Below are 107,269 nucleotides of genomic sequence, written 5' to 3'. Positions count from 1 at the left end.
AGACCCCCCCTAGCCCTAGCAAAAGCCCAGCATCCAGGGCCAAGGGCACCGCATCCCCACCCAGCACGGGAGGCAAGGTTAGGCCCATATCCAAGGAAAGCCCGGGGGCCAAGGCCTGCTTGATCCCCGCCCTGAAGCCCATCTGGACGGAAAAGTTATACTCGGTCTGGCCATCTCCCTGGGCATAGGCGGCATAGGGGAGTAGCGCCACACCTCCTTCCAGCGCCACCGCGCTCAGGCCCAAGGCCAGGCTCCTTCCGGAAACCGGCTCCGGGGTGCGCAACACCGCCACCGGTAGACAGCCGGCCAGCACCAAGGCCAAGGCCGCCAAAAGCGCCCGCATGGCTTCACCCCCTTAGCCTCGAGGATAGCCCCCTGGAAGGCCCCGTGCAAGCATCTTCCAAGCCCTGGCTACCTAGCCCCCAACGAAGCGCATCGGAACGGCAAAGAAACTGGTGGGAAGCGTTCCGAAGCCGGGAGAAGTTCCCCACCCTACCGCGGCCTTCCTCACCCCTTTAACCCCTCCTCAAAGGTAGCCACTACCCGTCTTTCAAAGAGCACGTATAGGAGGGCGATGGGGAGCACGGAGAAGAGGGCCGCCGCCGAGAGCAGGCCCCAGTCCGTGGGGTACTTGCGCTGGAGGTCCGTAAGCCAGGTCTGCAGGGTCCAGAGCCTGGGGTCGGAAACCATTACCCTGGGGTAGAGCACCAGGTTCCAGTGAGCGGCAAAGGCCAAAACCCCAGCCGCCACCAGGGTGGGGCGCACCAAGGGGAAAAGGATGCCGAAAAGAAGCACCCGGTGCCCCGCTCCATCGAGTCGAGCGGCTTCCAAAAGCTCCTCCGGCACCGCCCGCATGGCCTGGTAGACCAGGTAGATGACAAAGGGGCTGGCGGCGAAGGGCAGGACCAAGGCCAAGGCGGTATCCAGGAGGGAAAGCCCCTTGAGGATGCCATAGAGGGGCACCAGGAGGAGCTCGGCGGGTATGGCCATCAGCACCAGGTAAAAGGGCAGAAGCCCAAGCCCCGCCCTCAGGGCGTAGGCGGCCAAAAGGGCGGTGAAAAGCTGAAGGAGCACCACCCCCGAGGAAAGCCCCAGGGAGAAGAGAAGCCGGCCCCAAAACCCCTCCTTGGCCAAGCCCTGTAGGTTTTCCAGGCTAAAGCCCACCTTGGAGAAGAGCTCCCCTGAGTACACCGCCTCCTTGGGCATGAAGGCGGCGTAGGCCATCCATAGGAAGGGAAGGAGGACAAAAAGCAAGGTCAAAACGACCAAAAGGTGCCCCAAAGCCCGGCCCACGCGCCCAATATACCCCAAAGGGGCCCGGGCCTTAAGATGCTCCCATGCAGCCTCTTTCCGGCATCAAGGTGCTGGACCTCTCCCGGGTGCTGGCGGGACCCCTTTGCACCATGATCCTGGCGGACTTAGGGGCGGAGGTCATCAAGGTGGAACCCCCCTGGGGGGATGAGACCCGGGGCTGGGGACCCCCTTTTGCGAAGGGGGAAAGCGCCTACTTCCTCTCGGTGAACCGGGGTAAGAAGAGCCTGGCCCTGGACCTCAAGACCCTCGAGGGCCAGGAGGTGGTGCGGAGGCTAGCCCAAGGGGCCGATGTCCTGGTGGAAAACTTCAAGACCGGGGACCTGAAGCGTTACGGCCTGGACTACGAAAGCCTGAGGGAGCTTAATCCCCGCCTGGTCTACCTCTCCATCACCGGCTTCGGCCACACGGGACCAAGGGCCCAGGAACCCGGATACGATGCCGCCTTGCAGGGCTACACCGGCATCATGTCCGTAACCGGGGAGCCCCAAGGCCCACCCATGAAGGTGGGGGTAGCCTGGATCGACGTGATGACGGGGATGATGGGGGCGGTGGCGGTGCTTTCCGCCCTTTACGAAAGGGAAAGGAGCGGGCTGGGTCAGCAGGTGGACCTTTCCCTCTTCGACGTGGGCCTCTTCGCCCTGGCCAACCTGGGGGAAAGCTACCTCCTCACGGGCAAGCCCCCCAAGCGCCTAGGCAACGCCCACGCCCAGATCGTGCCCTACGGGGCCTTTCCCGCGGCGGACGGCTGGCTTGTTTTGGCGGTGGGGAACGACGAGCAGTTCGCTAGGCTCTGCCAGGCCCTAAACCTCCCGGACCTCTTGGCGCGGTTTCCCACCAACGCGGCGAGGGTGGAGGGGCGGGAAGAGGTGGTGGAGGCGATTTCCCAAGTGCTAAAGACCCAACCCCGGGCTCACTGGCTGCAAAGGTTCGGGGAAAGGGGCATCCCCGCCGCCCCGGTCAACGACCTGGCCGAGGCCTTCCAAGACCCCCAGGCCCAGGCCCGGGGGGCCATCTGGACCCTTTCCCACCCCCTTCTGGGCCCTTTGCCCACCCTGGCGAACCCCTTGCGCTTCCTGTCCCGAACCCCGGCAAGCCCCTCCCTGCCCCCGCCCCTACTAGGGGAGCACACGGAGGACGTGCTCAGGGAGGCGGGCTATACCCCGGAGGAGGTGGCCCGGCTTGTGGAAAAGGGTGTGGTCCGCACCCAGGCCAAGGAGGGGCGGTGAGCAAAATCCTCGTTCTCAAGGGCCCTTTCGCCTCCGACCCGCTAGGGACAGGTTCTTTTAACCTGTGGATAACCTTGTGGATAACTGCCCCCGGCACCCCAGCGGCACCCGACCCGTGGCGCTTAGGGCTGCTTCCTTCCGGACCTGACCCGGTTCACGCCCGGACCGTCGCGCTGGACCGGGGGCTTGGGTAGTATAGCACCCATGGAAGCCCTAAGGCTAGAGGGCCTGGGCAAGCGCTACGGGCGCAAACCCATCCTGGAGAAGATAAGCCTCTCCGTACGTCCCGGGGAGGTGTATGCCCTGGCGGGGCCCAACGGCTCGGGGAAGACCACCCTCATCCGCCTGGTCACGGGCCTGGCCTTTCCCAGCGAGGGGAGGGCCCTCCTCCTGGGGGAGGACGTGCACCGGAACCCAGAGGCCCGGCGCCACCTGGGGGCGGTGGTGGAGGCGCCGGCCGCCTTCTACCCCTACCTCACGGGCCGGGAGAACCTCAGGATGCGGGCCTACCTGGCCGGGGTCAGGGAGGAAAACCGCATCGGCGAGGTACTGGCCCGGTTAAGGCTCCTGGCCGTGGCCGACCAGAAGGTGGGAAGCTACTCCTTGGGGCAACGCCAGCGCCTGGGCCTGGCGGCGGCCCTCCTGCACCGGCCCAAGGTCCTGGTCCTGGACGAGCCCACCAGCGGCCTGGACCCCGAGGGGGTGGAGCTGGTCCATGGCCTCTTGCAGGAGGTGGCAAGGGAGGGAGCAGCGGTTCTCCTTTCCACCCACCACCTCGAGGAGGTAAGCCGGTACGCCCACAGGGTGGGCATCCTGGGAGGGGGCAGGCTTCTGGACGAGGTGGCCCTGGAGGGGCGAAAGGCCTACCGCCTCGAGGCCGAGCCCCTGGAAGGCGCCCTGGCCCTCCTCAAGGCCCTGCCCCAGGTGGGTTCCGCCCGGATCCAAGGGGGGGCCATCCTCTTTGAGGGCGAGGTGGAGGCAGCCCTGGGGGCCCTTCTCAGGGAGGGGTACCGGGTGAAGGCCCTGCACCCCCAGGGCTTTGACCTGAGGCTTTACTACCAGGAAAGGGTGAAGCATGCTTAGGCTTCTGGTCTTTGAGCTCTACAAGCTCTTCCGCCTGCGCTCGGTGCAGCTTGGGCTTCTGGCCGCCTTCCTTCTCCCCTTCCTGTGGGCCCTGGCCCCGGGGCTTAAGGAGGTGTACGGCCTGGTCCTGGCCTCGGGCTGGCAGGTGGTTTCCCTAAGCCTCATGGCGGGGATGGAGTTCCTCTTTCCCTTTCTGGTGGTGATGGCAGCAAGCGAGTCCTTAGGGAGCGAGGTGGCCCAAGGCACCCTAAAAAGCCTCCTTCTCCACCCCCTTTCCCGGACCCGGCTGATCCTGGCCAAGCTCCTCGCCACCCTCCTCTACCCCTTCGTCCTCCTTGGGGCAAGCTTCCTGGGAAGCCTCCTGGCGGGCTTGCCCCACGGGTTAGGGGGGTTCTACGGGGGCACGGGGCTTGGGGCAGGGGGGTTTGCCGGGGTAGGCTTTCTGGGTGCCCAGGAAGCCCTGGGCCAGCTCCTTTTCGCCCACCTCCTGGCAGGGATCATCCTCTTACCCCTCGGCGCCTTGGCCCTCCTCTACGCCACCATCTTCCTCTCCACTACGGCAAGCGCCTTGGCGGCGGTGGCCACCCTGCTTCTCATGCGGCTGTTGGTGGCCTTCCCCGCCCTTACCCCCTTCCTCCTCACCACTTACCTGGATCTATACCTAAGGCCCCAGGCGGCGGGACTTGGCCTTCCCCTCCTCCTCATCTACACCCTGGGCTTCGCCTTCCTGGCGGCTTTGGTTTTCGAGCGCAAGGACCTCTAGAGGGGATGGGGTTCAGAGAGGCCCACAAAGCGCCCTTTCTCCACCAGGGGCTTGCCGTCTAGGAGAAGCCTCCCTTCCCTTAGGGAAAGCACCAGGTCCCAGTGCAGGGCGCTTGGGTTTTTCCCACCGGTTTCCGGGTAGCTCCGGCCCAGGGCCAGGTGCACGGTACCCCCCATCTTCTCGTCCAGGAGGATAAGGCCCGTGGGCCGGGTGAGGCCAAAGTTGGTGCCGATCCCCACCTCGCCAAGCCGCCTGGCCCCCTCATCCGTGGCTAGGGCCGCCAGCAGGTACTCCTCCCCCACCTCCGCCCGGGCCTCCACCACCTCGCCCCCCTTGAAGCGCAGGTAAACCCCCTCCACCCGCCTGCCCCCGGCGAAGGCGGGAAGGTTAAAGCGCACCTCGCCCTCGGCGGAATCCTCGAGGGGCCCGGTGAACACCTCCCCCGAGGGCATGTTGCGCCGGCCATCGGAGTTGATCCACCTCCTCCCCGCCACGGAAAGCCTTAAGTCCGTGCCCGGGGCCTGGATGCGAAGCTCCTTCCCCTGGGAAAGCCTCCCGATCAGGGCCTCCTGGAAGCGGGAGAGGGCCCGCCAGGCGCCCACCGGGTCCTCCCGGTCCAGGAATAAGGCCCCCATGAGGTACTCCCGGAACTCCTCCGTCCCCATCCCCGCCCCCACCGCATACCCCACCGTGGGGTAGAGGGTAAGGGCCCAGCGCTTTTGCAGGCGGAGCTCGGCCAAAGGCCGCCAGGCCCGCTGGTACTTAAGGGAAAGCCCGGGGTCTAAAGAGGCCCCCTCCAAGGGGTTTTCCGCGGAAAGGATGCGCAGGAACTTGTCCGCCCTCTCATAAAGAGCGCGCTCCACCTCCGGTATCCTTTCCAGCCAAGCCCCCCCGTGGAGGAGGAAATCCCGCCCTTCCCCGGGGTAGCCCAAGCGGAAAAGGGGGTAGGCCCCCCGCTTCAGGAAGGCCCTTTTCAGATGGGGAAGGAGGGGCAGGGCCGGGGTCTCCGCCTCCACCAGGATGGTCTCCCCTTCCTGGGCCTCGAGGCAGTACTCCGCCAGGAGTTGAGCGAAGGCAGCTTCCACTTTGTTATCATAGGGCCAAGATGGCCGAACCCAAGATCACGCCCTTGGCCCGGCGTCTTGCCGAGGAGAACGGCATAGACTGGCGCAGGCTCCAGGGCACCGGTCCCGAGGGCACCATCGTGGAGCGGGACATCCTGGCCTTCCTGGCTAAGGTGATGGCCGGGGAGGTGGACCTGCCCCCCATGCCCGAGGAGGCCCCGCCCCTTCCCCCGGAAGAGGAGCTGAAACGGGTACAGGAGGTCCTGAGCCGGGAAGGCGTGGAGCTGGAGGACGTCCTCCCCGAGGCCCCCAAGGCCCCCACCCTGGCGGTGGAGGAGGTGGCGGAGGAGGAGCTGGACCTCGAGCCCGCCCTCCTGGAGGACCTGGACCTAGACCTGGAGGAGGACCTCCTCCTGGCCGAGGAGCCCACCCTGGACGCCCAGGCTTTGCCCGAGGAGGAAACCTCCCCTCTGCCCGAACCCCAGGAAGAGGAAACCCCCTTGCTGGAACCCACGGAGGAGGAGTTGGAAGAGCTTCTCCGCTCCGAGGGGGAGGCGCTTCCCCCTGAGCCGGAGGAGCTGGAACTGGAAGAGGACCTGCTTCTCGGCCAAACCCAGGAAGCGCCTCCCCCAGAACCCCTTAAGGCCCAGGAGGAAACACCCCCGCCCCCGGTTGCCCCCGTCCCTCCGCCCAGCCCGGCCCCGGGCCTCACCGCCGCCCAAGCCCCGGCTCCATCCCCCTTGCGGGTCCAGCGCCTGCGGTTTGACCCCGGGAGGCTGGAGATGGCCCTGGAGGCCTTCCACCGGGTCCATGGGGTACCCCAAACCCCCCTGCCCTTCCTGCTACGGGCGGCGGAAAGGGCCTTGGCGGAGCTGGAACTCCCCTTAAGGCCCCTCCTGGGCCAGGTGGCGGGGGAGGAGGTGCGGGGCATAAGGCCCATGGGTAGCTTCCTCGCCCTCTTCCGCCAGCCGGAGGGGGAGGAAGGGGAAGGGCTTCTTTGCTTCGTGGGGGAGGAGGAGGTGCACACGGGCCGCCCGAGCCTTTTCCTCTCCCGAGAGGGGGTGCTGGCCGCCTCGGGCCTCGAGGCCCCCCTCGCCCGGAAACTCCTGGAACGGGTGGCCCTCTACCTGGAAAACCCCGTGCTGCTCCTGGCCTAGCGCCGCTTGCGCCGCTTCCGGCTTCCCGGCACGGGCTCTTGGGGCACGAGGCCTTGCAGGCGGGCCTCGAGGGCCCGTAGCTCGTCCCTCAGCCTCGCCGCCCGCTCAAAGTCCAAGGCCTCCGCCGCCTGCCACATGGCCAGCTCCAGCTCGGCGATCCGCTCCTTCAGGTCCTCCCCCTCGGAGACCTCCAAGGGAGCCTCCCCGTACTCCTCAGGCCGGATGATGGCCCTGACCTCCTTCCGCACGGTCTCCGGGACGATGCCGTGCTCCCGGTTGTAGGCCTCCTGCAGGGCCCTTCTGCGCCGGGTCTCCTGGATGGCCCTCTCCATGGCCTCGGAAATGGTATCCGCGTAAAGCCACACCTCCCCCTGGGCGTTCCTGGCCGCCCGGCCGATGGTCTGGATGAGGCTCCGTTCGCTCCGCAAAAAGCCCGTCTTGTCCGCATCCAGGATGGCCACCAGGGAAACCTCGGGGATGTCCAGGCCCTCCCTCAGGAGGTTGATGCCCACCAGGGCGTCGAAATGCCCCAGGCGCAGGTCCCGGATCAGGGCCTGGCGCTCAAAGGCATCCAGCTCGTGGTGCAGGTAGCGGGCCCTGATGCCGTGCTCCTGCAAGAAGGCGGTGAGCTCCTCCGCCATGCGCACGGTTAGGACGGTGACCAGGGTGCGCTCCCCCCTTTCTGCCCGCTCCCGGATCCCCTCCATGAGGTCCAGGATCTGGTTTTCCGTGGGCTTCACCACCACCAAGGGGTCCAGAAGCCCCGTGGGGCGGATGATCTGCTCCACGATGCGCCCCGAGTGCCCAAGCTCTAAGGGCCCCGGGGTGGCGGAGACGAAGACCACCTGGGGCACCTTCTCCAAGAACTCCTCAAAGCGAAGGGGGCGGTTGTCCAGAGCGCTGGGCAGGCGGAAGCCGTAGTCCACCAGGGTTTTCTTGCGGGCGTAGTCCCCCCGGTACATGCCCTGAAGCTGGGGCACGGTCACGTGGGACTCGTCCAGGAAGACCAGGAAGTCCTCGGGGAAGTAGTCCAGGAGGGTGTAGGGGGGCTCCCCGGGGGCCTTGCCGGTGAAGTAGCGGGCGTAGTTCTCCACCCCGGGGCAGGTGCCCATGACCCGGAGCATCTCCAGGTCGTAAAGGGTGCGCTCCTTAAGGCGCTGGGCGTAGAGGACCTCCCCCCTTTCCTCAAAGTAGCGGACCTGTTCCCACAGCTCCTTCTCTATCTCCTTCAGGATCCCCTCCAGCCCCTCGGGGGAAAGGTAGTGGGTGGCGGGGAAGAGCACGAAGCCGGGAAGCTCCCTAAGCCTCTCCCCGGTGATGGGGTGCACCTGGAGGATCCGCTCCACCTCATCCCCGAAAAGCTCCACCCGGATGGGCTCCGTCTCGTAGGCGGGGAAGATCTCCAAGACCTCCCCCCTGGCCCGGAACCGGCCCGGGGAGAGGTCGATGTCGTTGCGCTGGTACCCGAGCTCCAAAAGCCTTTCCAAAAGGGCCTCCCGGGGGTAATGGGCCCCCCTTTCCACCACCAGGTTCCTCTCCCGGTACTCCCGGGGGTCCCCCAGGCCGTAGATGGCGGAGACCGAGGCCACCACCACCACGTCCTTGCGGGTGAGGAGGCTACGGGTGGTGGAGTGCCGCAGGCGCTCGATCTCGGGGTTGATGCTGGCGTCCTTCTCGATGTAGAGGTCCTTCCCCGGCACGTAGGCCTCGGGCTGGTAGTAGTCGTAGTAGCTGATGAAGTACTCCACCGCGTTTTCCGGGAATAGCTCCCGGAACTCCGCGGCCAGCTGGGCCGCCAGTATCTTGTTGGGGGCCAGGACCAAAGCAGGCCTCCCCAGGGCCTCGATCACCTTGGCCATGGTCACCGTCTTCCCCGTGCCCGTGGCCCCCAGGAGGGTGACAAACCTTTCCCCATCCCCCAAGGCCTCCACCAGCTCCCGGATGGCCTTGGGCTGGTCTCCCCTAGGGGTAGGCCCTCGGTAGCGGAAGGGCATACCTCCACCATAGCAAAGCCCCCCGCCCTTCGGGCGGGGGACCAGGAACAGAAAAGCTAGAATTTGACCTCGTAGCTCACCTTAAGGCCTATGGCGGACGAACTATCAGCGGTAGGCGCGGTCTGGTTGTAGTCAAACCAACCAGCCGCCACGCTCAGGGAGTAGAAGTTCCACTCCAGATAGACACCGCTAGTATTGCCAGCAAAGGTGCCGGGGAGGACAGCCCAAGGGGCTCCCGCTGCGCTGACATCGGGGTTACGGAAGATACGGTCTCGCGTGAAGGTAAAGGGGTTATAGGCGCTTCCCACGGAAGGAGAACCCAAATGATTCGCCCCCTCCCAGTAAGCGTAGCTCACGCTGAATGTGCTACCCTTTACTAAGAATTCGTTTAGCTTGAGGCCAACCCGGTAATAGGTTTCCTGAGCGTCGCTGGTCGTGCCCGAAAAGTCCGTGGTCCGGGTAGCGAAGAACCCTTCGAGACTAGGCTTTAAGGGAATGTCCAGGGCCTGGGTGCTAGCCTGGATACCCCACTTCAAGGTGGTGAAGCTGGGGTTCTCAGTAAAGGCTCCTGGACGGCTAGGGGAAGTGCCCGCGGGAACGGCAGCTCCAGCGTTGTCGTTGTTGTAGGAGCGGAAGAAAATACCAGGCTTCAGGGTAATGGGACCAAGGTCAAGGCTGTAGTCTGCGAAAGCCACGATGTCCCTGTAGTCATAGTTGCCTGTCACGTCGTTGTAGTATTGCTGATAACGCGCAGTGAGGTTAAGGTTGGAGACCAAGGCCTCCTTAGCCTTGCCGTCATGGCTCAGGGCCGCCCCGAAGCCGGAAACATAGCGATCCCTAGGGTAGGCGTAGAACTGGAAGTAAGGCGTGCCTTGGTTGAAGAGGGGGTCAGCCCCGAAAAAGGTGGCTTGGGTTGCCGCTACTGAGGCCTGACTATAGAAGCCGCTTAACCTGAAACCTGCGGGTAGGGGTACCTGCACGTTAGCCCCAAAGGCCTCCCGTTCGGTGCCTGGGCTTTGAGCAAAATCCGTGATGCGATCATAGTATCCACCCAAGGTGGCAAAGCCCAGGTTCACCGTGGCTTCAGCACCGAAGCCGCGGGTGTTAGAGCCAAAGGGGGCCGGGTAGAAGCCAATAATCTCGCCGCTGTAGAAGGCGGTCTGATCTGCAGACATGCTGGCCGTACCGTTCAGGTAAGCCGGATCTATAGCCCGGTAGTTGCCCCGCACAGTTACCGGGCCCAAAGCCAGGGTACCCCGAACGTAGAAGGCCTCATCCACGTTGGCGGTGCCCCAGTTATCAAAGATGGTGCCCGCCACAGACCAATCCTTAGAGACCACATAGGCCCCGTCCAGGTCCAACAGACCCAGGAGCTTTTTGGTGGTGAAGTCCGCAGCCACAGCAACGCGATTACCAGGGTTCTCAGCGTAGCTTAGGGCGAAAACCGTAGCCTGGATGGGCTTAAGAGCCAAACGCACACCGAAGTAATCCCCGTTGAGAACTGTATCAGGGTTCGGCGTAGCGTAGCCTGCCACCAACGTCACCTCAGGGCTCAAGGGGAAAAGGGTACCCTGGAAGGTGGCCACCACCCCCTGACGGGTAACCCGCTCGTCGGGGTCGTTGGCATTAGCAAAGAGGTAGTCGTTGAACTTGAAGGTGCTCCCCCCGTTGGAGAAGGTTACGCCAAAGCCCTGCCCATCCACGTTGCCCTTCAGGGAAGCGCCGTCCACGCTCACCGTGGTTGCACCGCTAAAGGCAGTCGCGCTTAGGGCCACGGTAGCCTCGGACAAGTTAACCCCACTCTGGCCCGGCTGGGCCACCTTAACCCCCAGGCTCAGGGAGAGATCGCCCTCAGTGAAGGTCTGGGTGGTATCGGCAAAGTTATACTCGTTGCCCCGGAAGGCAGGGCCCGAAGAACCACTGCTGAACTTGTTCCCGGGGAATAGGCGATCAATGTCAAAATTGGTGGTCCCACTGGTGAGGCCGATGCCTCCGTAAGTGGTCGAAAGGGAGCCAGAAATAGAGTACTGCACCTTGGAAAGCTCCGCCACCTGGCCCTCCAGCTTGGAGACCCTCTCGGAAAGCCCCACCAGGTCGGAGCGGAGGGCAGCGGCGAACTCCTGCACCGCGGCCACATCCTCCTTGGTGGCAAACTGCTCCAGGTCGGGAAGCTCTGGACCTTCGGAGACCAGCTTCTCCAGGGCGGTCACCCGGTCCTGCAGGGCCAGGACGTCCTGGTTGAGGAGCACGGCCAGCTCGTTCAAGGCCTGGATGGCCTGGGCGTTGGCCTCCACCTGGGTGCCAAGGGCGGCAAGATCCCCCTTCACCCCTTCCACGTCCTGGGCCAGGGCATCCAGTTGCTCAGAAAGTTGCTGGGCCTGGGCCAAGGCGGTGTCCGCGGCAATGGAGGCGGCCTCCACCCGGTCGGCCAGGTCCTGGAGGGCGGCCTGGTCCACGCCGGGCTCAGGCATGGGCATGGCCTTGAGCTCCTGGATCATGGCCTCGAGGCGGGCGATGTCCTCCTTGGTGGCGGCGCTGTCCTCCAGGGCCGAGACCCGCACGCCCAAAGCGGCCAGCTCCGCGGCCAGCTCCTGCACCGCGTTCTTCAGGGCCTCGAGGTCCTCAGAGGACATGGCCTGCAGGGTGGGGGACTCACCCTTGGCCTTAAGCTCCTCCTCGATCTGCTGCAGGAGGCGGTAGATGATGAGGGCCGCCTGGTAGCGGGTGAGGGTCTCATTGCCCCGGTAGGTGCCATCGGGGAAGCCCACGATGATCCCCTTGGCCGCCAGGGCCTCCACCGCCTCCTTGGCCCAGTGGCCGGCGGGCACGTCCGAGAACTGGGCCAGACCGAAGCCCATGGAGAGCACGGTCAAAAGCCCTGCCAGTAGCATGACTAGCCTTTTCTTCATACTCCCTTACACCCCCTTTAGGGTTTCGGAAGCTCCTTTGGGCGAGTTGCCGCGTTTCCTCCCCAAAGGGCGCTCTCCGGGACGCAAGACGTGGCTTCTCGCCAAGAAATTCGCCTTGCGTCCGCTGCTATCATAAAAGCCTCACCCGAACCTTGTCAAGCCTCCTGGCCTTAAGGTTTTGCTATACTCCGCCGAGGGAAGGGGGTGGGAGGAAGTAGACGCCGGCAAGCCAAGGGCAGGAGGAAGGCGGGAAGCGCAGGGGGCCCAAGGGGCCTGACGAGGTGGCGGACCCCAGGATGGGGATAACCGGCCAGGGCCGGGAAAGATCGAGGAATCCGCGGATGCCGCCCGGGGTGTGCCCGCCCCGCCCGCCTGAGAAAAGCCCCAAGGGAAAGCCCTCTTTAGGGACAACCGCGGGGCAGGGCGAAAGGATGGGAGGTTCTGGGTGGCCAAAGGCCTGGCCACCCCCAAGGATGCCCTATGTGTGGAATCGTAGGCTATATCGGTTTTCGCAACGCCACGGACGTGCTCATCGACGGCCTTAGGAGGCTGGAGTACCGGGGATACGACTCCGCCGGGGTGGCGGTGAGGACCCCGGAAGGGCTTAAGGTGGTGAAGCGCTCGGGGAAGCTCTCTGTCTTGGAGAGTGCCCTGAAGGAGGAGCACCTGGAGGGGCCTTTGGGCATCGGCCACACCCGCTGGGCCACCCACGGGGCCCCCACGGATCCCAATGCCCACCCCCACACCACGGAGGACGGCAGGCTCGCCGTGATCCACAATGGGATCATCGAGAACTACCTGGAGCTCAAGGAAGCCCTAAGGGCCCGGGGGCACCGCTTCGCCTCGGAAACCGACAGCGAGGTCCTGGCCCACCTGATAGAGGAAAAGTACCGAGGGGACCTTTTTGAGGCCCTGCGGGAGGCCCTAAGGGAGGTGCGGGGAGCCTATGCGGTGGTGGTGGCGCACGAGGACCATGGGGAGATCGTGGCTGCCCGCACGGTGAGCCCCCTGGTGATCGGCCTGGGGGAGGGGGAGAACTTCCTGGCCTCGGACGTGCCCGCCCTCCTTCCCTACACCCGCCGGGTCATCTTCCTGCACGATGGGGACCTGGCCCGCATCACCCGGGAAGAGGTGGTGGTCACGGACCTCGAGGGCCGCCCCCTGACCCGGGAGGTGGTGGAGATCGACTGGACCCTCGAGGCGGCCGAGAAGGGGGGCTTCCCCCACTACATGCTGAAGGAAATCTACGAGCAACCCTGGGTCCTGGAAAACACCCTGGGGGGGCGGCTTAGGGAGGAGGAAGGGGATGTGGAGCTGGGCCTTGGCCTGGACCCTCTGGCCATAGACCGCATCCACGTGATCGCCTGCGGCACCGCCGCCTATGCCGGCTGGTACGGCAAGTACCTCCTGGAAGCCCTAGCCCGCATCCCCACCGAGTGGGACGTGGCCAGCGAGTACCGCTACCGCAACCCCGTGGTGGACGAAAAGACCCTGGCCATCGCCATCAGCCAGTCGGGGGAAACCATAGACACCCTGGAGGGCCTAAGGGAGGCCAAGGCCAAGGGGGCCAGGACCCTGGGGGTCATCAACGCCAAGGGCTCCAGCCTCACCCGGGAGGTGGAGGATGTCCTTTACATCCACGCGGGCCCCGAGATCGGGGTGGCCTCCACCAAGGCCTACATCGCCATGCTTTCCGCCATGGCCATGCTGGCCATCCACTTTGGCCGAAGGAGGGGCGTCCTCCCCAAGGAAGAGGCCCAAGGCCTCCTCAAGGAGATGCGCAAGCTCCCCCGGCTGGTGGAGGAGGTCCTGGAAAGGCGCCCCCTCATCGCCCACCTGGCGGAGAAGTACCACCAGGCCCAGGACTTCCTCTTCCTGGGCCGGCACGTGCAGGCCCCCACCGCCTACGAGGGGGCCCTGAAGCTCAAGGAGATCAGCTACATCCACGCGGAGGCCTACCCCGCCGGGGAGATGAAGCACGGGCCCATCGCCCTCATAGACGAGCACCTGCCGGTGGTGGTCCTGGCCACCCAGGGGCCCCTTTACGAGAAGACCCTTTCCAACATCCAGGAGGTGCGGGCCCGGGGCGGCAAGGTGATCGCCATCGCCACCGAGGGGGATGGGGAGATCGGGAAGCTGGCCCAGGATGTGTTCCCCGTGCCGGAGGTCCACCCCCTTCTGGCCCCCATCGTGAGCGTGGTGCCCCTGCAGCTTCTGGCCTACGAGATCGCCGTCCTCCTGGGGCGGGATGTGGACCAGCCCCGGAACCTGGCCAAGAGCGTCACCGTGGAGTAGCCTAGCGGACTAGGTCCAAGAACACCGCCACCAGCTTGGGGTCCAGGCCCTTGCCGGCCTGGGCCCTGAGCTCTTCTTGGGCTTCCTCGAGGGTCCAGGCCCGCTTGTAGGGCCGCTCGGAAAGGAGGGCGTCGTAGACGTCCGCCACCGCGAAGATGCGGGCCTCGAGGGGGATCTCCTCCCCTTTTAATCCCTTTGGGTACCCCGAGCCGTCCCAGCGCTCATGGTGGTAGAGAACCACGTTTAAGGCAGTTTTGGGAAGGAAGGGCAGGTTTTTGAGGATGTTCAGGCCCACCTCCGGGTGGGTTTTCACCTGCCGCCATTCCTCCGGGGAAAGGGCTTTGGGCTTGCGCAAGATCCCGTCGGGCAGGGCCAGCTTGCCCAGATCGTGGAAGTAAGCCCCCAGGCGAAGGCCCTCGAGGTCAGGGAACTCCACCGCCTTCCCCAGGCGCAAGGAGAGCTCCGCCACCCGCTCCGTGTGGCCCTTGGTCTCCAGGTCTCGGTACTCGAGGACCTGGGCCAGGGCCTTAAGAGCAGCCTCCCGGGTCAAGTTCAGGGTTCGCAGTTGGGAAAGGCGTTCCAGGGCCTCTTCCAGCCTCCTGGCCACCAACCGCAACACCTTTTCGTCCTCAGGACGATAGAGCACGGTCTCCCAGAAGGAACCCAGGGCCAAAACCCCATACCTCCTGCCCTCGGGCTTAAGGGGCACCAGGAGGGCGGAGCGAAGCCCGCTTTCCCCATAGGGCTCCAGGGCCTTGGGAAAGCGGGCGTAGTCCTCCACATATACCGGCCCCTCCCACAACCTGGGATGGCCTAAAAGCCCCTCGCCAAAGCGAATGGGGTGCTCCTGGTAAAGCCGGGGGAAGCCCTCGGGATACCGCCCCGCCATCACCGCAGGCCGCACCGTTCCCTCCTGGAACAGGTAAAGGGCCCCAGCGTGATAAGGGGTGAGGCGAAGAAGGGTTTCCAGGGCTTCCTTGGCCATGGCCAGGGGATCGCGGGCTGCCTCCAAGGCCAGGGAAAGCTCCAGAAGGGCCTGGGCCCGGGAGGCCTCGGCCTTGGCCCGCTCCAAGGCCTCTATGCGGTCCAACACCAAACCCGCCGCCTCTGCCAGGGCCTGGATCCAGAACCTCTCCTCGGGAAGGATCTCCCCCACGCCGCCAGCGGTGTCCATGGAAAGTACCCCAAAAGCCCTTCCCTTGGCATCCCGCAAGGGTACGCCCAAGTAGACCCCAGGCTGGGTCTTGCCGGAAAGAAAGATGACCCGAGGCTCCCGGGTCACGTCCTCCAGGTAGAGGGGCTCTCCCCTCTCCAGCACCACCCAGGAAATCCCCACCCCCCGGGGAAGCCTAAGGCCCACCTTGTCCTGGCTTAGGCCCGCGGCCGCCACCAGCTCCAGCACATCCTCCTGGGAACGATGGAGGAAGAGGAGGACGGAAACCGCCCGGGTGGCCCCCTTGGCGGTTTCCACCACGGTCCGGTACACCTCCTCCGGCCGCTCCAAAGGGGCAAGCAGGCGCCAGGCTTCCGCCAAAACCTGCAGACGCCTTAGCTCCCGGGCCTCGAGGCTCGCGTCCTGGGGTCCTTCGGGCTGCATGGGGGCCATGACGCCCCTTCACTCTACCAGGCCACCCCGGCCAGCCCAGGAGGGAAGGACCAAGTCCAACTGGGCCTCCGCTTCAAAAGCCCTTCCCCATGGAAAACGGATGGATCTAAGCTCTACCCGGTACCCCTCCAGCTCCGGATACGGCCAAAGGGCCGCCACCCCCTGGGCCTCCAGGGGCAAGGGCTCGGGGAAATGAGCCCGCACCCAAGGACGGCCCACCTCCCCCCACCAGTAGGCGAAATAGGCCTCGGCCAGGCGCCTGAGCCTTCCCTCCCCATCCCCAAGGAAGAGTCCTCCCTGGGCCAAGGCGCTTCCCAGGTTGTTGGCGGGGGTACCCCAGGAGGCATAGGAGGCCAGGCGGGGGTAAAGCCCGAGGCCCAGCAGGTAGGCCATGAGGCCGGGATCCCCCCGGTTCACCCGGGAGAGATCCGCCAGGGCCACGGGGAAGCGGGGCATCAGGCGAAGCAGGTCCTGGACAACCCTCCGGGGATTCTGGCCCCCGTGGACGTAAAGGACCAGGTCCGGCCCCTCTTCCAGGGAAACCCCCTGGGCCAGGGCGCTTTGCAACACCCCCACCACCGTGTCCCGCAGGGGAACCCCCTCATAGGGGGTGGTGCGCCCGGCCAGGGCCTCCTCCTCGTAGACCACGGCCACCCTTAGGCCAGGCCTAAGGGCCCTTAGGAGAAGCACCTGCCCCGCCTCGTCCGCCCCGGGGCGGCTGGGGTAGGGAAGGGTCTTGGCCTCCTGGGGCGCGGGAGAGTGGCGCAGGGCATCGTCCCAAACCGCCTCCAGATAAACTCCGGGAAGCCCCGGCCAGGGGGCCAGGGCCCTTAGGACCGCCAGGTTTCTTTGCCGCTGGCTGGCGTCCCACCGGGGGACCACCCCAAAAAGGAAAACCTCCCCTCCATGCCGGACTTTCCAGGAAAGCAGGGGCCCGAGCCGGGCCAGGGCATCCTCCGCCGGCAGGGCCAGGTGGCGGCTTTGCAGGAGCCCGCCATAGGCCAGGGCATCCAGGCTGGCCACCAAGGTCTTTCCCGGGGTGGAAAGGAGCCAAGCCCGTAGAGGGGGGAGGTCCGCCCCCAAGGAGGCGCGGTAGGCCTCCTGGGGTGGGCAGGCCACCAGGCCCCAGGTGCAGGGGGCCCAGTTGGGAGGGCGGTCGTCCAGGGGCAGGTAAAGGATGGGGGCTTGGGCCAGGCCCAAACCCCAAAGGAAAACCCCCAAAAGCCCCAGGCCCCGCACCCCAGGCCCTAACTCACCCTCTCGTGGGCCTCCGCCAGGTAGCGCTCCGCCATCATGGCCGCCCGGGTGCCCGCCCCCACGCTGGTGGTGAGCTGGCGGTAGATGGGGTCGGCCACATCCCCGGCGGCGAAGATGCCGGGCACCGAGGTGAAGACCTCGTCCCGCACCGCCACGTAGCCGTCGGGCCTTAGCTCCACCACCCCCTTGAGGAAGGCGGTGTTGGGCTCGTGGCCGATGAAGACGAAGACCCCATCCGTGGGGTAGACGTACTCCTCCCCGGTTTTTAGGTTTTTCAGCCTAACCCCCGTGACCTGGTCCTCCCCCAGAATCTCGGTGACGATGTGGGAGAAAAGGAAGTGCATCTTGGGGTTCTGGAAAGCCCGAGCCTGGGCCACCTTGTTGGCCCTTAGCTCGTCCCGGCGGTGGATGAGGGTTACCTTGCGGGCGAACTTGGTGAGGAAAAGCCCCTCCTCCACGGCCGCATCCCCGCCGCCCACCACCACCACCTCCTTGTCGCGGTAGAAGAAGCCGTCGCAGGTGGCGCAGGTGGAAACCCCCCGGCCATAGAACTTCTCCTCTCCGGGCACCCCGAGCTTCCTGGGATTGGCGCCGGTGGCGATGATGACCGCGCGCCCGAAGTAGGCGCGCTCAAACCCCCGCACCAGAAAGCCCCCCTCCTGGGCCTCGAGGCCCAGGACCTCGTCCATGACGATCCTGGCCCCGAACTTCTCCGCCTGCTGTACCATGCGGCTGGCCAGCTCCGGTCCGGAGATGCCCTCGGGGAAGCCCGGGTAGTTCTCCACCTCGTCGGTCTGGGCGATCTGACCCCCGGGAAGGCCCTTTTCCAGGATGACGGTCTTGAGCTGGGCCCGTCCGGCGTAAATCCCCGCGGTGAGGCCCGCAGGCCCCCCACCGATGATGACCACGTCGTACCGCTCCTCCTTTTCCCCACTTCCCGCAAGCCCGGTGAGGGTGAACTCCATGGGATACCTCCTCCTTTCAGGCTACACCCCCAGATACCCAGTGGGGGTATAGCCCACCCAGTTTCCCCCAAGCCCAAGCCGCCCGTCAAGGGAAAGCTGGCCCAGGCATAAAGGCAGTCCGAGCCGCATCTGGTGACCCCAGGGGGATTCGAACCCCCGTCTCGGCCTTGAGAGGGCCGTGTCCTAGGCCTCTAGACGATGGGGCCATGCGCGGCTCGGACTGCTTCTGGTGACCCCAGGGGGACTCGAACCCCCGCCGCCGCCTTGAAAGGGCGGTGACCTAACCACTAGTCGATGGGGCCAGGTTTTGGCTGGGGTGCGTGGACTCGAACCACGACCGGCGGATCCAGAGTCCGCTGTCCTGCCGTTAGACGACACCCCAGCGGCTTTTGCCCGATCCCTCGGGCAGAGGTTATGGTACACTCTGAAGGGCAGATTGGCAAGCCCCAGGGTGCCCTCTATGGCGGTGAACGAGGAAAGCCTTTTGGAAGCTCTAAGCCGGTATGTTTCCCCCAGGGCTGCGGAGAACCTGGTGAGGCGGGCCCTGGCCGGGAGGATGCCCACCTCGCCAGGGGAGTGGGCTCACCTTTTGGAGGAAATCCTCTGGCCCGAACTATGCCGCCTCCTGCCCTTCCGGGAGATGCCTCCGGAGCTCAAGGCCCTGGCGCGGGAGTGGAGGGAGCTGGCCTCCTCCCAGGTGGCGGAGGCCGGGGAGGGGGAAACCGAGGAGGAAGAGCTCTCCTTGGAGGCCGTGGACCTCGAGGACCCCTCGGCCCGCCAGCTCCTGGCCAAAAGGCTCGCCCGCTTGGAGGGGGTAACGGGGGTGGTGGTGGCGGGTAAAAACGGCAAGGAGGAGCTTTTTTCCGGGGAGCCCGTCCCCCTGGACCTGGCCTACCCCCTCCTCCGGCGCCAGGGGTATAGGGTGTTCTACGCCCTTTTGGAAAGGGAGATCGTGGCCTTAAGACCCCTGTCCCAGGGATACATCGGCCTCCTGGCCAGAAAGGAAGCCAATATCGGCCGCCTGCTTCACGCCTTGAGGCGGCTTACATCCCCAGCGGAGGTTAGCGGATGAAGAGATGCTTTGCCCTAGCCTGGTTCCTCGGCCTTTTAGCCCTGGCCGCCCCCCTGCCCCAGGTCTATGACCGCCTGGAGGAAACCCTAAGGCAGGTGCGCCTGGAAAACCCCACCCAGGCCCTTTCCGCCCTGGACCGGGCGCAAAGCCTTCTGCGCCAGGAAAGCGAGGGGCTTCCCCCCGTGTTGCGGGACGCCATCCTCGTGCACCTGCAGGATGCCCGGCAGGCGGTGCCTAGGCAAAGCCGGGCGGACCTCGAGGCCCGCCTCCTTCTGGTGCGCCACCTATTGGGCAAAGCCCTCTACGACGCCTTCTTCCAGGCTCCCGCTGGCCAAAAAACCCCTTACCTCACCCGCCTGGTCCGGGCCACGGGTTTATCCCAGGCGGTAGCCCAGGGGGCGGAAAGCCTAGCTCCGGAGGAAGCCCGGCGCAGGCTGGAAGCCGCCTACCTGAAGCTCATGGCCGAGGACCTGGGCCAGGCCCTTTCCGCGAGCTCCCGACCCCAGGCCTACCTGGCCCTGGCCCGGGCCTACGCCCGCTTTCTGGTGATCCAGGATAGCCCCCAAAGCACCCTTAAAGCCCAGGACTTCATCCAAGCCTTGGGCAAGGTCTCCAGCGGGGAGGACTTCCGGCCCTCGGTGAGGGAATTGCAGGAAAAAGCCTCGGCCTGGCGAAGGCATTTGCAAACCCTGGCCACGGCTTCCCCCAAGGCTACCTCCGCACCCCCACCCGCACCGGTCCCATCCCCGGCGGGGAAACCCTCCGCCACGCCTCCCATTGCTTCCCCACCCGCCCCCCCTGTCCCCTCAACCAGCCAGGTATTCCCAGCGGAAAGCACCCTTCCCCAGGAGATCCGGGAGGAAGTCAGCCTTCTTCGCCTAGATCCCCAGGCCGCCGCCCGCATAGGCGAGACGTTGCAACGCCTGGCCATCCCCAGCCTGATCAACTGGTTGGACCTTCTGGATGAGGTGCGCAGTAGCCTAGCCCAGGCCCAGCTCTATACCGAAGCGGGCCAGTATAACCGAGCCCGGGCCCAACTCGCCTATGCCTATAGCCGTTTCCGACTGAAGGTTTATCCGGTGGTGGGAGCCTACGCCCCTGAGCTGGCTGAACGGGCTGACCGCCTCTTCTTGGCCATGCAAAACGCAGTGGGTTTACGCACGGTGGACTTCACCGTTCTCCTGGGTGAGATTCAGGAAATCGAGGAACGCCTTCTGGGAGGTTCCCTGGGCCCTTGGCACACCCTGCAGGTCCAGCTTCAGCTCTTTCTCCTAGGCATTCCCCGGGCCATCCTGTTCCTCCTCGCATCGGCCCTGGCCTTCTTCCCCCTTTATCTGGGTTGGATCACCTTCAGCGGCAGAAATGTGTACTGGACGCTTCTTGGGCTGGCCTTTCTGTTCCTCGCACTTCCCATCCTAGCGGAAGGCGTATCCTACACGGGCTCCATCCTGGCGGAGTATGGGGGCCTGCCCATCCTGGGCCTTTTGGCCAACCTCTCCATTGCCCAAGGCTTGGTGCCCTACCTGGCCTGGGGAATCTCCGCCTTCCTCGTTGTCGCCTTCGCCGGGGCGGGTTTAAGGGGCATCGCCGCCCAGTTTGGCCTTCTCAGGGAACGGGGCCGGGAGGTGGCCACCCTCGCGGAGCAGAAACCCTCCGCCACCACCCTCACCAGCGAAACCATCGTGGAGTGGGACGAGGAGTTTTGAGGCCTCCCCGACCCGGCTAAACCGGGTCGGGGGGTCCCTTCATTCCAAGCGGGTACCCGGCCCCACCCCATATCCCCGGGCCCAGTCGGCGGCGGGCATGGGGCGCTTTCCCTCGGGCTGGACCTCCACGAGCCGGATGACCCCCTCCCCGGCACCCACCAAGACCCCTTCCCTGTCCACTCCCAGCACCACCCCAGGCTCCCCCGCACCCGGCTCGGGGCGCATCTTTAGGACCTTAACCCGCTTGCCCCCGTGGAAGAAGTGGCTTCCTGGCCAGGGTTGCACCCCCCGGTGGCGGTTGTAGATGGCTTGGGCGCTGTCCGCAAAGCGGATACGCCCTTCCTCCTTGGTGAGGAGGGGCGCATAGGAAGGCTCGCCCTCCTGGGGCCTGGGGGTAAGGTGGGGAAGGTTTTCCAAAACCCAAAGGAGAAGCTCTATGCCCTTATCCCTAAGGCGCTCGGAAAGGGCCACCGCATCCTCCTCGGGGCCTATCCCCGTGCGCCAGAGGGCGTAGAGGGGGCCGGTGTCCAGGCCCTCCTCGGTCTTCATGATGGCCACCCCGGTCTCCCTTTCCCCGTGGATCAGGGCCCAGGGCACCGGGGCCGGGCCGCGGTACTTGGGGAGCAGGGAGGGATGGAGGTTCAAGAAGCCGTAGGGGGGAACCTCGAGGACCTCCTTGGGGAGAATCTTGCCATAGGCCGCCGTCACCGCCACCTCCGGGGCCGCCGCCTTAAAGGCCTCCAAAAACTCCCGGTTCCCCTTAAGGCGTTCGGGCTTCAAAAGGGGAAGCCCGTGGGCGGAGGCGTACTCCGCCACCGGACTCATGGCGGGCTTCAGGCCCCGGCCCTTGGGCTTATCCGGCTGGGTGACCACCAGGACCACCTGGTGGTGGCGGTTCAGGGCATCCAGTACCGGCACCGCCCAGGCGGGCGTGCCAAAGAAGGCCACCCTCATCCCTGGGAAAGCTCCTTCAAAAGCGCCTTGGCCTCCTTCTGCATCCGGGCCAGCTCCGCCCGGTTTTCCTCCAGGAAGGCCTCCCGCTTGGCCTTGGGCAGGCGCTCGAAGAAAAGGATGCCGTCCAGATGGTCCATCTCGTGCTGGAAGACCCTGGCCATATACCCCTCCAGCTCCAGGGCGCGGGGCCTTCCCTCCTCGTCCTGGTATTCCACCCGGATGCGCTCCGCCCGGGGCACCTCCTCGGAGTAAAGGCCGGGAAGGGAAAGGCACCCTTCCATCCCCTCCACCTCCCCTTCCCGGTGGGTGATCACTGGGTTGGCCACCACGTAGATCCGGCGCACCAGGTCCCGGAGGGGCCTTTCCTCCCCCTCCGGCTCGTCGGCATACTCCACCGCCACGAAGAGACGCTGGGAAAGCCCAATCTGGGGTGCGGCTAGGCCCACGCCGCGGGCCTCAAACATGGTCTCCAGCATGTCCTCGGCCAGCTTCTTGAGGCCCGCAAAGTCCTGGACAGGCCGGGCCTTCTTCCTGAGTACCGGATCCCCGTAAAGGCGAATGGGGTAGATCATCCCGTCTATTCTAGCGCAAGCCGCACCCTTCCCAAAACCTCTCCCAGAACCCTCACCCCCGGAGGCAGGTTGAGGACCAAGGGGGCCGAAACCTCTCCCGGGCGGAAGCTTCCTTCCAGCCTCGCCTCCACCTGGGTCAGGCCCTCCAAGGCCTCCTTGGGCCCCACCACCTCCACGGCCCTGGGGGTGTAGTCCACCACCCTCAGGCCCGCGGGAGGCTTCAGGACCAGGGGGACCTCCTTGCGAAAAAGAGGGGCCTCCCGCGCCACCACCTGCACCTGGGGGGGAAGAAGCTCCACCCCGGGAAGGGGCCCCTGGGGGCCAAAGGCGGTGAGGGCCACCGTATCCCCCCCCAGGTCCAGGCCCAAGGCCACCACCGCCTCCTCCACCCGGCTTTTCGGCCCCTTGGCCTCCACAAAGGCGGGCTTGGTTTCCACCCACGCCCCCTGGGAAAGGACCTCCACCGGCAGGGTGCGGGTGAGGATGGCCTCCTCCCGGCCCTCCACCCGGGCGGGCCGGATCTCCAAGACCTCCACCCCTTGGGGCACGGCCACCCGCACCTCCCGGGAAAAGGCCCCCTCGGCCCCGGAGAGGTCCAGGTAGGCGGACACGGGAAGCCTGGCCCCCTCCACCAAAGGAGCCGGTCCCCTTAGGCGCAACATGACCTCCTTGGGCACCCCTTCCGCCGTGCGCTCCCCTCCCAGACCCACCACCTGTAGGGGCACACTCACCGCTCGCTCTACCACCGGGGCCCTTTCCCTTAAGGAGTACCAGACGGCAAAGGCCGCCAAAAGGGCGATGAGGAAGCTCCCCCAGTCACGCACGGAGCACCTCCTTAAGCTTCTGCCGCAGGGCCTCGAGGCTCATGGGTGGGGAAAGCCTCCCCCCCTCCGCCAGCCTTATGGCCCCGGTTTCCTCGCTCACCACGATCACCAGAGCATCGGAAACCTCGGAAAGCCCCAGGGCCGCCCGGTGGCGTGTGCCCAGGCCCATGCGGGCCTCGGAAAGGGGGAAGACGCACCCCGCGGCGAAAAGCCGATCCCCCCTCAGGATGGCCCCACCGTCGTGCAAGGGCGTGCCGGGGTAGAACACCGTCTGCAGGAGCCGGGCGGAAAGCCTGGCCTCGAGGATCTCCCCCGTGGCCGCATACTCCCCCAGGGGGGTGCGCCGTTCCAAGGCCAGGATGGCCCCGTAGCGCCTCTCGGAAAGCCGGGCCAGGCCCAGAAGGAGCTCCTCCAGGGCCAAGGAGGGGGCCCTGGGCCCCTGGGCCCGGCCAAGGCGCTCCAAAAGCCCCCTGAGCTCCGGCTGGAAGACCACGATCAAGGCGAAGGCCCCCAGGGTGGCGGCGTTCCCCAAAAGCCAGGAAAGGGCGGAAAGCCCAAGGAGGCTGGCCAAAAACCAGACGGCCAGGTAGACCAAGACGCCCCGCACCAGGTTCAGGGCGCGGGTTCCCGCCATGAGGCGCCAGAGATAGTAAAAGAGGATGCCTACTAGAAGGATGTCCAGGAGGTCGCGCCAGGTGAAGGGCATGGCCTAGACCAAGCTCTCCCCGGGGCCCTCCCAGGAAAGCCCAAAGAGCCTAGCCCAGGTGGCCCCCAGATCCGCGAAGCTCCCCCGGGTACCCAGCTCCCCCTTCACCCCCGGGCCCACCCAAAGGAGCATCCCGTACTCCCGGGTGTGGTCGGTGCCGAAGAAGGTGGGGTCGTTGCCGTGATCGGAGATCAGAAAGAGATGGTCCTTAGGGCCTAAGGCCTCCAGGAGCTTGGGAAGGAAATCGTCCACCTGCTTGAGGGCCTGGGCGTACCCTTTTGGGTTCCTCCGGTGCCCATACTTGGCGTCAAAATCCACCAGGTTGGCGAAGAGGAGGCCGGAAAAAGGCTCCCCCATCAGGGCCAGGGTCTTCTCCAGGCCGTCGGCGTTGTCCTTGGTCTTCACCTCCCGGGTGAAGCCCCTGTGGGCGTAGATGTCGGGGATCTTCCCCACCCCCACCACCTCGAGGCCCCCCTCCTTCAGGAGGTCCAGGACGTTTCTGGGAGGCTCTAAGGCGAAGTCCTTCCGCAAATCCTCCCGCCGGTAGAAGTTCCCGGGCTCCCCAGCGAAGGGCCGGGCGATGACCCGGGCCACCTGGTGCTCCCCCTTAAGCATCTCCCGGGCCACCTGGCACCAACGGTAAAGCTCCTCCAGGGGCACCACCTCCAGGTGGGCCGCCACCTGGAAGACGCTGTCCGCGGAGGTATAGACGATGGGAAAGCCCGTTTTCCGGTGGGCCTCCCCGTAGTCCCGTATGGCCTCGGTGCCGGAGTAGGGCCGGTTCAAAAGCCACCCCCCCACCCCGATGGCCTCGGCCCAGGCCCGGAGGAGTTCCTCGGGGAAGCCCTCCGGGTAGGTGCGGAAGGGTTTCTCCAGGTACACCCCCACGAACTCCCAGTGCCCGGTGGTGGTGTCCTTGCCCGGGTTCACCTCCCGCATGCGGCCAAAGGCGCCTTGGGGCTTAGGCCGGGGCAGGGTGTGGACCCCGGGGACCCATCCCAAACCCAGGGCGGCCAGGTGGGGAAGCTCCACCCCGGTCTTCAGCACCGTGTGGTCCAGGGTGTCCGCCCCCTCGTCCCCGAAGGAGGGGGCATCCGGCAGATACCCCAGGCCCACCGAGTCCAGGACGATGGCCGTGACCTTCATTAAGACCTCAAGCCCTCCTCTTCCTCCTCTTCCTCCGCCAGGGCCATGAGCTCCTCCGGGGTCATCTCGGAAAGGGCCCGGACCGCCTGGAACTCCTCCACCAGGCCCTGGATCTCCCCCATGGCCTCCTCCAGGGAAAGCCCTCCCTCCTGGTACTCGTCCAAGACCTCCTCTATGGCCTCGAGGATCCCCACCGCGGCGCTGGCCTGGGACAGGGCCTGGGCCAACTCCGAAAGCTTTTCCGTGAGCTCCATGCCCCCATGCTACCCCAAAAGCTCCGCCAACCGGGAAAGGGCCCGGCCGTACTTCTTGGCGAAAGCCCCGTGCCGGTAGGTCTCGGGAAACACCTCCTGGAGGGGCACCCCACTGACGCGGAGGGCCACCCCCAGGTTGTACACCTGGTCCACGAAGTGCACGAAGCGGAGGGCGTCGTTGGGGTCGGAAATGGCCTCGAGGCCCTGAAGGTAGACCGCCTCTACCCCATCCAGCAGGTAGCGGTAGCGGATGGGGTGTAAAGCGCGCAGGTGGGCAAGAAGCTCGGGAAAAGCGTCTAGGGTTTTCCGGCGGGGGTCCTCCCGGTAGAGGGCAAGGAGCTCGGCTTGGGAAAGGGGCTCGGAAAACCGATCCGGGTCGCGGTGGCGAAAATCCTCCCCCTCAATACGCTCCACGGCGAAGCGCCGGGCCAGGCTTTGGATCTGGTGCTTGAACTGCTCGGCGTTAAACCGCCCCTCCCCCAAGGCCCCGGGCGGGGTGTTGGAGGTGGTGGCCACCCGCAAACCCCTATCCATGGTGAGGGCCAGGAAATGGGTGATCATCTGGGCATTGCCGGGGTCATCCAGCTCAAACTCGTCCAGGAAAAGGTAGCGCAAGGCGGCAAAGCGCCTGGCCCCTTCCCTTAGTCCCATAAGGCCCAGGGTGTAGGTGAGCTCCTCAAAGGTGAGGAAGGCCTTGGGGGGAGGGGCCTCCCAGAAGGCAGCCACCAGGAGGTGGGTCTTCCCCACGCCAAAGCCCCCATCCAGGTAGATCCCTTGCGGCCCGGGAAACCGGGGCCGGAGGAAGCCCCGGGGGCGGTCCTTGGTCCATCGTCGCAGGCGCTCCTTGGCCAGGGCCTGGGAAGGATAGCGGGGATCGGGCCGATAGGTGGCAAAAGTGGCGGATTGGAAACGGGGCGGGGGCACAAAGCTTTGCAGGAGCCTTTCCAAATCCACCTCGGGGTGGCGGTTCACTAGGCGCATGGCCCACATTCTAGCCGGCTAGCGCACCACCACAGCCACCCCCAGGAGGCGTGGGCGGTAAGGGCTGGGAGGTTCGGGCGCTGGGCCCCAGGTTCATCCAAAAGCAGAACCATGAAGCCGAAGCATCCGGCACCGCCCTCACTCCAGCTCCTCTCTCCTAGCTTCCGCCGGTCCCGGTTCAACCCGTCCACCAGGCGAGTCCCTGGAATAAGGTCTTAGGGAAGGCCCCTGGCCCGATGGGCCACGCGTTAGCGGAGGCGAATGGGGTCCCCCTCCCTGAGCCCCAAGGCTTCACGCCCCCCTGGCGCCAGGCCCTCAGGATACCGCCCGGGAAAGGCATGGTACCATGAGGGGGTATGGTGCGCCTTTACGGCATCCCCGGCTGTGGCCCTTGCGAGATCGTGAAGATGTTCCTGGCGCAAAAGGGAGTGCCCTTTGAGTTCGTCAATGCCCGGCAGGACCCGGAAGCGGCCAGGAAGATCGCCGAGCTGGTGGGAAGCCCCACCGCCGGGGTGGTCCTGGAGTGGAACGGGTTGGTAGAAGCCATCCGCGGGGTATCCCCGGCCACCCTCAACGCTTGGCTGGCCAGGTACCAGGCTGAGGAAACCCCGGCCTCCAGCTAAAGCCGGTTTTTGGGCTATCCCGAGGGTGTCCGTCCCTTCCACCTGCAAGGGAACGAAAGTGAAGAAACCCCGTTTACCCATCGGGTAAACTGGGGATATGGAACTTGCCAAGCTGAGCCGAAAGGGCCAGGTCTCCATTCCCAAGCGCCTCCTAAGGGCCTTAGGCCTCGAGGGGGAGGTCTATTTCCTGGTGGAGCTTTCCCCTGAGGGAGCCATCGTTCTTAGACCTGCTGGGGTCTATCCCGTGGAGATCTATTCCCAGGCCCGTATCCAGGAGTTTTTGGAGGAAGATCAACTTAATCCCAAGGAAAGGGAGCGCTTGGCAAAGGTGCTGGGCGAAGGTTGATACGCCTCTTTCTCGATGCCAATGTTCTCTTTGCTGCTGCCTGGCAGGAGGGAAAGGCCCGCAGCCTCTTTTTTCTAGCGGAAAAGGCAGGAGCGCAACTCCTCACCTCCCTTCACGCCCTAGAGGAAGCTAGACGCAATCTCCTCCTCAAGCGACCGGATACCGAACCCCTTTTCCAAGAGCTTTCCCTAAGGGTAACCTTGGTTCCTGAAGCCTCAGCCCGGTTGGTCCAACAGGCCTTAAAGCAAGGGTTGCCCCCAAAAGACGCGCCTGTTCTTGCCGCAGCCTGGGCGGCCGAGGCCGACTTCCTCGTCACCGGTGACCGCAAACATTTCGGCCCCCTCATGGGGCGTAAGGTCCGGGGAGTGTGGGTCCTGTCCCTGAAAGAGGCCTGGTCCTTACTTCTGGAAAGGGCAGAGGGGCAAGGGCCGTCTTCCGGAGGCTAGTCCCCAGCCCCGCCACCCTTGGGTATAATCCCCCCATGCTCACCTTGGACCTTTCCGGCAAAAAAGCCCTCATCATGGGCGTCACCAACCAGCGAAGCCTGGGTTACGCCATCGCCGAGAAGCTGCACCAGGCAGGAGCCACCTTGGCCTTCAGCTACCAGGGGGAAAGGCTTAAGGAGGAGGTGGAGAAGCTGGCCGCCCCCCTTAAGGCCCTCACCTTCCAGGCGGACGTCACCAAGGACGAGGAGCTGGACGGGCTTTTCTCCGGGATTAGGGAGGCTTGGGGGGAGCTGGACTACCTGGTCCACGCCATCGCCTTTGCACCCCGGGAGGCCATGGAGGGGCGGTACCTGGACACGAAACGCCAGGACTGGCTTCTGGCCCTCGAGGTCTCCGCCTACTCCCTGGTGGCCGTGGCCCAGCGGGCGGAGCCCCTCCTAAAGGAGGGGGGGAGCCTGGTCACCCTCACCTACTACGCCAGCGAGAAGGTGGTGCCCAGGTACAACGTGATGGCCATCGCCAAGGCGGCCCTCGAGGCCAGCGTCCGCTACCTGGCCTACGAGCTTGGCCCCAAGGGGGTGCGGGTGAACGCCATCTCCGCAGGCCCCGTGCGCACCGTGGCCGCCAGGAGCATCCCGGGCTTCATGAAGATGTACGACCGGGTGGCCCAGGTGGCCCCCCTAAGGCGCAACATCACCCAGGAGGAGGTGGGGAACCTGGGGCTATTCCTCCTCTCCCCCCTGGCCAGCGGCATCACCGGGGAGGTGGTCTACGTGGACGCCGGGTACCACATCATGGGGATGGAGCTGGAGTAAGCCCCCGTAGCCCAAACCAATATGGTCCTAGCCGCTTCCGGTACCATAGGAAGGATGAGACGCCCTACCCCCACGGTCTGGGTGGGCCGCCTTCCCCTGGGCGGCGCCCACCCCGTGGCCGTGCAGTCCATGACCAACACCCCCACGGGGGACGTGGAGGCCACGGTGGCCCAGGTCCTGGCCCTCTCTCATGCAGGAAGCGAGATCGTGCGCCTCACGGTGAACGACGAGGAGGCGGCCCGGGCCGTTCCGGAGATCAAGAAAAGGCTCCTGGAGGAGGGGGTGGAGGTGCCCCTCGTGGGGGATTTCCACTTCAACGGCCACCTGCTTCTCAGGAAATACCCCCAAATGGCCGAGGCCCTGGACAAGTTCCGCATCAACCCGGGCACCTTAGGCCGCGGCCGGCACAAGGACGAAAACTTCGGGGAGATGGTGAGGATCGCCATGGACCTGGGCAAACCCGTGCGCATCGGGGCCAACTGGGGAAGCCTGGACCCTGCCCTCCTCACCGAGCTCATGGAGGAAAACGCCCGCCGCCCAGAGCCCAAAACCGCCCACGAGGTCCTTCTCCAGGCCCTGGTGGAAAGCGCGGTGCGCTCCTACGAAGCGGCCCGGGAACTGGGTCTAGGGGAGGACAAGATCGTCCTTTCCGCCAAGGTATCCAAGGCCAGAGACCTGGTGTGGGTCTACCGGGAGCTCGCCCGCCGCACCCCGGCCCCCCTCCACCTGGGCCTCACCGAGGCGGGGATGGGGGTGAAGGGAATCGTGGCCAGCACCGCAGCCCTTGCTCCCCTCCTCCTAGAGGGCATCGGGGACACCATCCGCATCTCCCTCACCCCAGGCCCCCAGGAACCCCGCACCAAGGAGGTGGAGGTGGCCCAAGAGATCCTCCAGGCCCTGGGCTTAAGAAGCTTCGCCCCCGAGGTCACCAGCTGCCCCGGGTGCGGCCGCACCACAAGCACCTTCTTCCAGGAGCTGGCAGAAACCGTAAACGCCCACCTTAAGGCCAGGCTCCCCGAGTGGCGGGCCAAGTACCCCGGGGTGGAGGAGCTCAAGGTGGCGGTGATGGGGTGCGTGGTGAACGGCCCTGGGGAAAGCCGTCACGCCCATATCGGCATCTCCTTGCCGGGTAGCGGGGAGGAGCCCAAGGCCCCGGTCTATGCGGACGGGAAGCTCCTCACCATCCTTAAAGGGGAGAACCTGGCCCAGGACTTCCTAAACATCCTGGAAGACTACGTAAAGGGGCGGTTTTCCAAAGCCTGATGGATCCCTTTTCCTTTGCCATCCAGGCCCGCTCCGGCCGGGCCCGGGTGGGGCTTCTTTTCACCCCCCATGGCCCTGTGGAAACCCCCCTTTTCATGCCCGTGGGCACCCAGGGCTCGGTGAAGGGGCTTTTGCCCAAGGACCTGAAGGCCATGGGCAGCCAGGTCCTCCTGGCCAACACCTACCACCTCCTCCTCCGTCCGGGGCCCGAGCGGGTTAGGGCCCTGGGAGGGCTTCACCGCTTCGCCGGTTGGGACGGCCCCTGGCTCACGGACTCCGGGGGCTTCCAGGTGATGAGCCTGGGCCACCTGAGGCGCATCGACGAGGAAGGGGTGGTCTTCCAGAGCCACCTGGACGGAAGCCTGGTCCGCCTCACCCCGGAAGGGAGCATCGCCGTCCAGGAGGCCTTGGGGGCGGACCTCATCATGGCCTTTGACGAGTGCCCCCCTTACCCGTCCTCCCCCGAATACCTAAGGGCCTCCTTGGAGCGCACCCTGCGCTGGCTGGAACGGAGCCTCGAGGCCAAAAAAAGGCCCGACCAGGCCCTTTTCGGCATCGCCCAGGGGGGGACGGACCCCGGGCTAAGGGCCCTTTCCACCCGGGAGACGGTGCGCTTTGACCTCCCCGGCTACGCCATCGGGGGCCTGGCGGTGGGGGAGAGCAAGGAGGAGATGTTCCCCATGGTGGCCCTCTCCACGGAGATCCTTCCCGAGGTAAAGCCCCGCTACCTCATGGGGGTGGGGCACCCCGAGGACCTGGTGGCGGCCATAGGCCTGGGGGTGGACCTCTTTGACAGCGTCTACCCCACCCGCACGGGCCGCTTCGGCTCCGCCTTGGTCCCGGAAGGACGGATCAACCTGAAAAATGCCCAGTACCTGGAAGACCCCAGGCCCTTAGAAGAGGGGTGCGACTGCTACGCCTGCCAAACCTTCAGCCGGGCCTACATCGCCCACCTGGTGCGCGCGGGGGAGATGCTTGGGGGCATCCTCCTTTCCCTGCACAACCTCCGCTTCCTTCACCGCCTCACGGAAAGGGCCCGGGAGGCCATCCGAAAGGGTGCCTACGGGGCCTTTGCCCGGGAGTTTGCGGAAGGGCGCTTCGGCACGCAGGTGCCCCCCTGGTTCCGGGAGGCCATGGCGGCGGGGGGGCATTGGTAATGCCACCCCACCCTGGCCTGGGCCAGGGTGGGGGCCCCGACAGTCCCACCCCACCCGGGCTTCGCCAGGGTGGGGGCCCCAGGGCTAGCCTAGCCCTCCCGATAGAAGCGGCTTTTCCTGTAGTACTCCTCCAGGAGCACCTTGAGGAAGGCGGCGGCAGGCACCCCCAGGAGCGCTCCCCAAAGGCCGAACAAGGTGGCGCCCACCAGGATGGCGGCGATGGCGGTCACGGGGTGGAGCCTGGTGGCGCGGCCCACGATGAGAGGCCCCAGGAGATTCCCCTCCAGCTGGTTGGCCAGCCAAAGGACCAAAAAGGCCAAAAGCACCTTGCCCCACCCTCCCGTGGCCGCCAGGAGCAAGGCGGGCACCCCGGAGACGATCACCCCCACGAAGGGGATCAGGTTGAACACCCCGGCCAAAAAGCCCAGGCTGGGGGCCAGGGGAACCCCCACCAGCCCTAGCCCCACCCCCACCAGAAGCCCCACCAGAAAGGCCACCAAAAGCTGCCCCCGCACATAGCCCCCCACGCTTCGGTCCAGCTTATGGGCCAGCTCGGCCACCAGGGGCTGGTAGGGTTCCGGGAAAACCCGTAAGGCCGCCTGCCCCAGGCGAGGAAGGTCATAGAGGAGGTAGAGGGAAAGGGTGAGGGCGGTGAGGAGCTGGAAGATACCGCCCAGCAAAGAGGTGAAAAAGCCCAGGAGGTTTCCCCCTTGGGAGAGAAGCCCCTGAAGCCAGCGCACCAGGGTCTCCAGGAATCCCTGCAAAAGGCCCTGGAGTCCCCGGCTGGCCTCGGCCAAGACGGGCTTCAGGGTTTCGGGGATGGGTATGGCCCGCACCCGGTTGGGTAGGTCCAAAAGCCAGGAAAGAAAGGGGTCCAGGAGCCCGGGAAGCTCCTGGGCCAGGCGGGAAAGCTGCAAGACCGTCTGGGCGGTAAGGAAAGAGGCCAGGCCCAGGAAGAGGCCCAGGCCCAGGTAGACCAAGACCACCCCCAAAAGCCGGGGAAGCCTTCTGGCCTCAAAGAAGCGCACCACGGGATGGGTGAGGTAAGCGATGGCAAAGGCGGAGAGAAGGATGGAAAGGGCCGGCCAGGCCCGGAGGAGAAAGCGGTAGAGGAGGAGGAAGAGAAGGAGGTAAACGAGGACCCGCACATAGGGGTTCTCCCAGACCCGGGCGAAGGCCTCGCGCATGGGGCTATTCTAAGCGGAAGAAAGCCCTGGCTTCTTTCAAAAGGGCCTCCCCCTCCAAACCCTGGAAGAGGAAGCGCCCCCGGTCGGGCTCCCCCTCCCAGATCTCAAAGAGGAGGCGGGGAGCCCCGCCCAAAAGCCCCGTGTTCCCCACGTAGCCGATGGGGTCCCCCCGGTGAACCCTCTGGCCTACCCGTAGACCCCGGTAAGGACCCTCGAGGTGGGCGTAAACCGTGGTGCGCCCATCGGGGTGGCGGATCCAGACCTCGAGGCCCCGAAGAAGATCCATCTGCTCCGGGGAAGCCCCGTTTCGCACCGCCTCCAGAAGCCTTCGGTACTCCTCGGAAGAGGGCTCCCGGTAATCCCCCTCCACCTTCACCACCTCTCCCCCAAAGGCGGCCACCACCCCCATCCCCCGCACCACGGGCACGCAGGCATCCCCCCCGATGAACACGAAGCCCGCGCTCACCCCCTTGCGGTAGGGGCGGGGAGCATTCGGGAGGTTTTCCCGCCTAGCGGGCAGGCAGGCCCCGGGTAGGGGAAGAAGGTACCCCTCGGGAGCCAACGCCGCCTTCTGGCTGAGAATCCCCACCTCCTGGCGCAGGCTGGAAAGCTGCCTTCCCCTTAGGGAAAACCCCAGGGTGACCACCAGGCTGTAGAGGGCCAGGGCCAAGAGGAGGTAATGCCCCGGCTTCCAGACCATGAACCCATGCTACAAAAAAAGCCCCCCTTGGGGGCTTTGCCAATGGGGCAAGGCCTTAGAGCAACCTAAGGAGCCTTTCCTTGATCTCCTTGGCGGAAAGGCCCTCCAGCTTAAGCCCCTTGGCCCGGTCCACGAGTTCGTAGACCTTGGGGATGTGGCTGGCCGCCACCCGGAAGGTGATCTCCTGGCCCGCCACCTGGACGCGGATCTTCTGGAGGTTGGGGTACTGCCGACGCTTGGAGATGCCGGTGGTCTTCTTACCCACGCCCCCTTCCCGCTTGGCCTTGCCCCGCCTCTGTATGCTGTTGGCCACGATGGGCCTCTTTCCGCTGATCTCGCACACCTTGGACATAAGACCCTCCCGTGCCCGAAGGCAAACCCTATGGAGTATAGCACAAAGGAGGGCTTTCGGTAGACTTTAGGGGATGCCCACGATCCTGGTGCCCCTCCTCCTGGCCTTTGACCAGATCCTCAAGCTCTGGGCCCTGGAAAACCTCTCCCCGGTGCCAAGGCCCTTCCTGGGAGACCTCCTTTACCTCACCCTGGTCAAGAACACGGGGGCGGGCTTTGGGCTCCTCGAGGGCCGGGCCTTCCTCCTGGGCTGGCTCAGCCTGGGGGCAGGGACCCTGCTCCTCTGCCTCCTAGCCCGAAGGCGTTACGCCTTCTGGCAAACCCTGGCCCTTTCCCTTATCACCGTGGGGGCTTTGGGCAACGGGATAGACCGCCTGGGCCGGGGCTTCGTGGTGGACTATCTGGACCTGGGAACCTCCATCCCCCTTATCGCCACCTTTCCCGTCTTCAACCTGGCGGATGTGTGCGTGACGGCGGGGGCCGCCCTGATCCTTTTGGCTCCCAGGCGGAAGCGCCGTTTTTAGGGCCTAGAGGAGAGGCATGCGGATTACCTATAACCCTGAGGCCGATGCCCTCTACATCGCCTTGGGCGAGGGACCGGCCACCGGGGAAGGGGTTGCCCTAGACGGGATGCAGAGGGGAAACCTTTGGGCATTGAAATCCTAAGCGGCTTCCCCAGCCCAAGGCCCTGAGGCGCTTCCCCTGGGAGGCCCCTCCGGTATGGGACGCAACCTGAGAGCCTAGACCCTTTGCAAAACCCGCGCAAAGCGCTCCAGGGCTTTCCTCAGATTTTCCTCGCCCGTGGCGTAGGAGAGGCGCACGTGCCCATAGGCGGCAAAGTCCGTGCCCGGCACCACCGCCACCCCCCCTTCAAGGAGCCTCTCCGCCGCCTTCACCTCGTCCTGGGCGAAGGGGGAGGTGTCCAGGAGGACGTAGAAGGCCCCGCTCGGGCGCACCGCCTTCAGCCCAAGCTGGGAAAGCCCCCCTAGGAGAAGGTCCCGCCGCCTCCTGTAGGCCTCCCGGGCCATCTCTATAAAGGCCCTCGAGGCCTCCTGGTCCGTGAGGGCCTCGAGGGTGGCCCACTGAGCGATGGTGTCGGGGCTGGTGGTGGACTGGCTGGAAACGTCCGCCATGGCCTTGATGACCGCCTTGGGGCCACAGGCGTAGCCGATGCGCCAACCGGTCATGGCGAAGGCCTTGGCCGCCCCGTTCACGGTGATGGTGTGCTCCGGAGCCACCTGCCCCGGGGAGAAGTGCTCCCCCTCGTAGATGAGGTACTCGTAGATCTCATCGGAGACCAGGTAGAAGTCGTGCTCCAGGGCAAGCCGGGCCAAGGCCTCGAGGACCTCCCGGGGATAGACCGCCCCCGTGGGGTTGTTGGGGGAGTTCACCACCAAGGCCTTGGTGCGGGCCGTGATGGCCCTTTTCACCCGCTCGGGGTCGGGCACAAAGCCCTCCTCGGGAAGGGTTTCCACCTCCACCGGCACCCCGCCGGCCAAGCGCACCATCTCCGGGTAGCTCACCCAGTAAGGGGCCAGGACGATCACCTCATCCCCGGGGTCCAGGATGGCTTGGAAGAGGTTAAACAGGGCCTGCTTCCCCCCCACGGTGACGATAGTCTCCTCTGGGGTAACGGAAAGGCCATTTTCCCTCCGAAACTTCTCCGCTAGGGCTTCCCGAAGCTCGGGAATCCCCGCCGGAGGGGCATACTTGGTCTTCCCTTGGGCCAGGGCGCGCCGGGCCGCTTCCTTCACGTGCTCGGGGGTGTCAAAATCCGGTTCCCCCGCCGTCAAGGCCACCAGGTCCACCCCTTGTCGCCTCAGCTCCAAAGCCCGGGCGTTCACCGCCACCGTGGCCGAGGGCTTCATGGCCCTTACCCTTTGCGAAAGGCCGCGCATGGCATAAGTATACGGGCTACAATGCGGGGGTGGGGGAAGGAGCCCGGGAAGAGGTGCTAAAGGAGGCCTCGAGGCGGATAGGGAAGCTCCTTAAGGGAAGACGCTACCGCCTTTACCTCTTTGGCTCCCGGGCCCGGGGAGAGGCTAGCCCCCGCTCGGACTACGACCTGGCCCTATGGGCTGACCCGCCCCTAGACTTGGCCACCCTGGCCCGCATCCGGGAAGCCCTGGAGGAGCTTCCCATCCTGCAAAGGGTAGACCTGGTGGAGCTCTCCTGGGCTCCAGGGCTTCAGAAGACCGTGGAGGAGGAGGGGATCCTCATTGGGGAAGGAGAGGCTTAGGGAGCGCTTGCACCTTTTCCGCCGGGCAGTGGATGGCCTGGCCAGTGTCCTGGCCCAGCCCAAGAACGAGTTCCTGCGGGACTCCGCCATCCAGCGCTTTGAGTTCACCTTCGAACTGGCTTGGAAGGTCCTCAAGGAGTACCTGGAATATCAAGGCATCGAGGCCCGCTCCCCTAGGGCAGCCATCCGGAGCGCCTTCCAAGTGGGTCTTTTGCCGGAGGACCCAGGCTGGCTGGAAATGCTGGAGCTTCGAAACCTTACCAGCCACACCTACGATGAAGCCCTGGCAGAGAAGGTTTATGGGGAACTGCCCAACACCTTGGAAAGGTTCCGCCACCTTTTGCAGAGGCTAGAGGAAGTAGAGGGGAAGGGCACCTAGACCCACTGGATTCCTCGAGACCTATCCAAGAACTCTTCCCGGTACGGTTGGACCATCAGGAGGGACCAACCCCTGGCCAACGGGAATCCGGGACTCCCCCCGGTTCCCATCCAGCATGGAACACAGCACGGGGTCACTGTGCCGGGTTCAAGCCCCTGCGCCTTCCCGCCTCAACCCGCTCCCACTGGGCTCAGGAGGGGCCTTTCCCCCTTTTGCCCTGCCCTTCCCCCCACCACCCTAAGGCCCAATGGCTCCACCCGGGCCCAGTACAGGCTGGCCTCGGGAAGAAGCTCCCCGTCGGCATGGGCGGGGACAGGATGGGCAAACTCCACCCTCACCTCCCGGCCCATAAAGGCCACCACCTGAGGATGGGAAAGGTGCTTGCCCAAGAGGAGCCGGGGCAGGATGAAGACCACCCCGGGCCGGGTGAAGGAGCGGGCTAGGACCAAGGAAAGCTGGCCATCCCGGGGATCGGCCATGGGGGCGATGGGGATGCCACCCCCATAGGCGGGCCCGTTCATCACCGCCACCAGGAGGAGGGGCCCCCGGTGCACCTCCTCCCCCTCCACCACCACCCGCCCCTCGGGCAGACGGAGTTCCTTAAGCACCCCGAATAGGGCGTAGAGGTAGCGGGGCATGCCCCGGAGGAAGGCGGGGGCGGTGAGGGCCTTCTTGGCCACCAGGGCGTCAAAGCCGATGCCCAGGGAGGCCCCAAAGGGTTCGCCGTTTACCCAGCAGAGGTCTATGGCCTCCTCCTGGGCGAAGAGGGCCAGGTCCAAGGCCTCTTTCCAGGGAAGTCCCTTCAGGCCCAGCATGCGGGCGAAGTCGTTGCCGCTACCGATGGGCACCACCCCTAAAACCTTTTCCGCACCCGCAAGACCCCGTAAAACCTCATGCACCGTGCCGTCCCCCCCCACCGCCACCACCCGCGCCCCCGCCGGAGCCGCCTGGGCGATCTCCGTGGCGTGGCCTGGGCCCTCGGTGAGAAAGGCCTTAGCCCCTTTTTCCCGAGCGGCCTTTAGGATGAAGCCGGAAAGCCTCCCCACCTTCCCCCGCCCCGCCGCCGGGTTGACGATGACCCACCTTTCCACCCCCGTATTCTAGACCCATGGGGCTTCTGGCCCATTTCCTGAAGGGCCCTCATCCCAAGACCACCCTGCTCCTCACCCGGGCCGGGCCGGTGGAAAACCCGGAACACGTCCTCTACAGCCATCCGGGCCTTCCCCTTGCGGAACAGGGCAGGCAGGCCCTCCGCTCCCTGGCCAGGCTGGCCCAGGGCTACCCCGTGGCCTGGGTCTACGCCGCCGACAGCCTGGCCGAGGCCGAGGCGGCCCGGCTTCTCGCGGAGGCCCTCCAGGTGCCCTTTTCCCTCCTCCCGGAACTGAGGGAACGCAGCTGGGGGAGGTGGGAAGGGCTGAGCTTTCCCCAGGTAAGGGAGCGGTACCCCCAGGAGGTGGCCGCCTGGATGGAGGACGAGGCCGGCTTTACCCCTCCAGGCGGGGAAAGCCTTGGGAAAGCCTGGGAAAGGGGCCGGGAAGCGATCAAAAGCCTCCTGGGAAAGCATCGGGGTCAGGCTCTCCTGGTGGTGGGGAACTGCACGTTGAACCGGGCCGCCTTGAGCCTGGCCCTGCCCCTTCCCGTGGAAGAGGGCCTCAGGGTGGAGCAGGACTACGCCCGGCTTTCCGTGGTGGAGTTCTACGGGGAGGAAGGGGTGGTTAAAGCCCTCAATCTGGGCCAGCTCGAGGAGCGGTCTTGACATTTGTCCCTGGCTCCGCCCTAGGCCACCGGGAGTAGACTAAGGGCATGATCCGGCCCGTGACCCGCCAGGACCTTCCCGGGCTCCTTGGGCTCCTCCGCTGGATGGACGAAAGCCCCAAGCGGGGAGTTCTGGCCCCGGAGGCCCGGGACCTCGAGGGCCTGGCCGAGGAACTGGAGGACGGCCTGGTCCTCCTGAGGGACGGGGAGGTGGCGGGGTACGTGGGCCTTTATGCCTTTTGGGATGGAGCGGCCCTCGAGGGGCCCCTGGCCTACCAGGAGGAGGACCTTCCCCCTCTTCTCCAGGCCGCGGAAACACGGGCCCAGGAGCTTCGCATAGAACGGCTTTACGCCTTCCCCCGGGAGGAAAACCACACCCTGCGCCAAGTGCTGGAGGGGGCCGACTTCGGCCTTTTGCACCTCACCTACTTCTTCGTGAAAAACCCGGAGGGCCTGGACTACCCACCCCCTGAGGACGTGGTCATCCGAAGGGGTTTCCCGGGACCCGGGGTATATCGGGAGCTCTACCGGGAAAGCGAGGAGGGCTGGGCCTTACGCCTCAAATGGACGGACGAGGAGCTTTGGGAACATTTCCAGGATCCCCATGTCCACCTCCTGGTGGCCTACCGGGGGGACGAACCCGTGGGCCTGGCCGAGGTGGAGCTGGAGGATAGGGAAGCCAGCGTGGCCTACATAGGCGTGGTGCCCAAGGCCCGGGGCCAGGGCATCGGGCGGGCCCTCTTGGCGGAGGCGGCGAGGCTGGCGCAGACAAAAGGGGCCACCCTCCTCAGGGTCCGGGCCCACGACCACGAGACCGGGGCCTTGGAGCTTTACCGCAACCTGGGGTTCAGCCTGGAAGAGGCCGTGGCCACCTACGCCAAGGAGCTTAAGGCCAGGCGGTAGGTCTCCGCATGGGCCTCCACCATGAGCCGGGGATCGCGGTTGTACCCCCCGCCCATCACCACCACCAAGGGCACCCCTAAGGCCTTTACCAGGCGGAAAACCCGCTCATCCCGCTTCCGCACCCCTTTAAGGCTCAGGCCCAGGCGGCCAAACCGATCCCCCCTCAGCACGTCCACCCCCGCGTTGTAGAAGACCAGCTCGGGCCGGAAAGCCCGGGCCGTTTCCAAAGCCTCCTCCAGGGCAAAGAGGTAGGCCTCGTCCCCCACCCCGTCGGGAAGGCCCACATCGAGGTCACTCCGCTCCTTCTTCAAGGGGTAGTTCCGCTCCCCGTGGAGGGAAAGGGTGAAAACGGTGGGATCTGCCTGGAAAAAGACCGCGGTGCCGTTTCCCTGGTGGGCGTCCAGATCCACCACCAAAACCCGGCCGGAAAAACCCTCCCGCCTCAGCCAGGCCACGGCCACCGCCACATCGTTGAAGAGGCTATACCCCTCGGCCCGGTCGGGAAAGGCATGGTGGGTGCCCCCGGAGAGGTTTAGGCCGAGGCCCAGTTCCAAGGCATCCAAGGCCGCCGCCAGGGTCCCTCCCGCCGCAAAGAGGGCCCGCCTGAGGAGGCTTGGGCTAAAGGGCAGGCCCAGGCGCAAGGACTCCTGGCGGGAAAGCCCCTCGCTGAAAAGCCTTTCCACGTACTCCGGGCGGTGGGCCAGGTGGAGGGCCTCCCGGGGCACCTCTGGGGCAGGCAGGACGGGAAGGAGATCCTTCAGGGCCTCCGCCACCCCTTGGTACTTGTAGAGGGGGAAAGGGTGGCCCTGGGGGAGGTCCACCTTCAGGTGGGCAGTGGTGTAGGCCCGCACGCCTCCATCATGCCCCATGGAGCTGCCGGTAGGCCTCGTAGGCCGCAACCCCCACGGCCACCGCCAGGTTTAAGGAGCGAACCGGTCCCGGCATGGGGATGTACACGCTGGGAAAGGCCTCCAGCACCTCCCCAGGAAGCCCCCGGGTTTCAGGGCCGAAGAGGAGGTAATCTTCCCCCTGGAAACGCACCTGGTAGAGGCTCCTCTGCCCCCTGACGCTAAAGGCCCAGACCTGCGCCCCGGAGGGCAGGCTTTCCAGGAAAGCCTCCCAGGTGTCGTGGAGGCGCAGGTCCACGTGGGGCCAGTAGTCCAGGCCCGCCCGTTTGAGCCTGGGGTCGCCCAGGCGGAAGCCCAAGGGGCGGATGAGGTGCAAGGGCCAGCCCAGGGCAGCGGCGGTGCGGGCGATATTCCCAGCATTTTGGGGGATTTCCGGCTGAAAAAGGACCAGGTGGGGCATGGCTAGAGGCGCCGGTACCGGGTGGCCGCTCCCCGGCCCACCCGCTCCACCTTGCCTTCCCGGATGAGGCGGTTCAAAAGGGCCAGGGCGGCCCTCGAGGAAAGCCCCAGCTGGGCCTCCACCTCCCGCCGGGAGAGGGGATTGGTTAGGAGGCCCAAGGCCCTTTCCCCCAAGGAATCGCGCCGCAGGAGGTGGTACCTTCCCCCCTCCTTGCGCAAAAGGCCCATGCGCTCCATGCGGGCCAGGACCTTGCGGGCCGCCTCCAAGGGAAGCTGTAGGGCCCGGGAAAGCTCCTCGAGGCTGGCCTCCCCCACCCTCCGCAGGTGGCCCACGGCGATGAGGTGGTCCAGGCTAAAGCCGCCCAGGCGCTCCTGGGCCTCCGCCAGCTCCCGCACAAAGGCCTCGTCCAGTTCCGGGTTGTAGAGGACCAGGGTGAGGGCCTCGGGGAAAAGCCGGTACTCCGGGGGCTCTTTGCCGTACTTGAGGAGGAGGCGGTACATCTTGTCCACCCCGCTTCCCGCCCGCTCCACGTAGCCGAGCCGGTAGAGGGCCTCGGCCAGGCGGGGATTCCGCCTTTTGGGGGGGTGGCGGAGGATGTTCTCCGGGGTGATGCCGGGGGGGAGGCTTCCCGGGTTGGAAACCTCCAGGCGATCCGGGTAGTGGTGCACCTGAATGGCATCCGGGCTCTGCCAGTCCCGGTGGACCAGGGCGTTTAGGAGGGCCTCCCGGTAAACCTCCTGGTCAAAGTCCCAGACCTCGAGGCGGAATAACCCCACCGTAAGGTAGCGCACCCGGTTCCGGGCCTGGATCAGGTCCCTAAGCCGCTGCAAAAGGGCGGGGATGGGGCGAAGCATATCCTCCCGGAAGGTGTACCCCTCCTCGCTCTCGTGGAAATAGTAGCTCACCTCCGCCTGGGGAAGAAGCCGCCTTAAGGCCAAGGGGGTGCCCGCAAGAAGAAGCCCCGCCACCGTGGGCTTGTCCTGTCCCTCCACCCGCTCCAAAAGCCCCAGGGCGAAGAGAAGCTCCAAATCCGGCAAGGCCGCCAGGTTGCTCCCCCGCTCCTCCAGGATGCGCCTTAGGCGCAAGACCTCCACCGGGTCCAGGTCGGAAAGGCTCGCCGCCGGCAAAACCTGGGCGGTGAAGTCGGGCTCCGGCAGGGCCTGCCCCACCCTCAGCTCCGTAAGCCTTTTGCCGTCCCAAAAGGGAACCCTTCCCGCCCCCACGGCCACGGCCGCCGGGCTCTGGGGCACGTGAAGGGCCAAAACCCGGCCCATAGGTCCCTCGATCACCTCCACATAGGGAAGGAGGAGCCCCTGGGTGAGCTGGAAAAGGGCATGGGTGATCTGCAAGGGATGGATCTCCGAGGCGCCCACCACCCGGCCTTCCCCGTCCACCCCCAGGAAGAGGATCCCGCCCCGGTGGTTGGCTAGGCCTGCGGCGTAGCGGGCCAGCTCCTCCGGGGAAAGGTCCGGGGGCAGGAAGAGGGTGCGCTCGTCCTGGCCCAAGGAAATCCGCTCCAAGAGCTCTTCCCACGTCACGGGCCTCAGTTTAAGGGGAGAGGCCCCTGATGCGGCCAGGTTTCGAGGAGTCTTGTGCAATAATAAGTGCACATCTGCTAACTTTAGTGTTGACATTCTGCGCCCTATTTGTGTTATGTGAACTATATGTCCCGCAAGTATTTGCCAAGTGTCAATCTACTACTTGACATTATGCACACCCGGTGGTACCCTCAGCCCCAAGGGGGTGACGGACCATGCGGAAGACCCTATTCCTAGCGGCAAGCGGGCTTTCAGGACTGGCCTTGGCAGAGGGGGTAGACGGGGCGGCTACGGCCTGGATGCTGGTTTCCACGGCCCTGGTCCTCCTCATGACCCCGGCTTTGGCCTTCTTCTACGGCGGCCTGGTGCGGAGCAAAAACAGCTTGAACACCATGATGATGAGCTTCGCCGCCCTAGGCTTCGTGGGCGTGGGCTGGGCCCTTCTGGGCTATAGCCTAGCCTTTGCCGAGGGCGGTCCTTGGCTGGGGAACCTGGGCCACGCCCTTCTGAAGGGGGTGGGCCTCGAGGCCAAGGGGGAGATCCCCCATCTCCTCTTCATGGCCTTCCAGGGCACCTTCGCCATCATCACCGCCGCCCTCCTCACCGGGGGCATGGTGGAAAGGATGCGCTTCCCTGCCCTCCTTCTCTTCCTCAGCCTCTGGGGGCTTTTGGTCTACGCTCCCCTGGCCCACTGGGTTTGGGGCGGGGGGTTTTTGGGGTCCTTAGGGGCCCTGGACTTCGCCGGGGGAACAGTGGTGCACATCAACGCCGGCGTGGCCGCCCTGGTGGGGGCCTTGGTGCTGGGTGCCCGGAAGGACTATGGCCGTCAGGCCATCCTGCCCCATAACGTACCCTTTACGCTTCTGGGGGCTGCTCTCCTCTGGTTCGGCTGGTTCGGGTTCAACGGGGGAAGCGCCCTGGGCTCCGGGGCCCTGGCCAGCTTGGCCTTTGTCAACACCCTCCTCGCCCCCGCGGCCGCTTTGGTGGCCTGGGTTCTCCTGGACCTCCTCCGCACCGGCAAGGTCACGGCGGTGGGCCTGGCCACCGCCATCGTGGTGGGCTTGGTGGCCATCACCCCAGCGGCGGGGCTCGTATCCCCCCTGTCCGCCCTGGTGCTGGGGGCGGTGAGCGCCTTCCCCAGCTACTTCTTCCTCCTATGGCGGCCCAGGACCCGGCTGGATGACTCCCTGGACGTCTTCGGCGCCCACGGGATTGCGGGCATGACTGGCGCCCTCCTCACCGGCCTTCTGGCGGAGAAGGCCTGGAACGGGGTGGCGGACGGCCTCCTCTTCGGCAACCCCATGCAACTCGCCATCCAGGCCCTGGCGGTAGGGGTGGCGGTGGCCTACTCCGCCTTGGGTACCTTCCTCCTCCTCAAGCTCACGGACCTTCTCACCCCCTTGCGGGCCAGCCCCAAGGAGGAAGGGATGGGCCTGGATGTGACCCAGCACGGGGAGGAAGCCTATGTGGAGGGCGAGGGGGCCATCCTGGTGCTCTCGGAGGCCAACCCTCCAGCCCTTAAGCCCCTGGGAGGTGAGGCATGAAGCTCATCGTGGCCATCATCCGGCCGGAGAAGCTCCAGGAGGTCCTGGAAGCCCTCTTCAAGGTGGAGGTGCGGGGGCTATCCATCAGCAGGGTCCAGGGGCACGGAGGGGAGACGGAAAGGGTGGAAACCTACCGGGGGACCACGGTGAAGATGGCCCTGCACGAAAAGGTGCGCCTGGAGATCGGGGTGTCCGAGCCCTTTGTTCGGCCCACGGTGGAGGCCATCCTCAAAGCGGCCCGCACCGGGGAGGTGGGGGACGGAAAGATTTTCGTTTTGCCGGTGGAGAAGGTCTACCGGATCCGCACAGGGGAAGAGGACGAGGCCGCGGTGACCCCGGTACAATAGGGGTGTGACGGCCAGGCAGCGGGCCATCCTTCACCTCCTGGTGGTGGAGTACATCAAGACCAAAGCCCCTGTGCCCTCGGCGAGGTTGGCCGAGGGCCTGGGGCTTTCCCCTGCCCTGGCCCGGTATGAGCTCATCGCCCTCGAGGAGATGGGCTACCTCTCCAAGCCCCACGCCTCCGCGGGCCGGGTCCCCACCCGGCAGGCCTTCCGCCAGTACTCCCTCTCCCTCCTTCCCCCCAAACCCTTGCCCGAGGCCACCCAGGAACGGCTCCAGCGGGCCCTGGAGGGGGCCCGGGAGCCCGAGGCCTTCTTGGTGAAGATGGCGGTGGGGCTTTCCGGGTACCCCGCCCTTCTCCGCCTCAGGCCCAGGAACTCTCCCAAGGTGCTCCAGGTCCACCTCTCCCCCCTGCCGGAAGGAACCCTGGCGGTCTTCGTCCTGGAAGGGGGGAGGGTGAAGGAGGTCCGGCTTCCCCTCACCCTCCCGTCCGAGCGATTGAAACAGGCGGAAGAAGCCCTCTCGGGGCCCTTTGCCACCCTACCCCCAGCTCCGCGCGGCCTGGAGGAGCTCTTCGCCCACCTCTCCCGGGCCCTTTCCGCAGGCCTTTCCCTCGTCTACCGGGAGGGTCTGGCCGAGGCCTTAAAGGAACCGGAGGCCAAGGATCCCGGCTTTCTGGAGCGGCTGGTGGCTCTTTACGAGGCCGGGGGGGAGGAGGCGGTCCTAACCCCTCCCGGCCGGGTGGACGTGCGGGTGGGGGAGGTGGAGGGCCTGGCCCAGGTGCAGGCGGGCTTCGCCCGGGGGGAGTGGCTGGGGGAGCTGGTGCTGCTGGGGCCCATGCGCATGCGCTACCTCGAGGCCCTCTCCGTAGCCTTAAGCCTCAGCCAGGTCTATACTGGACAGCATGCGGGTTGAGGTTCGGCTCTTCGCCCTTTACCGGGAACAGGCGGGCACGGACCGCCTCCTCTTGGAGCTTCCCGAGGGAGCCCGGGTGCTTGATGCCAAAGAGGCCCTGGAGAAGCGCTTTCCCGGCCTTAGGCTGGATGGCGGCATGGCGGCGGTGAACCAGGCCTTGGCCCAAGGGGAAACCCCCCTAAAGGAGGGGGATGAGGTGGCCTTTCTGCCCCCGGTCTCGGGAGGGCAGGACTCCTACGGCCTCACCCATGAGCCCCTGGACCTTAAGGCCCTGGTGGACTGGGCCACCTCTCCCGAGTACGGGGCGGTGGTGAGCTTCCTGGGCACCACCCGAAGCCCCAACCGGGGGGAGGAGGTGGCCTTTTTGGAGTACGAGGCCTACCCGGGCATGGCGGAGAAGGTCATGGCGGAGATCATCGGGGAGATGCGCTCCCGCTTTCCCCTGGGCCGGGTGGCCCTTTGGCACCGCCTGGGCCGGGTGAACCCCGGGGAGGCCTCCATCGCCATCGTGGTTTCGGCCCGGCACCGCCCCGAGGCCTTCGCCGCCTGCCAGTATGCCATAGACCGGGTAAAGCAGGTCCTCCCGGTTTGGAAAAAGGAACACCGTCCCGACGGGAGCTTCTGGGTGGAGGGCTTCTCCCCGGAGGAAAACCGGCTCTAGGCCTCCCCCAACCATGGCCTCCTTCTCCTTCCTCCTGGGCCTCCTCCTTCTGGTGCTTTGGGCCCTTCCCCTCCTCTTGGGCTTCCTCTCGGGCCGGGCCTACCGGCAAGGGCGCAAGCGGGTGGCCTTGGGGCTGGTCCTTTTTGGAGCCTTTCTGGGTATTCTCGCCAGGCCAAGGCCCCTAGGGCTTCTCCTCCTGCTTCTAGGCCTGGGCCTGGGGTACGGGCGGTTGCGGTGAGGCCCCTGGGCAAACCCCTCCCCGAGCCCCTACAATGGGAAGGTGACCGAGCGGTCCTTGCGCCCGCTAACGGAGGAGGAATACCTGGCCCTGGAAGAGGGGGGCCCCGGGCGCCACGGGCTGGTGGGGGGAATCCCCTACGCCATGGACGGGGCCAGCCTGGACCATAACCTCATGGTCACCCACCTGGTGGCCCCTTTAAAACCCTTGGCCTGGGACCAAGGATGCCGGGTCTATAGGGAAACTGCCCGGCTTAAGGTTTCCGAGGACACCTTCTACTACCCCGACGCCATGGTGCTCTGCGGCCCCCAGGCCCATCCCCTTTACGCAACCGCCCCTTGTCTGGTGGGGGAAGTCCTCTCCCCCGGTACCGAGGCCCAGGACCGAAGGGAGAGGCTTTCCCATTACCTCAGGCGCCCTAGCCTCCAGGCCTATCTTCTTCTGGAGGAGGCCAGGCCGGGAGGCATCCTCTACCGCAAGACCCCTTCGGGGTTCCGGGAGGAAGAGGTGGGGGAAAGCCTTATCCTGCCCTGCCCGGAAGGCACCTTAAGGCTTAAGGAGATCCACGAGGGCGTGGCATGAAACCCATCCTGGAACTCCCCCCCGAGGAACTCCCCGGCGAGGGCTACCGCAAGGCCCAGATCGCCCACTGGCTCTACGCCCGGGGGGCCATGGACTTCTCCCAGATGACCGACCTGCCCAAGGGCCTGCGGGAAGCCTTGGCCAGGGAGTGGCGCATCTCCGAGTTCGCCCTGGTGGAGGCCTACCCAAGCCGGGACGGAAGCGTGAAATACCTCTTCACCCTGCTGGACGGGAAGAAGACGGAGGCGGTCTACATGCCCTACGAGAACCGCAAGACCGTCTGCCTTTCCAGCATGGTGGGCTGCCCCGCAGGGTGTACCTTCTGCGCCACCGGGGCCCTGGGCTTTGGCCGCAACCTCACCGCGGCGGAGATCCTCTCCCAGCTCCTAACCATCGCCCATCACCAGGGCATCTCTCCCAGGGACATCCGCAACGTGGTCCTCATGGGCATGGGGGAGCCCCTTCTGAACCTGGACAACGTGCTCAAGGCCATCCGCACCCTGCTCCATCCCAAGGGCCTGGCCATGAGCCCAAGGCGCATCACCCTCTCCACCGTGGGCATCCCCAAGGGCATCTACCGCCTGGCGGAGGAGGACCTCGGGGTGCGCCTGGCCCTTTCCCTTCACGCCCCCGACGACGAGACCCGCAGGAGGATCATCCCCACCGCCCACCGCTACTCCGTGGGGGAGATCCTCGAGGCGGTGCGCCACTACCACGCCAGGACCAAGAGGCGCATCACCTTCGAGTACACCCTGCTTAAGGGTTTAAACGACCACCCCTGGCAGGCCCGGCTTCTCGCCAAGCTCCTTAAGGGCATGGGCGCCCACGTGAACCTGATCCCCTTTAACCCCTGGGAAGGCGCCCCGGTGGAAGGCACCCCCAAAGCGGGCATCCTGGCCTTCGCGGAGGAGCTGAGGCGGCTTGGGATTCCCACCTCCATCCGCTGGAGCCGAGGGCAGGACGTGGGGGCGGCTTGCGGCCAGCTGGCCCTAAGGGTCCCCAAGGCCCTCACCTTCACACCGACTCTAGAAGGCGCCGGGCAATGATGAGCTTCAGGATCTCGCTGGTCCCCTCCCCGATGCGGGTCAGGCGGGCGTCGCGCCAGTAGCGCTCCACGGGGTAATCCTTGACATACCCATACCCCCCCAGGACCTGGATGGCCTCGTCGCAGGCCCTCACCGCCACCTCGCTGGCGAAGAGCTTGGCTTGGGCGGCCTCGAGGGTATAGGGCCTTCCCGCGTCCTTGAGCTCCGCCGCCTTCAGGTAAAGGAGCCTGGCCGCCTCCAGCTCCGTGGCCGCCTCCGCCAGCTTGAAGGAAACCCCCTGGTACTCGGCGATGGGCCTGCCGAAGGCCTCCCTTTGCTTGGCGTAGCGGAGGGCGTAGTCCAAGGCCGCCCTTCCCAGGCCCACCGCCATGGCGGCGATGCCGATCCTGCCCCCATCCAGCACCTTGAGCACGTCGTAAAACCCCTTGCCCCTCTCCCCCAAAAGGCCCTCCTCGGGCACGAAGAGGTCCTCGAGGACCAGCTGGGCGGTATCCGAGGCGTTCAGGCCCAGCTTCTCCTCCTTGCGGCCAATGCGAAGGCCCTTTTCCGGACGGAAGAAGGCGAAGGCGGAGATGCCCAGGTGCTTCCTTTCCGGGCTCGGGGCGGGGTCGGTGCGGGCCACGATCACGTAGACCCCGGCCACGCTCCCCTGGGTGATGAACTGCTTGGTGCCGTTCAGCACATATCCCCCCGCCACCGGCTCGGCCCGGGTCTTAAGGGCGGCGGCATCCGAGCCCGAACCCGGCTCCGTGAGCCCCCAGGCCCCCAGGGCCTCCCCCGAGGCCAGCCTGGGCAGGAAGGTCTCCTTCTGCCTTTCGTTCCCCGCCAGGAGGATGTGCCCCGTGGCCAGGGAGTTGTGGCTGGCCACGGTGAGGGCCAAGGCCCCATCGTGATAGGCGATCTCCTCCACCATGCGGGCGAAAAGCCGGCTTTTAAGCCCCGCCCCTCCATAGGCCTCGGGCACCGTGGCCCCGAAGACCCCGAACTGGGCGAGCTTCCTGATGAGCTCAAAGGGAAAGGCCCCCGTGCGGTCCCGCTCCCCTGCCCCTGGGGCCACCTCCGCCTTGAGAAACTCGCGGAAGGGCCCCAAGACCGCCCGCTCCTCCTGGCTTTCCTCAAACCATAGCCCCATGGTGGGAGTAGTATAACACTTTATTGCCATATGGCAAAAATACGTCATCCCATACTCCCCCGGAATCCCGGGCCATGGGGTAGCTTCAAGGGGGATGCTCCTCCTGGCTGGCCCCACGGATACCGGCAAGACCACCCTGGCCCTAAGGCTTTTGGAAAAGGCGGGGGAAGCCTACCTCCTGGACCTGGACCCGGGACAGGGGGCCCTGCCCGGGGCCTTCACCCTTTTCCGCTACCGGGAAGGAACCCTCTCCCCCCTGCGCCGCCACCTTCTGGGAGCCTTATCCCCTAGGGGGATGGAGGCGCAGGCGGTGGTGGGGGCCCTGCGCCTAGCCCGCCTCATCCCCAGAGGAAGCCCCACCGTGGCCGACACGGATGGCTACCTGGACCCCGGGTTCCGGCTCTTGCAGATAGAGGCCCTGGTGCCCGCCGAGGTGCTGGTCCTGGGGTGGGAGGAGCTTTACCAGGCCCTATCCTGGCGGAAGGACCTCAGGGCGCGCCTGGCCTCGCCCCCTCCTGGGACTCGCAGGAAAACCCTGGCGGAGAGGCGGAAGAACCGGTTGGAAAGGCTTTTTGCCCACTTCCAAGGGGCCAGGCTCCGCCCCCTTCCCCTCGGCCGCCTGCCCGCATACCCCATGGAGCCCGCCGAGCCCCACCGGCTTTACGGCCTTTTGGACGGGGAGGGGTTCCTCCTGGGTTACGGGCGGCTTTTGGCCTGGGCAGGGGACGAGGGGCTTTTCCTCACCCCCGTGGCGGGGGAGGTGGCCAAGGTGGTCCCCACCCGGATTCTCCTCCCTATCCCCGCACTACCAGGTTGAGGATCTTGCCGGGGACGTAGATTTCCTTCACGATCGTCTTGCCCTCCACATGGGCCTGGACGTTTTTCACCCTGAGGGCCTCGGCCCTGGCCACCTCCAGGGGGGCGTCCTTGGGGATCTGGATGGTTCCCCGCACCCTCCCGTTCACCTGCACCGCCACCTCCACCACATCCCTTTCCAGGGCCTTTTCGTCCAGCTCCGGCCAGCCCGCCTCAAAAAGGCTATCCGGCCAGAACCAATGCCAAAGCTCCTCGGCGATGTGGGGGGCGAAAGGGAAGAGCATCTGCAGGTAGTAGCGGATGGCGGTGCGGTAAACGGGGGTCACGGGCCGCGCCTTGCGGTAGTCGTAGAGGGTGTTCAAGAGCTCCATGAGGGCGGCGATGGCGGTGTTGAAGCGCAGGGCCTCGAGGTCCTCCGTGACCTTCTTAAGGGTGGCGTGGAGCTTCCCGTAAAGCTCCCTGTCCGGGCCCTCCAGGGCCTCGGCGGCAAACTGGCCCGAGGTGGCCTTTAGGGCCTCCCGGTCCTCCGCCACCCGGCGCCATATGCGGTTCAGGAAGCGCCAGGCCCCCTGCACCCCCTCCTCGGTCCAGACCATCTCGTTTTCGGGGGGTGCGGCGAAGAGGATGGTGATGCGGGCGATATCCGCCCCCTCCTCCTTCACAAAGGGCCCCACCATGACCCCGTTGCCCTTGGACTTGCTCATCACCGCGGGCTTCCAGAAGTGAAGGGTGCCGTCCTCGTGGGGCCTGAGCTCCGCCCCCATCTTCCGCACCTCCTCCAGGGAGAGCTCCTTCTCGGGGATCTCCAGGCGGATGCGGGTGGGCTCGGGCAGGCGCACCCTCTCCCCCTCCACCTCCACGGGGCCGAAGTCCGTCCAGGCCAGGACCATACCCTGGGTGAAAAGCCCCTGGAAGGGCTCCTCCACCTTCACCATCCCCAGGTCGTGGAGGAACTTGGTGAAGAAGCGGCTGTAGAGGAGGTGAAGCACGGCATGCTCCACCCCGCCGATGTACTGGTCCACGGGCATCCAGAAGTCCGCCTTCGCGGGGTCAAAGGGAAGCCTCTCGTTTTTGGGGTCGGTGTAGCGCAGGTAGTACCAGCTGGAGTCGAAGAAGGTGTCCATGGTGTCCGTGTCCCGCTTGGCGGGGCCGCCGCACTTGGGGCAGGTGGTCTCGTAAAACTCGGGGTGGGCCTCCAGGGGGCTTTTCCCCTTGGGCCGGATGTCCTCTATGTCCTTGAGGTCGGGGAGGAGGACGGGAAGCTCCTCCTCGGGAACCGGCACCACCCCGCAGGCCTGGCAGTGGACCATGGGAATGGGGGTGCCCCAGTAGCGCTGGCGGCTGATGAGCCAGTCCCTGAGCCGATAGGTGACCCGGGCCTTGCCCAGACCCTTTTCCTCCAGCCAGGCCACCACCCTCTTTTTGCCCTCCTCGCTGGGGATGCCGTCAAAGGGCCCGGAGTTAACCATGATGCCAGGCTCCTCGTAGGCCGCCTCCAGGGGCTCGGGCAAGGGCTCACCTGGGCGTTCGATCACCTTCCTTATGGGAAGGCCGAACTTCACGGCGAACTCAAAGTCCCGCCCGTCGTGCCCGGGCACCCCCATGATGGCCCCGGTGCCGTAGCCATAGAGCACGTAATCCGCGGTCCAGATGGGGATTTTCTCCCCGGTGGCGGGGTTCGTGGCGTAGGCCCCCAGGAAGACCCCCGTCTTCTCCCGCCCCTCCGCCTGGCGCTCGATCTCCGTCTTGCGCTTGGCAGCCTCCACGTAGGCCTCCACCTCGGCCCGCCGCTCGGGGGAGGCGAGCCTTAGGGTGAGGGGGTGCTCCGGGGCCAGGACCATGAAGGTGGCCCCGAAAAGGGTATCGGGCCGGGTGGTGAAGACGGTGATGGCCTCCTCCTCGCCCTCCACAGGGAACTTTATCTCCGCCCCCTCCGACCGGCCGATCCAGGCCCGTTGCATGGCCTTCACCTTCTCCGGCCAGTCCAGGCCCTCGAGGTCCTCAAGAAGCCTTTCCGCATAGGCGGTGATGCGCAGGTACCACTGCTCCAGCTCCCGCTTCTCCACCGGGGTGTCCTCGTGCCGCCAGCACCGGCCCTCCACCACCTGTTCGTTGGCCAACACCGTCTGGCACTTGGGGCACCAGTTCACCAGGCCCTTGGCCCGGTAGGCCAGGCCTTTCTCCCACATCTTCAGGAAGATCCACTGGTTGAAGCGGTAGTAGTCGGGCTCGCAGGTGGTCACCTCCCGGTCCCAGTCGTAGAGGATGCCCATGAGCTCGAGGCTCTCCTTGGCCTGGCGGATGTTGGCATAGGTCCAGTCCCGGGGGTGGAGGCCGAACTTAAGGGCGGCGTTTTCCGCGGGCAGGCCAAAGGCGTCCCAGCCCATGGGGTGGAGGACCTCGTACCCTTGTACCTTGCGGAAGCGGGCCAGGACATCCCCCATGGTGTAGTTCTTCAGGTGGCCCATGTGCAAATCCCCCGAGGGGTAAGGAAACATGACCAGCACGTACTGCTTCCCCTTCTTCCCCGGGGCCTCCTTGGCCTTCATGAAGCCCTTTTCCTTCCAGAAACGTTGCCACTTGGGCTCTATGGCGTGGGGGTTGTACTTCTCCATGCGCTCCTCCCTCAAAAAAACCCTTCCCCCAAGGGGAAGGGACGGCCAGGCCCCTTCCCGCCTTAGGGGACTAGCCTGGCCGGGCTCATGGGAACATGATACTGCAACCCGGCAAAAAAGCGTGGCGTGGGGGCCCTAATCCGCCACCGCCTTCGCCACCACCGCTCCCAACAGGAAGACCCAAAGCACCAGGTAAAGGCCAAGGAGGGCCAGGACAAACCCCGCCAAGGGCCCGTAGAGGAGCTCGTACTGGGAGCGGGGAAGAAGCCTGGGGAGTCCAAGCCGCACCCCCTCAAAGAGGAGGGAGGCCACCCCCGCTCCCACGCTCAAGGGCACCAGGGGGCGAAACCCCTTGAGGCCGTGAAAAAAGGCGTAGGTGAGGAGGAAGAGGGAGAAGGCCAGGAGGAGGGGCAAAAAGGCCTCCAGGGGCCCCAAGGCCCCCCGCCACTCCGGGGGGAGGAAGCGGAGAAGGAACCCCAGGGCCAGACCCAAAAGGGCGAGGAGAATGAGGGCAAGGCCCAGAAGGACCGGCATGAGGAGGCCCAAAAGGCGGTGGCGAAAGCCCGGGGGGCGGCCAAAGATAAGCCCCAGGGCGTAGCTCAGGGCGGCGAAGAAGTTGCTTCCGGACCAAAGAAGGAAGAAGGTGCTCGCCAGGGTGAGGGGAAAGGCTCCCCGGGTGAGGAAGCGCAAGAGGTCCTGGGCCAGCTCAGGGCGGGCCGGGAAAAGGCCCTCGGCCAAGGCCCTTACGCCCCCCAAAAAACCCTCCCTTAGGGCCTCGCTCCCCGAGAGGAAAAGCCCGAAGACCCCCACCAGGAGAAAGAGAAGGGGCATGAGGGAAAGGAGGGCGTAGTAGGCCAAAGCGGCCGCGAAGAAGGGCACGTGGGCCTGGGTGTACAGGCGGAAAATCTTCTGCAACACGGTCTCTTCCTCCCCACCCGCCTCCTGGGCAGGGTTCCTCCCCTAGGCCCAGGGGCCTACTCCCGTTCCTGCCCCTCCCCCAGGGCCACCCACTTGGTGGTGGTGAGCTCCATGGGCCCCATGGGGCCAAAGGCGTGGAGCTTGGAGGTGCTGATGCCGATCTCCGCCCCCAGGCCCAGCTGGAAGCCATCGTTGAAACGGGTGGAGGCATTCCATAGGACCAGGCTGGCGTCCACCTCCTCCAAAAACCGCCAGGCGGCATGGGGGTCCTCGGTGCAGATGGCCTCCGTGTGGCGGGAACCGTGGCGGGCGATGTGCTCCAGGGCTTCCTCCAGGCCAGAGACCACCTTCACCCTGAGGATCAGGTCCAGGTACTCCTCGTCCCACTCCTCCTCCCGGGCGGGCACCGCCTCCTTGAGGAGGGGAAGGGCCTTAGGGCAGGCCCGAAGCTCCACCCCCTTTTCCCGCATGGCCCTTTCCAGCATGGGGAGGAAGGTTTCTGCCACTCCCTCGTGGACCAGGACGGCCTCGAGGGCGTTGCACACCGCAGGCCGCTGGGTCTTGCCGTTTAGGGCCAGGCGGAGGGCCATGGAAAGGTCTGCCTTCCGGTCCACGTAGAGGTGGTTCACCCCCTTGGCGTGGGCCAAAACCGGCACCCGGGCCTCCCTTTGCACCAGGCGGATGAGCTCCTCCCCGCCCCGGGGGATGAGGAGGTCCAACAGCTCCAGGCGGCACAGGGCCAGGATGGCCTCCCGCTGGGTGGTGGGCACCAGGCTCACCGCCTCCACGGGAAGCCCAGCCTCCCTCAAGGCCCTATGCCATAGGGAAACCAAAGCCTGGTTGGAGCGGAAGGCCTCCTTCCCCCCCCGTAGGAGCATGGCGTTTCCCGCCTTCAGGGCTACGGAAACCGCCTCCACCGTGGCCCCTGGCCGGGCCTCGTAGATGAAACCGATGAGGCCCAAGGGGATGCGCATCCTTCCCACCCTGAGGCCGTTTGGCCTCTTGCTAAGCCCCTCAATCCTCCCCAAGGGATCGGGGAGGGCGGCGATCTGACGTAGGCCCTCCGTGAGGCTTTTCAGGTCCTTGTCCCTGAGGGCCAACCGGTCCAGCTTGGCCTGGGATAGGCCCGCCCTTGCGGCCTCCTCCAGGTCCTCCCGGTTAGCCCTTAGCACCTCCGGCCAGGCCTCTTCCAGAAGCTGAGCCATGGCGAGAAGGGCCCCGTCCCGGTTTCCCTTGGCGATCTCCGGAAGCCGGGCCCGGGCCTCCTCCGCCAGCCTCCTCAGGGTTTCCTCCAGCCCCTTTTGGGAAGCACCCAACCCCCTCATCCTTCCTCCTTCAAGACCAGGTGGTCCCGATGGACCACCTCCTCGGTGTAGCGGTAGCCCAAAAGGGCCTCGATCTCGGTGCTCCTATGTCCCTTGATGCGCTCTATCTCCTCGGCGGCGTAGTTGGCCAGGCCCATCCCCACCTCCTCCCCCCCCTCGCTTAGGAGACGCACCGCCTCCCCCCGGCCAAACCGCCCCCGCACCCCCTTGATGCCGGCGGGCAACAGGCTCGCTCCCCTCTCCTTTAGGGCCCGAACCGCCCCCGCGTCCAGCACCAGCTCCCCCCTGGGTTTAAGGAGGCCGTACAACCAGGCCCGCTGGCCCCGGTAGCGCCTTCTGGCGTGGAAGTACGTGCCCAAGGAAGCCCCTGCCAGGGCCTCGAGGACCACCCCGGGCCTTCTTCCCGGGAGGAGGAGGGTGGGTATCCCCACCCTTCCCGCGATGCGGGCCGCAAGGAGCTTGGAGCGCATCCCCCCGCTTCCCAAGGGATTCCCCTCCCCGGCATGGGCCAGCACCGCCTCCACCCGCTCCACCTCTGGGATGGGGCGGGCGCGGGGATTCCTCTTGGGGTCGTCCTCATAGAGGGCGTCCACATCGGAAAGGAGAAGCAAAAGCCCCGCTTCCACCAAGGCCGCCACCCGGGCGGAAAGCTGGTCGTTGTCCCCGAAGCGGATCTCCTGGAAGGCCACGGTGTCGTTTTCGTTGATGACGGGGACCACCCCCAGGCGGAGAAGGGCGAAAAGGGTGGCCTTGGCGTTCAGGTAGCGCTCGCGGCTAGCCAAATCCTCAGCGGTAAGGAGCACCTGGGCCACCGGGGTGGGGGCAAAGGCCTCCCGCCACGCTGCCATGAGGAGGGGCTGGCCGATGGCGGCTAGGGCCTGTTTGGTGGGCATGTCCTGGGGGCGGGGCAGGCCCAAGGCCGCCATCCCCGCCGCCACCGCCCCCGAGGAGACCAGGACCACCTCCCGCCCCTCCTGGCGCAGGGCCAGGACCTGGCGGGCGATCTCCCCCATCACCCACCCCTCTAGCCCCCCAGGCCCCGCCAGGACTGCGCTTCCCACCTTGATGACCAGCCGCTTGGCCTCGAGTCCCGGCCGCATTAAGGGTCAGGATAGCATCTCTCATCCTCCGGGCCCATGCATCGGCTAGGGTTATGGGGATGGGCCCACGGGTGTCCCTTGCCTTGGTCTGGGTACTCCTCCTGGGGGCTTGCAACAGCCTATTTCCCAACCGCCCCACTGGCGACCTCCAGCTTGAACTAAAGCCCTCCTCCCTTTCCGTTGCCCAAGGGCAAAGCCAAACCACTACCCTCACCCTCACCCCCAAGAACGGATTTACGGGGACGGTGGCCCTGACCCTGGAGAACCAAAACGGCAATGCCCCAAGCGGCATCACTCTGAGTCCTACCAGCCTGAGCGTGACGGGTACTAGCCCCGTGACCCAGGCCCTAACAGTGGCAGTGGCCCAAAGCGTCCAGCCTGGCACCTACGCCCTCCGGGTAAAGGCCACCTCGGGTAGCCTCACCAAGACGGCGAACCTGAGCCTCACCGTGCAGGCGCCACCGCCCCCCGCTCCGGACTTCACCATTTCCCTGAACCCCACCAGCCTCACGGTGCAGCAAGGAGGTAGCGGGACCACGACCCTCACCCTCACCCCCCAAAACGGCTTCACCGGGCAGGTAAACCTCACCCTGGAAGGGCAGGACGGGAGCCCAGCCCCAAGTGGCATCACCCTCTCCCCCAACGGCCTGAGCGTGACGGGGAATGGCCCGGTGACCCAGGCCCTCACCTTGAGCGTGGATAGCAGCGTGGCCACGGGGACCTACCCCCTCAGGGTGAAGGCCACCGCGGGGAACCTCAGCAAGACGGCGAACCTGAGCCTGACGGTCACGGCAGCCTCCCAAGTCAATCTGCGCATCGCTAAGGCCGAGTGGGGGCAGACCGTGCTCAAGGAGAACCTGCGCCTGGTATCGGGTAAGCCCGCCTTGCTTCGGGTCCACCTCCTGGCAAGCCCTTCCCCCATGTCCTTAAGCAACCCCCTGGCGGGAGCGGTGTACCTGGGGAGCACCTTCCAAGGCAACCTGGCCTTTACCTGCCCGAACCCCATCCCCACCGCCACCGACCCCGGAAGCCTCGCCACCACCTGCACCGCCACCCTACCGGAAAGCTGGGTGGCCTCGAGCCTACGAGTGGAACTCCGGGCCGATCCCCAAGACCAGGTGACTGAGAGCGACGAGGGCGACAACCTCTTAACCCTTACCCCCAACGTGGGTGCGGGCACGGTGCTTTACCTGACCGCGGTGCCCGTAATCCATCAAGGGCAACAAGCCCAGGTGCCCAGCTTCGGCCAGACCCTTTGGCGCATCTGGCCCCTCAAGGAGGTCTCCTCCACCACCCGCGCGCCCTATACCTTCTCCGGAACCCTGAGTCCTAGTGATGCAAATGCCTGGTCCCAGCTCCTAGACGAACTGCGCATCCTGCGCCAGGCTGATGGAAGCGGGCGCTACTACTATGGCTTCGTCAAGGTTTCCTACACCTCGGGCATCGCCGGGATCGGCTACCTGAGGCATCCCGTGGCCGTGGGCTGGGACTACCCCCAGAGTGCTCCTAGGGTAATGGCCCACGAGCTGGGGCATAACTTTGGCCGGGAACACGCCCCTTGTGGGGTGTCCGGCGACCCCAACTATCCCTATACGGACGGCAAGATTGGCACCTGGGGCTACGACCTAGCCGACGGTTCCCTAAAGGACCCGGGCCAACTCTATGACCTCATGAGCTACTGCGGCCCCCAATGGATTTCCGACTACACCTACGGAGGGGCTCAAGGTTTCCTGGAAGCCTCTCCGCCAAAACCCCAGTCCCTTCCGGAGGAGGGCCTCCTCTTCTCCGGGCGCATGGCCCAAGGGGAGGTGCTGTTCAACCCACCCCTTCGGATAGCAACCTCCCCGGAGGGGGAAGCCTCCCCTTACCGCCTGCGGGGGACAAAGCCCACCGGGGAAACCCTGGAGGCCCCGGTGTTCGTCCTGAGGGACTCTGAGGGCATCCTCCACTTCCAGGCCCGGTTGCCCCTGGGGCCTTACGGGCGGGTGGGGCTTTACCTGGGATCCCAGCTCCTCAAAGAAGCGGTGGGTCCCCTGCTTCCCCTGGCCGAACCCCAGGTGGAGCTGAGGGAAGAAGGGGAGTTCCTGGTGGCCAGGGTCCAGGGCTACCCCTATTTCTCCCTCGTCCACATAGCCAAGGACGGCACCCGCACCGCCTTGGGCCTTTGGCACCGGGCAGGGGAGGTGCGGTTTGCCCTTAGGGACCTCCCTCCAGGGGGGCAGTGGGAGATCCAGCTTACCGATGGGTTAAATGTTCGCGTCCTTTCCCTCCCTCGCTGAGAAACGCCCCTGGCAAAAGGCCACCCTCCCCTCCCGCCTAAGCCGCACCAAAAGGGCGAAGAGGGTGGCCTTGCGAAGGCCAGGGCGTAGGGCATGGAGGGCGGTGTGGAGGTCCTCGAGGGTCCTGGGCTCCCGAACGAAGAAGGAGAAGTTGGGCTTCCAGACGCTTATCCCGCACCAACCCCATTATTGACAAGGAGGGCTTTCCCATGCTACCTTGAGGGTCGGCTTGGGCCCGTAGCTCAGTTGGATAGAGCGGCTGACTACGGATCAGCAGGTCAGGGGTTCGAATCCTCTCGGGCCCGCCAAAATCCCCGGGGAAACCCGGGGAGAGTTTTTTCCGACAGGCCCTACAATGGGGGCATGAAGATCTACACCAAGACGGGGGATGCCGGGGAAACCGGCCTTTACGGGGCCGAGCGGGTGGTAAAGGCCCATCCCCGGGTGGAGGCCTACGGCACCGTGGACGAGGCCAACTCCGCCTTGGGCCTGGCCCGAAGCCTGCTTCCTCCGGAACACCTGGACCTACACGACCTCCTGGAGCGTATCCAAAACGCCCTCTTTGACCTGGGGGCCGACCTAGCCACCCGCATGGGCAGCCCCTACGAGAAGAACATCGCCCGCATGGACGCCCAGGATGTGGAGGCGCTGGAAGGGGCCATCGACCGCTACATGGAGGAAAGCCCTCCTTTCCAGGGCTTCATCCTCCCCGGGGGGCACCCGGCAGCGGCGGCTTTGCACCTGGCCCGCACCGTGGTGCGCCGGGCCGAGCGCAAGGTGGTGGCCCTAAGCCGGGAGGAACCGGTGAACCCGGAGGCCATCCGCTACCTCAACCGCCTTTCCGACCTCCTCTTCGTCCTGGCCCGGGTGGTAAACGCCCGGGAGGGAGTGCGGGAGGAGGGGTGGCTGGTGAAGAAGAGGCGCTAGGGCCAAGGCTTCCCGTATACCCTCACCTCGGCCCCGGGAAAGGCGGTTTCCAAAAGGTCTTTAAGGAAAAGGGCCGCTAGGGGCAGAAGCCCCCCACAAGGACCTTCCATGTAGAGAAAGAGGTAGCGGGGCCTTCTCGGGGACTGGGAAAACCCCAGGCAACCTTCATACTCAGGGAAGTACTCGTAAAAGAGCTCCAGGAGGTCCTGCACCAGCTCCCTGGCCTCAGGCAAGGCCTCGATGGAGCTTTGCGGCTTGACCCAGAAGGTCATGGCCTTCATGCAACCCCATTATGGCAGGACCTAAGCCGTGCCCCGCATCCGTCCCGACAAAATGGGGCCCCTCTAAAACCCTGAGCCTTGGCCCCCCGCCAGGAGGAGGGGCATAATGTTCCCATGGAACTCTTCCTGGTACGCCATGCCCGCGCCCTACCGGCCGAGGCGGTGGAAGCTTCCCCTGAAGGAACCCCGCACCCAGATGAGGAAACCGCCGACGACCTTCGCCCCCTGACCCCCAAGGGGGTGCGGCGGTTCCGCAAGGTGGTGCGGGGCCTTTGGGGGCTGGGGGTGGAGCTGGACCTGATCCTCACCAGCCCCAAGAGGCGGGCCTTGGAAACCGCCGAGCTCCTCACCGACCTTCTGGAAGGGGAGGTGCGGATAACCCCCCACCTGGCCGCCCCGCCCTCCGTGGCCCTTCTGGAGGAACTACCCCAGGAGGGGCGGGTAGCCCTGGTGGGACACGAGCCCTACCTCTCCGCCCTTTTGGCCTGGCTTCTTTTCGGAGACTTCGCCGGAGCCTCGGCCCAAGCGACCCTGGGAACCCGCTTTGTCCTGAAGAAGGGAGGGGTGGCCTGGCTGGAGGGCCGCCCCGTGCCCGGAGGGATGGCCCTCAAGGCCCTCTTGCCGCCCAAGGTCTTCCGCCTGTGAGGGACGCCCGAGCCTGGACGGAACACCTTAGGACCCACATCCCCCTGGCCCTTTCCGGGGAGGACCCCGAGGGGGTGCACCAGGTGCGGGTGGCCGCCCGGAGGCTCAGGGCATACCTGGACCTGCTGGGCTTTAGGGTACTCCAGGACGACCTAAAGCGCCTCCTAAGGGGCACGGGTCGGGTGCGGGACCTGGAGGTGGCCCTGGCCAAGGAAACCTTACCCGAGGGCTTCCGGGACTTCCTGGAAAGGGAGCTAAAGAAAGCCCGCGCCCGCCTGCCGGACCTCCTGGCCTCCCCTTGGACCGAGGCCTTGCTTCGGGCCCTGGCCGCACTCCCCCCCTTGGGGGAAAGGACCGCCACCAGGGGGTTATCCCGCCTGGCCAAGCGCCTCCAGAAGCGGTTTAGGGACCTGCGGGAAAACCCTAGCCCTGAGGCCCTCCACGCTTACCGGCGGGCCCTTAGGCGCCTCCGCTACGCCAAGGAGTTCCTAGGGCTATCCACCCGGGAGGAAAAGAAGCTCCAGGAGGAGCTGGGCTCCTTCCAGGACGGGATGGTGCTCCTGGGGCTTTTGCGGGAGTACCTCCTGGAAGTGCCCGACGAGGAGGCAGCGGCCCTGGCCGAGGCCCTGACGGCTGCTTTGCAAAGGGAACCCCTCGAAGAAAGGGCGAAAAGGTTAGCCGCCTTCCCTATGGCCCCCATCCGAGGGAAGGGATAACCGGCCCACCTGGGCCTTCTCCCTGCCTTCGGTAGCCTATGGGGAGGGCCTTAGGCCCTAACCTGCCTTCTAAAGAGGGGCTATGCCCGGAGGGCATAAGGCCGGCGCCAGGCTTTCCTTCGCGGCCTGGGCCTCGAGGGCCAGAACCAGGTGATCCTTAAGCTGCAAAGGCGGTAGTCCATGCTTGCGGCAAAGGTGCTCCAGGAAAAGGCGGCGCTCCTCGAGGCGGTTCCCGTGGCTCTGGTTGTCCCCGTGGACCCTTATCCCTATCCCCCTCCCCTTCAGGTAGCGGAAGGGGAACCCCGCCCGGTAGGCTCGAAGCCAAAGGTCCCAGTCCCAGTAATCCCCCAGGCTGGGGTCAAGACCCCCAAGCTTCCTGAGGAGCCTAAGGGGCAACGCCGTACCCGAGGCCAGGATGCGGTTGTCCCTCAGGATCCAGTCCCCGGGCTCCCCCGGGCGGAAGGGGATCTCCCAAAAGCCCAGGTCCAAGACCCCCTCCCCGTACACCAGGGCCTCCTCCTGGGAGAGGACGCGCCAAACCCGGTAGAGGTAGGCGGGGTCCAGGAGAAGATCGTCGTCGTCCAGGAAAAGAACTGCCTCCCCCCGGGCCTGGGCCAGGGCGTGCTGCCGGGCCTCCACCTGGCCCCGCCCAGGGTTGGGGAAAGCCCGTAGCCGTGGGTCGGCCAAGGAGGCCACCACCCCCATTCCCTCCCCATCCCCATCGTCCACCACCACCGCCTCAAACCGGGGAAAGGTCTGCCGCAGAAGGGAGGCCAAGGCCTGGCGCAGATGGCCTGGCCGGTACCGGGTGGGGATGAGGACGCTAATCATGGGCAAGGGCCGGTTGCAGCCGGGCCTCATCGGTGAGGTCCAGCCTTAAAGGGGTAGCCGCGATGAACCCCTGCTCCACCGCCCAGCGGTCCGTGCCCTCCTCCGCCTCCTTCAAGGGCCTGGCGGCAAACCAATAGAGGGGGCGGCCCATGGGGTCTTCTCCCTCCACCACTACCCCCTCGTAGGCCCGCACCGACTGCCGGGTCCACAGGAAGCCCTTGGGCCTATGGGGCAGGTTCACGTTCACCAAAAAAGGCCGCTCCAGCCTCAGCAGGACCTCGAGAACCCGCTCCACCCAGGGCCTCAGGGCGGAAAAGTCCGGGCCTTGCCCGTTCATGGGGGTGCTGAAGGCGGCGGCGGAGAGGCCAAAAAGCCTTCCCTGCTTGGCAGCGGCCACGGTCCCCGAGTGCCAGATCTCGTGGCCCAGGTTGCTCCCCAGGTTGATCCCCGAAAGGACCAGGTCCACGGGGCCGAAAAGATGGAGGCCCAGGGCCACGCAGTCCGCCGGGGTGCCCCGCACCCGGTAGGCGGGGAAGTGGGGCCCCGGCAGGGGGGCCGGGTGGGGAAAGGCCCGCACGGGGTGGGCGATGGTGATGGCGTGGCCCACCCCGCTCTGCTCCACGTCGGGGGCCACCACATAGACCTCCCCAAACCGGCTTGCCGACTCCGCCAGAGCCCAAAGCCCAGGGCTAAAGATGCCGTCGTCGTTGGTTACCAGGATCTTCATGGCCTGAGCCTAAGGCCCAACGGTCAGGAGGGTGTCATGAAGGGCTCCCGGGCTGCGGAGTCCTGCATCCTAGCCCTTGACCTGGGTCAGGCGGTGTGATATCACTTAGATATATGATTGAGGTCACCCTCCTCAGCAAGGTTTACGGCCAGCACCAAGCGGTCAAGGAGCTTTCCTTCCAGGTGGCTCCTGGGGAGGTCTATGCCCTCCTAGGCCCTAACGGGGCTGGGAAGACCACCACCTTGCGGATTCTCTCCACCCTCATCCGCCCCACCAAGGGCAGGGCCAGGGTGGCGGGGTTTGATGTGGTCCAAGAACCCCTCGAGGTGCGCCGGCGCCTGGGCCTGGTCAACGGGGGGATGCGGGTGTACGACCGCCTTACCGGGCGGGAGGTACTGCGGTTCTTTGCCGGGTTTTACGGCCTCGAGGGCCGGGCCTTTCAGGAGGCGTTGGATTGGGCGGTGGGTCTTTTGGAAATGGAGGAAACCCTGGAGCGAAAGGTCATGGAGATGTCCACCGGCATGCGGCAAAAGGTGGTCATCGCCCGGGCCATCCTCCACCGTCCCCCCGTCCTCCTCTTGGACGAGGCCACGGCCGGGCTGGACGTCTTTGCCCGTAGGGCGCTTCTGGACTTCGTTAAGGCCTACCGCCAGCTGGGCAACACCATCGTCTACTCCACCCACGTGATGGCGGAGGCGGAGGAGGTGGCGGACCGGGTAGGCTTTTTGCACCAGGGCAGGCTGGTCTATGAGGGAAGCAAGGAAGAAGCCCTGGCCTTGGGAGAAGGAAGCCTGGAACAGGCGTTCGTGCGCAGGGTAAGGGGGGCCGCATGAAGCCTATCCACCGCATCTTTTGGAAGGAGCTCGTGCAGGTTTTCCGCGACCGCAAGCTGGTCTTCTCCACCCTCGTCCTGCCTGTCCTGCTCATGCCCCTTTTCATGTTCGGGCCCACCCTGGTCCTCCAAAGGTTAATCCAGGGCGCTCAGGAGAAGGAGCAGGAGGTGGCGGTCCTGAACCTACCCCAAGACGCCCTCCGCGCCCTGGAGCGGGCCGGGCTATCCCCTAAAGCCCACCCCGATCCCGAGGGAGCCGTGCGGGAGGGGAAGTATCCCGTGGGCGTCCGCTACGAGAAGGGGGTGTACCGGGTCTACGGCCGCCTTGCTGGGTGGCTCACGGAGGGGCAAGTGGCGGTGGGGAAGGTACAAGGGGCCCTGCAAACGCTCAGGGAAGCCAAGGTGGCTGAGGCCTTGGCCAGGAGGGGCATCCCCTACCAGGTTCTCAACCCCTTCCAGGTAGAGGTGGTGGATGCCTCCCCGGAACGGGAAAGGGCTGGGGGCCTTTTGGGTTTTCTCCTCCCCTTCTTCCTGGTGGTTTTCGTTCTCACGGGTGGACAGGTGGTGGCGGTGGACGCCACCGCGGGGGAAAAGGAGAAGGGGACCCTCGAGGCCCTCCTCATGGCTCCGGTGCCCCTTTGGCACCTGGCCCTGGGCAAGACCCTGGCCGCGGTGGCCCTGGCTCTCCTGTCCGGAACGTCCGGGCTTTTGGGGCTGACCCTCGGCGGGGCTATCGCAAGCGCCCTGGGCTCAGGCCTGCCCACCGAAACCGGACATACCCTGGAGCTAGGGGGGCGGGTGGCCTTGGATGGCGCCAGCTTCCTGGCCCTTTTCCTCTCCGCCTTCCTTTTGGCCCTGCTCATGGGAGCGGTGATGGTGGGGCTAGGGCTCTACGCCCGAAGCTTCAAGGAGGCCCAAAGCTACATGGCTCCCCTCCAGCTTTTAGCCCTCTTTCCCCTGCTCTTTCTCCAATTCCGGGGCTTTTTTGAACTGGAACCCTGGCACCACTTGGTCCCCCTTTTCAACGTGGCCCTCCTCATGGACGCCCTCCTGAAGGGAATGGCAAACCCCCTGCAGGCAGGCCTTACCTGGGGCTCCACCTTGGTCTACGCAGGCCTTGCCCTCTTCTATGCCGTGCGGGTCTTCGCCCGGGAAGAGGTGGTCTTTAGGAACTAGAAGGAGGCGGTATGCGCGAGGTAAAGGAAACCACAGCGTGGCGGCAAAGCGGCTTTCTGGCCCTTTTGGCCCTCCTCTTGGCCCTTCTTTGGTTGGGCTGGGGAGGGGTTCGGCTGTTGAGCGAGAGGGAGCTTTTCTATCTCTGGCACGTCGTCTTTGCCCTTCTCGCCTCGGGGCTCTTGGTAGGAGGGCTTTTCACCGTGCAGCCCAACGAGGCGGTGGCCCTAGTCTTTCTGGGACGCTATGTGGGTAGCATCCGGGATGAGGGCTTTCACTTCGCCAACCCCCTAGCCCAAAGGAAGCGGATCACCCTAAGGGTTCACAACTTCACTTCGGACCGGCTCAAGGTGAACGATGCCCACGGCAACCCCATTGAGATCGCCGCCGTGGTGGTGTGGCGGGTGGTGGATACGGCCAAAGCCCTCTTCCAGGTGGAGAACTACCAGAGCTTCGTGGCCATACAGTCGGAGGCGGCCATCCGGGCCCTGGCGAGCCGCTACCCCTATGATGCCGAGGGCAAGTCTTTAAGAGGAAACCCCGAGGAAATCGCCGAAGAGCTTAAGGCGGAGGTGCAGGAGCGCCTGAGGGTGGCAGGGGTGGAGGTCCTGGAGGCCCGCCTCACCCACCTGGCCTACGCCCCGGAGGTAGCCCAGGCCATGCTCCGCCGCCAGCAGGCCCTGGCGGTGGTGGCAGCCAGGAAGCTCATCGTAGAGGCGGCCACCAACATGGTGAAGGAGGCCCTTTCGGGCCTCGAGGCCCAGGGTATCGCCCTGGACGAGGAGCGCCGGGCAGCCATGGTGAATAACCTCATGGTGGCCCTGGTGGCCGAGGCCCAGGCCCAGCCGGTGATGAACGTGGGTACCCTGTACACCTGAAGGGGATGGGGTGAGAGAAAAGGAGAAGAAACGCTTCCTCTTGAGGCTTGACCCAAGGCTCTACCGGGTGCTGGAGAAATGGGCCCAGGACGAGCTACGAAGCGTGAACGCCCAGATAGAATACCTTCTCAAAGAAGCCGCCAAGAAGGCGGGGAGGTGGAAGGATGAGGCTTTATCCGAGGAGGGAAGGGAACCCTAGAAGGTTTTTCCTAGCCCTCTTCCTACTCCTCCTTTCGGCCCTGGGTGGGGTCATCCTCATGGCTGCCCGGGAGGATCCAGAAAACCTCCCCCTCCTCCTTGGTTTCCTCCTAGTAGACCTCTTCCTAACGGGGGGCCTCCTCTACTGGCTCTCGGGATTCCCCCAAAGGCTTTTCTATGAGCTTAACAGCCCGGTGCTCACCGTCCACCAGCCCTTGGGCCCACGCACGGTTCACCGTTCCGAGGTGGTGGAGGTAAGACTCCTTTCCTTCGCCCTTCCCTGGTGGAGCCTTCGGGGGGAGGTCTCCATGCCTGGCTTCCACCGCAGGAGGCTCCGCCTGGAGGGGCTACCCGTGGAGGCCTTCGTGGGAGCCAGGCGGGGGGAGGGAGTGCTCCTGGTACTTAAAAACGGGGCAGGCCTTCTTCTCAACCCGGAAGACCCCCTGCCTTTGTTGAGGTGGAAGGAGGGGACATGAGAGCCCTTTACTGGGCCCTGGGGCTTTCCTGGGTGGCCTTCCTGGTCTTTTACCTGTTGGGCGGGCGGGTGGAGAGCCCTGCCTACGTGGCCTTTGGCTTCCTTTACATGTGGATTCCCGGCCTGGTGGCCCTGTACTTCGCCCGCAAGGAGGGAATGCGCCTCCCCCTTGCCTTGAGGCCCAACCGCTACTGGCTTTTCGCCTGGCTCTTTCCCGTGGCCCTCACCCTGCTTTCCATTCCCCTAAGCCTTCCCTTCGGCGCCTGGAAAGGATGGGAAGCCCTCCGGCAAACCCTACCCCAGGATGCAGCCCAGGCGATCCCGGAAACCCTCTGGACGCTTTTCCCCCTGGTCCTGATCCTCGCCGCCCTGGTGGCGGGGGCCACGGCGAACCTCTTGGCCGCCTTGGGGGAGGAGCTCCTGTGGCGAGGATACCTCTGGGAGGGGCTTAAGGAGCGGGGCCTCTGGCCCGCCAGCCTGGAGATTGGCTTCTGGTGGGGATTATGGCACGCTCCCCTCGTCCTGGCCGGCCACAACTACCCCAGGGAGCCCTACCTGGGCGTACCCATGATGATCCTCTTCACCCTGGCCCTGACCCCCTCCCTCCTCTGGGTGCGGGAAAGAGGCGGTTCCGTGGTGGCCCCAGCCCTCCTTCACGGAACCCTGAACGCCATCGGAGGCTTTCCCCTTCTCGTGGTGGAGCGCACCCACGACCTCCTCATCGGGGTGGTGGGGCTTCCCGGGCTTTTCCTCCTTTCCCTTTTCAACCTCTGGCTCAGAGGACGGGTATAGTCAAGGGGATGCGGTTTCTGGTGCTTTCAGGGCTTTCCGGGGCGGGCAAGACCACGGCCAAGGGGTACCTGGAGGACCTGGGCTACTTCATGGTGGACAACCTCCCTCCGGGCCTATGGGAAGCCCTCTTGCAGGAGCTGGCCCAAAGGGGGGTGGAGCGGGCCGGGGTGGTGCTGGACGCCCGGGCCTTAGCCTTCTTTGGGGATCTGGAAAGGGCCCTGGACCAGCTCAAGCCCACCGTGGTCTACCTCGAGGCCCGCCCCGAGGTCCTCTTACGCCGCTACAACCTGACCCGTAGGGTCCACCCCCTAGGGGCAGGGAACCTCATGCGGGAGATCGGGGAGGAGCGCCGGATCCTGGGACCTCTAAGGGCCAGGGCCCACCTGGTCCTGGACACCTCGGAGCTTTCCCCAAGGGCCCTAAAGGACGCCCTGGTGCGCTTTTTGGGGGAGGAGGCGGGCTTTCTCCTGCGCCTCATCTCCTTTGGCTTCAAGTGGGGCCCACCCCAGGAGGCCGACCTGGTCCTGGACGTGCGCCCCTTGCCCAACCCCCACTACGACCCCGGCCTCAAGCCCAAGACGGGGCTGGACCCCGAGGTGCAGGCCTATGTGTTCCGGGAAGAGCACGAGCCCTACTACCGGGCCCTTCTGGCGGTGGTGGGGCTGGCGGCGGAAGGGGCCAAGGCGGAGGGAAGGGCCTTTTACACCGTGGCCGTGGGGTGCACGGGGGGGAGGCACCGGAGCGTGGCCGTGGCCGAGCGGCTCGCCGAGGAGCTCTCAAGCCGCTTCCGGGCGGAGGTGAGCCACCGGGATGTGGACAAGGAAGGGTGACGAGGTGGTGTACCGGGTAGCCCAAGGACTTGCCCGGCGCTTTCCCCCGCTTCGCTGGCTTTATCCGGGGATGCGGGTCAAGCGCTACGCCGCCTTGGCGGGCCTGGGAATTCTCCTCATGGCCTACGGCCTAGCCCGCTTCCTCCCTTCCCCACCCCCAAAGCCCTGGGCCCTGGGCCTCGTCCTCCTGGGCCTGGCCCTCCTGGTGGGAGGGATAAGGAGCATGAACCGCAGCATGCTCTCCGCCCTCACCGAGCCCGAGGCGGTGCCGGAAAGGGTCTACGTGCGCAGGAGGCTGGAGCAAGGCCCCAAGGTGGTGGCCTTTGGCGGCGGGACCGGGCTTTCCCGGGTGCTTAGGGGTCTAAAGGAGCACACGGCCAACACCACCGCCATCGTGGCGGTGACCGACGACGGGGGCTCCACGGGCCGCCTCCGGCTGGCTTTTGGCCTGCCGGCGGTGGGGGATCTGGTGGACTGCTTGGCGGCCCTTTCCGACCACCCCGCCCTTCCCAAGCTCCTGCACCACCGCTTCCAAGAAGGGGAGTTTAAGGGCCACACCTTCGGCAACCTCTTCCTGCTAACCCTGAACCAGGAGGCCAAGGATTTCGCCGAGGCCATCCTCGAGGCCAACGCCATCCTGCAGCTGAGGGGCCAGGTCTTTCCCGCCACCCCCGAGGCGGTGCGGCTTAAGGCCCGCTTCCGGGACGGCACGGAGGTGGTGGGGGAGGTGGCCATCCGGGAGAGGGTGGGACGGATCCGGGAAGTCTTCCTGGAACCCGAACCCAAGCGGGTCATGGAGGAGGCCCTTAGGGCCATCCGCTCGGCGGACCTCCTGGTCCTGGGTCCGGGAAGCCTCTACACCAGCGTCATCCCCAGCTTTCTGCCCAAGCCCCTCCTGGAGGCCCTGGCCAAGGCCAAGGCGCCCCTGGTCTATGTGGTGAACCTCATGACCGAGCCCGGGGAAACCGATGGCTACACCGCTTACGACCATTACAAGGCCATCGCCTACCATCTGGGCAGGAGGCCCGAGGCGGTGCTGGTGCACACCGCCCCCATTCCCGAGGAGGTCCTGAGGCGCTATGCCGAGGAAGGGCGTTTCCCCGTGGCCTTTGACCCGAGGCCCTTCGCCGTGGACGGGGTGCGGGTGATGGCCGGGGACTTCCGGGAGGAGGGTCCCTTGGCCCAGCACGATCCGCAAAAGGTGGTGAAGGCCCTGGTTTCCCTGGTATAAAGTTGGGCGTGCTGTTCCTCTTCCAGGACCCCCTGGGCGACGACCAAGGCCTGGCCTACCTCTATCCCCGGGCCGCCCTTTTCCAGGAGGCGGGGGAGGGCTATGCTGACCTCCTGGCCCTGGCGGGGGAAGAACGGGAGGGGAGGCTGGTCCTAAGGGTACGGCTGAGCCGCTACCCGAACCCCCTCGAGGGTCCTTTGGGCTTCAGCCTGGCCACGGTGGTCCTCTGGCTGGACACGGGGGAGGGGGGAGAGGAAACCCTGCTCCCCGGGCTTTCCACCCCCCACGGCCAGGGCTTTGAGGCGGCCTATGTCCTCACGGGGTTTGGCGGGGAAAAGCGCACCCCCACCGGGGAACGGACGCCCCTGAGGGTGTGGCGGGAAGGGGACTGGGTGGCGGTGGACACCGGGCTTCCCCCGGGGCCTTACGGTTACTACGGGGCCGTGGGCCTCTTTGATCCCTTTGCCCCCTGGTACCTGCGACCCACCAGCCCCGAAGGGGGCCCCTGGACCCTGGGGGCCCCCCCGGGAAGCCCCCCGGTGGTGGACCTTCTGGCGGAAGACCCCCGGGACCAAGTGAGGGCCTACGAAACCGGAATCCTAAAGCCCCTAAGGCCCAAGGGGTTGGCCCTTAGGAGGGAAAGCCTTCTGGCCTTTGCCCTGGGTGGGGCCTCCCTCCTCCTGGCCTTTCTCCTCCGCAAGGGCTAGAGGGGGCGCAGGTCCTCCAAAAGAAGCCAGCCCACCTCCCGGGGAAGCCCCTCCAACATCCCCTGAAGGATGGGGGCCAGGGCCTGGGCCACGGGCTTCAAGGCCTCGGGTGCCTCCTCGGTGAGGAGGAGAAGGGTGAGCTGGTAGAAGCGCTGGGTGTGGGTGGGGGTGCCGTCCTCAAAGAAGGGCGTGGGGGGCGGCACCTCGTCCAGGAGAAGCCTGGCCCCTTCCACCTCCTGGGGAAGGAGGCCCATGGGGTCCAGGGCAAGCCCCCGGGGATGCCAGAGGTAGCCCTGGAAAAGGCGCACCGCCTGCACCCCTTTAGTTTAGAACCTCCCGCACCTCCTCCCCGTAGCGATAAACCCTGGGAAGCCTCCGGGAAAGGTGCACCGCCACCTCATAAGGGATGGTCCCCCGGGCCTCGGCCCAGGCGCAAAGCCCCGTGGGGCCGAAATCCGGGGAGAGCACCTCCAAGACCGCCTCCAGGGGCCAGGGCCCCGGGGAAAGGACCGTGGTCTGGTCCATGGAGATGCGGCCCGCCACCGGGTAAAGGCCTCCTTCGGGGCCCTTCACGAAGCGCACCGCCCCCCGGGGGAGGCCATCGGCATAACCCACGGGCAAGGTCAAAAGCCACTCCCCACCCCGGGCCACGTACTCCCCTCCGTAGCCCACCCGGTCACCCGCCTTGAGCCTCTTCACCAGGGTGGGCCGGGCACGGAGGCGGAGGATGGGCTTTAGGCCGAAGCCCGGGATGAGGCCATAGAGGGCAAGGCCAACCCGCACGTTCTCCCCCCCGTGGAGGAGAAGCCCGTGGGAGTTTTCCAGGTGGTAGAAGGGGCCTTCCCCCAAAGCCTCCTTCACCCTTTGGAAACGGCTTCTTTGCACCTCGAGGAAGGCCTCGTCCTCCCCAGCGGTGGCCAGGTGGGAATAGACTCCCTCCACCCTTATCCCCAGGGCTTCCACGGCCCGTAGGGCCTCCTTGGCCTTTTCCCAGGGGAAGCCCACCCGGTTCATCCCCGTGTCCACCTTGAGGTGGGCCCTAGGCCTAATCCCCAGGGCCTGGGCCCTTCCCGCCAGGGCCTGGGCCGCCTCGAGGGTGGAAAGGGTGGGCACCAGGCCCAGGCGCAGGGCCTCTTCCGCCTCCAAGGGGTGGAGGCTACCCAAGAGGAGGATCTCCCCGGCCACACCCCCATGCCTTAGGGCCTTTCCCTCCCCCACCGTGGCCACCGCCACCCGCCTGGCCCCCTTTTGGAAGAGGAACCGGGCCAGGGGCAGGGCCCCATGCCCGTAGGCCTCGGCCTTGAGGACGGGAATGACCTCCCCCCTGGCCTTGGCCTTAAGGAGAAGCCAGTTGGCCTCGAGGGCCTTGAGGTCCACCTCTATCCAGGCGCGGGCCTCCAAGGACGCCACGGCGTGCTCCATGCTAATCCTCCAAAAGCCCCACAAAGCGGTGGGGATCGGGGTCCAGCTTGAAGCGACGGCGGTCCAGGCGGGAAAGAAGCTCCCTAAGCCGCTCCGTGCTTCCCTTTAGGAGGAGGTGGAAGACGTACAGCCCCTTCACCCGGGGCACCGGGCCAGGGGCCGGGCCCAGCACCTCCCCCTCCCGGGCCACCCCCTTCAGGGCGGAGAGGAGGGCATAGGCCTCCTCGAGGGCCCGCTCCTCCTTGCGGTGGGCCACCTCCAGCTTCACCATCCGCACCTTGGGGGGGTAGTCCAGGGCCTCCCGCAGGGCCTTTTCCCTCCAGGGGAAGGCCTCCACGCTTCCCTGCAAAAGCGCCTCGTGGGCTGGGTGGTCGGGGGTGTAGGTCTGGAGGACCAGAAGGGGCCTTCTTCCCGGCCTCAGCTCGGTAAGGGCCCAAAGCAGGCGATGGTACCGCTCGGCGGCGCGGAAGTCGGCATCGTAGAGGAAGCCATCCGCATAGGGCAGGAGGACCAAGGCCAGCTCGGGGAGCACCGGGCCCCGGAGTAAGGCGGTGGTGCCCACCACCACCCCAGGCTCCCCCGCAAGAAGGGGGCCCAGGTCGTCCTTCCCCTCCTTGGAGTAGCGGTACACGGGCAGGGAAAGGCGCCCCTTCAGCTCCTCCTCTAGCCACTCCAGCCCCGGCCCCTTGGGCTCGAGGAGGGGGGAGCCACACTCCGGGCACAGGGCCGGGGGAGGCTGGCGGTGGCCGCACTGGTGGCAGACCAGCTCTCCCTTTCCCCCCTTGTGGTAGCGCAAGGGAAGGGCGCAGTTGGGGCAGGTGGGCTTGTACCCGCAGTCAGCGCAGAGGAGGAGGGCGCTATAGCCCAGGCGGGAAGAAAGGACCAGGGCCTGCCGCCCTTTCTCCTCCACCTGCCTTAGAAGGGCCCAGGCCCTGCCCGCAAGGGGATACCCCTTTTCCCTCCTCAGGTCCACCAGGAGAAGCCTCGGCCTGGGCACGGGAAAGGCCAGGCCCGGCTTTTCCAAGACCTCCACCGCGGGAACCAGGGAAAGGTAGGTGAGGGGCACGCCCAAAAGCCTGGCCCTTAGCTCCGCCAAGGGGGGTACAAAGGCCCTGCTTCCCGAGGGAAGCTTGTAGCTTTCGCTACCCTCCTCCACCACCACCAGGGAATCCGGGGTGAAGGGGAGGAGTAGCCCGCCATAGGTGGCGAAAACCAAGCCCCCGGGATTTCGAAAAAGGGCCTCCCGCGCCTCCCGGGAAAGGCCCCCGTGGTAGGGCCTAGCCTGGGGAAAGTGGCGAAGGAAGCGCTCCAAAAGGCTCACCTCGGGGAAGAGGACCAGGTGGCTTCCCGCGCTCACCAGGCCCGCCAGGAGGCGCATCCTCTCCCCAAACCTTCCCCCGTTGAGCCTCTCTGGCCTTTCCGGCAGGAAAAGGGGTTCCAGGGGTTCGCCCTGGGGGGAGGGTTCCCTGGGGGCTCCGTAACCGATATACCCCTCGGCGAGAAGCCTCTTTACCCGGCCCACCCCCACCCCGGCGGCCCGGGCCAAGGCCGCCAGGCTCTCCGCCTGCCCCAAGGAGCGGAGCACCTGCAAGATGGCGTCCAAAAGGGGCTCGGGATGGCGCTCCTGCAAGGGGAGGAGGACCCGTCTCCCCTCCTTGAAGCCCACCTCCTCCTGCAAAACCCCAGCCTCCCGCAGGTAATCCAAGAGCCTGGGGTCAAAGCCCTTGGCCTCCTGCCAGGTGATAAGGCTCTCCAGCCCCTTGGGCAGAAGGGCTGGGTCCGCCCCCGGGTAGAGGCGCACCCGGTGCTTTAGCTCGGGGAAAGGGGGCAGGAAATCGGCAAGCACCTGGCCCAAGGGGGCAAAGAGGTAGCGGGCGGCCTCCTCCAGGAAAAGGATCTCCTCCGGGCGCAGATAGGGCCTCGAGTCCAGGTAGGCGATGGCATGCCGTAGGGCATGGCTCGGCCTGCCACCTTCCCCCACCACCACCCCCACCCGCACCTCCCCTCGCCAGGGCACCGCCACCCGCTTCCCCAGGGCCTCTTCCCCATCTACCCCCTTTGGGCCCAGGGGGGGCAGGTAGGTCATGGGGGGAAGGGGCAGGGGCAAGGCCACCTGAAGAAGGCGCATGCTGACCATAGGATAAGGGGGATGGGGTGGGCGGTGGCGCTCTCTGGGGTAGCCCTCTACAGCACCCTCTACGCGGTGGTGCCCCTGTTGCCCCTTCTGGAAAAACTCTTCGCGGCTTCTCCGGGGGCCGCAGGGCCAGGCATGGGCCTCCCCCTCTTGCTTCTGGTCCTCCTTTCCCCTTGGGTACCCCGCCTGGGCCTGCCCGCGGGTACCCTGTTGGGCGGGGGCCTTCTTTTGGTGGGCCTAGGGGGGGTGCTGGGGGCCCTTAGCCCGAGCCTTTTCCTGTGGACCCTTTGCCGCATCCTCCAAGGAGTGGGGGCTGCCCTCGTGCCCACCCTGGCCATCGCCCTCATCCCCCTCCTCTTCCCGCAGAAGGCCTGGGAGATGGCCGGGGTGTACATGGCGGGGAACGTTCTGGGCGGGGGCCTGGGCCGGGTGCTGGCGGGGGTTTTGGCGGACGTGGTCGGGGTGAGGGAGGCCCTCCTCCTCCTTTCCCTGCCCGCCCTTCTCCTGGGCCTCGCCCTCCTCCGGGCTCCCGCGGGGCTTCCCTCCCTGGGCAGGCCAAGATACGACCTTTCCGCCTTCCCCCTGTACCTGGTGGGCGCGGTCCTCCTTTTCCTGAACCTTTTCCTGGCCAACCTTCTCCCCTACCGCCTCCTGGAACTGGGCTTCCGCCCAGGGGAGGTGGGGCTCGTGTACCTGGCCTACCTTTTCGGCATCCCAGGAAGCGCCCTTTCCGGACCCCTGGCCCGCCGGTTCGGGGCGGTAGCCACCTTTCGCCTGGCCTTCTCCCTGGTCCTCCTCGCCCTGGGGCTCCTGCTCCTGCCACCCCTAGGCCTGGTCCTGGGGTTCGTGCTCCTGATGGCCGCCCTCTTCACCGCCCAAAGCCTGGCCTCGGGTGCCGCGGGAAGAAGGGGCGCGGGGGTAAGCGGCACCTACGTGGCCGCCTTCTACCTGGGAGGCACTCTGGCAGGGCTCCTTTATCCCCTTTTTCTCCATAGCTTCCCCTTGGCGGTGGCGGTGGGGATGGCCCTGGGCCTGGTCGCCCTCCTCCTGGCCCCCGTCAGGTAGTCCCTTTTTGCTGGGGGCCTTCGCCCGCTACCATAACCCCATGGAGCTCCACGCTGCCGACCAGTACCTGGTGGCCCCCGGGGAAGCCGGGCTTCTTTCCGTGTACGAAAGGCTATCCGGCACGCGGCTTTACCCCCCTTTCCCCCCGGTGGAACTCCCCGGCGGGGTAGGGGGGCTTGTGGAACGGGGGGGCTTTGGCCAGACCTTCTTCTTTCCCGCAGAAGTCCTGGGCCTGACCTTTAAGACCCCTAGGGGAAGGGTGGTGCGGGCCGGGGGGGTGGTGGTGAAGAACGTGCAGGGCTACGACCTGGTACGCCCCTTTGTGGGAAGCTTTGGCCTGTTGGGACAGGCCCTCGAGGTGGTCTTCCGCCTGAGGCCGGGGCAGGCCTCCGTCTTTTTAAAGAAGCCCTTTGCTGGAGAGTTTCCGGAGCTTACCCCCAGCCCCCGCTTCCTCTTCGCCCTCCTGGAAGAAGGGAGGTGGTGGCTTTACGCCTTCCACTTCGGCCACGAGAAGGAGGTAGCCCGCTTCCAAGAGGCCTTCGGCGGGGCGGAGGCCAGACCCCTGGACCTTAGGCCCCTCTTCCCCCAGGGGATGGGGGTGGGGGAGGGTCCCTTGAGGGACCTCCGCTTTTCCTGGGCGGATGGGGGCAGGGCCCCAAAGCCCCCCGAGGCCTTCCAGAAGCTTGCCCAAGCGCTTTAGGATCTAAGGTTCCCGCCTGGGAATCAAAAGGGTAGACAGGGACTATTTTCCGGCCTTTCTGGGAGTAGGGGCACCTGCCCCGCCCTTGCCCCCCACGCCAAGGACGGGGCAGGGTATTCTCTAAAGGATGCGGGAGCTCGAGCAAGAAGCCCTAGCCGCCATCCAAGAAGCCCAGGACCTCGAGGCCCTAAAGGCCCTGAGGGCCCGCTACCTGGGCAAAAAGGGCCTCCTCACCCAGGAGATGAAGGCCCTTGCCAGCCTTCCCCTGGAGGAAAGGAAAGAAAAGGGCCAGATCCTGAACGCCCTTAAGGAGGTCATCGAAAGGGCCCTGGAGGAGCGGGAAAAGGCCCTGGTGGAAGAGGAGCTGAAAAGGGCCCTGGAAAGGGAGCGCCAGGATGTCTCCTTACCCGGGGTGGAGGTCTTTTCCGGGGGGCTCCACCCCATCACCCTCATGGAGCGGGAGCTGGTGGAGATCTTCCGCTCCCTGGGCTACCAGGCGGTGGAAGGCCCCGAGGTGGAAAGCGAGTTCTTCAACTTCGACGCCCTGAACATCCCCGAACACCACCCGGCCCGGGACATGTGGGACACCTTCTGGCTAGAAGGGGAAGGGCACAGCCTCCCCGGCCCCTTGGGGGAGGAGGTGAGGGGAAGGCTCTTGCTTCGCACCCACACCTCCCCCATGCAGGTGCGCTACATGGTGGCCCACACCCCCCCCTTCCGCATCGTGGTGCCGGGGCGGGTTTTCCGCTTCGAGCAGACCGACGCCACCCATGAGGCGGTCTTCCACCAGCTGGAAGGCCTGGTGGTGGGGGAAGGGATCACCATGGCCCATCTGAAGGGGGCCATTTACGAGCTGGCCCAGGCCCTCTACGGCCCCGAGTCCCGGGTGCGCTTCCAACCCGTGTACTTCCCCTTTGTGGAGCCCGGGGCCCAGTTCGCCATCTGGTGGCCCGAGGGAAGGAAGTGGCTGGAGCTGGGGGGGGCCGGGATGGTCCACCCCAAGGTCTTCCAGGCGGTGGACGAGTACCGAGGAGCCTTGGGCCTCCCTCCCGCGTACCAGGGGGTCACGGGCTTCGCCTTTGGGCTCGGGGTGGAGCGCCTGGCCATGCTTCGCTACAACATCCCCGACATCCGCTACTTCTTCGGGGGAAGGCTTAAGTTCTTGGAGCAGTTCCGGGGGATTTTATGAGGGTGCCCTTTACCTGGCTGAAAAGCTACGTGCCCGAGCTGGAAAGCCCCGAGGTGCTGGAGGAGCGGCTAGCAGGCCTCGGTTTTGAAACCGACCGCATGGAGAGGATCTTCCAGATGCCCAAAGGCGTGGTCTACGCCCAGGTCCTCGAGGCCCACCCCATCCCCGAAACCCACCTGAAACGCCTGGTCCTGGATGCGGGAAGGGTGGTGGAGGTGGTCTCGGGGGCGGGAAACGCCCGCGCGGGGATCGGGGTGGCCCTGGCCCTTCCCGGCACGGAGGTAAAGGGGCTCAAAGTCGGGGAAAGGACCATCCAGGGGGTGGTCTCCCACGGCATGGCCCTCTCCCCCAGGGAGCTGGGGGTGGGAGAGTACGGCGGCGGGCTCCTGGAGTTCCCCCCCGGTGCCCTTCCCCCCGGCACCCCCCTGGCCGAGGCCTGGCCGGAAGAGGTGGTGCTGGACATAGAGGTCACCCCCAACCGGCCGGATGCCCTGGGAATCCTGGGCCTGGCCTTGGACCTCCACGCCTTGGGCTACAGCCTGGTCCTGCCCCAGGTGCGGCTGGAAACGGAGAAGGTTCCCCTACCCTTTGGCCTCAGGGTGGATGACCCCCAAGGGGCCCCCCACTTCACCCTTTCCTACGCCTCCGGCCTCCAGGTGGGGCCAAGCCCCCTCTGGTTACAGCGGATCCTTTTCGCCTGCGGGATGAGGCCCATAAGCAACGTGGTGGACGTCACCAACTACGTGATGCTGGAGCGGGCCCAGCCCATGCACGCCTTTGACCTCCGCTTCGTGGGGGAGGGAATCCTGGTGCGCCGGGCCAAGCCCGGGGAACGGCTCGTCACCCTGGACGGGGTGGAAAGGGAACTCCACCCGGAGGACCTGGTGATCGCCGGCTACCGGGGTGAGGAAAGCTTCCCCCTCGGCCTTGCCGGGGTCATGGGGGGTGCGGAAAGCGAGGTGAAGGAGGACACCCGGGCCATCGCCCTGGAGGTGGCCCAGTTTGACCCCGTTTCCATCCGCAAAACCGCCAGGCGGCATGGCCTCCGCACCGAGGCCAGCTACCGCTTCGAGCGGGGGGTGGACCCCTTGGGCCAGGTACCCGCAGCCCAAAGGGCCCTAAGCCTCCTCCAGACCCTGGCGGGGGCCCGGGTGGCGGAGACCATCCTGGAGGAAGGAAGCCCCCAGGCGCCTAGGCCCATCCCCTTTCGCCCCGATTACGCCAACCAGCTCCTCGGGACCCAGTACCCGGAGGAGGAGCAGCTTGCCATCCTAAGGCGCCTGGGCTGCCGGGTGGAGGGGGAGGGTCCCTACCGGGTCACACCCCCAAGCCGCCGCCTGGACCTCGAGCTGGAAGAGGACCTGGTGGAGGAGATCGCCCGAATCCAGGGCTACGAGACCATTCCCCTGGACCTTCCCGCCTTCTTCCCCGCCCCCGATAACCGGGGGGTGGAAAGGCCCTACCAAAGGGAGCGCCGCCTGCGGGAGCTCCTTTCGGGCCTGGGCTTCCAGGAGGTTTACACCTACAGCTTCATGGACCCGGAGGAGGCCTCCCTCTTCCGCCTCTCCCCACCCCCCTGGCGCCTCAAAAACCCCTTGAGTCCGGAAAAAGCTGCCCTTAGGACCCACCTCTTCCCCGGCCTCCTAAAGCTCCTTCGGGAGAACCTGGCCCTGGACCGCCCGGAAAGGGCCCTCCTCTTTGAGGTGGGCAGGGTTTTCACCAAGGAGGGGCCTTGGGCCAGGGAGGAAACCCACCTGGCAGGCCTCCTCTTCGGGGAAGGCCTGGGGCTTCCCCATGGGGAGAAACTCTCCGGCTACGCCCTTCTCAAAGGGCTTTTGGAGGCCCTCTTAGACCAACTGGGCCTGGACCTAGGGGTGGAGGCCCATCCCTACCCCTTCCTCCACCCCGGCGTCTCGGGGAAGGTGTGGGTGGCCGGGGAGGAAAAGGGGTTCCTGGGCCAGGTGCACCCGGAGATCCTCAAGGCCTTGGAGCTTCCCCCAGTCCATATCTTTGAGCTTTCCCTACCCCTCCCCGAGAGGCCCTTCCGCTTCCAGGACCCCTCCCGCTACCCCTTAGCCCTCAGGGACCTGGCGGTGGTGGTTCCCGAGGCCACACCCTACGGGGAGGTGGAGGCCCTCCTGCGCCAAGCGGCGGGGCCCTACCTGGAAAGCCTTCGGCTCTTTGACCTCTACCAGGGCCCGCCCCTTAGGGAAGGGGAGAAAAGCCTGGCCTTCCACCTGCGCTTCCGCCATCCCCAGCGCACCCTCAAGGACGAGGAGGTGGAGGAGGCCATGGCCCGCCTGCTGGCGGCCTTAAGGGCCCGGGGCTGGGATATCCGGGGCTAGGGTAGACTGGGGGCATGCTCACCTGGGTGGACCTCCTGGCTCTCCTAAGCCTGGCCGTGGCCCTGGCCTGGGGCTACCGAAGTGGCCTCCAAGGGGCCTTCGCCGGGCTTGGGGTGGTGCTCTACCTCCTCTTGGCCCAGGCGGGGTTTGCCGGCCCCTGGTGGGGTTTGGGCCTGGGGATCGCCCTGGGGCTTTTAGCCAAAAGCCTCCCCCTTCCCTCCCTTTCCCAGGGCCTCGAGGTCCTCCTGGGCTCCCTGGGAGGGCTCCTTTTGGGCCTATTTCTGGCCCTGGCCATCTGGACCGGCTATCCCTGGGAAAAAACCGCCGCCGGAAGCCTCCGCTACCCCTCCCTCAACCTTCCCACCGCGGTATACGACGGGGTGAGCCAAAGCCCCTTCGGCCGGGAAGCCTTCCACCTGGCCTGGTCCTCCCCCTGGCTCAGGCGGGGCCTCGGCCTAGGCCAGCCGTAAGGCCACCTAGAGGGCCAAAACCCGCGATAGGGCCAAAAGGGTGCGGTTGATGTCCTTCTTGCGCTCCACCGCCTCCTTGAGGGGGGTGAGCTCCACCTCCCCCTCCACCTCCCCCACCATGACCCCACTGGTCCCCCCGGCCAAGGCCTCCACCGCCGCCGCCCCCAGGCGGCTGGCCAGGATGCGGTCCTTGGCGGTGGGGCTCCCGCCCCGCTGGATATGGCCCAGGACCGTGACCCGGGCCTCCACCGGCACGTGCTCCCTAATGGCGGCAAGAAGCCCCGCGGCCCCTCCAGGGTAGGCCCCTTCCGCCACCACCACGATGGAGCTGGACTTACCCCGGCGTAGGGACTCCAGAAGCCCCTCGGCGATGGCCCTGGGGTCCACGGGCTCCTCGGGCACGGCGATCACCTCGGCCCCCCCGGCCAGCCCCACATCCAAGGCGATGAATCCAGAGTCCCGCCCCATGACCTCGATGAAGAAGACCCGCTCGTGGCTGGCCGCGGTGTCTCGGATGCGGTCTATGGCCTCGAGGGCCGTGTTCACCGCGGTGTCAAAGCCGATGGTGTAGTCGGTGCCGTAGAGGTCGTTGTCGATGGTGCCGGGCACCCCCACCACGGGAATCCTGTGCTCCTCCAAAAGCCGCATGGCCCCGCGGAAGGTACCATCCCCCCCGATGGCCACCAGGCCCTCGATCCCCGCCGCTTTGAGCCTCTCCGCCGCCTTGACCCTTCCCTCCTCCGTCAGGAACTCCTGGCTCCTTGCGGTGAGGAGGATGGTCCCCCCCCGCTGGAGGATGTTGGCCACATCCCGCACCCCCAAGGGCACCATCTCCCCCAGGACCATGCCCGCATAGCCCCGGCGGATGCCGATCACCTCGAGGCCCAAGGCATAGGCCTGGCGCACCACGGCCCTGATGGCCGCATTCATCCCCGGGGCATCGCCGCCGGAAGTAAACACCCCTATGCGCTTCATTCCCCCTCCTCCAATGGCTCCTTCTCCCCTTTCAGGGCCAGGCGATAGGCCTCGTTCCTGGGAACCCCCCTCTCCAGAAGGGCCCGGAAAAGCTCCTTGCCCTTAAGGCCCTGGGCCTTCAGCTCCTCCAAGGCCCGCTTGGCCTCCACAGGGGGCGCCTCCTTGGGCCCCAGCACCAGGACGAACTCGCCCCTAGGGTTTTGAAAGTGCCTCCAGGCCTCCTCCAGGGGGCCCCGGAAGATCTCCTCGTGCACCTTGCTGATCTCCCGGGCCACGGCCACGGGGTGCTTTGGGCCATAGACGGAGACGAGATCCTCCAGGGTCCTCTGCAGGCGATGGGGGCTTTCGTAAAGCACCGCGGTCCTCCCTTCCCGGGCCAGGGCCAGAAGCCGCTCCTTGCGCTCCCTGCCCCCCTTGGGCAGAAATCCCTCAAAGGTGAAGCGGTGGGTGGGCAGGCCCGAGGCCACCAAGGCGGGGATAAGGGCGGTGGGGCCCGGAAGCGCTTCCACCCGCCAGCCCCATTCTAACGCCAGGCGCACCAGCTCCGCCCCGGGATCGGAGATGCCCGGGGTGCCGGCATCGGTGGCGTAGGCCACGAAAGCGTAAGGGGAAAGGAGTTCCTTGGCCCTTCCCAGCGTGTGCTGGTCCAGGCGCAGGGTAGGGGTAGGGATGCCGTAGTGGCGGAGGAGGAGCCCGGTACGCCGGGTGTCCTCACAGGCCACCACCTCCACCTCCTGAAGCACCCTCAGGGCCCGCAGGGTGATGTCCTCCAGGTTGCCGATGGGGGTGGGTACCAGGACCAGGCGCACCTTAGAGGAGTAGGGGCTTTAGAAGCTCCTGGACCTCGCGAAAGGTGAACTGGTACACCGAGCCCGAGGGCAGGGTGAACTCCAAGAGGTCCGGGCTTCCCGGGAAAAGGACGCGGCGCAGGGCCATGGGGCCCTGGTCGGTTTCCACGTGGGCCGTCAGGTAGTCGGGCTCCAGGTTGGGCTCATCCTCGGCTTCCTTAGGGGGTTCCTCCCCCACCCCCTCCTCCAGGCGGCGCAGGGCCTCCAGGAGGTCGGCCTTAAGGGTCCGCACCTCCTCCTCCAGGGTACCGTCGGAAAAGATCAGAACCGCCTCTTCCCCCTCCCCATAAGCGGTAAGCCCCCAAAGGGCCTCCCCTTCCTCCTCGGGGGGGGCCTCCACCAGCTCCAGGGTACCGTCGGAAAGCAGGCGCAAAACCGCCCCGCAGGCCTCGCAGTCCACGAGGTCCCCCGCCTTGTATCCCTCTAGCTCCAGGGTTTCCCCGCATGCCGGGCAGACCATAAGCCTCCTCCAACCCCATTGTAGGCCCAAAAAAAGGCCTGGCCCCTGGGCCAGGCCACGCGGCTTCTCCCGGGGACGGGCCTCAACGGGTCCCGTAGCGGGCGATGCAGGCCCTCACCTCCTCCAAGGCGGCCTGCCGGTCCCGCCAGCCGGTGACCCTCACCCACTTGCCCTTCTTGGCCTCGAGGGCCTTGTAGGTCTCAAAGAAGTGCTGGATCTCCTGCCTCACCCCCTCGGGCACATGGGCGATGTCCTGGATGTGGTCCAGGCGCTGGTCCTCCGCCACCACCCCGATGACCTTAGCGTCCCCACCCTTCTCGTCCTCCATGAGGAGGAGGCCCACCACCCGCACCTCCACCACCACCCCGGGCAAGAGGGGGTAGGTGGAAAGGACAAGGCCGTCCAGGGGATCCCCATCCTCGGCCAGGGTGGAGGGAATGAACCCGTAGTCCCCGGGATAGAACTGGGCTCCGGGGAGAACCCGGTCCAGCTTGATAACCCCAAGGTCCGGATCGTACTCGTACTTGTTCCCGGAACCCCTGGGCACCTCGATGACCATGTTCACCACCTCGGGCGCACCCTTACCCACGGGAAGGCTCTTCAGGTTCACCATAGCCCCCCCATTATACGAGGACCTCCGGGAAATCGGTCACCAGGGCATCCACGCCCCAGCCGGCAAGCTCTTGGGCTTGCTGGCGGCGGTTCACCGTCCAGGCCAGGATCCGGTAGCGGGCCTTAAGCTCCCTGACCTTGTCCTCCGTGAGCAAGGAAGCCTCGGGATGCACCCACTCCACCCCCAGGCAGGGGGCCAGGGCCTCGGCCTCCACGTGCTGGTAAAGCAGGCCCAGGGGCCCCACCCCAAGCCGTTTAAGGCGCACCAGGGCCAAGGGATCGAAGGAGCTCACCCATATCCTTTCCGAGGGGTAGCGGGCCAGAAGCCTGGCCAAGGCCTCCTCCCGGCCGTCGGTCTCCGGGGGAAGGCTTTTCAGCTCCACGTTGATCCAGACCCCGGGGAAGGCCCTTAGCACCTCCTCGAGGGGGGGCACGTAGGCCGGGAGCTCCTTAGAGGAAATTCCGCTAATAGGGACGCCTCCTAGGGTGAAGTCATGGTGCACCACCAACACCCCATCCCGGGTGAGGTGCACGTCCAGCTCAAATCCATCCAACCCGGCCTCCAAGGCCTGGCGAAAGGCCTCCAGGGTATTTTCCACATAGGCCTGGGCCCCGCCTGCCGCCAGGCGAGGGGCGCCGCGGTGTCCCAAACGCAAGGGCACGAGGGCAAGTATACAATGGGGCCATGGGCAAGTATGAAACGGAGTTTTCCCGCCTGGGTGAGGAAGCCCTGGCCAAGCTGGAAGGGCCGGGTGGCTTTCTGGCCGTCACCGAGGCCCACCTGGTCTTCGTGGACGACACGGGGATTAGGCGCCTGGAGCTTTCCAGGATCCGCCGGGTGGGCAAGGGGGAGGCCGGTACCCTGCTGGTGCAAGGGGAGGGGGACTCCCTGGTCCTCCCCCTGAAGGCCTTCCCCTTGGAGGAGCTAAAGGCCTTTCTGGAGGGGTTGAAACCCCACGTGGCCCGGGCCCGCAAGGCCACCTCGGCCCAAGGCCCGAAAGCTTCTCTGACGCAGGAAACCGCGCCCCCACCCCCTCCTCCCGAGCCCGCCAAGGCCCCGGTGTGGGAGGAGGAACCCCCTCCCAAGCGGGACTCGGTGGAGCTGGCTCCGGAGCCGGAATCCCCTCCCCCAGCCCCCATGGCCAAGGCCGGAGGAGGGAGAAACCCTTTGGCCCTCCCCTTAAAGGTCCTCTCCCTCCTCACCCTGGCCTACACCGTGGCCTTCGTGGCCCTGAACCCCGGGGCGGATCCTTGGGTCTTGGCCGGGGTTCTCCTAGGCGGGCTGGGGCTGGCCTTGACGGAGTGGTCCTCGTCTACCTCCTCGCGGTAGCCCTCCTGGGCCTCTTCAACCTTTGGCCCAAGCTGGTCCCCAGGCCCCAGCCGGTGCGGGTGGAAACCCTGGTGGAGGCCAGCTTCCAGCCCCCAGCCCCTGAACCCATCAGCCTGAACCAGGCGAGCCTCGAGGAGCTCATGGCCCTTCCCGGGGTCGGCCCAGTGCTGGCCCAGAGGATCCTGGAGGGAAGGCCCTACGCTCAGGTGGAGGACCTCCTGAGGGTCAAGGGCATAGGCCCTGCCACCCTGGAGCGGCTCAGGCCCTACGTGCGCCCCTAGATGAGCCTCGCTGCCCTTCTCCAAACCCCTGGCGTGGGCCTGGGGCTAGGAGGGCTTTTGGGGGCCTGGGGCCTGCTCCAACCCGGGGTCTTCGGGGTAGCCTTGGTCCTCCTCCCCTTCCTCCGCCTCCCCTTGGCCTTGGGGATAACCCTGGTGGTCCTGAGGGGCCTCCTTCTCCCCGTCCCCGAGCCCCCCTACGGGGTGCGCCTGGAAGGGACCTTCCAGGTGGAGGGAGGGTTTACCACCAGGGACGGGCACCGGCTGTGGGTGAAGCACTTCCCGCCCCTGGAGGGGGGTTCTTACCGCCTAAAGGGATATCTGGCCCCACCGGAAGGCAGGCGGAACCCGGGCGGGTTCGACCAGAGGACGTGGCTCTTGGCCCAAGGGGTGAAGGGGGTGTTTCACGTGGAACGGGCGGAGCTCCTGGCCCCCCTGCCGGACCCGCGAAGGGGCTTTAGGGAACGCCTGGCCCAAGGGCTGAGCCCCGGGGTCAAGGAGGTCATGGAGGGCCTGACCCTGGGGGAAAAGAAGGGGCTCGAGGAGGCCTACCTGTGGTTCCAAAGGGCAGGCCTGGCCCACCTCCTGGCCCTATCCGGCCTGCACGTGGGCTTCCTGGTGGCAAGCCTCCTCCTGGCCTTCACCCCCTTTGGCCGCTGGCGGTACCTTTTGGCCCTCCTGGCCCTACCCCTGTACCTCTGGCTGGCGGGTGCTAGCCCCTCCTTGGTGCGGGCCAGCCTGATGGCAGGCTTCTCCCTCCTGGGCCTCTTCTTGGGCCTAGGGGCCGCCGGGGTGCTCCAGGCCCTGGGCCTTGCCCTCTTCCTCCAACTCCTCTGGCTCCCCCAGGGCCTCCTTAGCCTTTCCCTGCAGCTTTCCTACCTGGCGGTGCTGGGCCTTGCCCTGGTCCTGTCTCCCCTCCGTCTCCCCCAGGGAATACGGGGGTACCTCCTGGGAACCCTCCTGGCCAGTTTAGCCGCCCAGACCTTCCTCGTTCCCCTCCTCCTCCACCGGTTCGGCTTCCTCCCCCTCCTCTCTCCCCTCATCAACCTTCTAGCCCTCCCCCTGGTGGCCCTCCTGGTACCCCTGGGTGTCCTGAAACTTCTCCTGGGGGGCCTCCTCGCCCCCCTGGTGGAACCCCTGGCCCAGGCCCTGCTCCTTTTGGCCCAACTCTCCAGCCAAGGCCCCCTTCTCCGATGGGGGGAGATCTCCCCTATGGGTTTCGCCCTCTATTACCTGGGGCTCCTCCCGCCCCTCCTTGCCCTTTACCGGCACCTCCCTTGGCGGAAGGCCCCCCTCCTAACCAGCCTCCCCCTCCTCCTTAGCCTCCTTTCCGCCTGGCCCAAGCCCTTGGACCTCTGGGCCTTGGACGTGGGCCAAGGAGATGCCCTTTTGGCCCGCCTGGGCGGGGCCGAAGTGCTGGTGGATGGTGGGAGGCCGGAGCAGGGGGAGAAGGTGGTGCGCGCCCTGAGGGCCTTGGGGGTGCAGGCCCTCGAGGTCCTGGTGGCCACCCACCCCGACGCCGACCACTACGGGGGCCTCCTAAGGGTGGTGGAGGAGGTGCCCGTCGGCCTCGCCCTCCTTTCCCCCGCCTTTACCCAGGATCACCCCCTGGTTCAGGCCCTTCGGGCCAGAGGGGTGCCCCTCCTCTTCCCCGGGACGGGAAGCCGCCTCCGGGTGGGAAGGGGTAGCCTCGAGGTCCTCTGGCCATCCCACCGGCACCCCACCGATGACCCTAGCGGCTTGGTCCTCCTCCTGGACTTCTCCGGGCCCAAGGCCCTTCTCCTTGCGGATGTGCCCCAGGAGGTGGAGAAAAGGCTAAGCCCACCACGGGTGGCAGTGGTCAAGGTGAGCCACCACGGCTCCCGCACGGGCACGGACGAGGCCCTCCTGGCACGCATCCAGCCCCAGATGGCCTTGATAGGGGTGGGGAGGAACCCCCACGGCCACCCTCACCTCGAGGTCCTGGAGCGCCTGGCCCACCACGGGGTAAAGGTCTACCGCACCGACCAACACGGGGCGGTGCGGGTCCTTTTCGGCTACGCCTGGTAACCCAGGCGTCGCAAAAGGGCCTCCAGCTCCTCTAGGGAACGGTAGTGGATGACCACCTTCCCCTTCCTGCCCCCCACCACCTTCACCGGCAGGCCCAGGTGCCGGGAAAGCTCCAGGGAAAGGGGGGAAGGTTCCTGGGCCTTGCGCTCCCGTTCCCGAACCAAGCGCTCCCGCAAGGCTTCCGCCTGCCGCACGGAAAGCCCCTTGTCTAGGATCTCCTTCAGTCCCCAAAGCCGGTCCTCGGGCTCCAGCATCAAAAGGGCCCGGGCATGGCCCGCGCTGATGAGCCCCTGGTCTAGGGCCTCTAGCACCTCCTGGGGAAGCTGGAGCAACCTTAAGGCGTTGGCCACCGTGGAGCGGGCCTTGCCCACCCGCTTGGCCACCTCCTCCTGGGTGAGGCCCAGACCCAGGAGGGCCTGGTAACCCCGGGCCTCCTCCAGGGGAGTGAGATCCTCCCGCTGCAGGTTTTCCACCAGGGCCACCTCCATGGCCTCCTGGTCCGTGAGGTCACGGATGAGGACGGGAACCTCCTTTAGGCCCGCCATCTCCGCCGCCCTAAGGCGCCTCTCCCCGGCCACCAGCTCGTACCCCTCCCCCTTGGGGCGGACCAGCAGGGGCTGAAGCAGCCCTTTCTCCCGGATGGAAGCCGCCAGCTCCTCCAGGCTCTCTTGGGCGAACCTGCGGCGGGGCTGGTGGGGGTTGGGCCGGATGGCGGACAGGGGAAGCCGGACCACCCCCCCGCCCCCCTTGGGCAGGAGGGCCTCGAGGCCCCTCCCCAAGCCGCTAGCCTTCTTGGACACGAGCGATCACCTCCTCAGCCAAACGGCGGTAGGCGTGGGCACCCGGCGAGGTGGGGGCGTGCTGGGCGATGGTCCTGCCAAAGCTCGGGGCCTCCGCCAGCCGCACGTTCCGGGGTACCACCGTCCAGAACACCTTCTCCCCAAAGTGGGCCCGAAGCTGGGCCTCCACCTGTTGCGACAAAAGGGTTCGGCCGTCGTACATGGTGATGAGGATGCCGAGAAGCCTAAGGCGCGGGTTCAGGCGGGTGCGCACCTCGTCCAGGGTGGAGAGCAACCCCGCCACCCCCTCGAGGGCGTAGTACTCCGCCTGCACCGGGACCACCACCCCGTGGGCCGCCGCCAGGGCACCCACGGTTAGGGCCGAAAGGCTCGGGGGTACGTCCAAAAGGGTGATCTCGTACCCCTCGTCCCGCAAGGCCTCCCCCAGGGCCCAGGGCCTTTCCAAGAGCTCCACCGTGGCCCCCACCAGCTCCGGGGTAGCGGGCAACAGGTGGAAACCGTCCACGGGGTGCACCAAGGCCTCCAGGGGCTCCCCCTGCAGCAACTGGTAAACCCCCCTCTCGGGCCTTAGCCCAAGGCCGCTGGTGGCGTTCATCTGGGGGTCAAGGTCCACCAGGAGCACCCTCTTTCCCATGCGGGCCAGGTAGGCGGCCAGGTTGATGGCGCTGGTGGTCTTACCCACCCCCCCCTTTTGGTTCACCAAGGCGATCCGCCGTAACACCTTGGACCCTAGCATAAAGGATTTTTCTCGGGCACCCCCGGCCGCCGGGGATACCTGGCCGGGGTAGAGGCCTCCTTGGCCACCACCACCAGGCTCCGCTCCTCCTGGGCCACGGGAAGGAGCAGGGTGTGGAGGGTGGCCGGACCGCCTCCCAAGAGGGCAAGGGCCTTGGGTAAGGAGGCCAGCTCCTCCGCCACCCTTGGGCCCTTCTGCGCCACCATATACCCTCCCAAGGCCACGAAGGGCAGGCCCAGTTCCACCAAGACGCAAAGGGGGGCCACCGCCCGGGCCACCACCCGCCCGTAGGCCTCCCGGTGCTCGGGCAGGTGGGCCAGCTCCTCCGCCCGGCCCCAAAGGGGATAGGCGCCCTTCAACCCCAGGGCCTCCACCGCCTGGGACACGAAGGCCACCTTCTTCTTGGTGGCGTCCAGGAGGGTGACCTCCAGCTCAGGGCGCACGATCTTCAGGGGAATCCCGGGAAACCCCGCCCCCGTCCCCAGGTCCAGCACCCGCCATGGCCCTTGGAAGAGGGGCAGGGTGAGGAGGGTTAGGGAGTCCAGGAAATGCTTGACCACCACCTCCTCCTCCGTGCGCAAAGCCGTGAGGTTCGTGCGCCGGTTGGCCTCCATGAGGAGGTCGTAAAGGCGGGAGAAGGCGGGAAGGTGCGCCTCGAGGTCCAGCCCCAAGCCCCGCCCCCCTTCCAGAAGGAGCTGGATGCCCTTAGGGCTCAGGCCCATCCCCGCCTCCCATGTTTCACGGGAAACATCCCCTAACGGGCCACCACCCTGAGGTGCACCAACAAGGCCGTGAGGTCGGAATCCCGGATCCCCGGTATCCGGGCGGCCTCTGCCACGGTGCGGGGCCTCACCCGGGAAAGCTTTTCCACCGCCTCCCGGGATAGCCCCGGGACCCGGGGAAACACCAAACCCTCGGGTATGCGGAAGGCCTCCAGATCCCTCAGCTTTTCCCGCAGGCGCTCCTGCCTTTGGATGTACCCCGCGTACTTGGCCCGCACCTCCACCTGGTAAGCCTCCTCGGGACCCAAGGGGGCGGGCGGAGGAAAGCGTTCCGCCAAGGCCCTGTAGGTGTTTTCCGGGCGCCTTAGCCAAACTAGGCCGCTCACCCCATCCACCCGCAAGGCCTCCAGGCGCCTTAGCTCCTCCTCCACCCGGCGGTACTTCTCCCTCACCGCCTCCAGATCCTCCCTGGGCCTCAGACCCCACTCCACCGCCAAGGGCACCAGGCGCTCGTCCGCGTTGTCCGCCCGGCAGAGGAGGCGGAGCTCCACCCTCGAGGTCATCATGCGGTAGGGCTCGTCCGTGCCCCGGCCCACCAGGTCGTCCACCATCACCCCCATGTAGCCGCTTTCCCGGGGCAAGTGGACCTCGGGAAGACCCAGGGCAAAGCGGGCCGCATTTAGGCCCGCCAGAAGCCCCTGGGCCGCCGCCTCCTCGTACCCCGAGGTACCGTTCACCTGCCCGGCGCTGAAAAGCCCGGGCAGCAACCGGGACTGCAGGCCCCGGGTGAGCTCCGTGGGATCTAGGCTGTCGTACTCCACCGCATAGGCGTACCGCTGGATCACCGCCCGCCTGAATCCCGGAAGGCTTTTCACCATCTCCTCCTGGAGCTCGGGCGGTAGGCTGGAGGAGAACCCCTGGAGATACACCTCGCTGGTGGAGAGGCCATCGGGCTCCACGAAAAGCAGGTGGCTTTCCTTATCGGAAAAGCGCACCACCTTGTCCTCGATGGAAGGACAGTAGCGGGGACCGATGCCCACGATATCCCCTGCGTAAAGGGGAGATAACTGCAGGTTCTCCAGGATGAGACGGTGGGTGCGGGACGTGGTCCGGGTCTGCCAGGTGGGGAGCCTGGCCGCATGGGGCCCCGGGCTTCCCGTGAAGCTCCCCGGGGGCACCTCTGGGGGCACCACCTCCAGCTCGGAAAACTCCACGGAATCCGCCCGGATCCGGGGCGGGGTCCCCGTTTTGAACCGGCGCAGGGTGTGGCCCACGGCCTCGAGGCTCCGGGAAAGGAACCGGGCGGGTGGCTCCCCCTGCCGCCCCGCCGGCCGGGAACGCCTCCCGTACCAGACCACACCACCCAGGAAGGTTCCCCCCGCCACCACCACCGCCTTGGCGGGGATCTCCCGGCCGTCCACGGTGCGCACCCCAAGAAGCCTCCCTCCCTCCACAAGGAGGCTCGCCACTTCTCCCCGGAGCACCTCAATGGGCCTTTCCGCCAGGATCTCCTGGACCTTGAGGGCGTAGAGATCCCGGTCCACCTGCACCCTTAGGCTTTGCACCGCCGGTCCCTTGGAGCGGTTGAGCACCCGGGTGTGGATGGCGGTTTCGTCCGCCGCCCGGCCCATGAGCCCCCCCAGGGCGGTGAGCTCCGCCACCAGCTGGCTTTTGCCCGGCCCCCCCACCGCCGGGTTACAGGGCATCATGCCTATGCGCTCGGGATTGATGGTGACCAGGGCCACCCGCACTCCCAAGGCGGCGGCCCCCCAGGCCGCCTCCAGCCCCGCATGCCCGCCTCCCACCACCACCACGTCGTAGCCCATCCCACCCTCCACTTTACCCAAGGCCTTGGCGTAGAATGTTCCTCCGGAAACGCGGGGGGTAGCCTTGACCCACGAGGCCGTCTGGCAACACATCCTGGAGCACATCCGCCGCAACATCACCGAGGTGGAGTTCCACACCTGGTTTGAGCGCATCCGCCCCTTGGGCATCCAGGATGGCGTCCTCCAGCTGGCGGTGCCCACCTCCTTCGCCCAGGACTGGATCAAGCGCCACTATGCCGAGCTGATCCAGGAGGCCCTGGGCCTTCTCGGGGCCCAGCCTCCTCGGTTCGAGCTCAAGGTGGTCCCCAGCGTGGCCGTCCAGGAGGATATCTTCCACACCCCCACCCCTTCCGAGGCCTCCAAGCCCAACCTCAACCCCAAGTACACCTTTGAAAACTTCGTGGTGGGGCCCAACAACTCCATGGCCCATGCCGCGGCGGTGGCGGTGGCGGAGTCCCCAGGGCGGGCCTACAACCCCCTTTTCATCTACGGGGGCGTGGGCCTGGGCAAGACCCACCTCATGCACGCCGTGGGGCACTCCGTGGCCAAGCGCTTCCCTCACCTCAAGATCGAGTACGTGTCCACGGAAACCTTCACCAACGAGCTCATCAACGCCATCCGCGAGGACCGCATGACGGAGTTCCGCGAGCGGTACCGCTCCGTGGATCTCCTCCTGGTGGACGACATCCAGTTCATCGCCGGCAAGGAACGCACCCAGGAGGAGTTCTTCCACACCTTCAACGCCCTTTACGAGTCCCATAAGCAGATCATCCTCTCCTCCGACCGGCCCCCCAAGGACATCCTGACCCTCGAGGCCCGCCTAAGAAGCCGGTTTGAGTGGGGCCTCATCACCGACATCCAGCCCCCCGACCTAGAAACCCGCATCGCCATCCTCAAGATGAACGCTGAGCAACGGGGTCTCAGGATCGGCGAGGAGGTGCTGGAGTACATCGCCCGGCAGGTGACCTCCAACATCCGCGAGCTGGAGGGTGCCCTGATGCGCACCATCGCCTACGCATCCCTAAACGGGGTGGAGCTCACCCGCGCCGTGGCCGCCAAGGCGCTCTCTGACATCTTTGCCTCCAAGGAAGTGGAGGTGGATCCCCAGGAGATCGTGCGTAAGGTGGCGGAGTACTTCGCCCTGCGTCCGGAGGACCTGTTGGGGGGTGGGCGGCGCAAGGAGGTGGTTTTACCCCGGCAGATTGCCATGTTCCTGGTAAGGGAACTCACCCGCTCCTCCCTTCCCGAAATAGGCCAGCTCTTCGGGGGGCGGGACCACACTACCGTCCTCTATGCCATCCAAAAGGTCCAGGAGCTTTCGGAAAGCGACCGTGAGGTGCAGAAGCTGCTCCGCAACCTGAAAGAGGCCCTGACATGACCCCTGTGGATAACCTGTGGATAACCCTGTGGATAACCCGGGTTTTTCTGTGGATAACCCTGTGGACAACCTGTGGAAAACCCACCCCCCTTCCGGGCTTGTGGATAACTGGCCAGTTATCCACAACTTATCCACAGCCTAGGCCCGGTTATCCACAAGAGTTTTCCACAACCCCTTTTCGCTTCCACACGGCATTTTCTACCCCTTATCCACATATCCACAGCCCCTACTACTACGACTACTATGCTTTTAAGATCTTTAAAAAAGCCATAGTAATAGCAGTAGAGAGGAGGCAAAGCCCATGAAGGTGACAGTTCCAAAAAACCTGCTTACCGAACACGTGGCCCTCCTGGAACGGGTCATTCCCACGCGAAGCTCCAACCCTCTTTTCACCTACCTAGGCCTAGCCCTTACGCGGGAGGCCCTGGTGTTGTTCGGCACCAACGGTGAGGTGGACCTGGAGGTGCGCCTGGAGCTTCCCACGGAGGGAGAGGGACATTTTTTGGTTCCTGCCCAGCCTTTCTTTCAGCTGGTGCGCAGCCTTCCTGGGGATCAGGTGGAGCTCTCCTTTGGCGCGGAGCTTTCCCTCTCCTCGGGTTCCTTCAGCACCCGGCTAAGCCTTGCTCCCGATGAAGGCTACCCCGAGCTTTTCTTCCCCAGCCTGGAAGGCCCCGCGGAGCCCTATTCCCTGCACAGCCTTTTACCGGTGGAGGAACTCCTCAAAGCCCTTTCCCACGTGCGCTATGCGGCCAGCAACGAGGAATACCGGGCGATTTTTCGGGGCGTCCAGTTGGAGTTTTCCGAGGGTGGACTGCGTTCCGTGGCCTCCGATGGGTACCGCCTGGCCCTTTACAGGCTTGCCAGACCCCAGCCCTTTGCCAAAAAGGTGGTGGTGCCTGCCCGCAGCGTGGACGAGATGGTGAGGGTCTTGAAGGGCATGGGCGAAGGGGAGGTAGCCCTGGCCCTGGGACCGGGGGTTCTGGGCCTGTCCACCAGGGGTTCGCAGGGCCCCGCCCCCATTGATAAGGGGCAACTGCGCATGGCCGTCCGGCTCATGGAAGGGGAGTTTCCCGATTATGAGCGGGTGATCCCCAAGGAGTTCCCCCTGAAGGCGGCTTTTGAAGTGGAGGCCTTCCGCGAGGCCCTGCGCCGGGTGAGTGTCCTTTCTGACCGGCAAAACCACAGGGTGGACCTCCTCTTCGAGGAGGGGCGGGCGCTGCTCTCGGCGGAGGGGGACTACGGCAAGGGACAGGAGGTGGTTCCCGTGCGCCTCCAGGGCACGCCCCTGGCGGTGGCCTACAACGCCCGCTATCTCCTCGAGGCCCTTTCCCCCCTCTCCGGCCAGGCGGTGTTGTTGCTTTCCGGTCCTGCAAGCCCTAGCCTGGTGCGTCCAGGGGAGGCTTCCCCGGCGGAGGCAGGGGAGGGGTACCAGGCGGTGGTGGTGCCCCTGCGGGTGTAAACTTGGACCCGGGGGCGGGAAGCGCTTCCAGAAAGCTTAGGGGAGGAGTCCATGACCACAATCGTGAACGTGAAAGCTAGGGAGGTTTTAGACTCTAGAGGCTTTCCCACGGTGGAGGCCGAGGTGGAGCTGGAAGGGGGTGCCCGGGGCAGGGCCATGGTGCCCTCAGGAGCCTCCACCGGTACCCATGAGGCCCTGGAGCTAAGGGATGGGGGCAGGCGTTACCTGGGGAAGGGGGTGCGCCGGGCGGTGGAGGCCATTCGGGAACGCATCGCTCCCGAGCTCATCGGCCAAGACGCCCTGGACCAGGAGGGGGTGGACCGGGCCATGCTGGAGCTGGACGGCACCCCCAACAAGTCCAACCTGGGGGCCAACGCCATCCTGGCGGTTTCCCTGGCCACGGCCCGGGCTGCGGCGGAGGCTTTGGGCCTACCTCTATACCGTTACTTGGGGGGAGTTCAGGCGGTTACCTTACCTGTTCCCCTTATGAACGTGATCAACGGGGGAAAGCACGCGGACAACCGAGTGGACTTCCAGGAGTTCATGCTGGTGCCCGCGGGGGTGGAGAACTTCTCCGAGGCCTTGCGGGTGGGAGCCGAGGTGTTCCACACCCTCAAGGGGGTGCTGAAGGAAAGGGGATACAGCACCAACGTGGGGGATGAGGGGGGGTTCGCCCCGGACCTTAGGAGCAACGAGGAGGCCATAGAGCTTCTCCTCCTGGCCATCGAGCGGGCAGGGTACACCTCAGGGCAGGAGGTGTCCTTGGCCCTGGACCCGGCGGCCAGCGAACTTTACCGGGATGGCCGGTACCACCTGGAAGGGGAGGGGCGGGTGCTCTCCTCGGAGGAGATGGTGGAGTTCTGGGCCACGTGGGTGGAGAAATACCCCATCCGCTCCCTTGAGGATGGGCTGGCGGAGGATGACTGGGAGGGCTGGCGGCTTCTTACGGAGCGCCTGGGGGGTAAGGTCCAGCTGGTGGGGGACGATCTTTTCGTCACCAACCCAAAAAGGCTTCGCCAAGGGATCGAGCAGGGTGTGGCCAACGCCATCCTGGTGAAGGTGAACCAGATCGGCACCCTTTCCGAGACCCTCGAGGCCATCCGCCTGGCCCAGCGCTCCGGCTATCGGGCGGTGATCAGCCACCGCTCCGGGGAAACCGAGGACAGCTTCATCGCCGACCTTTCCGTGGCGGTGAACGCTGGGCAGATTAAGACCGGTTCCCTCTCCCGTTCGGACCGCCTTGCCAAGTACAACCAGCTCCTGCGCATTGAGGAGGAGCTGGGGCGTGCGGCGCGCTTTTTGGGGTATGAGGCCTTTTAAGCGCACCAAGATCGTGGCCACCCTGGGGCCCGCCTCGGATTCCAAGGAGGCCATCCGGGCCCTGACAGAGGCGGGGGCGGATGTCTTTCGCCTGAACTTCAGCCACGGCACCCACGAGGATCACCGGAAGCGGGTGGTCTGGGTGCGGGAGGTGGAGAAGGAACTGGGCAAAACCCTGGCCATCCTCCAAGACCTCCAGGGACCCAAGATCCGCATCGGCCGCTTCCGGGAGGGACGGGTGGAGCTTAAGGCGGGCCAGCCCTTCGTCCTCACCCGGGCTCCCGTGGAGGGGGATGAGACCCGGGTCTCCCTCACCTACAAGGGGCTTCCCGAGGACGTGGCCCCCGGGCAGATGCTCCTCTTGGACGATGGCCGCCTACGCCTTCGGGTGGAGAAGATCCAGGGGGACGAGATCCACACCCGGGTGGAAGTGGGCGGGGTGCTTTCCGACAGCAAGGGGATCAACGTTCCGGGTTCGGATCTCTCCATCCCCGCCCTGTCGGAAAAGGACATCCAGGACCTGGCCTTGGGGGCGGAGCTCGGGGTGGACTGGGTAGCGGTGTCCTTTGTGCGTACCCGGGATGACCTGCTCCTGGCCCGGCACTACCTGGCCCGGCATGGTTCCCGGGCCCGGCTCATGGCCAAGATAGAGAAGCCCTCCGCCGTCTACCGTTTTGAGGAGATCCTGGAGGAAGCCGATGGAATCATGGTGGCCCGTGGGGACCTAGGGGTGGAGATGCCTCTAGAGGAGGTGCCCATCATGCAAAAGCGCCTTATCCTCAGGGCCATCGCCGCCGGCAAACCGGTGATCACCGCCACCCAGATGCTGGAGTCCATGGTGCAGAACCCAAGTCCCACCCGGGCGGAGGCCTCTGACGTGGCCAACGCCATCTTTGACGGCACGGATGCGGTGATGCTCTCCGCGGAAACCGCCGCCGGGGCCTACCCGGTGGAGGCTGTGGCCACCATGGCCCGGATCGCCCAAGCGGTGGAGTCCTCCCCCGAGTTCTTGCAAAAGCTCAACGTCCTCCGTCCGGCCCCCACCCCCACCACCCAGGACGCTATAGCCCAGGCGGCGGACGACATCGTGGAGGCGGTGGAGGCCAAGGCCATTGTGGTCTTTACCGCCACGGGAAGCTCGGCCAGGCGCATCGCCCGCACCCGGCCCAGGGTGCCCATTCTGGCCCTCACTCCAAACCCCGAGGTGGAGCGGCAGCTGGCCTTGGTCTGGGGGGTCCTGCCCCATCTGGCCCCCGACCCTCAGGACACCGACGACATGGTGCGCATCGCCCTGGAGAAGGCCAAGGCCTGCGGGCTGGCCCAGGTGGGGGAGAGGGTGGTGATCGCCGCGGGAGTGCCCTTTGGGGTGCGGGGAACCACCAACCTCATCCGGGTGGAGCGGGTGAGCTAATACCACCCCACCCTGGCCCTGCCAGGGTGGGGCCCCGGTAAAGCCCTTTTGCAAGGCCGATCTCGGCCTAAGCCCTCCCGGGGGAGGAGGCGCCCTTTAGGGGACATATAGGGCCAAGGCACTCACCACGGGCCTGGGAGAGCCCTGGTAAGGGTTTCGTAGCCTACCCTTGACCCAAAGTTGCGCTGAGCCCCCTCCGTCCATCCGCAGGGCGTTCCAGGCCCCTAAGGCCAGGAGGGCCCGGGCCAGGACCCCTGGGGTGGTGGGTTCGGAGACCAAAAGCCAAAGCCTCCCCTCCCGGGTCCAGGCCACGGCCGCCTGGGGGGCCATGGCCTGAAGGGGCCTGGGGTCGCGGAAGTTCTCCCGGCTTGGGTCAAAGGCGTATTGGCCTTCCCTAACCAAGAGGGGGCCCCCCTCTAAGGCGTAACGGACGGGTGGATCCAGGCGGCCGTAAAGGCTTAGGGGGTCCCCTGGCTCCAAGGGGAAAGGGGGGGACCCCTTGGGAAAGGTAAGGGCCCAGGCTCCGGCGGGAAGTTCCTGGGGGGCAGGGAGGATGGCCTGCACCCGCTCTCCCACCACCAAGGCCACCTCCTCCCCCTCCTTTCCCACGGGTCCTGGGACCGTGTGGGCGGTGTAGCGGGCTCGGGAGGCGTTAATCCCCACCCGCACCCGTTCGCCCCGCGGTCCCTGGACCACCGCTTCAAATCTAGGGAAACCCATAAAGAAACCGAAGCTATCCCACATGAGCGCCACCCGGCCAAAGGGATAGGAGACCGTGACCCCGTCCTGGACCCATAGGCCAAGGGGGGTGGCGGTTTTGGGGTCAAAGTACCCGCCGTTCAACACCGCTAGGGCGTCTTTGGCCAGGTCCTTGGGCAGGGCCCGGACCCCAGGCCTTCCCACGGGAACAAGCCTGCCCTTTTCCGCCTCCACCAGGTAGAGCCTTAGGGGTTCTGGGGCAAAGGCCCAGACCTCCCGGTAGCGAACCCCTGGGGCCAAGGGTTCCTCCACCTCGGCCTCGAGGACATAGAGGTCCAGGACCAGGCGGTCGGGGTCCTTCAGGGGAAAGAGGCGGTAGCGCAGGAGCTTTCCCGGAAAGCTTAGGCTGAGCTCCGTGCCCCCTGGCAATAGGCGCACCCTGGCCCCCACGCCCTTGGGCCAGGGGACCTGGGTTATGCCCGGGGCCAGGTAGGGGAGAAGGAGGGAAAGGGTTCCTGGGGCTTGGCCCTCCGAGGGTGGCTTAGGTGCGGGTTCGGGCCCGGGGAGGTCCAGGACTATGCGGAGGGCCCGTCCCTGGGTGCCGTGGCGTACCCCGGCCTCCGGGGTGCGGAAGTAGCCCAGGGCCTTCAGGGCCTCGAGGGGAATCCTTTCCCCATCGGGCGGGGGCAGGGAGGGGTCCAAGGGCTCCACCCAGCCCACCCCCGGTACGTGGACCAAACGCACCCCCTCCCCCTCGTAAATCCAGGCTCCGGCCTCCTCCCGGAAGGAAAGGCCAAATGTGTCGGCGGGAAGCAGGGTCTGGGCCAGGGCCCAGGGAAGGAGCAAGAGGAGGGCGACCAACCTCATCCCCTCATGGGAGCATATGGGGGTTAGAGAAACCTTAAAAGGGGCGCAGAGATCCTCGCACGGATGGGGGCTCCCTTAGCTGGGCCCGCGGGGCTTGGATCAGCCCTTTACCACGATGAGGGGCCTTAAGCGGGCCACCTTCTTGCCGATCCCGGCTCCCTGGACCGCCTCCACCACCACGGAAACATCCTTGTAGGCCTCAGGCAGTTCCTCGTCCACCGTAGCCTTGGTGGCCGCCCGCACCAGGATGCCCCTTTCCGCAAGCTCCTTGATCAGGTTGCGCTCCCGGGCCACCCGCTTGGCCTGGTGGCGGCTCATCTTGCGCCCAGCCCCGTGGCAACTGGAGCCGAAGGATACCGCCATGGCCTTCTCCGTTCCCGAAAGCACGTAAGAGTAGCGGCCCATATCCCCGGGTACCAGCACGGGCTGGCCCACATGCCGATACTCCGGGGGGATCTCGGGATTCCCTGGGCCAAAGGCCCGGGTGGCCCCTTTGCGGTGCACCAGAACCCGTTTTCCTCCGTGCTCCTCAAACTTGGCGTTGTTGTGGGCCAGGTCATAGAGGACCCTTAGGCCGTGCTCCCTGGGCGGGAAGCCCACCACCTCGAAGGCCTCCCGCACGAAGTGGGCGATGAGCTGCCGGTTGGCGAAGGCGAAGTTGGCGGCGGCGGCCATGGCCTGGAGGTAGTCCTGGCCCTCCGGGCTCTTGATGGGGGCTGCCGCCAGCTGTTTGTCCACCAGCTCGATGCCGTAGCGGGGGGCTACCTTGAGGAATCTTTCCACATAGTCCTGGCAGACCTGGTGGCCGAGGCCCCGGCTTCCCGTGTGGATGAGGACGGTGATCTGGTTGGGGAAGAGGCCAAAGGCTTCGGCGGCTTCCTCGTCGTAGATCTGGTCCACGTACTGCACCTCGAGGAAATGGTTCCCGCTTCCTAGGGTGCCGATCTGGGGAGCTCCCCGTTCAAAGGCCCTGTCCGAAACCTTGTCGGGGTTGGCCCAAGGGAGGCGGCCCTCCGACTCGATGAAGTGGGAGTCCTCCGGGTAGCCGAAGCCCCTGCGGATGAGCCAGCCCGCCCCCTCCTTGAGGATTTCCTTAAGCTCCTTCTTGCTGAAGCGCACGTCCTTGCGCTGGCTTCCCACCCCCGAGGGGATGAGGCGGTAGAGGGCATCCGCCAGTTCCCTTTGGCGGGGGAGGAGGTCTTCCAGGGTGAGGGTGGAGGCCAGGAGGCGTACCCCGCAGTTGGAGACCACAAACCCTTCGGCGACGAAGTTGTGTCCCTCATGAGCCATGGAGAGGTCGTAAACCCTTCCCCCATGGGGAACGGTTTCCATGGCCACTATCCTGTCAAAAAGCATGGGGCCGGCCCTTTGGAGGAACTCAGGGAAGGTGGGAAATCCCCAGGGGCGGAAGTTGCCTCGCTTCTCGTACAGGGTACGCTCCACGAAGCGTTGCGGGAGGCCTAGGGTGGCGGCAATACCCTTTGGCCCTAGGCCTGCCTGTCGTAGGGCTAAGACGTCCTCGGCCTGGCTTTTCCGAGCTTCTAGGTGGGCCCTTTTTAGGCGTAGGTAGAAGGCGGCAACCTGGGCTAGCCAGGCCTTTTGGGGAGCGTACGCATAGCCCACCCTCTCGTAGAGAAGGCTGAGGTTTTGGGGTGTACTACGGAGGATCAGTTTGAAGCGGTGGGAAGGATCAGCCGGTTCCTCCCAATCCACTTCCTCACGTAGGGACTGGACTTCCAGGCCCAAGCTTTCCATTAAGCAGGCCAGGGCTTCCATGAAGGTTCGGCCACTTTCCAACAGGCTTTTCCGCTTGGACTGGGAAAGCACAGGAGAGGCGAGGTTGTACCCATGTCCGCTTACCCACCTTGGAGCGGAGAGCTCAGCTCCAAACAGTCCTGCTAGAAAGTTGGCTTTAAGCCAAGCGGGAAGGGAGAAGAGCCAATCGGGTAAGGCAAAAGCGGTTTGCGCCTTTGGGCCTTCGGGAAGGCCTAAGGCGTGGAGAAGGAGGAACAAAGCCCGGGAAGAAATCTTAAGGCTAGCCTCCCGGTAGGTGAAGGTCCGTGCTCGGAAGCTGTGGTTTCGTACCCGAGCGTAAGGGCCCCCGGCCTGGAAGCCCAGACCCTTGAGGTCCTCCTTGGCTTCCAGGAGTCCTCCTTCCTCCCCATAGAGCACCAGGTACCCCCTGCCTTGGGACCGGTAAAGGGTTCCATCCCCCAAGGCGTAGCCCAAAAGGCGGAGGATAGCGGGTAGGCGAGGGTGGTCTGTCCGCAGGGGAAGGAGCCCCTTCGTTTTCAACACGTCTGCTGCCTGGGGGAACCCCAGGGCAAGGCCTAGGGCTTGGGCCCTTTCTTCGCTAAGAAGGGTGAGGGACGGAGGGGGTTCGTGGGGAAAGCCTTGGAAGGGGTGGATGGCCACCAGGTCTCCCTTTTTCAGGGTGCCTATGGGGCGCATCCCCGAGGGGGTGTAGACGGGATGATCCGGGGTGGCCTCCAGGATGAACCCACCTTCGGTGCGGAGGCGCACCAGGGTTTCCGCTTCCCGGGAGAGGAGGAGGAGGGCTTTGCCTGCCTCAGGTTTTTCCCCAAGCCGCCATACGGTGAGGAGGGGTTCTCCTTCCCTCGCCACCTCCTCTATAGGGCGGGTGTAGCGGTCATGAAAGAGTACGCGGGTGCCGGCAGGCAGGCAGTTGATATCAAACCCCACCCCTCCCGGGCTCACCACCCCCCCTTCCTCGGGGTCGAAGGCCGCCACCCCCCCGATGGGGAAGCCGTAGCCCCAGTGGATGTCGGGCATGGCCAAAGCGGGCTCCACGATCCCTGGCAGGGTGGCCACGTTCATGAGTTGCTGCAAGGAGGCGTAGTTTTCCCCCTCGAGGTCCTTAAGAATCTCCTCCGAGGCGAAGAAAACCGCGTCCACCCGCATTTTTCCCTGGCGGGGGATGCGGTAGGTGTAGGGGGCGATTTTCTCAAAGCGCATGGCGCCCTCCCAAAGCAAAAGGCCGGGCTTTGGTGCCCGGGCTTGTCCTTAAGTTACCGCGGTATGCGGTATGCGTCAAGCCTATGCAGCAGGCCTAAGGAGCCTTGGGGGGTTCGGAAAGGGGGGTAACCTCCAGGTTGTCCAGGTAAAGCACCAGGCCCGCCTCGTGAACCCCGAAGCCCAACCCTCCTTGGCGGAAGTCGGGGTCTTTCCAGGAAAGAAGCTCTCCCCCGTCCATGCTGAACCGGACCTCGCCTGTATCCTTGGCAAGGATGGCAAAGCGGTGCCATTGCTTATCTTCTACGAACCGCTGTCCAGCTTCCTTCAGCTCGGGCCTCTTCGCCACCACCTGCCGCTGTTCCCCGAGAACCTTGGTGAGTTCTACACCGTCTCCACCGAATCGGAACTCCAAGGCCCGGGTGCCCGTGGGGTCCAGGAATACCCGAAGAAGGAGAGAACACCAATAGCAACCCCCTAAGGACTTCACTTCTAGGCGGGCCAGGTAGTTGGTCCAATCCCCTGCGCCCGTTGTGAGCAGGGCTCCACCGAAACGCTCTAGGCGGACCGCCCGGGTTATGGCATTTTGGGGGTTCAGGGCTTCCGTGACGGTGAAGCGGGCCTCGTTTGTTCCAAGTAGGCCATATCGTTTGGGAGCCACCGTGGTCAGGACTGCGCCTAGAGGGTAGGACTCGAAGTCATCCACATGGGGCAAGGGGTTTCCTGGGAGCACCCATTGGGGAACGCCTACCTGGGGGAGCGGTAAGGGTACCGTGGGTTCCAGCACCAGCCTGGGAGCGCACGCCCCCAAAAGGGCTACGGCAAGGCCTACCAAAAGAAACCGGTTCCGTGTCATGGTCACCTCCTTTTTTCTCACAGAATAGCACCTTTCCCTCGGATGTTAAAGGGGGAAACAGCCTTGCGGTAAAATCCCCCCGTGTCCGGCTTGGCCTTTGCCCTGGAAACCCACCCTGGTCTCAAGCGGCCCAAGAACGAGGACGCCGTGGGCCACGCCCTCACCCCTTGGGGTGGGGTCTTCGTGGTGGCGGACGGGATGGGGGGGCACCGTACGGGGGAGGTGGCGGCCAGGCTGGCCGTGGAGGGGATTCTGGAGCACCTGAGCCAGGGGGACCCCAGCCCCAGAGCCCTGCTTCAAGCCTTTGAAAGGGCCAACGAGCGCATCTATCAGGAGGCGCAACGCCCTGAGAACCGGGGCATGGGCACCACCGCCACCTGCCTCCTTCTGGATCTGCCCTATGCCCTGATCGCCCACGTGGGGGACTCGAGGGCCTACCTCCTCAGGAAGGGGGAGCTTACCCTCCTCACCGAGGACCACTCCTGGGTGGCGGAAAGGGTGCGCCAGGGCCTTTTAAGCCCCGAGGAGGCCAAGACCCACCGCTGGCGCAACGTGATCACCAATGCCCTAGGCTCCTTCCCCCAGGCCCGGGTAGACCTCATGGGGCTTAAGCTTGAGCCCGGGGACGTGTTTTTGTTGTGTAGTGACGGCCTTTCGGGAGTTTTGGAGGACCGCACCCTCGGAGAAGTTCTAAAGAGCTTTCCTCCCGAAGAGGCGGCCAAGCGCCTGGTGGCCTTGGCCAACGAATGGGGGGGGCCGGATAACATAAGCGCCATCGTGGTGCGGGTTCCTGAAGAGCTTCCCCAGGGGGGTCGTCCTTATGCCTTGCCCCTCGAGGCGGCGGCGGGAGCCCCGGTGCGCCTCAAGCTGGGGGAGGAGCCCGAGGAACTGCCCACCCAGGTCTTGGAGCCCAGGCGCTCGCGGGTACGCCTGAACTGGCGGGATGCCCTTTTGGTGCTCCTTTGGGTGGTGGTGGTGGCCTACATCCTCCTGGGCTACTTCAAAAGGCCCTAGACCTGCTAAACTCCTAGGGGTATGGAGCGCACCTTTGTCATGGTGAAACCCGACGGCGTGCGAAGGGGTCTGGTGGGGGAGATCCTTTCCCGTTTTGAGCGGAAGGGTTTCCGTATCGCGGGGCTTAAGCTTTTACAGATCACCCAGGAGCTGGCAGAAAGGCATTACGCCGAGCACCGGGATAAACCCTTCTTCCCCGGCCTGGTGAGCTTCATCACCTCGGGTCCCGTGGTGGCCATGGTGCTGGAGGGGCCGAACGCGGTGGCCGAGGTGCGGAAGATGATGGGGGCCACCCATCCTAAGGACGCCCTCCCCGGCACCATCCGGGGGGATTTCGCCACCACCATCGACGAGAACGTGATCCACGGTTCCGCGAGCCTCGAGGACGCAAAGCGGGAGATCGCCCTTTTCTTCCGCTCGGAAGAGCTCCTCTAGGCCAGGGCCTACTCGTCGCTTTCGGGGGCCTGGGGCAGGCTTTGCGCCCGGAGGCGTTCCCAAGGGAAGTCGTCCAGGGGATAGAAGCGGTCCGCCTGCTGGGCTAAGCGGTGGGAGGAAAGGGCGTGGAAGGTGGTGTTTTCCACCTGCTTGCCCATGTCCTGGACCACCCTGACCACCTCGGCGAAATCCCCGTCCCCGGATACCAGAACCGCCACGTCGTAGGCGTCGGCATAGGCCAGGCGCAGGATATCTATGGCGATCTGGATATCCACCCCCTTTTCCACAAAGCCATCCGCCCGCCTTTCCAGCCTGCCCAAGCGCACGGCCACGTAGGGCACCCGCTTCAGGTAGTTGAGGAAGCTCTGGTGGGCCTTGGCGGCGGGGTCTTCCGGGGGTAGGGGGGCGTTGTAGTAGTAGGCGCGCAAGAGCCTACGCCCGGCGGTGAGAAGGCTGATAAACTCCACAAAGTTCAGCCGATAATCCGGCCCCAGATGCTGCACCAACCCCTTGTACAGGTTGGAGCCGTCGATGAATATCGCTACCCTTTCCATAATAGACCCGCCCCTTTCCGGGCTCCTCCAGTTTAGCCCAGGCGGGTGAGAAAGTTTATAGCCCACCGCTCCGTGAGCGGTGGGGGAGGCATACGGGATATTGGCGTAGCCCTTTTTGGGCGGGCGTATCCTACCACGGTTTTCCCATGAGCGCAAGATGAGGACCGGAAATAGGCTCTAGGAGCGAACTTTCTCCGTTTCCGCGTACACGTCGCGAAAGACCCCGGGGATGGGGGCGTGGGGTTTGTGCACCCGCACCCGTACCCCCTCGAGGCGGGGAAAGGCCTGCAGGAGGGCTTCCGCCAGGTGGTCTGCCAGGGCCTCGATCAGGTAGAAGCGGCGGTGGCGCACCACCTCTTCCACCAGGGCGTAGACGGCGGCGTAGTCCACGGTTTCCTCCAGCCGGTCCCCCCTGCCCTCAAAGGGCACCTTGAGCCAGAGGTCCACCACAAACCGGGCCCCAAGCCGGCCTTCCTCGGGCCTAACCCCGTGGCGGCCGTAGAACTCTAGGCCCAAAAGGGCGATCTCCCCCATATCTATCCCCAAAGGGCGTTCCACACCGCCAGGGCCTCCCGGTGGGCGGCCACGTCGTGGACGCGAAGGATCCTGGCCCCCTTCATGGCGGCAAAGAGGTGGGCGGCCACGGAGCCAAGGGTTCTTTTGGCGGGTTCCTCCACCCCGGTGAGCTCCCCGATGGAGCGCTTCCGGGAAAGCCCCACCAAAACCGGGTGGCCCAGGGCCACGATCTCTTCCAGGCGCCTGAGGAGGGCCAGGTTGTGTTCCAGAAGTTTCCCGAAGCCGAACCCCGGGTCCAGGACCACCTGGGGTACCCCGGCCTTCAGGGCGCTCTCCGCCTGGGCCCTTAGGAACTCCCTCACCTCGGCCACCACATCCCCGTAGCGGGCGTGGGCCATCATGGTTTGGGGATCGGGCACGGGCATGTGCATGATCACCGCCGCCACCCCAAACCGGGCACAAAGGGCCATCATGCGCTCATCCCGAAGGCCCGTCACGTCGTTGATGAGGTGTGCTCCCAGCTTCAAGGCCTCCGCCGCCACCTCGGGTTTGCGGGTGTCCACGCTCACCGGCACCCCCAGCTCGAGGACCGCCTCCAAAACCGGAAGAAGCCGCCTTTTTTCCTCCTCCACGGACACGGGCTTTGCCCCGGGGCGGGTCGATTCCGCCCCCAGGTCCAAAAGGTCTGCCCCCTCGGCCACCAGGGTCCTGGCCCTTTCCAGGGCCCGCTCCGGGTCCAGGTAGAGGCCACCATCGGAAAAGGAATCGGGGGTGAGGTTAAGGATGCCCATGATCCGGGGGCGGGAGAGGTCCAGGCTGCGGTCGCGAAGCCAGAGCACGCAAGGATTATAGTGGAACCAGGGGGTGAACCATGCGCCTGTTGGCTGCTGTGGACCTGGGGGAGAGTTTGGAGCCGGTGGTGGAAAGCGCCCGCTTTCTTCAGGAGGGGTTCAACATCCCCGCGGAGCTCCTTCACGTGCTTCCTACCCCGTACTTTGAGGCCCTCGGACGCCGCTTTCCCCATCTCAGGCCGGGGCTGGAGGAAGCCCTTAGCCGGGTGGAGAAGGAGGTGGAGAAAACCCTGGCGGATACGGGGCTTAGGGCCAAGGTGCTCCGGGGGTTTCCCGCCCAGGTGGTGGCCGGGGAGGCGTTGAAAAGCCGCCTGGTCCTTTTGGGCCAGCGGGGAACGGATGCCCTCGAGGTCCTGGCCCGGGGCGGGCTCGTCCGCTACCTGTTGCACCGGGGGGAGGTGCCGGTCTTGCTCCTCCCTAGGACCCTTGGGGGAGTGCGCCGCATCGCCGTGGGGCTTGACGATAGCCCCGCAAGCCTAAGCGCCTTCCGGGTGGCTGAGGCTTGGGGAAGAGCCTTGGGGGCTGAGGTCTTCGGCCTGCACCTGGTGAGCGGGCAGGGAGGGTGCTGCTTCCCCACCTACTTGGATCCGCAAGCCCTGGGGCTTGCGGATGTTCTGGCCCGGGCCAAAGCCCACCTGGAGGGCCTCCTCAAGGCCACCGGGGTGGTGGAGGTTACCAAGGGGGAGGAGGAGCTGGACCTTTTGCGCTGGGCCAAGGCCCGGGAGGCGGACCTCCTGGTCTTGGGTTCCAAGGCCAAGAGCACCTGGCGCCACCGGCTTGGGCGCATGGTGGAGGTGCTTTCCCACCAGAGCTCCTTGCCCCTCCTGGTGGTTCCCGAGGCCACGGTCTGGTAAGGTGGGGCCCATGCGCCACGGGCCCGGCTGGTACCTTTCCCTTTCCGCCTACTGGTTCGCCACCAGCCTCAAGTGGTTCCTGGTCCTTCTGGTGATCCTGCCCGCCAAGGTGGCGGAGCTTTCCCCCCTCGAGGAGAAGGCGAGCCGCCTGGGCTTCCTCTTCGGCCTGGGGGCGGTGATGGCCATCCTGGGCCCCCCCGTCATGGGCTACCTCTCGGACCACATGGGCAGGCGAAAGCCCTTTCTCCTCGCGGGTAGCCTCCTCACCGCCATAGCCCTTCTCCTTTTGGTCCATGCCCCCAGCTACCTCTGGCTCCTGGTGGCCTACCTCCTCCTGCAGGTGGCGGACGATCTGGCCACCGGGCCCTACTCCGCCCTCATCCCCGACCTGGTGCCCCGAAGGGAAAGGGGCACCGCCTCGGGATACATGGGGGTTCTGCAGGTTTCCGGCCAGATCCTGGGGGGCGCGGTGGGATTTCTTTTCCCTTTGGCTTTCCAAGCCTATCTGGCGGCTTTTTTAAACCTCCTGGGGGCCGGGCTTAGCCTCCGGATAATCCCAGACCGGCCCTTAGGGGCTAATCCCCGTCCCTTCCTCGCCGCCATGGCGGCGCCCTGGCGGGATCGGGATTTCCTTTTGGTCTATTTGACCCGCTTTTTGGTGATGCTGGGCTTTTACCTGGCCCAGACCTACCTACAGTACTACCTGGCGGACGTGGTGCGGATCTTCCAGGCCTTTGGTCGGGCCCTTACCCAGGAACCCTTCCAGGCGGTGGCCCTTTTGGGCCTCCTCATCTCCCTGGGGGCCGCCTTGGCCAGCGTCCCCGCAGGGAAGGCCTCGGACCGGCTGGGCCGCAAGCCCCTCATCTACCTTTCAGGGGCGGGCCTGGGGTTGCTCATGCCCTTCATCCTGCTTCTCCCCCGGTATGACGCCATGCTGTTCTTGGCCCTTTTCTTCGGCCTTTTCTACGGGATCTACCTGGCGGTGGACTGGGCCCTGGTGGCGGATGTGCTGAGGGATCCCAAGGCCCATGCCACGGACATGGGCCTGTGGCAGACCGCCATCGTGGTGCCCCAGGTGCTGGCGGGGGCCTTTGGCCGCCCCTTGGATCTCCTGAACGCCCGGGAGGAGGGCCTGGGGTACCTGGTGCTCTTCCTGCTGGCCGGGGCCTTTTTTCTCCTGGGGGCCTTCCTGGTGGCCCCGATCCGCCGAGCCCGTTGAGGCCTTGGCATGGAAAAGAGACGGAAAAACCCCTTCTGGACGCGTCCTTGCATTGACATCCCCGGTTGCCCTGGGTAGGATGGGGCGGGTTTCAAGGGGGTTGGGAATGCGCCTTCTCCTGGGTCTTTCGCGAGCCATAGATGCCTTAACCGAGGCGGTGGGCAAAGTCACCGTGTGGCTGGTGCTTTTGGTGGCCCTGCTTTCCGCGGGCAACGCCGTCATGCGTTACGGCTTCAGCTATAGCTCCAACGCCTACCTCGAGGCCCAGTGGTACATGTTCAGCCTCATCTTCCTCCTGGGCGGGGCCTACGCCTTGAAGCACAACGCCCACGTGCGCATTGACCTCATTGCCGGCCGCTTTTCCAAACGCACCCAGGCCTGGATCGACGTGGTGGGGACGGTCCTCTTCCTTCTGCCCATGGCGGTGGGGGTCATCTACCTCTCCTGGCCTTGGGCCATGACCTCCTTCCTGGGGAAGGAGATGTCCCCCGACGTGGGGGGGCTTCCCCGCTGGCCCATCAAGCTGGCCCTGCCCCTGGGCTTTGCCCTTTTGACCCTTCAGGGGATTTCCGAGCTCATCAAGCGCATCGCCTACCTCGCGGGGCACCTGCAACCGGCGGAGGAGGAACGGGAGGTGTTGGAATGAACCTGGAAAGCCTCATGCCTCCCCTCATGTTTTTGGCCCTGGTGGTCTTTTTGCTTTCCGGCTACCCCGTGGCCTTCTCCTTGGGGGCGGTGGGGATCGTCTTTGGCTTTTTGGGCATAGCCCTGGATATCTTCCCCGCACCCCTCCTTAAGGCCATGCCCGACCGCATCTTTGGCATCATGTCCAACCAGCTTCTCCTGGCCATTCCCTTCTTCACCTTCATGGGCATCATCCTGGAGAAAAGCGGCCTGGCAGAGGACCTCCTGGACACCATGGGGAAGCTCTTTGGGCCCCTAAGGGGGGGCTTGGCCTTAAGCGTGGTCTTCGTGGGGGCCATTTTGGCGGCCACCACCGGGGTGGTGGCCGCCAGCGTGATGGCCATGGGCCTTATCTCCCTGCCCATCATGCTGAAGTACGGCTATAACCCCCGCTTGGCCAGCGGGGTGATCCTGGGCTCGGCCACCCTGGCCCAGATCATCCCCCCCAGTGTGGTCCTCATCGTCTTGTCGGACCAGCTTGGGGTTTCCGTGGGGGATATGTACAAGGCTGCCCTGATACCCTCTGCCCTCACCGTGGGCCTTTACTTCCTTTACGTGATCTACGTGGCCCTTTTCCGCCCAAAGTGGGTTCCCGCCCTTCCTCCAGAGGCCCGGCCTGATGCGGGCAAGGAGGCCCAGGCGGCCTTTGCCCTGCTTTCCTACCTCCTCGTGGGGGTGGGGGCGTATGCCGTGGGGCGCTTTTTGCCTGCCTGGGCGGAGTGGCTGGAGGTGCTCCTGGCCTTGGGGGTTTGGACCCTGGTGCTCCTTCCCTGGATCCGTAAAAACCCCCTTCTCAAAAGGGCCCTCCTTTCCATGGTGCCCCCCCTGGTCCTCATCTTCCTGGTGCTGGGCACCGTGCTCATCGGCCTGGCTACCCCCACGGAGGCAGGGGCCATGGGGGTGGTGGGGGCCCTGGTCCTGGCGGCCTTGAACCGCAGGCTTTCCTTCAAGGTCCTCTACGGGGCCATGGAGGGCACGGCCAAGCTCACCGCCTTCGTCATCTTCATCCTGATCGGCTCCACCCTCTTCAGCCTGGTCTTCCGCGGGGTAGATGGGGACCTTTGGGTGGAGGGCTTCCTCACGGGTCTTCCGGGCGGTGAGGTGGGCTTCATCCTCTTCGTGATGGTTTTGGTCTTCCTCCTGGGCTTCTTCATCGACTTCTTTGAGATCGCCTTCATCGCTCTGCCCCTTTTGGCCATCGGGGCGGAGGCCTTGAATATTGACAAGCTCTGGTTTGGCCTTTTGGTGGGGGTGAACCTGCAGACCTCCTTCCTCACCCCGCCCTTTGGCTTTGCCCTCTTCTACCTGCGAAACGTGGCCCCCAAGGAGGTGAGGACCGCAGATATCTACCTGGGCGGAATCCCCTTCATCGGGTTACAGCTTTTGGTTTTGCTCTTCGTCTATTTCTTTCGGGACCCCATCCTGCGCTTTGTGAGCGGGGTGGGTTCTGGGGGATAGGCCCTAGACTGGAGGTATGGACCTCACCCACTTTAAGGACGGCAGGCCCCACATGGTGGACGTGACGGAAAAGTCCGCCACCTTCCGTACCGCCACCGCCGAGGCGTATGTGGAGCTCACGGAAGAAGCCTTGGTCGCCCTGGAAAAGGGGGGTGTGGGGAAGGGGGACCCCCTGATGGTGGCCCAGCTTGCGGGCATCATGGGGGCCAAGAAGACCGCGGAGCTCATCCCCCTTTGCCACCCTCTGCCCCTCACCGGGGTGGAGGTGAGGGTGGAGCTGGAAAGGGAGGCCAGGCGGGTGCGCATCCAGGCCACGGTGCGCACCAAGGCGGAAACCGGGGTGGAGATGGAGGCCCTAACCGCCTGCGCCGTGGCGGCCCTCACCGTCTACGACATGTTGAAGGCCGCTTCCAAGGGCCTGGTGATCTCCCGGGTGCAGCTTTTGCACAAGGCGGGGGGGAAGAGCGGGGAGTGGCGGCGCACCCCCGATCCTTGATACCCCTGGAGTGTATCCTAGGGCTATGCGCATCGCCGTTGCCCTATCCAAAAACGATGACCAGAAGGTTTACCCGGGCCCTTTTGGGCACGCGCCCCGCTTCGCCATCTACGAGGTGGAAGGGGAGGGGAAGGTGCGCCTCCTCGAGGTGCGGGAGAACCCCTACGCCGCCATGGAGGGCGGGAGGAAGCACGAGCTCATGCGGGAGCTTCTCAAGGACGTGGACCTGCGGGTGGGGGCCCGCTTCGGCCACGGGGGTTCCATGGGGGCTTTCCCCATGGCCGAGCGCCTCGAGGTGGGGCCGGTGAGCGTGGCCGAGGCTTTGGAGAGGGTCAGGGCCCGCTGAAGTAGCGCCTTAGAAGCTCCTTGGCTTCAGGGGAAAGGGGGGTGCGCTCCAGGTAGACCTCCACTCCCCGGCGCACCTCCTCCGGAGGGCTTCCTTCCCGCCAGGGGGAAGGTAGGCCTTGGCCCTTTCCTTCCCGGCCGGGCTCGAGGAGCTCCTCTTCGGGTCCTGTGGGCTCCGGCAGGGGCAAGGCGGCGGGAGCCTCCAGGGTCGGGGAGGGCCCTGAGGTACCTGGGGTGGGGGCGCCTGCCCCCTTGGGCTCGCCCGGTTCCTGGCCGGGGACTCCCTTGGCGGCTCGGGGTTCTCC

The 107,269-nt window shown here is 65.9% G+C and carries 111 protein-coding genes, 4 tRNA genes, 1 other RNA gene and 2 pseudogenes (2 of these 118 running past the window's edge); 62 read left to right on the top strand and 56 right to left on the bottom strand.

The features are described 5' to 3' along the window. Both L0C59_RS01175 and L0C59_RS01170 read right to left on the bottom strand, forming a co-directional pair. Positions 1–343, bottom strand: the 5' portion of a protein-coding gene (locus L0C59_RS01175; RefSeq protein WP_243089328.1) for a hypothetical protein. 179 nt of this gene lie to the left of the window's left edge; the window shows 343 of its 522 coding nt (coding positions 1–343); the start codon lies at positions 341–343; the stop codon falls past the left edge of the window. A 164-nt stretch (positions 344–507) separates the two neighbouring features. After that, positions 508–1,293: a carbohydrate ABC transporter permease gene (locus L0C59_RS01170; protein ID WP_409775373.1), complete on the bottom strand. Its 786-nt coding sequence runs from the start codon at positions 1,291–1,293 to the stop codon at positions 508–510. Positions 1,294–1,337: 44 nt separating this feature from the next. Here L0C59_RS01170 and L0C59_RS01165 point away from each other — a divergent pair, with 44 nt between their 5' ends. Then, on the top strand, positions 1,338–2,540 hold the full coding sequence (locus tag L0C59_RS01165; RefSeq protein ID WP_243089327.1) for a CaiB/BaiF CoA transferase family protein: 1,203 nt from the start codon (positions 1,338–1,340) through the stop codon (positions 2,538–2,540). 84 nt (positions 2,541–2,624) lie between these two features. Here the strand turns inward: L0C59_RS01165 and ffs are convergent. Beyond that, positions 2,625–2,725, bottom strand: an RNA gene (ffs, locus tag L0C59_RS01160) — signal recognition particle sRNA small type. A gap of 19 nt (positions 2,726–2,744) precedes the next feature. Between ffs and L0C59_RS01155 the strand changes: the two genes are divergently transcribed. Together L0C59_RS01155 and L0C59_RS01150 are read left to right on the top strand one after the other, a co-directional pair. After that, on the top strand, positions 2,745–3,623 hold the full coding sequence (locus L0C59_RS01155) for an ABC transporter ATP-binding protein (protein ID WP_243089326.1): 879 nt from the start codon (positions 2,745–2,747) through the stop codon (positions 3,621–3,623). Next, positions 3,616–4,386, top strand: coding sequence for an ABC transporter permease (locus L0C59_RS01150; RefSeq protein WP_243089325.1), 771 nt, complete (start codon positions 3,616–3,618; stop codon positions 4,384–4,386). The genes L0C59_RS01155 and L0C59_RS01150 overlap by 8 nt, the downstream gene beginning before the upstream one ends. Here L0C59_RS01150 and L0C59_RS01145 read toward each other — a convergent pair. After that, positions 4,383–5,471, bottom strand: coding sequence for an aminopeptidase (locus tag L0C59_RS01145; RefSeq protein WP_243089324.1), 1,089 nt, complete (start codon positions 5,469–5,471; stop codon positions 4,383–4,385). The genes L0C59_RS01150 and L0C59_RS01145 overlap by 4 nt on opposite strands. Before the next feature lie 20 nt (positions 5,472–5,491). Here L0C59_RS01145 and L0C59_RS01140 point away from each other — a divergent pair, with 20 nt between their 5' ends. Then, positions 5,492–6,607: an E3 binding domain-containing protein gene (locus L0C59_RS01140; protein ID WP_243089323.1), complete on the top strand. Its 1,116-nt coding sequence runs from the start codon at positions 5,492–5,494 to the stop codon at positions 6,605–6,607. Here L0C59_RS01140 and uvrB read toward each other — a convergent pair. Further along, positions 6,604–8,601 carry an excinuclease ABC subunit UvrB gene (gene uvrB, locus L0C59_RS01135; RefSeq protein ID WP_243089322.1) on the bottom strand — a complete coding sequence of 666 codons (1,998 nt, stop codon included), beginning with the start codon at positions 8,599–8,601 and terminating at the stop codon, positions 6,604–6,606. The genes L0C59_RS01140 and uvrB overlap by 4 nt on opposite strands. 56 nt (positions 8,602–8,657) lie before the next feature. Continuing rightward, positions 8,658–11,510, bottom strand: coding sequence for an S-layer homology domain-containing protein (locus tag L0C59_RS01130; RefSeq protein ID WP_243089321.1), 2,853 nt, complete (start codon positions 11,508–11,510; stop codon positions 8,658–8,660). Positions 11,511–11,990: 480 nt separating this feature from the next. On the opposite strand from L0C59_RS01130, the gene glmS reads away from it, so the two are divergent. Next, positions 11,991–13,805 (top strand): glutamine--fructose-6-phosphate transaminase (isomerizing), encoded by a 1,815-nt coding sequence (gene glmS, locus L0C59_RS01125; RefSeq protein ID WP_243089320.1) that lies wholly within the window; start codon positions 11,991–11,993, stop codon positions 13,803–13,805. Between the two features lies 1 nt (position 13,806). On the opposite strand, the gene L0C59_RS01120 is transcribed toward glmS, so the two are convergent. From L0C59_RS01120 to L0C59_RS01095, 6 genes are all read right to left on the bottom strand, one after another. Continuing rightward, positions 13,807–15,411, bottom strand: coding sequence for an HD domain-containing phosphohydrolase (locus tag L0C59_RS01120; RefSeq protein ID WP_243089319.1), 1,605 nt, complete (start codon positions 15,409–15,411; stop codon positions 13,807–13,809). Positions 15,412–15,420: 9 nt separating this feature from the next. Then, a complete protein-coding gene (locus L0C59_RS01115; protein WP_243089318.1) occupies positions 15,421–16,650 on the bottom strand; it encodes a DUF4127 family protein in 1,230 nt (409 codons plus the stop codon). Between the two features lie 8 nt (positions 16,651–16,658). Beyond that, positions 16,659–17,633: a thioredoxin-disulfide reductase gene (trxB, locus tag L0C59_RS01110; protein WP_243089317.1), complete on the bottom strand. Its 975-nt coding sequence runs from the start codon at positions 17,631–17,633 to the stop codon at positions 16,659–16,661. Between the two features lie 130 nt (positions 17,634–17,763). Next, positions 17,764–17,839 (bottom strand) — tRNA-Glu (locus tag L0C59_RS01105). A 21-nt stretch (positions 17,840–17,860) separates the two neighbouring features. Beyond that, positions 17,861–17,935: transfer RNA gene (locus L0C59_RS01100), tRNA-Glu, on the bottom strand. 6 nt (positions 17,936–17,941) lie between these two features. After that, positions 17,942–18,015 (bottom strand) — tRNA-Gln (locus L0C59_RS01095). A 78-nt stretch (positions 18,016–18,093) separates the two neighbouring features. Between L0C59_RS01095 and L0C59_RS01090 the strand changes: the two genes are divergently transcribed. Both L0C59_RS01090 and L0C59_RS01085 read left to right on the top strand, forming a co-directional pair. Next, positions 18,094–18,705 carry a hypothetical protein gene (locus tag L0C59_RS01090; RefSeq protein WP_243089316.1) on the top strand — a complete coding sequence of 204 codons (612 nt, stop codon included), beginning with the start codon at positions 18,094–18,096 and terminating at the stop codon, positions 18,703–18,705. Further along, positions 18,702–20,411: a hypothetical protein gene (locus tag L0C59_RS01085; RefSeq protein ID WP_243089315.1), complete on the top strand. Its 1,710-nt coding sequence runs from the start codon at positions 18,702–18,704 to the stop codon at positions 20,409–20,411. The genes L0C59_RS01090 and L0C59_RS01085 overlap by 4 nt, the downstream gene beginning before the upstream one ends. Positions 20,412–20,450: 39 nt before the next feature. Here L0C59_RS01085 and fmt read toward each other — a convergent pair whose 3' ends face one another. Genes fmt through zapE form a run of 7 tightly spaced genes read right to left on the bottom strand, consistent with a single transcriptional unit; the run spans position 20,451 to position 25,848 of the window. After that, a complete protein-coding gene (fmt, locus tag L0C59_RS01080; protein WP_243089314.1) occupies positions 20,451–21,365 on the bottom strand; it encodes a methionyl-tRNA formyltransferase in 915 nt (304 codons plus the stop codon). Beyond that, positions 21,362–21,937, bottom strand: a complete 576-nt coding sequence (gene def, locus L0C59_RS01075) for a peptide deformylase (protein ID WP_243089313.1) — start codon at positions 21,935–21,937, stop codon at positions 21,362–21,364. Before def ends, fmt begins: the two co-directional genes overlap by 4 nt. 5 nt (positions 21,938–21,942) lie before the next feature. After that, positions 21,943–22,761, bottom strand: coding sequence for a CdaR family protein (locus L0C59_RS01070; protein ID WP_243089312.1), 819 nt, complete (start codon positions 22,759–22,761; stop codon positions 21,943–21,945). Next, the gene (gene cdaA, locus L0C59_RS01065) at positions 22,754–23,467 is read right to left on the bottom strand and encodes a diadenylate cyclase CdaA (protein WP_243089311.1); all 714 of its coding nucleotides are present in this window, start codon (positions 23,465–23,467) and stop codon (positions 22,754–22,756) included. The genes L0C59_RS01070 and cdaA overlap by 8 nt, the downstream gene beginning before the upstream one ends. Positions 23,468–23,470: 3 nt before the next feature. Further along, positions 23,471–24,613 carry a phosphopentomutase gene (locus L0C59_RS01060; RefSeq protein WP_243089310.1) on the bottom strand — a complete coding sequence of 381 codons (1,143 nt, stop codon included), beginning with the start codon at positions 24,611–24,613 and terminating at the stop codon, positions 23,471–23,473. After that, complete coding sequence (locus L0C59_RS01055; RefSeq protein ID WP_243089309.1) at positions 24,613–24,867, bottom strand: hypothetical protein; 255 nt, start codon at positions 24,865–24,867, stop codon at positions 24,613–24,615. The genes L0C59_RS01060 and L0C59_RS01055 overlap by 1 nt, the downstream gene beginning before the upstream one ends. A gap of 9 nt (positions 24,868–24,876) precedes the next feature. Further along, positions 24,877–25,848, bottom strand: a complete 972-nt coding sequence (zapE, locus tag L0C59_RS01050; RefSeq protein ID WP_243089308.1) for a cell division protein ZapE — start codon at positions 25,846–25,848, stop codon at positions 24,877–24,879. Between the two features lie 356 nt (positions 25,849–26,204). Between zapE and L0C59_RS01045 the strand changes: the two genes are divergently transcribed. The 6 genes from L0C59_RS01045 (at position 26,205) to tgt (ending at position 30,498) form a co-directional block, all read left to right on the top strand. After that, on the top strand, positions 26,205–26,471 hold the full coding sequence (locus L0C59_RS01045; protein ID WP_243089307.1) for a glutaredoxin family protein: 267 nt from the start codon (positions 26,205–26,207) through the stop codon (positions 26,469–26,471). Positions 26,472–26,568: 97 nt separating this feature from the next. Next, positions 26,569–26,817, top strand: coding sequence for an AbrB/MazE/SpoVT family DNA-binding domain-containing protein (locus L0C59_RS01040; RefSeq protein ID WP_243089306.1), 249 nt, complete (start codon positions 26,569–26,571; stop codon positions 26,815–26,817). Further along, entirely contained in the window at positions 26,814–27,263 is a 450-nt protein-coding gene (locus L0C59_RS01035; RefSeq protein WP_243089305.1) for a PIN domain-containing protein, read from the top strand. Before L0C59_RS01040 ends, L0C59_RS01035 begins: the two co-directional genes overlap by 4 nt. A gap of 35 nt (positions 27,264–27,298) precedes the next feature. Continuing rightward, a complete protein-coding gene (locus L0C59_RS01030; RefSeq protein ID WP_243089304.1) occupies positions 27,299–28,078 on the top strand; it encodes an enoyl-ACP reductase FabI in 780 nt (259 codons plus the stop codon). Between the two features lie 54 nt (positions 28,079–28,132). Continuing rightward, complete coding sequence (ispG, locus tag L0C59_RS01025; protein WP_243089303.1) at positions 28,133–29,341, top strand: flavodoxin-dependent (E)-4-hydroxy-3-methylbut-2-enyl-diphosphate synthase; 1,209 nt, start codon at positions 28,133–28,135, stop codon at positions 29,339–29,341. Then, complete coding sequence (tgt, locus tag L0C59_RS01020) at positions 29,341–30,498, top strand: tRNA guanosine(34) transglycosylase Tgt (RefSeq protein WP_243089302.1); 1,158 nt, start codon at positions 29,341–29,343, stop codon at positions 30,496–30,498. Before ispG ends, tgt begins: the two co-directional genes overlap by 1 nt. Before the next feature lie 89 nt (positions 30,499–30,587). Here the strand turns inward: tgt and L0C59_RS01015 are convergent, their stop codons facing one another. The 3 genes from L0C59_RS01015 to rpmB are packed head-to-tail and all read right to left on the bottom strand — an operon-like array spanning position 30,588 to position 32,737. Next, positions 30,588–31,685 (bottom strand): AI-2E family transporter, encoded by a 1,098-nt coding sequence (locus L0C59_RS01015; RefSeq protein WP_243089301.1) that lies wholly within the window; start codon positions 31,683–31,685, stop codon positions 30,588–30,590. A gap of 4 nt (positions 31,686–31,689) precedes the next feature. Beyond that, positions 31,690–32,385, bottom strand: a complete 696-nt coding sequence (locus L0C59_RS01010; RefSeq protein ID WP_243089300.1) for a M23 family metallopeptidase — start codon at positions 32,383–32,385, stop codon at positions 31,690–31,692. A 55-nt stretch (positions 32,386–32,440) separates the two neighbouring features. After that, positions 32,441–32,737, bottom strand: a complete 297-nt coding sequence (gene rpmB, locus L0C59_RS01005; protein WP_243089299.1) for a 50S ribosomal protein L28 — start codon at positions 32,735–32,737, stop codon at positions 32,441–32,443. Between the two features lie 73 nt (positions 32,738–32,810). Here rpmB and lspA point away from each other — a divergent pair, with 73 nt between their 5' ends. Together lspA and L0C59_RS00995 are read left to right on the top strand one after the other, a co-directional pair. Beyond that, positions 32,811–33,260, top strand: coding sequence for a signal peptidase II (gene lspA / locus L0C59_RS01000; RefSeq protein ID WP_243089298.1), 450 nt, complete (start codon positions 32,811–32,813; stop codon positions 33,258–33,260). A 16-nt stretch (positions 33,261–33,276) separates the two neighbouring features. Beyond that, complete coding sequence (locus L0C59_RS00995; protein ID WP_243089297.1) at positions 33,277–33,402, top strand: DUF2283 domain-containing protein; 126 nt, start codon at positions 33,277–33,279, stop codon at positions 33,400–33,402. A 74-nt stretch (positions 33,403–33,476) separates the two neighbouring features. On the opposite strand, the gene aspC is transcribed toward L0C59_RS00995, so the two are convergent. Continuing rightward, positions 33,477–34,634 (bottom strand): aspartate/prephenate aminotransferase, encoded by a 1,158-nt coding sequence (gene aspC, locus L0C59_RS00990; protein ID WP_243089296.1) that lies wholly within the window; start codon positions 34,632–34,634, stop codon positions 33,477–33,479. A gap of 29 nt (positions 34,635–34,663) precedes the next feature. Between aspC and L0C59_RS00985 the strand changes: the two genes are divergently transcribed. Together L0C59_RS00985 and L0C59_RS00980 are read left to right on the top strand one after the other, a co-directional pair. Then, positions 34,664–34,975, top strand: a complete 312-nt coding sequence (locus L0C59_RS00985) for a nucleotidyltransferase family protein (RefSeq protein WP_243089295.1) — start codon at positions 34,664–34,666, stop codon at positions 34,973–34,975. After that, positions 34,956–35,354 (top strand): nucleotidyltransferase substrate binding protein, encoded by a 399-nt coding sequence (locus L0C59_RS00980; RefSeq protein WP_243089294.1) that lies wholly within the window; start codon positions 34,956–34,958, stop codon positions 35,352–35,354. The genes L0C59_RS00985 and L0C59_RS00980 overlap by 20 nt, the downstream gene beginning before the upstream one ends. A gap of 170 nt (positions 35,355–35,524) precedes the next feature. Here the strand turns inward: L0C59_RS00980 and L0C59_RS00975 are convergent, their stop codons facing one another. Then, positions 35,525–36,445 carry a diacylglycerol/lipid kinase family protein gene (locus tag L0C59_RS00975; RefSeq protein WP_243089293.1) on the bottom strand — a complete coding sequence of 307 codons (921 nt, stop codon included), beginning with the start codon at positions 36,443–36,445 and terminating at the stop codon, positions 35,525–35,527. Positions 36,446–36,462: 17 nt separating this feature from the next. Here L0C59_RS00975 and L0C59_RS00970 point away from each other — a divergent pair, with 17 nt between their 5' ends. Beyond that, positions 36,463–37,110, top strand: a complete 648-nt coding sequence (locus tag L0C59_RS00970) for a histidine phosphatase family protein (protein ID WP_243089292.1) — start codon at positions 36,463–36,465, stop codon at positions 37,108–37,110. 47 nt (positions 37,111–37,157) lie between these two features. Then, positions 37,158–38,012 (top strand): GNAT family N-acetyltransferase, encoded by an 855-nt coding sequence (locus L0C59_RS00965; RefSeq protein WP_243089291.1) that lies wholly within the window; start codon positions 37,158–37,160, stop codon positions 38,010–38,012. On the opposite strand, the gene L0C59_RS00960 is transcribed toward L0C59_RS00965, so the two are convergent. The 3 genes from L0C59_RS00960 to L0C59_RS00950 are packed head-to-tail and all read right to left on the bottom strand — an operon-like array spanning position 37,982 to position 40,858. Next, complete coding sequence (locus L0C59_RS00960; protein WP_243089290.1) at positions 37,982–38,863, bottom strand: histone deacetylase family protein; 882 nt, start codon at positions 38,861–38,863, stop codon at positions 37,982–37,984. The genes L0C59_RS00965 and L0C59_RS00960 overlap by 31 nt on opposite strands. A 7-nt stretch (positions 38,864–38,870) precedes the next feature. Continuing rightward, positions 38,871–39,320, bottom strand: coding sequence for a tRNA (cytidine(34)-2'-O)-methyltransferase (locus tag L0C59_RS00955; protein WP_243089289.1), 450 nt, complete (start codon positions 39,318–39,320; stop codon positions 38,871–38,873). Between the two features lie 2 nt (positions 39,321–39,322). After that, a complete protein-coding gene (locus L0C59_RS00950) occupies positions 39,323–40,858 on the bottom strand; it encodes an ATP-binding protein (RefSeq protein WP_243089288.1) in 1,536 nt (511 codons plus the stop codon). A 215-nt stretch (positions 40,859–41,073) separates the two neighbouring features. Here L0C59_RS00950 and L0C59_RS00945 point away from each other — a divergent pair, with 215 nt between their 5' ends. From L0C59_RS00945 to rlmN, 7 genes are read left to right on the top strand one after another with little or no spacing between them, the layout of a single operon-like run. Next, a complete protein-coding gene (locus L0C59_RS00945) occupies positions 41,074–42,402 on the top strand; it encodes an ammonium transporter (protein WP_243089287.1) in 1,329 nt (442 codons plus the stop codon). Beyond that, entirely contained in the window at positions 42,399–42,749 is a 351-nt protein-coding gene (locus L0C59_RS00940) for a P-II family nitrogen regulator (protein WP_243089286.1), read from the top strand. Before L0C59_RS00945 ends, L0C59_RS00940 begins: the two co-directional genes overlap by 4 nt. Before the next feature lie 4 nt (positions 42,750–42,753). Continuing rightward, a complete protein-coding gene (locus tag L0C59_RS00935; protein WP_243089285.1) occupies positions 42,754–43,659 on the top strand; it encodes an HrcA family transcriptional regulator in 906 nt (301 codons plus the stop codon). Beyond that, positions 43,649–44,320, top strand: coding sequence for a molybdenum cofactor biosynthesis protein (locus L0C59_RS00930; protein ID WP_243089284.1), 672 nt, complete (start codon positions 43,649–43,651; stop codon positions 44,318–44,320). Before L0C59_RS00935 ends, L0C59_RS00930 begins: the two co-directional genes overlap by 11 nt. Before the next feature lie 13 nt (positions 44,321–44,333). Next, entirely contained in the window at positions 44,334–44,558 is a 225-nt protein-coding gene (locus L0C59_RS00925; protein WP_243089283.1) for a hypothetical protein, read from the top strand. Between the two features lie 42 nt (positions 44,559–44,600). Next, a complete protein-coding gene (locus L0C59_RS00920; protein WP_243089282.1) occupies positions 44,601–45,140 on the top strand; it encodes a Uma2 family endonuclease in 540 nt (179 codons plus the stop codon). After that, positions 45,137–46,186, top strand: a complete 1,050-nt coding sequence (gene rlmN, locus L0C59_RS00915) for a dual-specificity RNA methyltransferase RlmN (protein ID WP_243089281.1) — start codon at positions 45,137–45,139, stop codon at positions 46,184–46,186. The genes L0C59_RS00920 and rlmN overlap by 4 nt, the downstream gene beginning before the upstream one ends. On the opposite strand, the gene L0C59_RS00910 is transcribed toward rlmN, so the two are convergent. Beyond that, the gene (locus L0C59_RS00910; RefSeq protein ID WP_243089280.1) at positions 46,155–47,318 is read right to left on the bottom strand and encodes an acyl-CoA dehydrogenase family protein; all 1,164 of its coding nucleotides are present in this window, start codon (positions 47,316–47,318) and stop codon (positions 46,155–46,157) included. The genes rlmN and L0C59_RS00910 overlap by 32 nt on opposite strands. Positions 47,319–47,412: 94 nt before the next feature. On the opposite strand from L0C59_RS00910, the gene L0C59_RS00905 reads away from it, so the two are divergent. Then, complete coding sequence (locus L0C59_RS00905) at positions 47,413–48,135, top strand: Clp1/GlmU family protein (RefSeq protein ID WP_243089279.1); 723 nt, start codon at positions 47,413–47,415, stop codon at positions 48,133–48,135. Here the strand turns inward: L0C59_RS00905 and leuS are convergent. From leuS to proB, 4 genes are all read right to left on the bottom strand, one after another. Beyond that, a complete protein-coding gene (gene leuS / locus L0C59_RS00900; RefSeq protein ID WP_243089278.1) occupies positions 48,113–50,749 on the bottom strand; it encodes a leucine--tRNA ligase in 2,637 nt (878 codons plus the stop codon). The two genes, L0C59_RS00905 and leuS, sit on opposite strands and share 23 nt — an antisense overlap. A gap of 135 nt (positions 50,750–50,884) precedes the next feature. Further along, positions 50,885–51,667 (bottom strand): YhjD/YihY/BrkB family envelope integrity protein, encoded by a 783-nt coding sequence (locus L0C59_RS00895; RefSeq protein ID WP_243089277.1) that lies wholly within the window; start codon positions 51,665–51,667, stop codon positions 50,885–50,887. 56 nt (positions 51,668–51,723) lie between these two features. Then, positions 51,724–52,992, bottom strand: coding sequence for a glutamate-5-semialdehyde dehydrogenase (locus L0C59_RS00890; RefSeq protein ID WP_243089276.1), 1,269 nt, complete (start codon positions 52,990–52,992; stop codon positions 51,724–51,726). Further along, on the bottom strand, positions 52,989–54,092 hold the full coding sequence (proB, locus tag L0C59_RS00885; RefSeq protein ID WP_243089275.1) for a glutamate 5-kinase: 1,104 nt from the start codon (positions 54,090–54,092) through the stop codon (positions 52,989–52,991). Before proB ends, L0C59_RS00890 begins: the two co-directional genes overlap by 4 nt. Before the next feature lie 71 nt (positions 54,093–54,163). Here proB and L0C59_RS00880 point away from each other — a divergent pair, with 71 nt between their 5' ends. The 3 genes from L0C59_RS00880 to L0C59_RS00870 all read left to right on the top strand — a co-directional run bounded on the left by L0C59_RS00880 (position 54,164) and on the right by L0C59_RS00870 (position 57,298). After that, positions 54,164–56,371 carry a M66 family metalloprotease gene (locus L0C59_RS00880; RefSeq protein WP_243089274.1) on the top strand — a complete coding sequence of 736 codons (2,208 nt, stop codon included), beginning with the start codon at positions 54,164–54,166 and terminating at the stop codon, positions 56,369–56,371. Positions 56,372–56,602: 231 nt separating this feature from the next. Beyond that, positions 56,603–56,679: transfer RNA gene (locus L0C59_RS00875), tRNA-Arg, on the top strand. A gap of 55 nt (positions 56,680–56,734) precedes the next feature. Next, complete coding sequence (locus L0C59_RS00870) at positions 56,735–57,298, top strand: cob(I)yrinic acid a,c-diamide adenosyltransferase (protein WP_243089273.1); 564 nt, start codon at positions 56,735–56,737, stop codon at positions 57,296–57,298. On the opposite strand, the gene L0C59_RS00865 is transcribed toward L0C59_RS00870, so the two are convergent. Continuing rightward, positions 57,295–57,579 (bottom strand): hypothetical protein, encoded by a 285-nt coding sequence (locus L0C59_RS00865; protein WP_243089272.1) that lies wholly within the window; start codon positions 57,577–57,579, stop codon positions 57,295–57,297. The two genes, L0C59_RS00870 and L0C59_RS00865, sit on opposite strands and share 4 nt — an antisense overlap. Positions 57,580–57,693: 114 nt before the next feature. On the opposite strand from L0C59_RS00865, the gene L0C59_RS00860 reads away from it, so the two are divergent. Both L0C59_RS00860 and L0C59_RS00855 read left to right on the top strand, forming a co-directional pair. After that, on the top strand, positions 57,694–58,224 hold the full coding sequence (locus L0C59_RS00860; protein WP_243089271.1) for a SixA phosphatase family protein: 531 nt from the start codon (positions 57,694–57,696) through the stop codon (positions 58,222–58,224). Beyond that, positions 58,221–58,940: a CHAD domain-containing protein gene (locus tag L0C59_RS00855; RefSeq protein ID WP_243089270.1), complete on the top strand. Its 720-nt coding sequence runs from the start codon at positions 58,221–58,223 to the stop codon at positions 58,938–58,940. The genes L0C59_RS00860 and L0C59_RS00855 overlap by 4 nt, the downstream gene beginning before the upstream one ends. Before the next feature lie 69 nt (positions 58,941–59,009). On the opposite strand, the gene L0C59_RS00850 is transcribed toward L0C59_RS00855, so the two are convergent. Continuing rightward, entirely contained in the window at positions 59,010–59,771 is a 762-nt protein-coding gene (locus tag L0C59_RS00850; RefSeq protein WP_243089269.1) for a glycosyltransferase family 2 protein, read from the bottom strand. After that, a complete protein-coding gene (gene surE / locus L0C59_RS00845; RefSeq protein WP_243089268.1) occupies positions 59,764–60,498 on the bottom strand; it encodes a 5'/3'-nucleotidase SurE in 735 nt (244 codons plus the stop codon). The genes L0C59_RS00850 and surE overlap by 8 nt, the downstream gene beginning before the upstream one ends. Before the next feature lie 113 nt (positions 60,499–60,611). Here surE and L0C59_RS00840 point away from each other — a divergent pair, with 113 nt between their 5' ends. From L0C59_RS00840 to L0C59_RS00800, 9 genes are read left to right on the top strand one after another with little or no spacing between them, the layout of a single operon-like run. Beyond that, a complete protein-coding gene (locus L0C59_RS00840; protein WP_243089267.1) occupies positions 60,612–61,331 on the top strand; it encodes an ATP-binding cassette domain-containing protein in 720 nt (239 codons plus the stop codon). Continuing rightward, positions 61,328–62,506 (top strand): ABC transporter permease, encoded by a 1,179-nt coding sequence (locus L0C59_RS00835; RefSeq protein WP_243089266.1) that lies wholly within the window; start codon positions 61,328–61,330, stop codon positions 62,504–62,506. Before L0C59_RS00840 ends, L0C59_RS00835 begins: the two co-directional genes overlap by 4 nt. Positions 62,507–62,517: 11 nt before the next feature. Then, on the top strand, positions 62,518–63,381 hold the full coding sequence (locus L0C59_RS00830; RefSeq protein WP_243089265.1) for an SPFH domain-containing protein: 864 nt from the start codon (positions 62,518–62,520) through the stop codon (positions 63,379–63,381). A 10-nt stretch (positions 63,382–63,391) separates the two neighbouring features. Beyond that, positions 63,392–63,580, top strand: coding sequence for a type II toxin-antitoxin system antitoxin (locus L0C59_RS00825; RefSeq protein WP_243089264.1), 189 nt, complete (start codon positions 63,392–63,394; stop codon positions 63,578–63,580). Further along, entirely contained in the window at positions 63,546–64,055 is a 510-nt protein-coding gene (locus tag L0C59_RS00820; RefSeq protein WP_243089263.1) for a hypothetical protein, read from the top strand. The genes L0C59_RS00825 and L0C59_RS00820 overlap by 35 nt, the downstream gene beginning before the upstream one ends. After that, positions 64,052–64,846 carry a CPBP family glutamic-type intramembrane protease gene (locus L0C59_RS00815; protein ID WP_243089262.1) on the top strand — a complete coding sequence of 265 codons (795 nt, stop codon included), beginning with the start codon at positions 64,052–64,054 and terminating at the stop codon, positions 64,844–64,846. The genes L0C59_RS00820 and L0C59_RS00815 overlap by 4 nt, the downstream gene beginning before the upstream one ends. 8 nt (positions 64,847–64,854) lie before the next feature. Continuing rightward, positions 64,855–65,676 carry an RNase adapter RapZ gene (gene rapZ, locus L0C59_RS00810; RefSeq protein WP_243089261.1) on the top strand — a complete coding sequence of 274 codons (822 nt, stop codon included), beginning with the start codon at positions 64,855–64,857 and terminating at the stop codon, positions 65,674–65,676. Next, the gene (locus L0C59_RS00805; protein ID WP_243089260.1) at positions 65,657–66,907 is read left to right on the top strand and encodes a gluconeogenesis factor YvcK family protein; all 1,251 of its coding nucleotides are present in this window, start codon (positions 65,657–65,659) and stop codon (positions 66,905–66,907) included. Before rapZ ends, L0C59_RS00805 begins: the two co-directional genes overlap by 20 nt. Positions 66,908–66,915: 8 nt before the next feature. After that, entirely contained in the window at positions 66,916–67,614 is a 699-nt protein-coding gene (locus L0C59_RS00800; RefSeq protein ID WP_243089259.1) for a glucodextranase DOMON-like domain-containing protein, read from the top strand. Here L0C59_RS00800 and L0C59_RS00795 read toward each other — a convergent pair. Genes L0C59_RS00795 through L0C59_RS00785 form a run of 3 tightly spaced genes read right to left on the bottom strand, consistent with a single transcriptional unit; the run spans position 67,611 to position 71,164 of the window. Further along, positions 67,611–67,931, bottom strand: coding sequence for a DUF3208 domain-containing protein (locus tag L0C59_RS00795; protein ID WP_243089258.1), 321 nt, complete (start codon positions 67,929–67,931; stop codon positions 67,611–67,613). The two genes, L0C59_RS00800 and L0C59_RS00795, sit on opposite strands and share 4 nt — an antisense overlap. Positions 67,932–67,935: 4 nt before the next feature. After that, positions 67,936–69,036 (bottom strand): alanine racemase, encoded by a 1,101-nt coding sequence (gene alr / locus L0C59_RS00790; RefSeq protein WP_243089257.1) that lies wholly within the window; start codon positions 69,034–69,036, stop codon positions 67,936–67,938. A 1-nt stretch (position 69,037) separates the two neighbouring features. Then, positions 69,038–71,164 (bottom strand): primosomal protein N' family DNA-binding protein, encoded by a 2,127-nt coding sequence (locus L0C59_RS00785; RefSeq protein ID WP_243089256.1) that lies wholly within the window; start codon positions 71,162–71,164, stop codon positions 69,038–69,040. A 21-nt stretch (positions 71,165–71,185) separates the two neighbouring features. Here L0C59_RS00785 and L0C59_RS00780 point away from each other — a divergent pair, with 21 nt between their 5' ends. The 5 genes from L0C59_RS00780 to L0C59_RS00760 all read left to right on the top strand — a co-directional run bounded on the left by L0C59_RS00780 (position 71,186) and on the right by L0C59_RS00760 (position 76,939). Continuing rightward, positions 71,186–72,235: an MFS transporter gene (locus L0C59_RS00780; protein ID WP_243089255.1), complete on the top strand. Its 1,050-nt coding sequence runs from the start codon at positions 71,186–71,188 to the stop codon at positions 72,233–72,235. A 40-nt stretch (positions 72,236–72,275) separates the two neighbouring features. Continuing rightward, the gene (locus L0C59_RS00775) at positions 72,276–72,935 is read left to right on the top strand and encodes a DUF5639 domain-containing protein (RefSeq protein ID WP_243089254.1); all 660 of its coding nucleotides are present in this window, start codon (positions 72,276–72,278) and stop codon (positions 72,933–72,935) included. Between the two features lie 127 nt (positions 72,936–73,062). Further along, positions 73,063–74,124, top strand: a complete 1,062-nt coding sequence (pheS, locus tag L0C59_RS00770) for a phenylalanine--tRNA ligase subunit alpha (RefSeq protein ID WP_243089253.1) — start codon at positions 73,063–73,065, stop codon at positions 74,122–74,124. After that, positions 74,121–76,469 carry a phenylalanine--tRNA ligase subunit beta gene (gene pheT / locus L0C59_RS00765; RefSeq protein WP_243089252.1) on the top strand — a complete coding sequence of 783 codons (2,349 nt, stop codon included), beginning with the start codon at positions 74,121–74,123 and terminating at the stop codon, positions 76,467–76,469. The genes pheS and pheT overlap by 4 nt, the downstream gene beginning before the upstream one ends. Positions 76,470–76,483: 14 nt before the next feature. Then, complete coding sequence (locus L0C59_RS00760; protein ID WP_243089251.1) at positions 76,484–76,939, top strand: hypothetical protein; 456 nt, start codon at positions 76,484–76,486, stop codon at positions 76,937–76,939. A 6-nt stretch (positions 76,940–76,945) separates the two neighbouring features. Here L0C59_RS00760 and pfkA read toward each other — a convergent pair whose 3' ends face one another. The 5 genes from pfkA to L0C59_RS00735 form a co-directional block, all read right to left on the bottom strand. Further along, positions 76,946–77,914: a 6-phosphofructokinase gene (pfkA, locus tag L0C59_RS00755; protein WP_243089250.1), complete on the bottom strand. Its 969-nt coding sequence runs from the start codon at positions 77,912–77,914 to the stop codon at positions 76,946–76,948. Continuing rightward, complete coding sequence (gene rsmI, locus L0C59_RS00750) at positions 77,911–78,723, bottom strand: 16S rRNA (cytidine(1402)-2'-O)-methyltransferase (protein WP_243089249.1); 813 nt, start codon at positions 78,721–78,723, stop codon at positions 77,911–77,913. Before rsmI ends, pfkA begins: the two co-directional genes overlap by 4 nt. A gap of 1 nt (position 78,724) precedes the next feature. Then, positions 78,725–79,222, bottom strand: a complete 498-nt coding sequence (locus L0C59_RS00745; protein WP_243089248.1) for a TFIIB-type zinc ribbon-containing protein — start codon at positions 79,220–79,222, stop codon at positions 78,725–78,727. A gap of 82 nt (positions 79,223–79,304) precedes the next feature. Next, the gene (locus tag L0C59_RS00740; RefSeq protein WP_243089247.1) at positions 79,305–79,835 is read right to left on the bottom strand and encodes an inorganic diphosphatase; all 531 of its coding nucleotides are present in this window, start codon (positions 79,833–79,835) and stop codon (positions 79,305–79,307) included. A gap of 10 nt (positions 79,836–79,845) precedes the next feature. After that, positions 79,846–80,496: a glycerophosphodiester phosphodiesterase gene (locus tag L0C59_RS00735; protein WP_243089246.1), complete on the bottom strand. Its 651-nt coding sequence runs from the start codon at positions 80,494–80,496 to the stop codon at positions 79,846–79,848. A gap of 23 nt (positions 80,497–80,519) precedes the next feature. Between L0C59_RS00735 and L0C59_RS00730 the strand changes: the two genes are divergently transcribed. Genes L0C59_RS00730 through L0C59_RS00720 form a run of 3 tightly spaced genes read left to right on the top strand, consistent with a single transcriptional unit; the run spans position 80,520 to position 83,491 of the window. Further along, positions 80,520–81,164 carry a YcxB family protein gene (locus L0C59_RS00730; RefSeq protein ID WP_243089245.1) on the top strand — a complete coding sequence of 215 codons (645 nt, stop codon included), beginning with the start codon at positions 80,520–80,522 and terminating at the stop codon, positions 81,162–81,164. Next, the gene (locus L0C59_RS00725) at positions 81,137–81,445 is read left to right on the top strand and encodes a ComEA family DNA-binding protein (protein ID WP_243089244.1); all 309 of its coding nucleotides are present in this window, start codon (positions 81,137–81,139) and stop codon (positions 81,443–81,445) included. The genes L0C59_RS00730 and L0C59_RS00725 overlap by 28 nt, the downstream gene beginning before the upstream one ends. Then, positions 81,446–83,491, top strand: coding sequence for a DNA internalization-related competence protein ComEC/Rec2 (locus tag L0C59_RS00720; protein WP_243089243.1), 2,046 nt, complete (start codon positions 81,446–81,448; stop codon positions 83,489–83,491). Here the strand turns inward: L0C59_RS00720 and L0C59_RS00715 are convergent. Genes L0C59_RS00715 through mnmG form a run of 4 tightly spaced genes read right to left on the bottom strand, consistent with a single transcriptional unit; the run spans position 83,479 to position 87,668 of the window. Continuing rightward, on the bottom strand, positions 83,479–84,291 hold the full coding sequence (locus L0C59_RS00715; protein ID WP_243089242.1) for a ParB/RepB/Spo0J family partition protein: 813 nt from the start codon (positions 84,289–84,291) through the stop codon (positions 83,479–83,481). The genes L0C59_RS00720 and L0C59_RS00715 overlap by 13 nt on opposite strands. Further along, on the bottom strand, positions 84,275–85,027 hold the full coding sequence (soj, locus tag L0C59_RS00710) for a chromosome-partitioning ATPase Soj (RefSeq protein WP_243089241.1): 753 nt from the start codon (positions 85,025–85,027) through the stop codon (positions 84,275–84,277). The genes L0C59_RS00715 and soj overlap by 17 nt, the downstream gene beginning before the upstream one ends. Further along, positions 85,021–85,749, bottom strand: a complete 729-nt coding sequence (rsmG, locus tag L0C59_RS00705) for a 16S rRNA (guanine(527)-N(7))-methyltransferase RsmG (RefSeq protein ID WP_243089240.1) — start codon at positions 85,747–85,749, stop codon at positions 85,021–85,023. Before rsmG ends, soj begins: the two co-directional genes overlap by 7 nt. A gap of 32 nt (positions 85,750–85,781) precedes the next feature. Beyond that, positions 85,782–87,668, bottom strand: a complete 1,887-nt coding sequence (gene mnmG / locus L0C59_RS00700; RefSeq protein ID WP_279232392.1) for a tRNA uridine-5-carboxymethylaminomethyl(34) synthesis enzyme MnmG — start codon at positions 87,666–87,668, stop codon at positions 85,782–85,784. On the opposite strand from mnmG, the gene dnaA reads away from it, so the two are divergent. Genes dnaA through pyk form a run of 5 tightly spaced genes read left to right on the top strand, consistent with a single transcriptional unit; the run spans position 87,640 to position 93,143 of the window. Continuing rightward, complete coding sequence (gene dnaA, locus L0C59_RS00695) at positions 87,640–88,953, top strand: chromosomal replication initiator protein DnaA (protein ID WP_243089238.1); 1,314 nt, start codon at positions 87,640–87,642, stop codon at positions 88,951–88,953. The two genes, mnmG and dnaA, sit on opposite strands and share 29 nt — an antisense overlap. After that, positions 88,950–89,258, top strand: coding sequence for a hypothetical protein (locus L0C59_RS00690; RefSeq protein WP_243089237.1), 309 nt, complete (start codon positions 88,950–88,952; stop codon positions 89,256–89,258). The genes dnaA and L0C59_RS00690 overlap by 4 nt, the downstream gene beginning before the upstream one ends. Further along, positions 89,255–90,412 (top strand): DNA polymerase III subunit beta, encoded by a 1,158-nt coding sequence (gene dnaN, locus L0C59_RS00685; RefSeq protein WP_243089236.1) that lies wholly within the window; start codon positions 89,255–89,257, stop codon positions 90,410–90,412. Before L0C59_RS00690 ends, dnaN begins: the two co-directional genes overlap by 4 nt. A gap of 51 nt (positions 90,413–90,463) precedes the next feature. Then, positions 90,464–91,732: a phosphopyruvate hydratase gene (gene eno, locus L0C59_RS00680; RefSeq protein WP_243089235.1), complete on the top strand. Its 1,269-nt coding sequence runs from the start codon at positions 90,464–90,466 to the stop codon at positions 91,730–91,732. Then, positions 91,719–93,143: a pyruvate kinase gene (gene pyk, locus L0C59_RS00675; protein WP_243089234.1), complete on the top strand. Its 1,425-nt coding sequence runs from the start codon at positions 91,719–91,721 to the stop codon at positions 93,141–93,143. Before eno ends, pyk begins: the two co-directional genes overlap by 14 nt. A gap of 96 nt (positions 93,144–93,239) precedes the next feature. Here the strand turns inward: pyk and L0C59_RS00670 are convergent, their stop codons facing one another. From L0C59_RS00670 to L0C59_RS00660, 5 genes and pseudogenes are all read right to left on the bottom strand, one after another. Then, the gene (locus tag L0C59_RS00670; RefSeq protein ID WP_243089233.1) at positions 93,240–94,709 is read right to left on the bottom strand and encodes a phosphodiester glycosidase family protein; all 1,470 of its coding nucleotides are present in this window, start codon (positions 94,707–94,709) and stop codon (positions 93,240–93,242) included. A 99-nt stretch (positions 94,710–94,808) separates the two neighbouring features. Then, on the bottom strand, positions 94,809–96,041 hold the full coding sequence (locus tag L0C59_RS11225) for an RtcB family protein (RefSeq protein WP_423247915.1): 1,233 nt from the start codon (positions 96,039–96,041) through the stop codon (positions 94,809–94,811). Between the two features lie 1,188 nt (positions 96,042–97,229). Further along, a pseudogene (locus L0C59_RS11220) lies at positions 97,230–97,334 on the bottom strand (hypothetical protein); the annotation flags it as partial. A 33-nt stretch (positions 97,335–97,367) separates the two neighbouring features. Then, positions 97,368–97,685 (bottom strand): annotated as a pseudogene (locus L0C59_RS11215) (RtcB family protein); the annotation flags it as partial. Between the two features lie 94 nt (positions 97,686–97,779). Then, positions 97,780–98,538, bottom strand: coding sequence for a hypothetical protein (locus L0C59_RS00660; RefSeq protein ID WP_243089231.1), 759 nt, complete (start codon positions 98,536–98,538; stop codon positions 97,780–97,782). A gap of 81 nt (positions 98,539–98,619) precedes the next feature. On the opposite strand from L0C59_RS00660, the gene L0C59_RS00655 reads away from it, so the two are divergent. Further along, entirely contained in the window at positions 98,620–99,552 is a 933-nt protein-coding gene (locus L0C59_RS00655) for a PP2C family protein-serine/threonine phosphatase (RefSeq protein ID WP_243089230.1), read from the top strand. Between the two features lie 21 nt (positions 99,553–99,573). Then, positions 99,574–99,987: a nucleoside-diphosphate kinase gene (gene ndk, locus L0C59_RS00650; protein WP_243089229.1), complete on the top strand. Its 414-nt coding sequence runs from the start codon at positions 99,574–99,576 to the stop codon at positions 99,985–99,987. Between the two features lie 8 nt (positions 99,988–99,995). On the opposite strand, the gene L0C59_RS00645 is transcribed toward ndk, so the two are convergent. The 3 genes from L0C59_RS00645 to folP form a co-directional block, all read right to left on the bottom strand. Continuing rightward, on the bottom strand, positions 99,996–100,541 hold the full coding sequence (locus L0C59_RS00645; RefSeq protein ID WP_243089228.1) for a LabA-like NYN domain-containing protein: 546 nt from the start codon (positions 100,539–100,541) through the stop codon (positions 99,996–99,998). A gap of 177 nt (positions 100,542–100,718) precedes the next feature. Further along, positions 100,719–101,075: a dihydroneopterin aldolase gene (gene folB / locus L0C59_RS00640; protein ID WP_135259380.1), complete on the bottom strand. Its 357-nt coding sequence runs from the start codon at positions 101,073–101,075 to the stop codon at positions 100,719–100,721. Positions 101,076–101,077: 2 nt separating this feature from the next. Next, positions 101,078–101,896 (bottom strand): dihydropteroate synthase, encoded by an 819-nt coding sequence (gene folP / locus L0C59_RS00635; protein ID WP_243089227.1) that lies wholly within the window; start codon positions 101,894–101,896, stop codon positions 101,078–101,080. A 32-nt stretch (positions 101,897–101,928) separates the two neighbouring features. Between folP and L0C59_RS00630 the strand changes: the two genes are divergently transcribed. From L0C59_RS00630 to L0C59_RS00605, 6 genes are all read left to right on the top strand, one after another. Beyond that, on the top strand, positions 101,929–102,762 hold the full coding sequence (locus L0C59_RS00630; protein ID WP_243089226.1) for a universal stress protein: 834 nt from the start codon (positions 101,929–101,931) through the stop codon (positions 102,760–102,762). 10 nt (positions 102,763–102,772) lie between these two features. Next, complete coding sequence (locus tag L0C59_RS00625) at positions 102,773–103,981, top strand: MFS transporter (RefSeq protein ID WP_243089225.1); 1,209 nt, start codon at positions 102,773–102,775, stop codon at positions 103,979–103,981. A 106-nt stretch (positions 103,982–104,087) separates the two neighbouring features. Further along, positions 104,088–104,627 (top strand): TRAP transporter small permease subunit, encoded by a 540-nt coding sequence (locus L0C59_RS00620; RefSeq protein WP_243089224.1) that lies wholly within the window; start codon positions 104,088–104,090, stop codon positions 104,625–104,627. Further along, entirely contained in the window at positions 104,624–106,123 is a 1,500-nt protein-coding gene (locus L0C59_RS00615; RefSeq protein WP_243089223.1) for a TRAP transporter large permease, read from the top strand. Before L0C59_RS00620 ends, L0C59_RS00615 begins: the two co-directional genes overlap by 4 nt. Before the next feature lie 16 nt (positions 106,124–106,139). After that, positions 106,140–106,619 carry a cyclic pyranopterin monophosphate synthase MoaC gene (gene moaC / locus L0C59_RS00610; protein WP_243089222.1) on the top strand — a complete coding sequence of 160 codons (480 nt, stop codon included), beginning with the start codon at positions 106,140–106,142 and terminating at the stop codon, positions 106,617–106,619. 25 nt (positions 106,620–106,644) lie between these two features. Continuing rightward, positions 106,645–106,965 (top strand): NifB/NifX family molybdenum-iron cluster-binding protein, encoded by a 321-nt coding sequence (locus L0C59_RS00605; protein WP_243089221.1) that lies wholly within the window; start codon positions 106,645–106,647, stop codon positions 106,963–106,965. Here the strand turns inward: L0C59_RS00605 and L0C59_RS00600 are convergent. After that, positions 106,952–107,269: the final stretch of a hypothetical protein gene (locus L0C59_RS00600; RefSeq protein ID WP_243089220.1), read on the bottom strand. It continues 624 nt past the right edge of the window; the window shows 318 of its 942 coding nt (coding positions 625–942); its start codon lies off the right edge, out of view; its stop codon occupies positions 106,952–106,954. The genes L0C59_RS00605 and L0C59_RS00600 overlap by 14 nt on opposite strands.

The sequence above is a fragment of the Thermus neutrinimicus genome, from assembly GCF_022760955.1.
Lineage (GTDB): Bacteria > Deinococcota > Deinococci > Deinococcales > Thermaceae > Thermus > Thermus neutrinimicus.
The sequence above is the reverse complement of the archived record's forward strand: the minus strand, read 5'-3'. Positions and strand labels throughout refer to the sequence as shown.

What these genes read in the sequence shown, in the direction of transcription:
- moaC (WP_243089222.1), top strand. Translation starts at nt 106,140, where the DNA reads ATGGACCTCACCCACTTTAAGGACGGCAGGCCCCACATGGTGGACGTG.
- L0C59_RS00830 (WP_243089265.1), top strand. Translation starts at nt 62,518, where the DNA reads ATGCGCGAGGTAAAGGAAACCACAGCGTGGCGGCAAAGCGGCTTTCTG.
- L0C59_RS01130 (WP_243089321.1), bottom strand. Translation starts at nt 11,510, where the DNA reads ATGAAGAAAAGGCTAGTCATGCTACTGGCAGGGCTTTTGACCGTGCTC.
- L0C59_RS00910 (WP_243089280.1), bottom strand. Translation starts at nt 47,318, where the DNA reads ATGGGGCTATGGTTTGAGGAAAGCCAGGAGGAGCGGGCGGTCTTGGGG.
- L0C59_RS01085 (WP_243089315.1), top strand. Translation starts at nt 18,702, where the DNA reads ATGAAGAGATGCTTTGCCCTAGCCTGGTTCCTCGGCCTTTTAGCCCTG.
- alr (WP_243089257.1), bottom strand. Translation starts at nt 69,036, where the DNA reads ATGGAGCACGCCGTGGCGTCCTTGGAGGCCCGCGCCTGGATAGAGGTG.
- L0C59_RS00690 (WP_243089237.1), top strand. Translation starts at nt 88,950, where the DNA reads ATGACCCCTGTGGATAACCTGTGGATAACCCTGTGGATAACCCGGGTT.
- L0C59_RS00760 (WP_243089251.1), top strand. Translation starts at nt 76,484, where the DNA reads ATGCTCACCTGGGTGGACCTCCTGGCTCTCCTAAGCCTGGCCGTGGCC.
- L0C59_RS00835 (WP_243089266.1), top strand. Translation starts at nt 61,328, where the DNA reads ATGAAGCCTATCCACCGCATCTTTTGGAAGGAGCTCGTGCAGGTTTTC.
- L0C59_RS00945 (WP_243089287.1), top strand. Translation starts at nt 41,074, where the DNA reads ATGCGGAAGACCCTATTCCTAGCGGCAAGCGGGCTTTCAGGACTGGCC.
- L0C59_RS00730 (WP_243089245.1), top strand. Translation starts at nt 80,520, where the DNA reads ATGGGCAAGTATGAAACGGAGTTTTCCCGCCTGGGTGAGGAAGCCCTG.
- L0C59_RS00865 (WP_243089272.1), bottom strand. Translation starts at nt 57,579, where the DNA reads ATGAAGGCCATGACCTTCTGGGTCAAGCCGCAAAGCTCCATCGAGGCC.
- uvrB (WP_243089322.1), bottom strand. Translation starts at nt 8,601, where the DNA reads ATGCCCTTCCGCTACCGAGGGCCTACCCCTAGGGGAGACCAGCCCAAG.
- rapZ (WP_243089261.1), top strand. Translation starts at nt 64,855, where the DNA reads ATGCGGTTTCTGGTGCTTTCAGGGCTTTCCGGGGCGGGCAAGACCACG.
- L0C59_RS00605 (WP_243089221.1), top strand. Translation starts at nt 106,645, where the DNA reads ATGCGCATCGCCGTTGCCCTATCCAAAAACGATGACCAGAAGGTTTAC.
- lspA (WP_243089298.1), top strand. Translation starts at nt 32,811, where the DNA reads ATGCCCACGATCCTGGTGCCCCTCCTCCTGGCCTTTGACCAGATCCTC.
- L0C59_RS11225 (WP_423247915.1), bottom strand. Translation starts at nt 96,041, where the DNA reads ATGGAAACCGTTCCCCATGGGGGAAGGGTTTACGACCTCTCCATGGCT.
- L0C59_RS01030 (WP_243089304.1), top strand. Translation starts at nt 27,299, where the DNA reads ATGCTCACCTTGGACCTTTCCGGCAAAAAAGCCCTCATCATGGGCGTC.
- zapE (WP_243089308.1), bottom strand. Translation starts at nt 25,848, where the DNA reads ATGCGCCTAGTGAACCGCCACCCCGAGGTGGATTTGGAAAGGCTCCTG.
- surE (WP_243089268.1), bottom strand. Translation starts at nt 60,498, where the DNA reads ATGAAGATCCTGGTAACCAACGACGACGGCATCTTTAGCCCTGGGCTT.
- proB (WP_243089275.1), bottom strand. Translation starts at nt 54,092, where the DNA reads ATGCGGCCGGGACTCGAGGCCAAGCGGCTGGTCATCAAGGTGGGAAGC.
- pyk (WP_243089234.1), top strand. Translation starts at nt 91,719, where the DNA reads ATGAGGCCTTTTAAGCGCACCAAGATCGTGGCCACCCTGGGGCCCGCC.
- L0C59_RS01040 (WP_243089306.1), top strand. Translation starts at nt 26,569, where the DNA reads ATGGAACTTGCCAAGCTGAGCCGAAAGGGCCAGGTCTCCATTCCCAAG.
- pheT (WP_243089252.1), top strand. Translation starts at nt 74,121, where the DNA reads ATGAGGGTGCCCTTTACCTGGCTGAAAAGCTACGTGCCCGAGCTGGAA.
- leuS (WP_243089278.1), bottom strand. Translation starts at nt 50,749, where the DNA reads ATGGAGAAGTACAACCCCCACGCCATAGAGCCCAAGTGGCAACGTTTC.
- L0C59_RS00740 (WP_243089247.1), bottom strand. Translation starts at nt 79,835, where the DNA reads ATGGTGAACCTGAAGAGCCTTCCCGTGGGTAAGGGTGCGCCCGAGGTG.
- def (WP_243089313.1), bottom strand. Translation starts at nt 21,937, where the DNA reads ATGATCTACCCCATTCGCCTTTACGGGGATCCGGTACTCAGGAAGAAG.
- L0C59_RS00815 (WP_243089262.1), top strand. Translation starts at nt 64,052, where the DNA reads ATGAGAGCCCTTTACTGGGCCCTGGGGCTTTCCTGGGTGGCCTTCCTG.
- eno (WP_243089235.1), top strand. Translation starts at nt 90,464, where the DNA reads ATGACCACAATCGTGAACGTGAAAGCTAGGGAGGTTTTAGACTCTAGA.
- dnaN (WP_243089236.1), top strand. Translation starts at nt 89,255, where the DNA reads ATGAAGGTGACAGTTCCAAAAAACCTGCTTACCGAACACGTGGCCCTC.
- L0C59_RS00620 (WP_243089224.1), top strand. Translation starts at nt 104,088, where the DNA reads ATGCGCCTTCTCCTGGGTCTTTCGCGAGCCATAGATGCCTTAACCGAG.
- L0C59_RS00820 (WP_243089263.1), top strand. Translation starts at nt 63,546, where the DNA reads ATGAGGCTTTATCCGAGGAGGGAAGGGAACCCTAGAAGGTTTTTCCTA.
- soj (WP_243089241.1), bottom strand. Translation starts at nt 85,027, where the DNA reads ATGCTAGGGTCCAAGGTGTTACGGCGGATCGCCTTGGTGAACCAAAAG.
- trxB (WP_243089317.1), bottom strand. Translation starts at nt 17,633, where the DNA reads ATGGAGTTCACCCTCACCGGGCTTGCGGGAAGTGGGGAAAAGGAGGAG.
- L0C59_RS00775 (WP_243089254.1), top strand. Translation starts at nt 72,276, where the DNA reads ATGGAGCTCCACGCTGCCGACCAGTACCTGGTGGCCCCCGGGGAAGCC.
- L0C59_RS00955 (WP_243089289.1), bottom strand. Translation starts at nt 39,320, where the DNA reads ATGCCCCACCTGGTCCTTTTTCAGCCGGAAATCCCCCAAAATGCTGGG.
- tgt (WP_243089302.1), top strand. Translation starts at nt 29,341, where the DNA reads ATGGATCCCTTTTCCTTTGCCATCCAGGCCCGCTCCGGCCGGGCCCGG.
- L0C59_RS00720 (WP_243089243.1), top strand. Translation starts at nt 81,446, where the DNA reads ATGAGCCTCGCTGCCCTTCTCCAAACCCCTGGCGTGGGCCTGGGGCTA.
- rsmG (WP_243089240.1), bottom strand. Translation starts at nt 85,749, where the DNA reads ATGGGCCTGAGCCCTAAGGGCATCCAGCTCCTTCTGGAAGGGGGGCGG.
- L0C59_RS00670 (WP_243089233.1), bottom strand. Translation starts at nt 94,709, where the DNA reads ATGAGGTTGGTCGCCCTCCTCTTGCTCCTTCCCTGGGCCCTGGCCCAG.
- L0C59_RS00860 (WP_243089271.1), top strand. Translation starts at nt 57,694, where the DNA reads ATGGAACTCTTCCTGGTACGCCATGCCCGCGCCCTACCGGCCGAGGCG.
- L0C59_RS00970 (WP_243089292.1), top strand. Translation starts at nt 36,463, where the DNA reads ATGGGGCTTCTGGCCCATTTCCTGAAGGGCCCTCATCCCAAGACCACC.
- L0C59_RS01155 (WP_243089326.1), top strand. Translation starts at nt 2,745, where the DNA reads ATGGAAGCCCTAAGGCTAGAGGGCCTGGGCAAGCGCTACGGGCGCAAA.
- fmt (WP_243089314.1), bottom strand. Translation starts at nt 21,365, where the DNA reads ATGAGGGTGGCCTTCTTTGGCACGCCCGCCTGGGCGGTGCCGGTACTG.
- L0C59_RS01010 (WP_243089300.1), bottom strand. Translation starts at nt 32,385, where the DNA reads ATGGTCTGGAAGCCGGGGCATTACCTCCTCTTGGCCCTGGCCCTCTAC.
- pfkA (WP_243089250.1), bottom strand. Translation starts at nt 77,914, where the DNA reads ATGAAGCGCATAGGGGTGTTTACTTCCGGCGGCGATGCCCCGGGGATG.
- L0C59_RS00745 (WP_243089248.1), bottom strand. Translation starts at nt 79,222, where the DNA reads ATGGTCTGCCCGGCATGCGGGGAAACCCTGGAGCTAGAGGGATACAAG.
- L0C59_RS00930 (WP_243089284.1), top strand. Translation starts at nt 43,649, where the DNA reads ATGCGGGTTGAGGTTCGGCTCTTCGCCCTTTACCGGGAACAGGCGGGC.
- L0C59_RS01140 (WP_243089323.1), top strand. Translation starts at nt 5,492, where the DNA reads ATGGCCGAACCCAAGATCACGCCCTTGGCCCGGCGTCTTGCCGAGGAG.
- cdaA (WP_243089311.1), bottom strand. Translation starts at nt 23,467, where the DNA reads ATGCCCTTCACCTGGCGCGACCTCCTGGACATCCTTCTAGTAGGCATC.
- L0C59_RS01150 (WP_243089325.1), top strand. Translation starts at nt 3,616, where the DNA reads ATGCTTAGGCTTCTGGTCTTTGAGCTCTACAAGCTCTTCCGCCTGCGC.
- L0C59_RS00615 (WP_243089223.1), top strand. Translation starts at nt 104,624, where the DNA reads ATGAACCTGGAAAGCCTCATGCCTCCCCTCATGTTTTTGGCCCTGGTG.
- L0C59_RS00660 (WP_243089231.1), bottom strand. Translation starts at nt 98,538, where the DNA reads ATGACACGGAACCGGTTTCTTTTGGTAGGCCTTGCCGTAGCCCTTTTG.
- L0C59_RS01045 (WP_243089307.1), top strand. Translation starts at nt 26,205, where the DNA reads ATGGTGCGCCTTTACGGCATCCCCGGCTGTGGCCCTTGCGAGATCGTG.
- folB (WP_135259380.1), bottom strand. Translation starts at nt 101,075, where the DNA reads ATGGGGGAGATCGCCCTTTTGGGCCTAGAGTTCTACGGCCGCCACGGG.
- L0C59_RS01120 (WP_243089319.1), bottom strand. Translation starts at nt 15,411, where the DNA reads ATGGCCCCCATGCAGCCCGAAGGACCCCAGGACGCGAGCCTCGAGGCC.
- L0C59_RS00625 (WP_243089225.1), top strand. Translation starts at nt 102,773, where the DNA reads ATGCGCCACGGGCCCGGCTGGTACCTTTCCCTTTCCGCCTACTGGTTC.
- ndk (WP_243089229.1), top strand. Translation starts at nt 99,574, where the DNA reads ATGGAGCGCACCTTTGTCATGGTGAAACCCGACGGCGTGCGAAGGGGT.
- L0C59_RS00995 (WP_243089297.1), top strand. Translation starts at nt 33,277, where the DNA reads ATGCGGATTACCTATAACCCTGAGGCCGATGCCCTCTACATCGCCTTG.
- L0C59_RS00925 (WP_243089283.1), top strand. Translation starts at nt 44,334, where the DNA reads ATGGCCTCCTTCTCCTTCCTCCTGGGCCTCCTCCTTCTGGTGCTTTGG.
- L0C59_RS01060 (WP_243089310.1), bottom strand. Translation starts at nt 24,613, where the DNA reads ATGAAGGTCACGGCCATCGTCCTGGACTCGGTGGGCCTGGGGTATCTG.
- L0C59_RS01165 (WP_243089327.1), top strand. Translation starts at nt 1,338, where the DNA reads ATGCAGCCTCTTTCCGGCATCAAGGTGCTGGACCTCTCCCGGGTGCTG.
- L0C59_RS00850 (WP_243089269.1), bottom strand. Translation starts at nt 59,771, where the DNA reads ATGATTAGCGTCCTCATCCCCACCCGGTACCGGCCAGGCCATCTGCGC.
- L0C59_RS00890 (WP_243089276.1), bottom strand. Translation starts at nt 52,992, where the DNA reads ATGAGGGGGTTGGGTGCTTCCCAAAAGGGGCTGGAGGAAACCCTGAGG.
- L0C59_RS01090 (WP_243089316.1), top strand. Translation starts at nt 18,094, where the DNA reads ATGGCGGTGAACGAGGAAAGCCTTTTGGAAGCTCTAAGCCGGTATGTT.
- aspC (WP_243089296.1), bottom strand. Translation starts at nt 34,634, where the DNA reads ATGCGCGGCCTTTCGCAAAGGGTAAGGGCCATGAAGCCCTCGGCCACG.
- rlmN (WP_243089281.1), top strand. Translation starts at nt 45,137, where the DNA reads ATGAAACCCATCCTGGAACTCCCCCCCGAGGAACTCCCCGGCGAGGGC.
- pheS (WP_243089253.1), top strand. Translation starts at nt 73,063, where the DNA reads ATGCGGGAGCTCGAGCAAGAAGCCCTAGCCGCCATCCAAGAAGCCCAG.
- L0C59_RS01015 (WP_243089301.1), bottom strand. Translation starts at nt 31,685, where the DNA reads ATGCGCGAGGCCTTCGCCCGGGTCTGGGAGAACCCCTATGTGCGGGTC.
- L0C59_RS00645 (WP_243089228.1), bottom strand. Translation starts at nt 100,541, where the DNA reads ATGGAAAGGGTAGCGATATTCATCGACGGCTCCAACCTGTACAAGGGG.
- rpmB (WP_243089299.1), bottom strand. Translation starts at nt 32,737, where the DNA reads ATGTCCAAGGTGTGCGAGATCAGCGGAAAGAGGCCCATCGTGGCCAAC.
- L0C59_RS00785 (WP_243089256.1), bottom strand. Translation starts at nt 71,164, where the DNA reads ATGCGCCTTCTTCAGGTGGCCTTGCCCCTGCCCCTTCCCCCCATGACC.
- L0C59_RS00805 (WP_243089260.1), top strand. Translation starts at nt 65,657, where the DNA reads ATGTGGACAAGGAAGGGTGACGAGGTGGTGTACCGGGTAGCCCAAGGA.
- L0C59_RS00780 (WP_243089255.1), top strand. Translation starts at nt 71,186, where the DNA reads ATGGGGTGGGCGGTGGCGCTCTCTGGGGTAGCCCTCTACAGCACCCTC.
- L0C59_RS00905 (WP_243089279.1), top strand. Translation starts at nt 47,413, where the DNA reads ATGCTCCTCCTGGCTGGCCCCACGGATACCGGCAAGACCACCCTGGCC.
- mnmG (WP_279232392.1), bottom strand. Translation starts at nt 87,668, where the DNA reads ATGTGTTGCCAGACGGCCTCGTGGGTCAAGGCTACCCCCCGCGTTTCC.
- L0C59_RS00965 (WP_243089291.1), top strand. Translation starts at nt 37,158, where the DNA reads ATGATCCGGCCCGTGACCCGCCAGGACCTTCCCGGGCTCCTTGGGCTC.
- glmS (WP_243089320.1), top strand. Translation starts at nt 11,991, where the DNA reads ATGTGTGGAATCGTAGGCTATATCGGTTTTCGCAACGCCACGGACGTG.
- ispG (WP_243089303.1), top strand. Translation starts at nt 28,133, where the DNA reads ATGAGACGCCCTACCCCCACGGTCTGGGTGGGCCGCCTTCCCCTGGGC.
- L0C59_RS01055 (WP_243089309.1), bottom strand. Translation starts at nt 24,867, where the DNA reads ATGGAGCTCACGGAAAAGCTTTCGGAGTTGGCCCAGGCCCTGTCCCAG.
- L0C59_RS00840 (WP_243089267.1), top strand. Translation starts at nt 60,612, where the DNA reads ATGATTGAGGTCACCCTCCTCAGCAAGGTTTACGGCCAGCACCAAGCG.
- L0C59_RS00940 (WP_243089286.1), top strand. Translation starts at nt 42,399, where the DNA reads ATGAAGCTCATCGTGGCCATCATCCGGCCGGAGAAGCTCCAGGAGGTC.
- L0C59_RS00870 (WP_243089273.1), top strand. Translation starts at nt 56,735, where the DNA reads ATGAAGATCTACACCAAGACGGGGGATGCCGGGGAAACCGGCCTTTAC.
- L0C59_RS00630 (WP_243089226.1), top strand. Translation starts at nt 101,929, where the DNA reads ATGCGCCTGTTGGCTGCTGTGGACCTGGGGGAGAGTTTGGAGCCGGTG.